The organism is Enterobacter sp. RHBSTW-00318 (genome assembly GCF_014101375.1).
Classification (GTDB): Bacteria; Pseudomonadota; Gammaproteobacteria; order Enterobacterales; family Enterobacteriaceae; genus Enterobacter; species Enterobacter ludwigii.
The window spans coordinates 4,472,194-4,587,536 of record NZ_JABXQH010000001.1; the positions used below are offsets into that span (position 1 = coordinate 4,472,194).

Sequence of the window (115,343 nt, forward strand, 5' to 3'; positions counted from 1 at the left end):
CTCACGGTGACGGTTTTGCCGTTCACGGTGTGGGTGCCTTCGCCCAGCAGATGCCAGTAGCTGGTCATCTCGATCAGTTCGTCGTAGTAGTGCGCAATACCTTCAGCACGTTTCTGGATCTGCTCGTTAGTGACGATATCGTCAAACACCACCGCCGGATCGTTAACGATGTTGCGGATAATGTGGGTGTAAGAGCGAGAGTGGATGGTCTCAGAAAACGCCCAGGTTTCCACCCAGGTTTCCAGCTCCGGAATGGAGATCAGCGGCAGCAGCGCCACGTTCGGGCTACGGCCCTGAATGGAGTCCAGCAGCGTCTGGTACTTCAGGTTGCTGATGAAGATATGCTTTTCGTGCTCCGGCAACGCCTGGAAATCGATACGATCGCGAGAGACGTCAACTTCTTCCGGGCGCCAGAAGAAGGAGAGTTGCTTTTCAATCAGCTTTTCGAAGATGTCATATTTTTGCTGATCGTAGCGTGCCACGTTGACCGGTTGCCCGAAGAACATCGGCTCTTTGAGCTGGTCGTTTTTCGTCTGTGAAAAGGTGGTGTATGCCATGAATTGGAGTCCTGTCTTACGAAATAAAGGCGGGGATATCCCCGCCCTTCATTAGATCTTACATGCGCCGCTTTCGCAGCCATCGTCCTGAATTGACGGTGCCATGTCATCCTGAGCGTCTTCCGCACCATCACGGGTGTTGTGATAGTACAGGGTTTTCACACCAAATTTGTAGGCGGTGAGCAGGTCTTTCAACAGTTGCTGCATCGGTACCTTGCCAGACGGGAAGCGCGTCGGGTCGTAGTTGGTGTTAGCAGAAATCGACTGGTCGATAAACTTCTGCATGATCCCCACCAGCTGCAGGTAACCGTCGTTGTTTGGCATTTCCCACAGCAGCTCGTAGTTGTCTTTCAGCAGCTCGTAGTCAGGCACAACCTGACGCAGGATACCGTCTTTCGACGCTTTAATGCTGACGTGGCCGCGCGGTGGTTCAATACCGTTGGTGGCGTTAGAGATCTGCGAAGAGGTCTCAGACGGCATCAGGGCAGACAGCGTGGAGTTACGCAGGCCGTGAGTCTTGATGGATTCACGCAGCGCTTCCCAGTCCAGATGCAGCGGTTCGTTAGAAATCGCATCCAGGTCTTTCTTGTAGGTATCGATCGGCAGAATGCCTTTCGCATAGGTGGTTTCGTTGAACCACGGGCACGCGCCTTGCTCTTTCGCCAGCTCGTTGGAGGCTTTCAGCAGGTAGTACTGAATCGCTTCGAACGTTTCGTGGGTCAGGTTGTTCGCGCTGCCGTCGGAGTAACGCTTACCGTGTTTCGCCAGCCAGTAGGCAAAGTTGATAACGCCGATACCGAGGGTACGACGGCCCATTGCTCCACGTTTTGCCGCCGGGATTGGGTAGTCCTGGTAATCCAGCAGGGCATCCAGCGCACGCACGGCCAGCACCGCCAGCTCTTCCAGCTCTTCCAGGCTCTTGATAGCGCCCAGGTTGAAAGCAGAGAGGGTGCAGAGCGCGATTTCGCCGTTTTCGTCGTTAACATCTTCCAGCGGTTTGGTCGGCAGGGCGATTTCCAGGCACAGGTTAGACTGGCGCACTGGCGCAACCACCGGGTCAAACGGGCTATGGGTGTTGCAGTGATCAACGTTCTGAATGTAGATACGGCCGGTAGAGGCACGTTCCTGCATCATCAGGGAGAACAGGTCAACCGCCTTAACGCGCTGCTTACGGATGCTGTCGTCTTTTTCGTATTTGGTGTACAGACGCTCGAACTCATCCTGATCGGCGAAGAACGCGTCATACAGGCCCGGAACGTCGGATGGGCTGAACAGGGTGATGTCTTCACCTTTCAGCAGACGGGTGTACATCAGCTTGTTGATCTGTACGCCGTAGTCCATGTGACGAACGCGGTTGCCTTCAACGCCACGGTTGTTTTTCAGTACCAGCAGGCTTTCCACTTCCAGGTGCCACATTGGGTAGAACAGGGTGGCTGCACCACCGCGTACGCCGCCCTGAGAGCAGGATTTTACCGCGGTCTGGAAGTGTTTGTAGAACGGGATACAGCCGGTGTGGAACGCTTCACCGCCGCGAATCGGGCTACCCAGTGCACGGATGCGACCGGCGTTGATGCCGATACCGGCACGCTGGGAGACATATTTCACGATGGCGCTGGAGGTCGCGTTGATGGAATCCAGGCTGTCACCACACTCGATCAGAACGCATGAGCTGAACTGACGGGTTGGGGTACGCACGCCAGACATGATTGGCGTAGGCAGAGAAATCTTGAACGTGGAAACCGCATCGTAGAAACGCTTCACGTATTCCAGACGGGTGTCACGCGGGTAGTTAGAGAACAGGCAGGCGGCCACCAGAATATAGAGGAACTGGGCGCTTTCGTAGATCTCACCGGTCACACGGTTCTGAACCAGGTATTTGCCTTCGAGCTGCTTCACCGCCGCGTAAGAGAAGTTCATGTCGCGCCAGTGATCGATAAACCCGTTCATCTGCTTGAACTCTTCTTCCGTATAGTCTTCCAGCAGATGCGTGTCGTATTTGCCCAGCTCAACCATTTTCACCACGTGATCGTAAAGCTTTGGCGGCTCAAACTGGCCGTACGCTTTTTTACGCAGGTGGAAAATCGCCAGACGTGCAGCGAGGTACTGATAATCCGGGGCTTCACGGGAGATGAGATCCGCCGCAGCCTTGATGATGGTTTCGTGGATATCAGACGTCTTGATGCCATCGTAGAACTGAATGTGAGAGCGCAGTTCAACCTGGGAGATAGATACGTTATTCAGTCCTTCTGCTGCCCAGTCGAGAACACGATGGATTTTGTCCAGATTGATACGCTCGGTGGTACCGTCGCGCTTAGTCACCAGCAGACTCTGATTCATGTGGGTTTTACCTGTCCGTGAAATAAAAAATATCCCCCGCTTATCCACAGATCCGTCTTGTGACTAACTCTGTGGATAAATACTACATATAGGGGGTTTGCGATAAGAAAAACGCTATATGGTGAGTATTCTAGTATCGAATCTTTTCAGCACAAGGGTTGATTTTGACGTTAAATTGAGGTTGTCAAAGGGTAAAAAAGGCTAAGTCCTCGTACCGTAAGGCCTGGAAGAGATGTCAATAATTAAGAAAAAAAATTCAAAATTTGATCGAGTGCTGATTTCTTCAACGGGAGGTCAGAATTGCGCAACATGATGTCGCGCAATCTTTATAAGAATAATGGATGACGTCAGTCGTTTTTGGCGGTTGTATGCAACATATAGTTAACATCTACACCCGGTGCGAGTTTGAATTTATCGGTCAATGGATTGTAATGCAGACCGGTGATGTGCTGCTCCTTGAGCCACGTCTGATCAACCCAGCTCAGTAATTCAGCAGGCTTGATGAATTTCTTCACGTCGTGCGTGCCTTTTGGCACCATACGCAGCACATACTCCGCCCCGACGACCGCCATCAGCCAGGCTTTACCGTTTCTGTTGATCGTCGAGAAGAAGACCTGGCCGCCCGGTTTCACCAGTTTTGCACAGGCGTGAACCACGGACTGGGGGTCGGGAACGTGCTCCAGCATTTCCATACAGGTCACCACGTCGTACTGATGGGCATGCTTCGCCGCATGTTCTTCGACGGTTTCCTGCACATATTCCACCTGCACTCCGGATTCCAGCGCATGAAGACGGGCAACCTGCAGCGGTTCAAAGCCCATATCCAGACCGGTGACGGTAGCCCCTTCGCGCGCCATGCTTTCTGCCAGAATGCCGCCGCCGCAGCCGACGTCGAGCACTTTCTTACCGAACAGGCCGCCGGAACGCTCCGCGATATAGCCCAGGCGCAGCGGGTTAATGCGGTGCAGAGGTTTAAACTCACCTTCGAGATCCCACCAGCGGGATGCCACCGCTTCGAATTTGGCAATCTCTTCATGGTCAACGTTGTGAGCCACCGGGGATTTTTCGGCATTCATGGGCGCTTTTACTCCTTATTTTGCAAGACTTCGGAGTATATCAGCCCGCGCGGTTGAATAAAGCTTATTGGTTTACCTCAATCACCGCGGCTGTGTTATAATTTGCGACCTTTGAATCCGGGATACAGTAGAGGGATAGCGGTTAGATGAGCGACCTTGCGAGAGAAATTACACCGGTTAACATCGAGGAAGAGCTGAAGAGCTCCTATCTGGACTATGCGATGTCGGTCATTGTTGGCCGTGCGCTGCCGGACGTCCGCGATGGCCTGAAGCCGGTACACCGTCGCGTACTATACGCCATGAACGTATTGGGCAATGACTGGAATAAAGCCTACAAAAAATCTGCCCGTGTCGTTGGTGACGTAATCGGTAAATACCATCCCCATGGTGATTCCGCGGTGTACGACACTATCGTCCGAATGGCGCAGCCATTCTCGCTGCGTTACATGCTGGTAGATGGTCAGGGTAACTTTGGTTCTATCGACGGCGACTCCGCCGCGGCAATGCGTTATACGGAAATCCGTCTGGCGAAAATTGCCCATGAGCTGATGGCTGACCTGGAAAAAGAGACGGTTGATTTCGTTGATAACTATGACGGCACGGAACGCATTCCGGACGTTATGCCAACGAAAATCCCTAACCTGCTGGTGAACGGTTCGTCCGGTATCGCCGTCGGTATGGCAACCAACATTCCACCGCATAACATCACGGAAGTGATCAACGGCTGCCTGGCCTATATTGAGGATGAAGACATCAGCATTGAAGGGCTGATGGAACACATCCCGGGTCCAGACTTCCCGACGGCGGCGATCATCAACGGTCGTCGTGGTATTGAAGAAGCGTACCGCACCGGACGTGGCAAGATTTATATCCGTGCCCGCGCCGAAGTGGAAGCGGACGCCAAAACCGGCCGTGAAACCATCATTGTTCACGAGATCCCGTATCAGGTGAACAAAGCGCGTCTGATTGAAAAAATCGCCGAGCTGGTAAAAGAAAAACGTGTTGAAGGCATCAGCGCGCTGCGTGACGAATCTGATAAAGACGGCATGCGCATCGTGATTGAAATCAAACGCGACGCGGTGGGCGAGGTTGTACTGAACAACCTGTATTCCCAGACTCAACTCCAGGTCTCCTTCGGTATCAACATGGTTGCATTGCACCATGGTCAGCCGAAGATCATGAACCTGAAAGATATTCTGAGCGCGTTTGTGCGTCACCGCCGTGAAGTGGTGACTCGCCGTACTATTTTCGAACTGCGTAAAGCCCGCGACCGTGCGCATATCCTTGAAGCGCTGGCCGTTGCACTGGCAAACATCGACCCAATCATTGAGTTGATTCGCCGTGCACCAACCCCTGCGGAAGCGAAAGCGTCTCTGATTGCCCGTCCGTGGGATCTGGGCAACGTGGCCGCCATGCTGGAACGCGCTGGCGACGATGCTGCGCGTCCTGAGTGGCTGGAGCCTGAGTTCGGCGTGCGTGACGGTCAGTACTACCTGACTGAACAGCAGGCCCAGGCGATTCTGGATCTGCGTCTGCAGAAACTGACTGGCCTTGAGCACGAAAAACTGCTCGACGAATACAAAGAACTGCTGGAACAGATTGCCGAGCTGCTGCATATCCTGGGTAGCGCAGAGCGCCTGATGGAAGTGATCCGTGAAGAGCTGGAACTGGTCCGCGATCAGTTCGGCGATGAGCGTCGCACCGAAATCACGGCGAACAGCTCTGATATCAACATTGAAGATCTGATCAACCGCGAAGATGTGGTGGTCACCCTGTCTCACCAGGGCTATGTGAAGTATCAGCCGCTGACCGACTACGAAGCACAGCGTCGTGGCGGTAAAGGCAAATCGGCAGCACGTATTAAAGAAGAAGACTTTATTGACCGTCTGCTGGTGGCAAACACCCATGACACGATCCTCTGCTTCTCAAGCCGTGGTCGTCTGTACTGGATGAAGGTCTATCAGTTGCCAGAAGCGAGCCGTGGTGCGCGTGGTCGTCCAATCGTGAACCTGCTGCCGCTGGAAGCGAACGAACGTATCACCGCGATTCTGCCGGTACGTGAGTACGAAGAAGGCGTGAACGTCTTTATGGCGACCGCCAGCGGTACCGTGAAGAAAACCGCGCTGACCGAATTCAGCCGTCCACGTTCTGCCGGTATCATCGCGGTGAACCTGAACGACGGTGACGAACTGATTGGCGTTGACCTCACCTCCGGTTCCGATGAAGTGATGCTGTTCTCCGCCGCCGGTAAAGTGGTGCGCTTCAAAGAGAACGCGGTTCGTGCAATGGGCCGTACTGCAACAGGTGTTCGTGGTATCAAACTGGCCGGTGAAGATACCGTCGTTTCCCTGATCGTTCCGCGCGGTGAAGGTGCTATCCTGACCGTCACGCAGAACGGCTACGGTAAACGTACTGCCGAAAGCGAATACCCGACCAAGTCTCGTGGCACGCAGGGCGTAATCTCTATCAAGGTTACCGAGCGCAACGGATCCGTTGTGGGTGCGGTACAGGTAGACGATGCCGACCAGATCATGATGATCACGGATGCCGGTACGCTGGTGCGTACACGCGTATCTGAGATCAGCGTGGTTGGCCGTAATACTCAGGGTGTGATCCTCATCCGTACCGCGGAAGATGAAAACGTCGTGGGTCTGCAGCGTGTAGCTGAGCCTGTGGATGACGAAGAGCTCGACTCCATCGACGGTAGCGTCGCAGAAGGTGATGATGAAATCGCACCAGAAGCCGATACCGAAGATGATGCAGCGGATGACGCTGACGAGTAATGTCTCCTGATGCAAAAAGGGCCGGTTTCCGGCCCTTTTCTTTTGCACAAGCAGATAAGTGAACGTTGCGACAAGGCGCGTTTACCGCTACCTTAACCACATTCTTTTTGACCCCGACGGCGGAGCCTCGCCCCTTTGAAATACCTCGTCTCCTTTCGTACCACGCTGAAAGTCTCTCGCTATCTGTTTCGGGCGCTGGCGCTCTTGCTTTGGTTGCTGGTGGCATTATTGTCGGTGTTTTACATCGTTAACGCCCTTCATCAGAAAGAAGCGGAGATCCGCCAGGAGTTTAACTTAAGCTCCGATCAGGCCCAGCGCTATATTCAGCGAACGTCCGACGTGATGAAGGAGCTGAAGTACATTGCCGAGAATCGCCTGACCGCGGAAAACGGCATTCTTGCCATCCGTGGGCGTAATGACAAAACCGAAGTACCGAATTTCGAGCCGCTGTTTCCGGATTCCGATTGCTCTGCGATGGGCAGCACCTGGCGCGGTTCACTGGAGTCGCTCTCCTGGTTTATGCGCTACTGGCGTGACAACTTTTCCGCCGCCTATGATCTGAACCGCGTCTTCCTGATTGGCAGTGAAAATCTCTGCATGGCCGACTTTGGCCTGCGCGATGTGCCCGTTGAGCGCGATGATGCGCTGAAAAGCCTGCACGAACGTATTGTGAAATATCGCAATGCGCCGCAGGACGAGCGCGGGAATAACATCTTCTGGATAAGCCAGGGGCCACGCATGGGCGTGGGCTATTTCTACGCCCTCACGCCGGTCTATCTGGGCAATCGTCTGCAGGCGCTGCTGGGGATTGAACAGACCATTCGCATGGAAAACTTCTTCACGCCGGGCAGTCTGCCGATGGGCGTGACCATTCTGGATGAAAACGGACATACCCTGATCTCACTCGCCGGTCCGGATAATCGACTGAACGTCGATCCGCACTGGATGCAGGAGCGGTCGTGGTTTGGCTATACCTCAGGCTTCCGTGAGCTGGTGCTTAAAAAGAGCTTGCCGCCTTCGTCGCTGAGTATTGTCTATTCGCTGCCCGTGGATATGGTGCTTGAGCGGATCCGCATTCTTATCATGAACGCGATTTTGCTGAACCTGCTGGCCGGGGGGGCGCTGTTTACCCTGGCGCGAATGTATGAGCGCAAAATCTTTATACCCGCCGAAAGCGACGCCCAGCGGCTGGAAGAGCACGAGCAGTTTAACCGCAAGATTGTCGCCTCGGCGCCGGTGGGGATCTGCATCCTGCGCACGCAGGACGGGACCAATATCCTCAGTAACGAGCTGGCGCATAACTACCTGAACATGCTGACGCATGAGGACCGACAGAGGCTGACGCAGATTATCTGTGGCCAGCAGGTGAACTTCGTTGACGTGCTGACCAGCACGCACACGAACCTGCAAATCAGCTTTGTGCACTCCCGCTATCGTAATGAGAACGTGGCAATTTGCGTCCTGGTAGACGTCTCGGCGCGTGTGAAGATGGAAGAGTCCCTGCAGGAGATGGCGCAGGCCGCCGAGCAGGCCAGCCAGTCAAAATCCATGTTCCTCGCCACCGTCAGCCACGAATTGCGTACCCCGCTGTACGGGATTATCGGTAACCTTGATCTTCTGCAGACCAAAGAGCTGCCGAAAGGGGTCGATCGCCTGGTGACGGCGATGAATAACTCCTCCAGCCTGCTGCTGAAAATCATCAGCGATATTCTCGATTTCTCCAAAATTGAGTCGGAGCAGCTGAAAATTGAGCCGCGGGAGTTCTCTCCGCGCGAGGTGATGAACCACATCAGCGCCAACTATCTGCCGCTGGTGGTGCGTAAACAGCTGGGCCTCTACTGCTTTATTGAGCCGGACGTGCCGCTGACGCTGCATGGCGATCCGATGCGTCTGCAGCAGGTCATTTCTAACCTGCTCAGTAACGCCATTAAATTTACCGATATCGGCTGCATTGTGTTGCACGTGTGTCGGGCAGGGGACTACCTGAGTATTCGTGTGCGTGATACCGGCGTGGGTATCCCGGCGAAGGAAGTGGTGCGTCTGTTTGACCCGTTCTTCCAGGTCGGTACCGGCGTACAGCGTAACTTCCAGGGGACCGGGCTGGGTCTGGCGATCTGTGAGAAGCTCGTGAGCATGATGGACGGCGATATCTCCGTTGATACCGAGCCAGGCATGGGCAGCCAGTTTACTATCCGCATTCCGCTCTATTCTGCCCAGTACCCGGTAAAAGCGGTGGTGGACGGGCTGAGCGATAAGCGCTGCTGGCTGGCAGTACACAATGCCTCACTGAATGATTACCTGACGGCGCTTCTTACCCACAGCGGCGTGCGCGTGTCCCGCTATGAAGGGCAAACGCCGGATGTCGACGATGTGCTGATCACCGACGAGATGCTGGAACAACCCTGGCAGGGCAGAGGGGTGGTTCACTTCTGCCGTCGCCATATCGGTATTCCGGTCGAACGAGCTCCGGGTGAATGGGTGCACAGCGTGGCGACGCCGCATGAGCTCATGAGCCTGCGGGCACGTATTTACAGCGTGCAGCTGGAAGATAGCGATGGGGCGACGGAGTTGCCGTCACCGGATGCGCTGGCATCGCTGAATGACGATATGATGATTCTGGTGGTGGATGACCATCCGATTAACCGTCGCCTGCTGGCAGACCAGCTGGGTTCGCTTGGCTATCAGTGCAAAACCGCCAATGACGGCGTGGATGCGCTGAACGTGCTGAGTAAAAACCACATTGATATCGTTCTTAGCGACGTCAACATGCCGAATATGGATGGCTACCGTCTGACGCAGCGTATACGCCAGCTTGGCCTGACGTTGCCGGTCGTGGGCGTGACGGCGAATGCGCTGGCGGAAGAGAAACAGCGCTGTCTGGAGTCAGGGATGGACAGTTGTCTGTCGAAACCGGTGACGCTGGACGTCCTGAAACAGACGATTTCCGTGTATGCGGAACGGGTCAGAAAAGCGAGAGTATAAAAAAAGGCCCGTCAGGGCCTTTTTTGTTGTTTCCCTCACACGCCGGGAGGGGGAGGTGAGGCCATCAGGCCGCACACCCGGTCAACATCAATCCTTATCCGACGCGCTCAGCGTAACGGAGGAGAGATAGTTCAGCAGTGCAATATCGTTATCCACACCCAGTTTCATCATTGCTGATTTCTTCTGGCTACTGATGGTTTTAATACTGCGGTTCAGCTTCTTGGCAATCTCGGTGACCAGGAAACCTTCGGCGAACAGGCGCAGAACTTCGCTCTCTTTCGGAGACAGGCGTTTGTCGCCATAGCCACCGGCGCTGATTTTTTCCAGCAAACGAGAGACGCTTTCAGGCGTGAACTTCTTGCCTTTCTGCAGCGCAGCGAGCGCTTTTGGCAGATCGGTCGGCGCACCCTGTTTCAATACAATCCCTTCGATATCCAGATCCAGCACGGCGCTCAGAATGGCCGGGTTGTTGTTCATGGTCAGAACAATGATCGAGATGTCGGGGAAGTGACGTTTGATATATTTGATGAGTGTGATCCCATCACCGTATTTGTCCCCAGGCATGGAGAGATCGGTGATGAGCACATGCGCATCAAGCTTTGGGAGGTTATTGATCAGTGCTGTAGAGTCTTCAAATTCACCGACTACATTCACCCACTCGATCTGTTCAAGTGATTTGCGAATACCGAACAGTACAATCGGATGGTCATCGGCAATAATTACGTTCATATTGTTCATGTATAAGGCTACCTTGCTACAGCAAGCTTTTGACGTAGGCGTCAATGTCGCTGATGTATTTTTCAATGCCAGAGGCATCTTTCTCACGAATTAGATGTTCCAGCGTTTCACATAACTGCTTGCCGGGAACCAGATTAAGCATGGCAAACACCCCTTTAAGCCGGTGTGCTGTCTGTGCCAGCGCTGCAAAATCATTCGCAGCGGACTCAGTATACAACCGCTTAACATCATCTGGTACTGTATCAACAAAGAGTGAATAGTATCCGCTGGCGTGAAGCTCGGCATTTTCATTGCCGCCTAACGGTGATTCCGCTATCTCTTCCTGCGCCAGTTGCTCTTCTATTAGTTGTAGTACAGCTTCCTGCATCGCATTGCTTATATTAAAGTTGACGCGCAGCTGGCCTGGGCCGATTTTTCGCACGCCTGGCTCATCATCGCTTAAAAGCAAGCCGGAGGCAGTAAGATTAGACGGATTATCAGTTAAAAACAGATCAAATTCTTGACTTGAGAGTCTTTCATCCGGCGTTATGCAGGCCGCGCCCCAGTTTTCTAACTGACGAACCACAATATTGCGGATCTCGTTCGAGGTCACATCCACCATCACGACCACATCATCCAGCAGGCGTTCTTCGTCTTCTTCCTGTGGATTCGCCGCCATTTTAACGTGCAGCGAGTAACGCGTGCCAAGTGATTCGCGGGCCTTGATATTCAGATGGCCACCGAGCTTACGTGCCAGCTGATCGCACAGCCAGAAGGTCAGGGCATTGGCCTTGCCGTAATGATCGCTCTGGGTGTCATTCAGGAACGGGAAATGCAGATTATCGATTTCGCTTGTCGTTACGCCTTCCCCGGTATCCAGGATACGGAACGTCAGGCGATCTTCAGCCGACTCGTCGGTACTGACTTCCAGGGTGATCTTGCCGATCTGGGTGGTGGTGACGGCGTACTGAATAATCATCAGCAGAATGCGACGCAGCGCTTCGCGATCGCCATGACGTTCATCATTCGCCGGTAAATGGTTATTGATCAGCAGCTGCAGCCCTTTGCGCTTAATCACGGGCAGGACCTCAGGCACCACTTCATCGATCAGATTCTGGATAGAGAAGAGAGTCGGCGTTCCTTTCCAGAAATCATTTTCGAGCATATTCGCCAGCTGGATCTCATCTACCATGCGCACCAGCGAGTCGGCCTGGCAGGCAAGCTGATGGCTTTCAGATGTATTCAGCGCCGCCGCCTGGGTCGCCAGCATTTTTAACGGCTTCTTGAAGGCATCACCAATATTCTGCATAAAGGCAGCGCGCCCCTGCTGGTTTTTCTCATACAGACGTTGTGCCTGCTTGAGCTTTTTATTCACCAGCACTTCACGATCCTGATCGCGGATGATGAAGATCTGCGTGCGGGAGGCGATCTGGCTGCGGAACTGTCGGATCTCATACAGCTCGTTATTAATGGTGGCCTGAATCACGCCCTGATGTTGATCCGCCATAGCGGTGATGTTCTGCAGATTGAGATGAGGCAGCAGGTGGTCAGCAATTTTATTGCTCATCACCGTACGGTTGGCTTCCTGATCGTGAACCAGCACCCCAAGCGGCAGCACGGAAATAATCTCTTCATTCAGCGCGCGCAACACGCGCAGTTCGTTACTGGTTCCTGCCGGGACCGGGGCGGCATCGCTTTGACGCCCTGACTGGAAGCGGAACGTGCTGTAGCCAAACAGCGCCAGCGCCAGCAGGCCGATATTCAGCAGCAGGGGCAGCAGGATATTTTGCAGCGTATCAAGCAGCAGGGTGCCGAACGGCACTTGCCACACCAGACGCATACCAGTTGAGTTCAGCGAAGAGGCAATTTCGATTTTCGAGCCGTTAAAGGAGATCGATACGCTCTCTGCGGCCTCTTTGTCCGATGCGGCACGCATATTCTGAGTGCTGCTGTCCGGCTCCAGACGGAAGCTGTCGAGCGGCATATCCGGCGGAATCAAGTCATTGATGGGCAAATCAAAGGCCACTACCGTCGCCAGATGGCCTGGCTGGTTAAAAGTGGTACGCAGCGTAAAGTAATGGCCATTCTGCCAGGCGAGGCGGCGCAGAGATGAGAAGCTCTCACGTTCATCAAGGGCGTTCGCCTGCTGCAGCATTTCTGCCCGGCGGGAATCGACAATGCTGCCCACGGTCGTCTCTTTGAAACCGGAAGAGAGGTCTTTTAGCGGCAGGGTTGAGATCAGGATCATGCTGTTGTCCTGACCGTTCAGATAGTACATCGACCACGGCACCGTCTCGGCACCCCAAAGGGTATCAAGATAGGTTGAGATGCGCTGGGTCATCTCAAGCGTTGCGCTGTCATGAGAGCCGAAGATCAGCGCTTCGGTTTTGCGCTGTGGTTTTTCCAGATAATAGACGTCTTGCTTCAGGCGAGTCTCCTGAAGCCCGTCTCCGGAGGAGGTTGCTGGCGCGGCCGCGATGTTGTCGTAAATCTGCCAGGTTGCATAGCGCCAGGTATCAATGCGCTTGTGGACGGCGTGGGTGATATCAACAACCTGATAGCTTTTGTCCTTCAGCCAGGCGTTAACCGCGCTCTGAACCATAACCCCCATTGTGACTAGCAGCACAACGATCAAAAGAAGAAAGAAACGGGTGATGCTCCCGGGTAAGAGGGAGAATTTGCTCGGAGCGGTAGTTTCAGTCTGACTCATTGATATCTTTAACCCGTAATGGTCGTGCTCTATGGCGATAGGGCAGTATAAAGGGTAATACCTGAATTTCCAGCGTCACGCTCTTTGAACCCGCCACTTTTTCGACTGACAATATCGGAGAACGCCATTGCATGAAACATGTACAAAGCGAGTGAGAGTGTACAAATAAAAAACGATACATACCGGTAAATAGCACGAATTAACAAGAAATTGAGATTTGCAGTAATGACGCGGTTCTCGAGGAGAGAGGAAACGAATTTAGTTAATAGTCGTTACAATTTCAGTGCGGTAGCACAAAAAAACACATGCTACGTAAAGAAAGGTAAAAAAAAACCGAATGCCAGGCATTCGGTAGAATTAGGGATAAACAGACATTCAAATCTGAATGACGGTAATAAATAAAGTTAATGATGATAGCGAGAGTTATTTTAGAGATAACGGCCGATCTTGTTTTGTCATTCAGTGCTGTAAATATTTTTAATGTAGTTTACTGAATTTAAATGTTTTTTCTTCTCGCTTGATGATAAGTGCTAAATTCTTAAGCTTACTGTGCTTTGTAAAAGTTCCTTGATATTTACATTTTGAAACATGTTTATCGTGAAATGAAACATTTTCAAAGTTTTCGTATCATATTCCCGTTGGATTATTCTGTAATTTTGCGGAGAATGAAATTGCCGACTGGTTAATGAGGGTTAATCAGTAAGCAGTGGCAATTATAAGGCATATAACAGAGGGTTAATAAAATGAAAGTTAAAGTACTGTCCCTCCTGGTACCAGCTCTGCTGGTGGCAGGCGCAGCAAATGCGGCTGAAATTTATAACAAAGATGGCAACAAATTAGATCTGTACGGCAAAGTTGATGGTCTGCACTATTTCTCTGACGACAAGAGCAATGATGGCGACCAGACTTACATGCGTCTTGGCTTCAAAGGCGAAACCCAGGTTAACGATCAGCTGACCGGTTACGGCCAGTGGGAATACCAGATTCAGGGCAACACCTCTGAAAGCGACAACCAGTCCTGGACGCGTGTAGCGTTCGCGGGTCTGAAATTCGCTGACGCGGGTTCTTTCGATTATGGTCGTAACTACGGTGTGATCTACGACGTAACGTCCTGGACTGACGTTCTGCCAGAATTTGGCGGCGACACCTACGGTGCAGACAACTTCCTGCAATCCCGTGCTAACGGCGTAGCAACCTACCGTAACCAGGACTTCTTCGGTCTGGTTGATGGTCTGAACTTTGCTCTGCAGTATCAGGGTAAAAACGGCAGCGTAAGCGGTGAAAACGATTCCGGTCGTAGCACCCTGAAACAGAACGGTGACGGTTACGGCGCGTCTGTGACCTACAACCTGGGCGAAGGCTTCAGCATCGGTGGTGCGATGTCTTCTTCTAAACGTACTGCTGACCAGAACGACACCGCTAACCTGGCGCTGAAAGGCGAAGGCGATCGTGCTGAAGTTTACTCTGGTGGCCTGAAATACGACGCCAACAACATCTACCTGGCGGCGCAGTACTCTCAGACCTATAACGCAACCCGTTTCGGTAACTCTCAGAGCAGCAGCGACATTTACGGCTTTGCTAACAAAGCACAGAACTTCGAAGTGGTTGCTCAGTACCAGTTCGACTTCGGTCTGCGTCCATCCGTGGCTTACCTGCAGTCCAAAGGTAAAGACATCGAAGGTTACGGCGATCAGGATCTGCTGAAATATGTTGATGTTGGCGCGACTTACTACTTCAACAAAAACATGTCCACCTACGTTGATTACAAAATCAACCTGGTTGATGAAAATGAATTCACCCGTCAGGCGGGTATCGGTACTGATGATATCGTAGCGCTGGGTCTGGTTTACCAGTTCTAATCGCTTCATCGTGTGACAAAGGGGGCCTTATGGCCCCTTTTTCGTGCCTTTTCGGTTCTTACAATTCACCCTTTTGGTGTACTCTTGCCGCCCTGGCATGAGGATAATAATGAATGGACATGACTTTTTTACGCGCCAGCTTCCTGGCTATACTTTTTTTCCTGACAGCATGTGACTCTTCCACGCCTGTGGCCAAAACGGATGCTCCCGCGGCGACGGTGCTGGAAGGCAAAACGATGGGCACATTCTGGCGTGTCAGCGCGATGAATCTCGATAAGACACGCGCTGACGAACTTCGCAGCAAAATTCAGTCGCAGCTGGACGCCGACGATCAGCTTCTTTCGACCTACAAAAATGACTCTGCGCTGATGCGCTTTAACCTCTCTACCAGCACTTCCCTGTGGCCGGTGAGCGAAGCAATGGCCGATATCGTGACCGAATCAATGCGCGTGGGCTACAAGACCAACGGCGCGATGGACGTGACCGTGGGGCCGCTGGTTAACCTGTGGGGGTTTGGCCCGAACAAGCAGCCTGTCACCACACCTGACCAGGCGGCGATAGATGACGCCCGCGCCCGGACAGGGTTGCAGCACCTGACGGTGATCAACCAGTACGGGCAACAGTACCTGCAAAAAGATATTCCCGATCTGTTTGTTGATCTGTCGACGGTAGGGGAAGGGTATGCGGCAGATCATCTGGCCGCGCTGATGGCCCAGGAAGGTATTTCGCGTTACCTGGTGTCCGTGGGCGGTGCGTTAGTCAGCCGCGGCATGAATGCCAGCGGTAATCCGTGGCGAGTGGCGATTCAAAAACCGACCGACCAGCAAAACGCCGTACAGGCGATTGTGGATATCAACGGTCACGGTATCAGCACCTCCGGGAGCTACCGTAACTATTATGAGCTCGACGGGAAGCGGATTTCGCATGTCATCGATCCGCAGACCGGCCGCCCAATCGCGCATAATCTGGTCTCGGTGACGGTCATTGCCCCCACCGCGCTGGAAGCCGATGCCTGGGATACCGGGTTAATGGTCCTCGGTCCGGAGAAAGCCAAAGAGGTGGTCCGCCAGGAAGGACTGGCTGTCTATATGATCACCAAAGAGGCTGATGGCTTCAAAACCTGGAGTTCGCCGCAGTTCGACAGCTTCCTGGTGAGTGATAAGAATTAAAAAGCAAGGTTGCGGGTTTTTAATCAGTGGCACTCGGGCACGCTGTATGTATGCTTGTAAGAGGAGCTGATGATGAAAAACCCGACCTTTACTACCGATGACGATCGCTGGCTGGCCGTGCTGGCTCGCGATCCGCGTGCTGACGATCAGTTTGTCTTTGCCGTGCAAACGACGGGGATCGTCTGTCGTCCGTCCTGCCGTGCCCGCCACGCATTACGTAAAAATGTCCGCTTCTACCCCGATGTAGATCATGCCCTTCAGGCAGGGTTTCGCCCGTGTAAACGCTGTAAGCCGGACAAACGCGATCCGCAGGAACAGACGCTGGCAAAAGTTGAACATGCCTGCCGTCTGCTGGAGCGCGATCCCGCGTTAACGCTGGAAATGCTGGCGCAGCAGGTCGCCATGAGTCCTTTCCACTTCCACCGCTTGTTTAAGTCCGTTACCGGTATGACGCCTAAAGCCTGGCAACAGGCGGCGCGGGTACAACGCCTGCGTACCGCTCTTGCGCAGGGGGACAAAATTACCGATGCCGTGCTGGCCGCCGGGTTTCCTGATAGCAGTAGCTATTATCGTCAAGCCAACGCTGCGCTGGGCATGACGGCGAAGCAGTACCGGAAAGGGGATGTGGCCGTGCGTTATGCGATTGGTGAGTGTTCGTTAGGCCGTTGCCTGGTGGGTGAAAGCGAGCGCGGGATCTGCGCGATTCTGCTGGGTGACGACGATGAGACATTAACCGAGGAGCTTTTGACGCTGTTTCCAAAAGCAGAGCGAGAAACGCTGGAAGGAGAATTCGCCCGGCGTATTGAGCGGGTGATTAGCGCTATCGATGACCATACCGTGCCGCTGGCACTTCCGCTGGATATTCGGGGCACCGCTTTCCAGCAGCGTGTGTGGCAGGCGCTTCGTGACATTCCCCGCGGTGAAACGGCAAGTTATCGCCAGGTGGCGCAGACGATCGGTAGCCCAGGCGCTGTGCGTGCGGTGGCGGGAGCCTGTGCCGCAAATAAACTGGCCGTTATCATCCCCTGCCACCGTGTTGTTCGTCACGACGGTGCGCTTTCGGGCTACCGCTGGGGGACAGAACGAAAGGCGTTGTTACTGAAACGTGAGGCAAAGAACCCGGAGGGATAATGCTCGATCTTTTTGCGGATGCGGAACCCTGGCAGGAGCCCCTTGCGCCCGGCGCGGTGATCCTGCGCCGCTTTGCGCTTTCCCGCGCGGCGGCGCTGCTTGCCGGCATCGATGAGGTGGCGGCGGTCTCGCCGTTTCGACACATGGTGACGCCCGGGGGGTACACCATGTCGGTGGCGATGACGAACTGCGGAGAACTAGGCTGGGCGACAAACGCGCAGGGCTATGTATATGCCCCGGGCGATCCTGTAACCGGCCAGCCATGGCCGCCGATGCCTGACGTTTTTCGGGCGCTCTGCCATGACGCCGCCGTTGAAGCGGGCTATGCCGACTTTCGCCCGGATGCCTGTCTGATTAACCGCTACGCCGTGGGGGCAAAGCTCTCGCTGCATCAGGACAAGGATGAACCCGATCTGCGCGCGCCGATCGTCTCGGTATCCTTAGGCCTGCCCGCGGTCTTCCAGTTTGGCGGATTACGCCGTAACGATCCGCTGAAACGGCTCATGCTTGAGCACGGTGATGTGGTGGTTTGGGGCAGGGAATCGCGGCTTTTTTATCACGGCATTCAGCCCCTCAAACCGGGAGTACATCCTCAGACCGGCGAGTTCCGTCTTAACCTGACGTTCCGGCAGGCATCCCGTGGCCAATAAAAATAAGAATTATTCTTGATGTAACCGTCCGGCAGTTTAAACTGCTGGCTGATTTTTATTGCCCGGATTGCCTGCATGCAACTACTTCTCCTCGTCTGGCGTCAGTATCGCTGGCCCTTCATTGCCGTCATGGCGTTAAGCCTCGCCAGCGCCGCGTTAGGTATCGGCCTGATCGCGTTTATTAACATGCGCTTGATTGAAATGGTCGATACCTCACTCGCCGTCCTGCCGGAGTTTCTTGGCCTGCTACTGCTGTTGATGGCGGTGACGCTCGGCTCGCAGCTGGCGCTGACGGCGCTGGGACACCATTTCGTTTTCCGTCTGCGCAGTGAATTTATCAAGCGTATTCTGGACACGCAGGTAGAACGCGTTGAGCAGCTTGGAAGTGCCTCCCTGCTGGCAGGGCTGACCAGCGACGTGCGCGCCATTACCATTGCCTTCGTTCGTCTGCCGGAGCTGGTGCAGGGCATTATTTTGACCTTTGGTTCGGCGGCGTATCTCGCCTGGCTCTCCACAAAAATGCTGGCTGTCACTGCGCTGTGGATTGTTATCACCATCTGGGGCGGTTTTCTGCTGGTGTCGCGCGTCTATAAACACATGGCGGTGCTGCGTGAAACCGAGGATAAGCTCTATAACGATTACCAGACCGTGCTGGAAGGGCGTAAAGAGCTGACCCTGAATCGCGAGCGTGCCGAGCATATCTTTAACCATCTCTATATTCCCGATGCCCGCGAATACCGGCATCACATCATTCGCGCCGATACCTTCCACCTGAGCGCGGTGAACTGGTCGAACATTATGATGTTGGGCGCCATTGGCCTGGTCTTCTGGATGGCGAACAGTCTGGGATGGGCGGATACCAACGTCGCGGCGACCTATTCACTGACGCTGCTGTTTTTACGTACACCGCTCCTCTCCGCCGTGGGCGCATTGCCAACGTTGCTGAGCGCTCAGGTGGCGTTTAACAAGCTCAATAAATTCGATCTCGCACCGTTTAAAGCCGAATTCCCACGCCCGCAGGCCTTCCCGAACTGGCAAACCCTGGAGCTGCGTAACGTCATGTTCCGCTATCAGGACAACGCTTTTTCCGTCGGACCGGTAAACCTGACGATTCATCGCGGCGAGCTGCTGTTCCTGATTGGCGGTAACGGTAGCGGAAAATCCACGCTGGCGATGCTGCTCACCGGCTTATATCAGCCGCAATCGGGCGAGATTTTGCTGGATGGTAAAGCGCTGAGCGCGGAGAAACCTGAGGATTATCGCAAGCTCTTCTCGGCGGTCTTCACCGATGTCTGGCTCTTTGATCACCTGCTGGGGCCGGAAGGGCAGCAGGCTAACCCTGCGCTGGTGGAGAAATGGCTTGGGCAGCTGCAGATGTCCCATAAGCTTGAGCTTCAGGACGGTAAAATCCTGAACCTGAAACTCTCGAAGGGGCAGAAAAAGCGCGTGGCGCTGCTGCTGGCACTGGCTGAAGAGCGCGACATCATCCTGCTTGATGAATGGGCGGCAGACCAGGACCCGCATTTCCGCCGCGAGTTTTATCAGGTGTTACTGCCGTTGATGAAGGCCATGGGCAAAACTATTTTCGCCATCAGCCATGACGATCACTACTTCATTCATGCCGACCGTCTGCTGGAGATGCGCGAAGGCAAGCTCAGCGAGTTGACCGGCGAGGAGCGCGATGCAGCGTCTCGTGATGCGGTAGCGCGCACGGCCTGATGTCTCGTCTGACCCTCTCCGACCGGGAGAGGGGATAAAATCGCGGCCGATGTGCCGCTTTTTTATGCATCCCGTCCCGTTGTTTATTCTTATTTACATATCCCCGCGCTATGCTTAATGCCATCTCATTTCATGGATTTATGATTGATGTCGGTATTAAAGAAAAACAGCGCCCGGCAGCGTGACCAGGAACGTGCGCGTCTCATCTGGCTTCTCACGACCGATAAAGCGGTCACTTCTGCGTTACTGGGCAAACTGACCCTGGCTGAGCAATATGATGTCGGCACTTTAGCCGACGATATTGCTGAGGTAGGTGCACTGGTTGCCCATTTGCCTCCGCCCGACCTGGCGGATACCCTCGAAGCACTTCCCTCGGAAGAGCGTCACGCCCTGTGGCGTCTGGTGCAGGATCACGAGCGCGGGCAGGTGCTGCTGGAGGCGTCGGAAAACGTCTGGGATGATCTTATCGATGAGATGAGCGACCGGGCTATTCTTGATGCCCTGCAAACGCTGGATATCGACGAGCAGATTTACCTTGTTCAACACCTGCCGCGTAACCTGACCGGCCGACTGCTGGCCTCGCTGCCTGCCGATGAACGGGCGCGCGTGCGCCAGGTGATGCACTACGATAAACACAGCGTTGGCGCAATTATGGAGTTTGGCGTCATCACGGTGCGCCCGGACGTCACGCTCGGCACGGTGCAGCGCTATTTACGCCGCCTGGGCAGTATGCCCGACAACACCGATAAACTGTTCGTGACCTCGCGGGATAAAACCTTGCTTGGTGAGCTGGAGCTGAAAACGATCCTGCTCAACAGCACTCAGCGGCGGGTGAGCGAGGTCATGGAAAACGAGCCGATGGTCTTCTCGCCGGAGGATGACGCGGAAAAAGCCGCGCGTACCTTCGAACGTGACGACCTCGTGAGTGCGGCGGTGGTGGACTCGGTCGGCAAGCTGATGGGACGTCTGACAATCGATGAGATCGTTGACGTGGTCTACGAAGAGACCGATAACGATCTGCGTGCGCTTGGGGGGATCAGCGCCGAAGATGACGTCCATGCCTCCGTGGGCAAGGCGGTCAAAACCCGCTGGGCCTGGCTTGCCATTAACCTCTGTACCGCGTTTATCGCCTCCCGCGTGATTGATGGCTTCGAACACACCATTTCGCAGCTGGTCGCGTTAGCCTCGCTGATGCCGATTGTGGCCGGGATAGGCGGCAACACCGGCAACCAGACCATCACCATGATTGTTCGCGCGCTGGCGCTGGAGAACATTCAGCCGGGTAACTTTGCCTTCCTGATCTTCAGAGAGATGGGCGTGGCGCTGATTAATGGCCTGGTGTGGGGCGGAATTATGGGCGGCATTACCTGGTGGCTGTACGACGATATGGCATTAGGCGGCGTGATGATGCTGGCGATGGTGCTGAACCTGCTGGTTGCGTCGATGATGGGCGTCATCATCCCGTTGACGATGACAAAGCTCGGGCGCGACCCCGCAGTGGGGTCGAGCGTCATGATCACTGCCATCACCGATACGGGCGGTTTCTTTATTTTTCTTGGGCTGGCAACGCTTTTTCTTCTTTAACCCGACGCTTAATTCGGGCGGGAAGGAGTGCCATCACGATAATCCCGCCCAGCACGCCAATGGCCAGGTTACCGGTTGATACCGTGGCTGCAACGGTCACCAGCATCACGACCGTTTCCGCAAGGGGGGCATTTTTCACCGTCGCGGGCTGCAGGCTATGCCAGCTGAAGGTTTTGACGGCGACAATCGCCATAATCCCGGCCAGCACGGCCATCGGGATGCGGGCCATCACTTCACTCAGCGCCGTCACCAGCACCAGAAGCACCAGACCGGCCGCAACAGTGGAAATGCGGCTGCGGCCTTTGCCCATCTCCACGTTGACGATGGTTTGACCAATCATGGCGCAGCCTGCGATACCGCCATACCAGCCGGCCAGAATGTTACCGATGCCCAGACCAATGCTTTCGCGGCGCTTGCCGGAGGGGGTCGCCGTCAGCTCATCCACCAGTTTGGCCGTCAGCAGCGACTCCAGCAGACCCACAAATGCAATGCTTAATGCGCATGGCCAGATAATGCTCAGCGTATCGGTGTTCAGCGGGACAAGCAGCTGCGTCAGCCCGGGCAGGCCACCGCTCATGGTGCCTTCGTCACCCACGGTCGGCAGGATTTGCCCGGTGGTCACGGTAAACAGGGTTAACACCACAATGGCAATAAGCGGCGCGGGGATACTTTTGATAAAGCGGGGCACCCAGAGGACGATCAGCAGCGTCAGCACGAACAGGCCCACAATCAGCGGGCTTCGGCTCCAGAAATGGGGAACCTGGGCGAAGAAAATCAAAATACCGAGCGCGTTAACAAACCCGGTCATCACCGACTGCGGAATAAAGCGCATCAGTCGCGCCATACCGAGCACGCCGAAGAGGATCTGAATCACCCCGGCCAGCAGAACGGCCGGCAAAATGTACTGCACGCCATGCTGATGCACCATCGGGCCAATCACCAGCGCCACGGAGCCCGCTGCCGCCGTGACCATTGCCGGGCGGCCGCCGAGCACGGACAGGGCAAGACACAGCACCACGGAAGCAATCAGGCTGACTTTAGGATCAACCCCTGCCACGACAGAAAACGAAATCACTTCAGGAATAAGCGCCAGGGCAGTAATCACGCCCGCCAGCGTTTCACGCATCAGCAGCCGGGGAGAGCGTAACACCGAGGCGACATGGCCTTCATGGGGTAAAGAAGAATCGGGTAATGACATAACACTTCGCAGGTTAGGGCAGGCTTCCGTGCGCGCGATCACAAAACGCAACATACTAGCCAGAAAAGCCGCCTTTTGCCAGCCGCATAGGTAATCCCTCACAAACAATCCATCATTAAATTTCACAATTACAATAATTTCTTAACCTTTAAACACCATTTAAAAGTTGTTACCGTTCCCGCGCAGCTTTTTTCACCTGCAATTTCCACGCATCACGCACTTTTACACTAAGGCATAAATTATGAAAAAAATGACTGCCATGCTCTTGTCTCTGGCCGTGGGGCTGAATACCGTCTCAATGGCGGCAAAAGCTGACACGCCAAAAGAGCAGGAAACGGACGTCCTTTTAATTGGTGGCGGTATTATGAGCGCCACGCTGGGAACCTATCTGCAAGAACTGCAGCCGGACTGGTCTATGACCATGGTCGAGCGCCTCGATGGCGTGGCGCAGGAGAGCTCGAACGGCTGGAACAACGCCGGTACGGGCCATTCGGCACTCATGGAACTGAACTACACACCGCAGAAAAAGGACGGTTCCATTAGTATCGAGAAGGCGGTTGAGATCAACGAAGCATTCCAGATTTCTCGCCAGTTCTGGTCTCACCAGGTGAACAGCGGCGTAATGCACGATCCGCACTCCTTCATCAACACCGTGCCGCACATGAGCTTTGTGTGGGGCGAGCAAAACGTTAACTTCCTGCGTGCGCGCTATGCGGCTCTGCAGCAGAGCACGCTGTTCCGCGGCATGAAATACTCCGAAGATCACGCGCAGATTAAAGAGTGGGCTCCGCTGGTCATGGAAGGTCGTGACCCGAACCAGAAAGTTGCCGCGACCCGTACTGAAATTGGTACTGACGTGAACTACGGCGAAATTACCCGCCAGCTGGTAGGTTCCCTGCAGAAAAAAGAGAACTTTAATCTGCAGCTCAGCACCGAAGTGCGTAGCTTCAAGCGCAATGCGGATAACAGCTGGAGCGTGACCGTTGCCGATCTGAAACACAATGAAGAAGAGCACGTCATCAAGGCGAAGTTTGTCTTTATTGGTGCGGGCGGCGCGGCGCTGAAACTGCTGCAGGAAACCGGTATTCCGGAAGCGGACGATTACGCAGGCTTCCCGGTGGGCGGTCAGTTCCTGGTGTCTGAAAACCCGGAAGTGGTGAATCGTCACCTGGCAAAAGTCTACGGTCAGGCTTCCGTTGGTGCGCCACCCATGTCCGTTCCGCACATCGACACCCGCGTGCTTGACGGTAAACGTGTGGTGCTGTTCGGGCCATTCGCGACCTTCTCCACGAAGTTCCTGAAAAACGGTTCCCTGTGGGACCTGCTGAGTGCGACCACCACCTCTAACGTTAAGCCCATGATGGACGTCGGTCTGGATAACTTCGATCTGGTGAAATACCTGATTAGCCAGGTGATGCTCTCTGACGATGAACGCTTTGACGCGCTGAAAGAGTACTATCCGCAGGCGAAGAAAGAAGACTGGCGTTTATGGCAGGCGGGTCAGCGTGTGCAGATCATCAAACGCGATCCGAAAGAGGGCGGTGTACTGCGTCTGGGTACCGAAGTGGTCAGTGACAAAGAAGGCACCGTTGCTGCGCTGCTGGGTGCGTCACCGGGGGCTTCTACCGCTGCGCCAATCATGCTGCATCTGATGGAAAAAGTGTTTAAAGACAAAGTTGCCAGCCCGGAATGGCAGGCAAAACTGAAAACCATTATTCCTTCTTACGGCACTAAGCTGAACGGTAACGTTGACGCGACGGAACAGGAACTGGAATACACCAGCCGCGTTCTGCAGCTGCAATATGTGAAGCCGCAAGCTGCTGCTGACGCAGCACCGAAGGCAGAGCTGAAGCCTCAGGCGGAAAACAAACCGGTCGCGGATATCGCACTCTGATGTGAAAAAGCCGGGTAGCGTTAGCGCTTACCCGGCTTATTAAACCGCACAGTATCATGGCCGGGTCAGGCGTAATCGCCACCCGGCTTATCCTTAACGGACTTCTGCGGTGCCCGTCTCTTCTTCCGCCTTCCACACGCGATATTTCACTTCCACGTTTGCAGGCGTATAAACGACGATTGGCAGCTTGCTGTTATAGCGCAGCAGACTGTTGTCACCCAGATACGCGGTAACAAATTTCTTCTCTTTCTTGCCATCCGGGCAGGCCATCATGGTCGAAACCGGAGACGTCACTTTATCAAAGACGTAATAGTCGTAGCCCCAACCTTCCAGGGTTTTGCTTTCCAGCTGACCGCCCAGACGGTGCTGGTTGCAGTCCACTTCCAGCGTCTGGCCAATTAACAGTTCCACTTTGAAATTCGCTTCATCCTGCTGAGCGGGTAACTGAATGACCTGACGTTTCATCCCTTTTTCCGCTTGCGGATAAGGCGCTACTTTTTCCAGAGGCTGCGCTTTAGGGGTGTCGCTGGCGAAAGCGCTGGTGCTAACGCATGCGGCGGCAATCAGGGCAATGGCAAATTGAGGTGCTTTTTTCACAGTCATTCCTTTATGTCAAACTATCAGGCACAGGTTAACATAATGTTCGTGAATGGTTAGTGTAATTTACTTACATTTTCAATATTGGCAGCGTATAAAACTATATTCATGCGCAATGAATGGTTGTTTGTACTGCATTGGAGTCTGGCGGCAGATCGTGTTATTTTAAGCGCCACATAATGTTATTCATCTGTGAAGGGAAGAGAGAGATGGTACGTGCAAAACTGAAAACACCTGAAGGCCGCAAGTTCCTGTTGGCGCTACTGGTTGTGTTTATGATTGCTGCCGCGTGCGTTGGGCGGGCAACCATTGTTGGCGTTATTGAACAGTACAACATTCCTCTCTCTGCCTGGACGACCAGCATGTATGTCCTGCAATCAGCGATGATCTTTGTTTATAGCCTGGTGTTCACCGTGCTGCTTGCCATTCCGCTGGGCATTTTCTTCCTGGGTGGGCGTGATAAACACTAAACGCCTTTCCTGCGATAAAAAAGCCAGCCTGAGCGCTGGCTTTTTTATTGGCTCGTTGTTCTTCCTCAGGTTTTTAATCCGTCGTATCCTATTCTGTAAGCAGTCAGGCCACTGTTTTCAGAGCAGGAGTCACAGATGCTTTCCAGATTTACGGTACTCAGCCGGATCCCTCGTGGGGTCTGGGTAGTGGGTGGCGTCAGTATGTTGATGGACATCTCGTCAGAGAGTATCCACAGCCTGCTTCCACTGTTTATGGTGACTACGCTTGGAACGAGCGTGTTGGTTATCGGCCTGATTGAAGGGCTCGCGGAGGCTACCGCTCTCTTTATCAAAGTCTTTTCGGGGGCGATTAGCGACTATCTTGGCAAGCGTAAAGGGCTGGCGCTACTCGGGTATGGCCTCGGTGCGCTGAGCAAACCCTTTTTCGCCCTCGCATCCTCTTCGGGGATGGTTTTAGGCGCGCGCCTGATGGATCGTGCGGGGAAGGGGATCCGCGGTGCTCCACGGGATGCACTGGTCGCAGATATCACCCCGCCGGAACTGCGCGGGGCGGCATATGGCCTGCGTCAGTCTATGGATACCACCGGCGCATTTCTGGGGCCACTACTGGCCGTGGGGTTAATGCTGCTGCTACACAATGATTTTCGCGCGGTTTTCTGGATAGCCCTGATCCCCGGCTTTCTTTCGGTTGCGCTGCTGTATTTCGGCCTGAAGGAGCCGAAAACCCCTGTCGAACATAAACGCACTAATCCCATCAAAAGAGAGAATTTAACGCGGCTGGGAAAATCGTGCTGGTGGGTCATTGGCCTGGGGGCGGTATTCACACTGGCACGTTTTAGCGAGGCTTTTCTTGTCCTCCGTGCGCAACAGTCTGGCGTTCCCCTGGCCTTGATCCCGCTGGTGATGGTGGTGATGAACGTGATCTATTCTTTCTCGGCCTATCCGTTTGGCAAACTCTCTGATGGCATGAGCCATACCCGGCTTCTGCAGTGGGGGCTAGTCGTATTGATTGCCGCTGATATCGTTCTGGCCCTGAGTACCCACTGGACCGGTATTATTGTCGGCGTTGCGCTCTGGGGCATGCATATGGGGATGACTCAGGGGCTGTTGGCCGCGATGGTGGCCAAAACAGCGCCTGCGGATTTGCGCGGTACGGCGTTTGGTCTTTTCAGTATGGTCAGCGGGGTCGGGTTACTGATGGCCAGCGTGGGTGCCGGCGCTATCTGGGAACTGTGGGGCGCAGAATATACCTTTTATGCCGGCGCGGTGATTTGTTTGCTGACGCTGCTTTATCTGCGTAAAACGCCTGCCGAAGTGCGGTAAGAATACGGTCATTAAAATGCTTTTCTTTTTTTAGTCGTACGAATCAGGGCTGGACAGCATTCATGTTGATTCAACCAGCCCTGTCATCAATTGCAATAAATTCCTGCCTCTGTAATTAGACCCCCGCTATACCGCCATGTTATTCAATTATCACACCTCTTATCGCGTGAAATCCGGGCATGTATTCCTTTCTGCATTGCTGACGGTGTCTGGCTTGGGGCCACACCAGCTATGCAGGGACAGGGCGCTTTATCCAGAGGAGGGATGCTTTCGTTACGTCAATGCACGCGCACTGAAACATTATTTCACTTTTTTTTATGCAGGATAATGAACCGGAAAAATTCACCGTCTAAGTGTTATTCACTAAAAAAATGATTGGTTGCGATAACAATAGAGATGTTTTGAAGCGAATTAACAGGGAAATATAGTGGCTGAGTTGATTGTTATTTCTACGATTTGAATTAGGGATATTGATAAATATCAAATGTGTAATCGTTTACAGTCGTTATTATGCGCGGTTTGAAGTGCTTGTTTCGTTTGTTGAAAAAAGTCCCCGACATGTGCCGGGGTAGTTAATTGTTGTTTCTGTTTTCCCTTAACATAAATTAAAGGTAATTATTGTAATGAACCGCCATTCTATCATTTCTTTATCCGTAATAATTGCGCTTTCATGCGGAAGTGTGAACGCCTTCGCTTCTAATTTCATGACCATGGATGAAAAAGCCACTGCTATTCAGTCGATTCGCAATGAAGCCAATCAGGCCATGGAGGATAAGCAGGCTGCATTAAAGGCTTACAATGCCGACCGTTCACCTGAAAATATGGCCCGTTTAGGGGACATCGAAAACAGCTTACGCACTGCAGGCGATCGTATTAATGCAGTACAGGCAACTGAAATGGCTCCCGATGCGCCGCGACCTGTAACACAAAGAGCGCCGCAACTCCTGCAGCAGAAAACGCCACACATTACGGGCACGACTTACCGGAACGCTGTGATTTCAATGCAGCAAGTCACAACAGGGCCAGCCTTACCTGCTGGAACTGCCGTTAACCCCCCTGACGCCACCAAAACGTCTACAGTGGCTGCGCCACAAATCACAGGCACAACTTACCGCGCCGCAGTGGTGTCTATGCAGCAAGCGACAACAGGACCAGCCTTACCCGCTGGCACGGCGGTTACTGCGCCCTCGCTTACTCATACTCCAGCCACCACGAAAGCACCTGATAACGTTACAAGTGTTGCCATAACAAAAGACACGGGCTCGATTAACGTTGCTGTGTCCAGTATGAAGCCGGGGACGCCTGTGAATATCACGGTTAACGGTGTCACCACTACCACCACCGCAGGGGAGATCGCCAAAGTCGATCCGAATGTGCAAATCGCAGTTCCGCATGTAGACGCGTTGATCGTCTCTCAGCGTCAGGGAAGCGATCATAGCCGTAATAACTCACGACATGAGCATGGAACGGGAAACGGCAGCAACAATGCAGCCAACAGCAACAGCGCCCACGGCTTAGGCGGTGGCAATCATATTGGTGGTGGTAGCGCGCAGTCTGGCTCCAGAAACGTGGGTCACTGGTGATAGTCAATCTCTTGATGGGGTGGTTTTTGGGGGTTGTCAGTGGCTGGTGTATGGCTGGAATAGTGGCAAACCTGAAAGAAATCAGGCGACAACATGTCGAATTTGGGAAGTATTTTAAGTGAAACCCTTAAAAAAAGCGTTACTGATGAACAAGGCTCAGTGGATATTAATCATTCTGGCAGCGGTGACTACAACAGCATGTAGCATTGCTTCCCAACCCGAAACGGATGCATTAAGCACCCGGCCTTTCATGGGGGGAAATGGTAAACGTGTTGCGGCAATGTCAGATTTTCAAATCTGCGAGGCGTTGGGCTATGCACAGGCCCACCACGAAACGAAAGTTTACAACACGCTTTCCGCATTGTTGGAGCAACGCCAACATGCGGGCACGCTCAGGATCGCTCAGGGTGATTGCACCGCAGCAGCGTTAAACGTCATCAATGAGGAAAAGGCCAAAGTGAAACAGTAGCGCATCAGGGGGCCTAAACGGGCCCCTTTTTTCCAGTGAGTGACATGACACCCATTTCTCTTTGCAGAAATAAAAAAACAACCCGGAAGGGTCGGTTTTCAAGAATATGTTGGTCGGAAAAACGCTTCTTGGGGATGTCCTCATGTGGCTTATGAAGACATTACAAACATCGCGGTGTGTTAATCAATGGGGATCAGGGCAGGGTTAGATATGTATCAGCTCAGACTTGTTTTGGCAGTTTCAATACACCGAACCAAACCTAATAAGGCAGTAAACGCTCAATCGCGACGTAACAGATTTGGACTTACACTCGTAGCCCATCCACACTTACTCGTGGCAGATCAATTACTGTCTTAATGCTTGTTTCGATGCAGTCAATGATGGACTCACGAGGCCCGCAGCGCCAGTCTGCGCTCGCGTAGAAAGAATTAAGCACTGTATTCATATTTTCAATACTTTCAAAGGCTCGAATGAGATAGTAGCAATCAAGATCGTGCAGAGAGTGACCAAACGACACCACATCGATGCCGTGGCGTTGATGTAGGGGAACGCTAATTTCTGCCATGACGTTATGAAAAAATGCTCCGGTGCCTTTGTGTAAATTGTATTGCAGTATCTCGACTGTTTTCATCATCACTGCTCCAGACGTTGGTGTATCGCACTAAGTCGATTGTCCAATGTTATTGTGTTACACAAAGGAAAATTATCAGCTAAAGTCCGCGCCAGTACATTCGATATGAGGGCTTCAAAGAAATTTATTCATTTGTAAGCCACATATCAGACTCTTCAAACATATCCTCCAGCATGCGGTTCAACTTTTCACGATCGCTTTTACTGGCATCGCTATTGAGTCCGTTAGCCTGCATAGGCTTAACCTTCACTTCAGCATCAGGGAAGATGTTATGCACTCGCTTCGTAAGCTCGGCCAATATAATTTCTCTGGCTCCATCCAGACCCTGAACATTTCGCTTATCGTAAACCAATTCAACAAACATAAAACCTCCGTAATAACTTCAAGTGGGGGAGGTATTTTTACTGTAAAAATATACAGCGTCAAGCGTGGCGGAGTGTTTTAAGGGGGGTTGTCGACCGTTGGTGCTGAAACTACAGGTAATGATTCCCATCAGAAATGATGCAATAAAAAAACCAGCCATAGGTGGCTGGTTTTAAAGAGTATTTTTGGTCGGCACGAGAGGATTTGAACCTCCGACCCCCGACACCCCATGTCACTGCGTTAAAGCCGCTGCAACCCTTGTAAATACTGGTGCTACGGCATGTTTGACTGTATATGCAAACAGTGCATTTTTTGCAAAATCCGCACTATATACATCAATGAGTTACGTGTAGGTTTTTCCCCATACATCACCCGGCTTTAAAGACAATTTCAGCATGAGGAACTTCTACCCATTCAACATGGTTCTGGGTATAAATTTTTGTCGATTTTGCATCACTATGGGCCATCCTTGCCTGCGGATCGATACCTTGTCTTTCGAAAATATGAGCCGCCAGCGCTCTAATCTCGTGGAAAGTTGGTCTTTCTTTGATAGGTAATTCTGCCGCTACACCTATCCGGTCCCGCAGCTCTGAAAATGCCCTGCTCAAATAATCAGGGGCCACCTGTGTTGGGTGGTTAACTTCCTTGCTTATCGGATTGCTTCTCTTTTCCAGAAGCCGGTGAACAACATAAGGACTGGCCACATTGTCTCTGCTGTTGTCGATGATCTCTTTCAGGGCCCTGCCGATCGGAATTGCAACGTGTGAGGCCTCTTTGTGCTGCACTTTTTGCCGATGAATGTAAAGCGTTCCGAATATGCCAGCCTCTTCCTGATCTAACCATACACAGCCGCAAACCCCTTCTTGAGGTTCCTTGATCGAGTACCGGATTCGGGAAACTTCCAGGCGCGCTTGCGTAGTTTGTATTGCAAGGTCCATTGCAGTCTTCAGCCAAGGTTCAGCAGCTGCATGTATGGCCAGGAACTGTTCCAAAGTAAGTCGCCGGCGGACCTTTTTATCGACACGCCGCATTTTTTTCCGTGTTGCAGGGTTATCCATCATTAGCGATTCATCAACAGCATAAGAGAATAGCTTTTTCAGGAAGCTAACTTTTCGGTTCTGAACATTGGCCGAAGATTCAGAATGGTAATTTCGTATGTAGGCATTTACGTGCTCAAGCTCAATGTCGCATGCGGGTATGTTATTAAAAAATTCTTTAACCCTGATGGCATCATTATTCCAATCGTCAAGTGTGCTTTTAGAAGGCTGCTCATCTTTGATCGCTCTCTCCATAATGCGATCAACATGTTCAGAAAACGGGTGGGCTTCACCATTCACCCCTCCAGATTCCCGAATTAATGAATCTATCGATGGTGTATTTTCAGGGCGCATCCTCAGGTTATACTCTCGGGCGATGGCGATAGCCATTACTCGATCCGAACCGAGAGTTTTCTTTTTCCCAGTTATAAGCGTGAACTTATACACGCCACGATCTTTATCAAAAAAAAGATAATCAGGAAGGTGGCGGTATTCTTTTTTTCGTGGCCTTGCTGCCATGGTCAACCCTCAATTATTAACTGACGTACCGCCTGATTAACAATTGAGTCAACTCCCCACTTTTCGGTTTCATAGACAAAAACTGAACCATCTACAATCCTTCCCATGAGTAATCCGTTTTCGACCCAACGTTTAATTGTACGGTTGTCAGGAATGGAGTCTTTGGTAAATTCGCGCTTACTCCAGAGACTCGCTTTCATTAGCTTTGCCATGGTTTCCTTCTCCATAAAGCCCGGCTGCACCCGGGCTGAGTGGTTTACTCGTTGGTGCTGGTGGCAGGGATAAGTTTCTGCCAAATTGCTGACACATATTTTGCCTGATGGCGCGCATCAGCCAGGGCGTTGTGAACATCGCCAATGAAAGGCATGTCACGTTTCGGATCGAAACCAACACTGCGACCGAGGGTAACGATCGTGCGTACATCGTGATCGTTCCAAAATTCCCACGGGCAAATGCGCCCGGCGCGTTCGTAAGCTCCGCGCAGAATCACATTGTCAAAGGTGGCCCCGTTACCCCAGACCTTCATGTATTTGAGATTATATGCATGCCGGTGAATGAAATGGCTAAGTTCCGACAGTGCATCAGTGATAGGCATCGCGTCATCAACACAAATAGCTGAGCGTGCTTCCGGGCTTTGTTTTAGCCACCAAAGAATTGTATCTCCATCCGGTACCGCACCTTGAGCCATTGCGCTTTCAAGCGAGACGGCCGTGTAAAATTCTTGACCAAGTTCACCTGTTTGGGGGTTAAAAAAGACGGCACCAATTGAGACGATCGGCGCGTTTGGCTTTTTCCCCATTGATTCGAGGTCAATCATTAAGTCGTTCAACTGCTTTCTCCATTGCTAATTCTGCGATTAAAGCCGAGGGGACAACCACCGGCATTGGTACTCTGACGATCTGTGCTCGTACTCTATCGATTTCCCCTGCCAGCTCCAGCAGGCGGGAGCGGCAATCCTCTGCCTCTTCACGCCACCAGGCTACGTCGGCTTTAAGGCGGCGCAAGCGCCGCTGTTTGAGTTTACTGGGCATTAGGCCTCCGGTTTGGGCGCTGCTGCAATCATGGCTGCCCAGCACAGCTTCGCCCGGTGCGCTGCCTGCTGACATCCGCTCATGGTGTCGTATGCTTCCCAGACCTCCGCATCGCTAAAGCTCTCATCTGGCTCTGACTCGAAGCCATTGACGATCATGTCTTCTGTCGGCTCAATCGGCACCGCCACCCACCCCTCTGGCAACTTGTAAGCCGTCGTTACAGGTTCGGCACCCTGAAGCATGGCGGCGGCGCGTTCTGCGTCATACAGCCATGCATCAATCGGATTAAGCGAGTTTTCGATTGGTGTCCCGCCTGACTGGTACATCAGAGCCTTTGCACGTAAAAACAGCTCTTTCACCACTTCCAGATCAGCCACACGCTTCTCTGCTTCGTCAGCCTTCACAACGGGAACATGGCCGTAACCGGGGTCCGTGCTACCGAACTCCGCCGGATGGATGTAATAAGTTTTCATGCTTCATCACCTGCTATCGGCTTAATGCTGCTCAGAATCAAACGGCGTGATGTCATCGGTGCACCGCTGCGGCGGCCATCTTCTTTCCGGTAAGTTTCAGTGCGGCCAACACACCAGGTCGTTGGAGTCTCGCGCAACTGCACGGTTTTCTCGCCATCTTTGGTGATGATGGTTCCGGTATGGGTTTTTATTTTCTGGTTTATTGCCATTGTCGATTACCCCTTACGCTGCTTAATCATGAGCTCTAAAACTTCCTGGCAACTGGCGCACGTTTTGCAGCCAGGCATTGCAACCCGGCGCGCCTCAGGAATGTCCTCTTCGCATTCAGAACAGTGCTCTGCAGAGACTGCATTCTGATCTATACGGTGTTTTTGTATAGCCAGCTGCAGGCGGTGCTCTACCAGCTCGTTTGCCTGATCGATGATGTCTGAACTCATACGGCACGCTCCTGGCGAAGTAACGCATCGTGCAGCGCCATAGCACCCGCTTCACGGAGTGCAGCATCTTCATAACTGATGCCGTTCGAATCCATGATGCAGTCCCTATCAAGGCACTCCGAACAATCGTTAAGGGCAGATTTGATAGCGTGGGCACGCACTTCATCCAGTACAGCGTCGGTCACATTGCCTGAATGGTCTGGGTCGGTGAACTCGATAAGGACTTCATTTCCTCTCTGAAGAAGTTCTTCATCAGATGTATAGGGGAGTTCATCAGCAGTATTAAGGTGCCCATGATTATACCCAGCTGAATAAACCTGCCCGGCAGCCCATCGCACCGCCTGAACTTCCGCAGCCAGCGCATCTACCTGCTTCTCAGCGTTTGACAGTTGAAGCAGGAGTTCTTCAACTAACGTCACACGCATCACTACCTTCTGGCAGTCGTTGCGTTTAGCTCTGGCGATGGTGCCGCGCAGAGTCGCGTATTTGTTGATGGTCATTGGACGGACTCCTGACGAAGATGGTTAATTTCGGCGTCAAGGCTCATTCGCTGGTCCATCGATTCCGTCAAGGCGGCAAATGTCACGTCCAGGCGAGTGGCTACCTCACGCATTAGAGAGGCTTCTGCTGGTGGCAGTTTCCCCGCCGCAGCATGCGCTGCGGCTACCAGTTCTTTTATCTTCATGCGAGGCATGCGCGTGATTCCGTAAGCTCATTGAAACGGTTAATGAACAAGCCATATGCCTGGCCTGGGCGAAGAGGAACGATCTGGATAATGTCGCTGGCCGGAATACCTTCGAGGCGAGGCCAGAGTGAGCCGTCGTCGATATCCAGATCGCGGCGTTCCGTGGCAAGCATCACCAGATCGGCGTATTTCACTACCGCTGACATATCAGGGGTGATGCTGAATTTGGCCCGGATCAGCTGTTCTACCCGCTCTTCAATGCGACGGTAATCTGGAAGCAATGCTTTCAGGGGGGCAGGGATGTCCTGGCAATAGGCTTCAGCTGCGTCATGCATCAGAGCTTCAAAGGCAAACTCTGGCGGCACAATTTGGCTGCACAGTACCGAGTGCTGGGCCACGCTGTAAAATTCCGGCAGATGACCACTGAAGCGGCAGATGTGGGAAAGTGCGGTCGCAATATCCTCGATCTCTACGTCGTCAGTGGTTGAATTGAGGTAATCGAATTTCTTACCTGAAAGTGTCTGGATATAACTCATCGTATTTTCTTCTCCATATTTGGCAGCTGCACCTGCGCCAGTTTTGGGTTGTACGAATCCCTCGCCATTGGCGATTAATAAAGGGAATTACGCTTCAATAAATCCCCGCGGCGCCGGGGATTTAATGCAGAGAAATTACGCTTTAAAGTTACCGATAAAGGTTTCAACCGGCTTGTCGGTGAACTTCTCGATCAGCAGGTCCCGGAACTCGTTGGCGATAGCTTCTTCCTGGGCTTCCAGTTGAACGATGCGGAGTACAAACACCGGTTCCCCGCTTTTAAGCAGGCTGTTACGCAGGCTAAAGCGGCGTTCGCCCAGGCCTTCATATGGCACGCATTTGAACTCGAAGGCGACAGGCATCACGTCTTTACTGCTGGCTTCAACGCTCTGCATCAGGGACTTTCTGCCGCCAAAATCTTCGTCTTCATGAGCTGCTTCCGAGACTTGTTTGATATTGACGCGACGAACGGCACCAGCTGCCTGCGCGATGGACAACACATTCCCGTCGGCATCAAATGCGCTCAGGAAGTCGGCCCAGTCCTCCAGCCATTCAGCAATTTCCTTCTGGCCCAGTCGATCGCCATTTACCTGAAGTAGGGCTCGGAATGGCGCTGTCTTTTTGAGGGTGATTGAGGCGACGTTATCAGCATGGCCAGGGTTAGCCAGCGTACCGATATTGAACACGGAGCGTGCGGTCATGTTGTCAGCATCGATAAAGCATCGCGCTGGTTCAACTTCGTTGGCATAGCCAGCTGCATAACGCACAAAGTCAGGAATGCTGGTTGTGGTCATGGCACCGCGGAAACGAAAACGCTCCAGATCGAAACGCTCAAGGCTCTCTACGTTTACGCCATCAGGGAGGAGGGCAGTAGGGCATGCTGTTTCTTTAACTGCAGTGAGGTGATAACCGGAAAGAACAAGGTCTTTCACCTGTTGCAGGGCGTTGCCGTCTAAAATCTGGGACATAAAATTTCCTTAATATGTGATCAAATGGGTGTCAGTGATTTGTCTGCTGCGGATCACTGTGCCGCTTTAAGCTTTCCGTCAACGCCGCCGTTGATCCCGAACAGCTGCCCCTGATCTTCCTGCAGTATGGTCAGCTTGCCGCCTTTATTAACCCACATTGGTGTTTCGGTGGTGTCTTCTTCGGAGGCTTTACCGCGCGGGGTGGGGGTGACGTAGTTCAGCTTGTGCTTGATCTTGACGCGCTTCTCTTCGACGGAGTTACCCATACGCTCAATATCAAAGGTGAGGACTACTTTGCCTTTGGTACCGTTGTTCAGAACGCCAAGCGCGGTAGTGTTTAAAGCTGCCGCGATCTTGTTCATGAACACGCCGGCATCCAGTTCGCCCAGGAAATCGGGCACTACGGTCATGCGGTCACTACTCATGGTTTAACCCTCTCTGTGGCGGCTGCCACCGCCAGTGGAACTTCTCCATACACAACAGAAAAGGGCACCTGCGCTTCGGCTATGGTTAGGAGGTCCATTTCCATAGCGCCCGGGTGGATTGGGGAATGAGCCCGTCGCCCGGTGATGCCCTTGTCTCTTGTGTAAAAAAGGTGCCCACCGATGTGATGGGCAAAGACTACACACAGCAATGATGTTGTTGTGGCGGTGGTGCCTCCACCTGCCGGACCGGCCAGAACCGGCGACGCTACACCACAAGAAACGTATTCATTTCAAAAGTTGAAATAAAAACTTGTTGGCCTCGTCACGTGCGCAGAGCCGCATTACCACAACTGGAAGCGCACTCTTTCGGTAACAAACCTGCCCCCGCAGTGAAAGAGAGAAGGAGTGCGCTTTCACGTTGTGCCCTTAAAAAGCTGGCTGTCACCCTCAGGGTGAAAGTGAGCAGCCAGAACAGGGATCACTTCTTATTGCTTTGGCCTGCTTTTAGCCACATCAGGCGCGGTGGTTTGGTGTCGACAGAAAAAAATCTAACTTAACTTAGTTTGTTGGTCAAGTGAAAACATCAAACTAAACTTAGCTTGATGCTTAGGGGAAGAGCGGGAAGGGATTAGAGTTCGTACTGAACGCCTTTAACTACGCCAATAATGAGGCAGTTACCATTGATCGGGATGTTGGGGTAGCGAGGATTTAGTGGGACTAAAAATTTTTGAGGGCCATCAATGACCAGTTTTTTAACAGTCGCCTCGTTAGTGCCATCAATACGCGCAACAACAATCTTGCCATGAAGGGGTTCGGCATCTGGATCAACAATAACGGTAGCCCCTTCAGGGATTGTTGGGAGGCCATTTGGATTGGTCATTGAATCCCCTTTGACCTCTAAAGCGAACGAGCTGTCCCCAATGCGTAGTGATGTTTCAACCCATTTATCGACATCACTGAATAAATCAGCGGCCTTACATTCCGTAAACTGCCCAGCTTGAACCCAGGAAATCACGGGCACACGCCTCATTTTAGTTATGAGGGTACCTTCAAATTCAGTACCGTAAAGAATGTAATCTATTGATGTATTGAAGAATTTAGCCAGCTTAACCAGCGATTCTCCGTTTGGGATATTCACATCCTTTTCCCAATAACCCACCGCTACGTCACTAACCCCGCAGAACTTACCCAGTTCTTTTTGAGAGGTTTTTGTAACCCTGCGTAGGGCTTTAATGCGCTGACCAACCGTTTCCATGAAAGCACCAAATTTAAAAAAGACTAAGTAATCTTAGTTTTTATTGACCAAAGTTAGATTGGTTATTAATATCTAACCAAACTTAGCTAAGGAGGCTTCATGACAACCGACGAGATTGAACAACATTTCGGCAGCACTGAGAAAGTTGCCGAATTTTTTGGCATCACCAGTGAGGCTGTTTACCAGTGGCGTAATCGCCCCGGACGCTTAATCCCTAAAGGACGAGCTGCTGAAGCTGCGTATCGAACTGCTGGTGAACTGGAATTCAACCCAGAACGTTATGGCAAGAATACATCGCCTAACGATCAGAAATAACCACAGAAGGGAGGACCTAGCCGTGGGTATAGAACCTGAATGGAAAGTAGATAAGCAGCCAGCCTGGCTGGTGGCCGCAATCAAAAAAACGATCACCGAACTGCCTGGCGGGTATTCCGAAGCAGCTGAGTGGTTGGGTGTGACCGAGAACGCGCTGTTTAACCGGCTGCGTACCGATGGTGATCAGATCTTCCCGCTCGGTTGGGCGATGGTGCTTCAGCGTGCTGGTGGTTCAAACCACATAGCGAACGCTATTGCACGTCACTCGAACGGTGTGTTTGTGCCATTGGCTGATGTTGAAGAGATTGAGAACGGCGATATCAACCAGCGTCTCATGGAGTCAGTTGAGTGGATCGGCAGGCATTCGCAATACGTTCGTAAAGCTACCGCTGACGGCGTTATTGATGCTCAGGAACGCGCCCAGATCGAAGAGAACAGCTATCAGGTGATGGCTAAGTGGCAGGAACATTTGACGCTGCTTTTCCGTGTGTTTTGCGCGCCGGAAAAGAGTGACGCCCGCGAGTGTGCAGCTCCGGGCGTCGTGGCAGACAAATCTTGTATGGAGAAGTAATCCGCATGACCAGTTTAACGGCTTTTAACCGTTTACCGCAACTCAGGATGATCCCGGTACCGGGCGCTCCGTTGTTTCGGTATGAACGCAGAATAGCAAACCGCTGGGTGCCATGTAACCACAGTCGGGCGGTCGCAATTGTGGGGGTTTACTACAGGAAGGCGAAACGCTTATGCGCGATGTTAACCGAAGGTTCAAAAACCACAGAGGGATCCCCGTTCGGGTTATCAGGTGGGAGCCAGAGACTCAACGAGTTATCTACCTGCGGGATGGTTATAACCACGAATGTTTCAGCCCGCTCGAACAATTCAAGCGCAAGTTTACAGAGTTAAAGGACGACCATGAGCACTAAATTAACGGGTTACGTTTGGGACGCTTGTGCCGCTTCTGGCATGAAGCTGTCCAGCGTTGCCATCATGGCGCGTCTGGCAGACTTCAGCAGTGATGAAGGGGTTAGCTGGCCTTCCATCGCTACCATCGCGCGCCAGATTGGTGCCGGTGAGAGCACGGTTCGAACAGCCATATCTCAACTGGAAAAAGACGGGTGGTTAACCCGCCAGCAGCGCCGTAAAGGCAACCGCAATGCATCGAACGTTTACCAGCTCAATGTTGCGAAATTACAGGCTGCTGCCTTTTCTCACCTGTCAGATTCTGACGCATCAAAATCTGATGCCTCAAAAACCGACGCGTCAAAATCTGAGGCATCAAAAAACGATGAAAAAGGCGGTTTTCACCCGTCAGAATCTGGGGGGGATCCGTCAGTAAATACAACTACTGATCCATCAGATAAAAAACATTCTTGTCCGGTTGCTGCGCAACCCGACCCTGTGGTGGTTATCACCGATCAGGCGAAGCAGGTTTTATCACATCTGAACAAGACCACCGGATCACGGTATCAGGTCTGCAAATCATCCTTGGAAAACATCCGGGCTCGCCTGGCTGATGGGTTTACGCCCGATGAGCTGCTGTTGGTGGTGGATTACAGCGTCGAGAAGTGGGGCGAGGATCTGAAAATGGCCGAATATCTGCGCCCAACAACGCTGTTTTTGCCATCAAAATTCCCAGGTTACCTGCAATCCGCAAATAAGTGGAACGCAGCAGGACGTCCAGAACGACAGTACTGGGGCTCAATCCGTAAGCATGATCCGATGAAATTTGGTGGACCAGATAAAGCCATTCCAGCTGGCTTCAGGGGAGCGAAATGATGAGCATGAATGCTGATAACAAATATTGCCGCGCGCTGGCTCAACTGCGCTCTAAACCAACCCACGAGTTGAAAGAGGTCGGCGATCAATGGCGCACTCCGGATCTGTTGTTTTGGGGTATCAATGCGATGTTCGGCCCTCTGGTGTTGGACCTTTTTGCCGACGACAGCAACGCGAAGTGCCCAGCATGGTACACGGCTGAAGATAATGCCCTGACACAGGATTGGTCAGAGCGTCTGGCAGAACTCGGTGGTGCCGGGTTTGGCAACCCGCCTTACAGCCGCTCTCAGTACCACGACAAGCAGGCCGTTACCGGAATGACCCACATCATTAACCACGCTATGGCCATGCGAGAAAAGGGTGGTCGGTACGTTTTTCTCATTAAGTCTGCGACGAGTGAAACGTGGTGGCCGGAAGAGGCAGATCACGTCACATTCATCCGTGGCCGAATTGGTTTCGATCTTCCTACATGGTTCGTGCCGAAAGACGAAAAGCAGCAGCCCACCAGCGCATTTTTTGCTGGCGCTATCGTGGTATTCGACAAAACATGGCGGGGTGAGCGTTTCAGTTACATCAACCGCACCGACCTGGAGGCTAAAGGCCGTGCTTCGATGTCGCTGGCCCAGTTTGCAGTGGGAAGAACGCAAACTGATGCGGCGCCGGAGCTGGACGCTGAGGTAGTGCCGGAGAAATCAGAGGCAGAACTGCCGTTAACCCAAAAAGCCATTATGGAAACCAGTGGTGTTGAGGCTTGGGCCTGTGTTGTCGCGGCGTTCGGCGAGAAAGATGAGTACACCTTCAGCGAGTCAAAGTTTGGTCATACCTGGGCTGCCGACTCTCTGGAAAACCCTGAATTTACCAATGTTTCACCGCTGACGATCGACAGAGCGAAAAAGCTGATCAGCGAGAGCATCCTGGTGGGTGTTAATGCATGGCTGGAAACGTTGCCCTTTGATAGCGATGACGTGAAACAAGACATGTCAGAGCGGTTACGCACGGTTGCCGTTGAGTCTGCGAAAGAATACGGCATTAACCACAGTGAATTCATCGCGACCATGGAAAGCCTGGATAAAGCCAAATGGTCAAATATTCGGGGGATCCGCGCCTATGTCCGTGAGACGCAGGAATCAAAGGACAAGGCGTTAAACGAATCGCGCGTTTGGCCTCTTGAGGTTGGACTGGTGTTTAACCAGATTGAAGGGGCTGACGCTCTACCTGTTTCACAGCAGAACAAGCTGAAAGCCAATATCAACCAGCTGTGGCTCGAACGTATGCCGACGAGTGAAATTATCACGACCGCTGGTGGTCTCTTCAACAGCATGCAGGGGGCCGTCAATGCGTGAAATTATCGTTGATAACTTTGCTGGTGGCGGCGGCGCGAGTACCGGCATTGAACTGGCGATCGGGCGTAGCGTGGATATCGCTATCAACCACGACGAAAACGCTATTGCGATGCATAAGACCAATCACCCGGACACGCTGCATTATTGCGAGTCGGTGTTTGACGTTGACCCAAGCGCAGCCACCAGCGGTAAACCTGTCGGTCTGGCCTGGTTTAGCCCTGACTGTCGCCACTTTTCCAAAGCGAAGGGCGCTAAGCCAGTTAAGAAAGAGATTCGCGGGCTGGCGTGGATTGTCCTGCGCTGGGCGCTGGCAGTACGTCCCCGCGTCATGATGCTGGAGAACGTCGAAGAATTTAAGACATGGGGCCCGCTGCTGGATGAAGAATTACGCCCGGATCCTGAGCGTGCTGGTGAAACATTCGAGGCATTTGTCGGCATGCTGTCGACTGGTATCGCGGCGAATCACCCAGCACTGGCTGAGGTTTGTGAATTTCTTGCCATTGAGCCGCACGGCCAGCAGGCGCAACAGCTGATCGCCGGGCTTGGCTATGAGGTCGATTATCGTGAGCTGCGCGCTTGTGACTACGGCGCGCCGACGATCAGAAAGCGTTTCTTCATGGTCATGCGCTGTGACGGCCGCAAGATTCATTGGCCTGAAGCGACTCATGGGGATCCAAAATCACTGGAAGTACAAAGCGGCAAGCTGGCGCCATGGCGTACCGCGGCGGAGTGCATTGACTGGAACATCCCGGCCCGGTCCATCTTCGACCGCAAAAAGCCGCTGGCGGAAAATACGCTCAAACGTATCGCGCGCGGCATCCAGCGCTTTGTTATCGAAAGCGCATCGCCTTTCATCGTGAAGTGTAACCACACCACGACGAAAGGAGGTTATGACTGTTTCCGCGGGCAATCGTTGTTAGAGCCATTGCAGACCATCACTAAAAAGCATGGCTACGCGCTGGCGGTACCGCATCTTACTAAATTCCGCACCGGGGCCACCGGGCAGCCAGTGACCGAGCCGGTTCCAACTGTCACGGCTGGTACGTCGGCGCGCCCGGGCGGGAATGGGCATGCGCTTGGCGTAGTTGAGGCCGCCCTGACACCGTTCCTGGCTGGCAATGGCGGCAGTGAGTACCAGGCAAAGCCGCGCCCGCTGGATAAACCCGCTCATACAATCCTCAAGCAGTCCCGCGCGTGCGTGGTTGCGCCGGTCATCGCCCGCCAGTTTGGCGCCAGTGTTGGGCACAGGGCTGACGAACCGAGCGCGACGATTACTGCTGGTGGTGGCGGTAAGTCGCAGCTGGTAACTCCAACACTGATCCAGATGGGGTACGGCGAACGCCCAGGGCAAGAACCGCGTGTTCTTCAACTGAATAACCCGCTCGGCACGGTCACTGCTGGTGGTAATAAGTTTGCAACGGTGAGCGCGTTCCTGGCGAAGCACTATGGTGGGAATTACACGGGGCCGGGTGTTGGTATGGATGAGCCTGCCCACTCAGTCACTACTGTTGATCACCACGCGGTAGTTGCGTCGCACCTGGTGAAGCTACGCGGAACCTGCCGCGACGGTCAGACCATAGATACACCTATGCCGACTATTACCGCTGGTGGCCAGCACGTTGGCGAGGTCCGGACATTCCTCGAAACCTACTGCGGTGATAGCGAGGATGAATGGCTGGTGACGATCGAGGGGGTTAAGTACCAGATCGTCGATATCGGAATGCGCATGCTGCAACCGCATGAGCTTTATAAGGCGCAGGGCTTCCCTGACGGCTACGTTATCGATCAGGACTATCGCGGCAATCGTTACGCCAAAGACAAGCAGGTAGCGCGCTGTGGTAACGCAGTACCGCCGCCGTTCGCTCGTGCGCTGGTAGAAGCAAATCTTCCTGAATTATGTGCAAATCAAAAGGCGGGTGCAGCCGCCTGATATGGAGAAATAGCATGAATCAGTTAACCGCAAAGGGTGTTGTGACAATGTCCAGCCGTGAAATTGCCAGGCTGGTGCAGAGCAAACATGGTGATGTGAAGCGCTCAGCTGAGCGCCTTGCATCTGCTGGTATTTTAACCGCGCCGTTGGCGCACACCCCCTACACACACCCGCAAAACGGGCAAACCTACGAGGAGTATTGGTTCAACAAACGTGATTCTCTGGTGATCGTCGCCAGGCTGTCGCCAGAATTTACCGCCGCTGTTGTCGATCGCTGGCAAGAGCTGGAGAACAGTCAGGCCGTAAGTGTCCCGCAAACATTGCCGGAGGCATTACGTCTCGCCGCGGATCTGGCCGAGCAGAAAGAACAACTGGCCCAGCAGTTAGCCGCTGCCGCGCCGAAAGTTGAGTTTGTCGATCGGTATTGTACTGCTAAAGGCTCAATGTCTTTCCGCCAGGTGGCAAAGCTGTTGCAGGCTAAAGAGACCGATTTCCGCTTGTTCCTCATTGAGAGCGGCATTTTGTACCGGCTCAGTGGAGTGCTGACACCGCGGCACCAGCACATTGCAGCCGGGCGGTTTGAAGTGAAAACTGGCACCACGAGTGAAACAAACTACGCCTTTAGCCAGGCACGTTTTACACCCAAAGGCATCGAGTGGATCGGCGGCCTGTGGACGGCACACATCGCTAAGGGGCATGCCGCGTGAGAGGACTGTTTACAGCTGAGACTGTTCCGCGCCTGGGGCTTGTGGTGTTAAAGCCGGGTAGCGAACTGATGTCTCTGTTTCAACAGGGGCGTGTGCTGGTGGAGCCTCAGCCAAAAAGCATGGCTGGGCTTCCGTCAGGGCTCGTCCCTGATGCCAGGCAGCCGCTGGCAGAAGATAAGTCCCTCGATGAATTCTTCACCGACGAGAGAGTTATTCGTGCAGCAGGCGGTTTGTCCGGGTTGGAATCCTGGTTAGAGCGTAACGTGAAGGAATGCCAGTACCCGCACACTGATTATCACCATCCTGAGCTGGTAACAATGCGACATCCCCCCGGATCAATGTTGCTCTGTTGGCATTGCGATAACCAGCTGCGCGAGCAAACCACCGCGGCGCTGGCAGAACTGGCCCGCCGTAATCTCATTAGCTGGCTGATCAGTTCCATCCTGTCTTCGCTTGGCTACAACAACGAGCGTGAACTATCCCTCGGTGAATTGTGCTGGTGGGCCGTTTACTCAGGCATTGCTGATGCAATCACGGAAAGGATGGCCCAGCATGCGCTTCGCTTACCGGATGAGCCGTTTTTATCCGTTTATCGCGAAAGTGACATTGTGCCGATGCCCCCGGCAAAAAGCATTTTGCAGAAGAAGGTCACCCCTGCGGTCACGGCTGCGCAATTAAAGCATGGAACAAATCAGGAAGTGGCCTATGACCAGCCACAGGTTTTGGCTCTGCATGCGGATCCTGAATCCCCTGAATCCTTCATGTTGCGCCCAAAACACCGCAGGTGGGTGAATGAGGACTATACCCGGTGGGTTAAAACCCAGCCCTGTGAAGGTTGCCGGCGGCCAGCGGATGATCCACACCATGTCATTGGTCACGGCATGGGCGGTACCGCCACTAAAGCCCACGATTTGTTTGTGATCCCTCTGTGCAGAGAGTGTCACGACAAATTACATGCTGATGTTGCAGCGTTCGAGAAAAAACACGGTACCCAGCTGGAGCTGCTATTCCGGTTTATGAATCGAGCGCTGGCGATCGGCGTAATAACAAAAGCGTAATCGTATGGAGCGCTGAGCATAATGAATTTACAAGAACTGGAATATACGCGGATTGAACTGCGCCGCGCGCTGGCGGATTTATCAGGATCGACAAAAGGACAGCTGCAGGCGTTCAGTGAGCATCCACCAGCAGATAAGAATAAATACCCTCGGCACCATCCTGAAATCGTCATGGAGGGTGGGGAAGGTTGTGGATCGAAGGTTGTAAAAACTCTGGCCACTCCGCTTTATGTTCTGGAGACAAGAAGCCGTCGACGCCCATTACCCCCTATGAAGGATGCCGAGTTTGCGAGTTCTGCGTGGCGCCGCTCGGTAAATGGCCTTGGAGAGCATCTGCAGGCGTGGGTCAGGTATTGCTATGGATATGATCTGTCTTTCCGGTACCAGACGTTGATGTGCCAGTACGTTTGGGCACAGTTTCAGCATCAGCAGGGCCGTAAGAAGCTCCAGGACAGAGTCACAAAAAAATTAGTGGGGCTTGTCTGGCTCGCGGCCCAGGAAGTTGCAGCATCACGCAATAACGATACGTACCAGGAATATGCGGGGGCGGCACTGGCCCGCATGGTGAGCGTGGAGCGTTCAACCTGGCTCAGGGTATACGCTGCTCACTGGGCAGCATTTAAAGCAGCTTTCGTGGAAATGGACAGCCTGGCGTTACGTGAAAGCCTGGCGCGGTACGAAGAGTATGAAGAAGTGAAAGTGGTAGAAATGTGAAGTAAATTTCACTAACGTCTTCAATCAGGCTTGCAAAATGCAACAAAATAAGCGATATTTGAAGCTAATTTGATATGTTGCCAAAAGTATATAAACCCGCCACTGAGCGGGTTTTTTTATGGCTATTCTCCCGGTCTTCTCGGGATGTCGGATTTTCCATTCGGATAATTGAGCACCTCCAGATCCGGAGGCTTTCTGCTGTGAAAATGGGCGGCTGGTGGATGTTGGAGCACCCACCAGCCATCAGCTCATGCTTTCAGGTCACAAGCTAACCAAGGCCCACCGCTTTAGCGCAAAAGCATAGTGAGCCTATCAGAGTTACGCATACTGATCTATGAAAAATACTGTAATTATAAACAGTGTTGAGTTAGTCAACGCTGATAGCCTGCAATACATCGCCACTATCCCTGATAACTCCATTGACCTGATAGTCACGGATCCGCCGTACTTCAAAGTGAAACCCAACGGCTGGGACAATCAATGGAAAGGGGATGAGGATTATCTTCGCTGGCTTGATATGTGCCTCGCACAATTCTGGCGAGTGCTTAAACCTGCCGGCAGTCTTTATCTTTTCTCCGGTCACCGTCTGGCAGCAGACATTGAGATCATGATGCGTGAGCGGTTCAACGTCCTGAACCATATCATCTGGGCTAAACCGTCGGGCCGCTGGAATGGCTGTAATAAAGAGAGCCTGCGTTCTTACTTCCCTGCAACAGAGCGCATCCTTTTCGCTGAGCATTACCAGGGGCCGTTTAAACCAAAGAGCGATGGGTACGCTGAGAAGGGAAGCGAGCTGAAGCAGCATGTAATGACTCCCCTAATTTCTTATTTCCGGGATGCACGTGAAGCGCTTGGCATAACCTCAAAACAAATAGCCGATGCGACTGGAAAGAAGAACATGGTGTCTCACTGGTTCAGCGGTAGCCAGTGGCAATTACCGAATGAATCAGACTACCGGAAGCTTCAGTCCCTTTTCACGCAGGTAGCCATCGAAAAGCACCAGAACGGCGAACTGGCAACACCACACCACCAGCTGGTGGCTATGTGGCATTCGTTGAATCGCAAATATTCAGAGCTGCTCGAAGAGTACAAATCACTTCGGCGGCATTTCTCTGTTTCCGTATCCGTTCCTTATACCGACGTCTGGACACATAAACCCGTTCAGTTTTACCCAGGTAAACACCCATGCGAAAAACCCGCTGATATGTTGCGGCAGATCATCAGCGCCAGCAGTAAGCCTGGTGATGTGGTGGCTGATTTCTTCATGGGGTCCGGTTCGACCGTGAAAGTCGCGCTGGAACTTGGCCGCCAGGCTATTGGCGTTGAACTCGAAGAGGAAAGGTTTAATCAGACGTTGGGGGAAATACGGGCGTTGGCAGGGGAATAAACGTGAGGTCGCGATAGCGGCCTTTTTTATTACCTCAATAACACCCGCACACAGCGAGGTGAGAGACCATGAAAATGAATGATTCAGGGAACATCTTCACGCAGTTCTTTGCGTGGGTAGCAGCTCTGGCTTCTGCCATTGGATTTACCACTCAGGATCTGGTGTTCATGTTCTTTGGCGCTGCTGGTTTGCTTATCTCGCTTGCCTCCTACATCAACGGGCGTGTAGATGCACACCGCAGGCGTAAAGAGGATGAGAAGCGAACAAAAATGGTCAATGACTACCTGAAAGGCGTTGGTGACAAACCGCTTCACGAACGTCCTGCAGCTGCAAGCGTGGTCGTTGAGGCATTACAAAAGGAAGGTGAGTGATGGGAACCAGAGCAAAATTGAGTGCTGCTGTTCTGGGGCTGGTACTCGCTGGTGCGCCAGCATCCGTCATTCTCGATCAGTTTCTGAATGAGAAAGAGGGTAACAGCCTCACGGCGTACAAAGATGGCGGTGGTATCTGGACGATTTGCCGCGGCGCCACGATGGTTGATGGTAAACCGGTTGTGCAGGGCATGAAATTGACACAGGCCAAATGCAATCAGGTGAACGCCATTGAACGCAATAAGGCTCTGGCGTGGGTTAACCGCAATATCACGGTACCGCTTACCGAACCGCAGAAGGCCGGGATCGCATCTTTCTGCCCGTACAACATCGGGCCGGGTAAGTGCTTTCCTTCCACGTTCTACAAGCGCATCAATGCCGGTGACCGCCACGGGGCATGCGAGGCGATTCGCTGGTGGATTAGAGACGGTGGACGTGATTGCCGCCTGACTAAAGGCCAGAAGAATGGCTGTTATGGGCAGGTCGAGCGGCGCGATCAGGAAAGTGCGTTGACGTGCTGGGGGATAGACCAGTGAAACTTAATCTATTCCCAGTCGCGATTGTCATCATAGCTGGCCTGTCAGTCGCACTCGTTAAAAGTTGTTCAGACGCCAGCGGTCTGCAGAGTGATAACGACGTTCTGAGAAGTGACAACACTTTGCAGGGACAGGTGATCGCCACGCAGGCATTCAACTTTAATCGGTTCAATCAGGTAGCCGAACATGCCAACAGGCTTAACTCTCTGATAGACACCAGCACCGAAGAAACCGTAATCGAATACCGGGAGATTCTCCGCCGTGAAAAGACCTGTGATCTGCCTGTTCCTGCTGATGTCGCTGGTGGGCTGCTCGAATACGCGCACCGTTTACGTGCCAGCGCCATGCACACCGATACCAACAGACCTGACGCAGCCGATGATCGTTCCGCTGCCGCCAGCTCAATGACGTACTGCCAGGCTGTTTTGTGGATTAAGCCGCTGCTGGCTGTGATTGAGAAGGGCAACAATAACTTCGCGGGTATACGTGAAATAGAGCAAACCAGAGCCTCGCAATAGCGGGGCTTTTTTACGACCAAAAGAGAGAGAATGATGGAAAAAGAGCAAAACGGTTGCCAGATTCTGCCTGTAGCAAAAGATTTTAAATTCTGTCTGGGCCAGTTGGTTAATCTGCGCATCAGTGATGAATGGGGGGAAGTTCAGGCCCGGGCGCAGTATCTCAACGGTGAGAATCAGTACCTTGTTCACTATCAGGCAGCTGATAAATGCGCTACTGAGCGCTGGTACTCAGAATCGCAGTTGGTGGCGGTAGAAGACGAGCGATCTCCAGGTATGCCGGTGTTTGGCTGCGTTGATCTGCCGGAAGGTGCGACAGTCGAAGAGTAAGGCATTACAGCAGGCATTCACTGAGTGCCTGTGATAATGTCGAAACACATTAATCAGGTGCGCGAGATGTCGGGAAATACCGATCCGGACGAAGCGTGACGCTGCTATAAGCTGGAGGATGGTGCAGACGACCAATATCTTCTGGCTCAATGGTTCGAATCCATTCCTGATTGCCACACCCAAGCCACTGGCATCCGCTGGTGGCTTTTTTATGCGCATCGCAATATGGTCAGCGCTTACGAGAAGCAATAGACGTTTAGACGTCTAAATAAATGCCTTCTTATAGGTGCAAGTGATAATTATTATCATTTAATGGGTCCTCCCGGTGGGGTGGCCTGCCACGGGGCGGCTGGCGCGCGGAAAACGGCTAGTTTTTGCGATCTAGGGTCATCATCATCATTTATGCAGGTCTTTGATTTGTTTAAAGGCCGTTTTCGCAAGATGTCGAATCGTTTAAAAAGTGTTCACCATCATGGACCAGGAAATCGCCGCATTAAAACTGAATATCAACCAGCTTGCCGGGATAACCGGCGTACACCGTCAGACGGTTGCCGCGAGGTTGAAAAATGTCGAACCTGCGCCAGGCAGCAACAGCAAATTAAAGCTCTATCTGGTTACAGACATTCTGACTGAACTGATGATCCCCACCGTGTCGACGAATATCGACGATATGGATCCATCCGACAGGCTCGCTCACTGGAAAGCAGAGAACGAGAGGCTGAAGTTTGAACAAGATACGGGGCAGTTAATACCCGCTGATGAAGTGGCGCGTGAATTCTCATTGATGGCGAAAGCCGTCGTCATGGTACTTGAAACTCTCCCTGACATACTCGAACGCGACTGCGCATTAACGCCGACTGCGGTTTCCCGCGTACAAAACGTTATCGATGACCTGCGCGACCAGATGGCGGAGAGGGTGAAGGACGCTGAAACAGAGGAGGAAGAGCCAGAGGAGGACTGATGGCAAAGCGGGCATCCGCCAGGGGCATCCGCCGCGATGTTTCCGGTATTTTACGTGCCCCGCGTCGTATGCCGGTGGCCGATGCGGTCGGTACATATATGCGCGTGCCAATGGGGGCAGGAAACTCCGTTCCATGGGATCCGGATCTTGCACCTTATGTGATTGAGCCGATGAATTGCCTGGCCTCGCGTGAATACGATGCGGTTGTGTTTGTTGGCCCGGCGCGAACGGGTAAAACCATCGGGCTGATTGACGGATGGATTGTCTATAACATCGTCTGCGATCCGGCAGATATGCTCGTCATTCAGGTATCAGAGGAAAAGGCCCGCGAGCATTCAAAAAAACGTCTGGACCGTACTTTTCGCTGCAGCCCTGAAGTTAAAAACCGGTTAAGCCCGAGGCGTAACGATAATAACGTCTACGATCGTACATTCCGCGCCGGTAACTATCTGAAGCTCGGCTGGCCATCCGTCAATATTATGTCGTCCTCTGACTATAAAAGTGTGGCGCTGACGGATTACGACCGCTTTCCTGAAGATATCGACGGGGAGGGCGACGCTTTTTCACTGGCGTCGAAACGTACCACGACATTTATGTCCTCCGGGATGACGCTGGTTGAGAGTTCACCCGGCAGGGATATCAGAGACACAAAATGGCGGCGAACCACGCCTCATGAAGCCCCTCCAACTACCGGAATTTTATCACTCTATAACCGTGGCGACCGCCGCCGCCTTTACTGGCCATGCCCGCATTGTGGGGAGTATTTCCAGCCGGAAATGGACAATATGACCGGGTACCGCGACAGCAGCGATCCCGTGCTGGCCAGTGAAGCCGCGTTTCTACAGTGCCCGGCCTGTAAAGGCAGGATCACACCGGACATGAAGCGTGCGCTTAACATGAAATGTGTCTGGCTCCGGGACGGGCAAACCATCGACAGGAAAGGCCAGGTTAGCGGTGATGGCCGTCGTTCCCGTATTGCCTCCTTCTGGATGGAAGGTCCGGCAGCTGCTTACCAGACCTGGGCTCAGCTGATCTACAAATTCCTGACAGCAGAGCAGGAATATGAAACCACCCGCAGTGAGGAAACACTGAAGACGGTTATCAATACCGACTTTGGCCGACCTTATTTACCCCGCGCCAGCATAGAGCAACGCAAAAGTGAGTTGCTGGAGCAACGTGCTGAAGACGTGCCAAAACGCTCGGTCCCGGACGGCGTGCTGTTCCTTACAGCAACCGTGGACGTTCAGGCGGGCCGCAACAGGCGGTTTGTTGTCCAGATAACCGGTTACGGGAGTATGGGAGAGCGCTGGATAGTTGACCGCTACAACATACGGCAGTCCCTGCGATGTGATGGTAACGGAGAGAGCATCCAGATCGATCCCGCGAGCTACCCGGAAGACTGGGATCTCCTGCTTACGGATGTCTTCGAGAAAATCTGGCCACTGGCATCTGATCCGTCAAAAGGCATGAGGCTGATGTCGATGGCGGTTGACTCCGGCGGTGAGGATGGCGTCACGGATAACGCTTACAAATTCTGGCGCAAGTGTCGACGTGAAGGGCTGGGTAAACGGGTTTATCTCTTTAAGGGCGACAGTGTACGCCGCAGCAAACTTATTCAGAGGACATTCCCGGATAACACCGGAAGGTCCACCCGCCGCGCGCAGGCGACTGGTGATGTCCCGCTTTATCTTCTTCAGACCGATGCCCTGAAAGACCGGGTGAATAATGCCCTCTGGCGTGATTCTCCCGGGCCAGGATATGTTCATTTTCCCTCCTGGCTGGGCAACTGGTTCTACGACGAACTGACCTATGAGGAACGCTCAAATGAAGGGAAATGGAGTAAGCCTGGCCGCGGCGCCAACGAAGCATTTGACCTTCTCGTCTATGCCGATGCCCTCTCCATCCTTAGCGGGTACGAAAAAATCAAATGGCCGTCTGTTCCTGAATGGGCACGGCGGGAAACGTGGGTCGAGAGCACGCAGACGGAAACTGGCGAAGCGCCATCCCCGATACCTGCGGCGAAACCAAAGCCAAAACCAAAACGTGAGAAGCCCGTAACCAGCGAGGCGAATCCGTGGACAAACTCAGGAGGATGGGTGTGAATCAGGCAGATATTCAAAATATGATCGACCGCTATGCATCAGCAGAGCTTGCCGTTCTGGAAGGAAAATCCATCACCTTTAATGGTCAGCAGATGACATTCGAAAACCTGTCGGAAATCCGAAAAGGGCGACAGGAGTGGGAACGTCGTCTTACTGCACTCAACAACAAACGCTGTGGGAGACCCGGCTACAGGCTGGCGAGGTTTGGATGAGTCTTTTAGATGATGCAATAGGCCTGTTTTCGCCGGGCTGGAAAGCTTCACGCCTGCGTGCCCGTGCGGTAATCAAGGCCTATGAGGCGGTAAAGACTACCCGGACCCATAAAGCACAACGGGAGAATCGTTCTGCCGACCAGCTCAGCCAGATGGGGGCGGTTTCGCTTCGTGAGCAGGCCCGTTGGCTGGATAACAATCACGATCTGGTGATTGGCGTGTTCGACAAGCTTGAAGAGCGGGTTATTGGTAAGCAGGGGATTATTGTTGAACCGATCCCCCTACTGACCAACGGGAAAATCGCCAAGAAACTGGTAAAGGATATCCGTAGAAAGTTTGGTGAATGGTCTGTCAGACCTGAAGTGACTAACCAGTTTACCCGACCGATGCTTGAGCGCCTGATGCTTCGCACCTGGTTACGGGATGGTGAAGTATTTGCACAACTGGTTAGTGGTACAGGCAACGGCCTTCAACCAGTCGCGGGTGTGCCATTCTGGCTGGAAGCACTTGAGCCTGATTTCGTACCCATGAACAGTGATGCAGCCACCCAGCTTAATCAGGGCGTTTTTGTCGATAACTGGGGACGGCCCAAAAAATATCAGGTCTATAAAAGTCTGCCGGTGTCCGGGCGACAGTTCGATACGAAAGAGATAGATGCTGAGAACATGCTTCATCTCAAATTCACCCGCCGCCTGCACCAGACCCGCGGAACGTCTCTTTTGTCTGGTGTCCTGATGCGTCTGAGCGCGCTGAAAGAATATGAGGACTCGGAGCTTACTGCAGCAAGAATTGCTGCGGCGCTCGGCATGTATATCAAAAAAGGCGACGGACAGAGCTTCGATTCAGATTCCAGCAGCGATGACCGCGAGCTGATGATTCAGCCAGGGATGCTGTATGACGAACTGCAGGCCGGGGAAGAAATCGGGATGATTAAGTCTGACCGACCTAACCCTAACCTTGAGACGTTCCGCAATGGTCAGCTGCGTGCTGTTGCCGCAGGCAGTCGCCTCAGCTTTTCCAGCACTGCCCGCAACTACAACGGTACTTACAGCGCCCAGCGGCAGGAGCTGGTGGAGTCAACCGATGGGTATCTGATACTTCAGGACTGGTTTATCGGCTCAGTCACCCGACCGATGTATCGGGCCTGGCTGAAGATGGCAGTCGCCGCCGGAGAAATCAGCCTTCCACGCGGTGTTGACATGGATACGCTTTACAACGCTGTCTACTCAGGGCCGGTCATGCCTTGGATTGATCCTGTCAAAGAAGCAAATGCCTGGAAAACCCAGATACGCGGTGGTGCTGCAACTGAATCTGACTGGGTTCGCGCCAGCGGCCGTAATCCGGACGATGTGAAGTCACGCCGTAAAGCGGAAGTTGATGAAAACAAAGAAATGGGGCTGGTGTTTGACACTGACCCCTCCAATGATAAAGGAGGCACCAGTGCCGAAGTCAAAGAGCCGGGCGGTCCACCGTCCGAAAGCCAGCGTAAAAAGTAATTCGTGGTTCCGGATGCAGGCCAGCAATAACAATGCGGCCGAAATTTATATCTACGACGAAATCGGCTACTGGGGGGTGACCGCAAAACAGTTCGTTAATGACCTCAAAGCTCTCGGTGAAGTCAGTCACATTAACCTTCACATCAACTCACCGGGTGGTGATGTCTTTGATGGCATCGCCATTTTTAATGCCCTCAAACATCATGGCGCGTCAATCACTGTGCATATTGATGGTCTGGCCGCGTCAATGGCCTCCGTCATCGCAATGGTGGGCAATCCGGTCATCATGCCTGAAAACACCATGATGATGATCCACAAGCCATGGGGATTTGCCGGGGGTGATGCTAACGACATGCGCGACTATGCGGACCTCCTCGACAAAGTTGAATCAGTGCTGATCCCGGCTTACGCGCAGAAGACCGGAAAAACCACTGAAGAAATCGCGGCAATGCTGGAAGACGAAACCTGGATGGACGGCAACGAATGCGTCTCGCTGGGGTTTGCCGACCAGGTTACACCTTCCCTACAGGCGATGGCCTGTATTCACTCAAAACGTATCGAGGAATTTGAAAAGATGCCAAACAGCATTCGCAATTTGATCACCCCGCCGCGCAACTCTACCCAGCGTGACCAGGGAAATCAGCATAATCCATCCCAGCAGCCGAATCCCGCACCGGTCATCAACGAAGGTGATGTCCGCGCTCAGGTTCTGGCTGAGCAGAAGGCCCGTGTGAATGGTATTGGCGATCTCTTCGCCATGTTCGGTAACAAACACATGGATCTGCAAAACAAGTGCATTGCCGATCCTGAATGTTCCGTTGAGCAGGCTAAAGATTTACTACTGGCTGAGCTGGGTAAAACTGCCACCCCATCCAACAAAACCACTCAGGTTCATATTCATGCCAGCAACGGTAATTTCGTGGCCGATGGTATTCGCCAGGCACTGATGGCGCGTGCCGGCTATGAAAATCAGGAGCGTGACAACGTCTACAACGGTATGACACTGCGTGAATATGCGCGTATGGCCCTGACCGAAAAAGGTATCGGTGTGTCCAGTTATAACCCGATGCAGATGGTCGGGCTTGCTCTGACGCACAGTACATCTGACTTCGGCAATATCCTGCTCGATGTTGCAAACAAGGCTCTGTTGCAGGGCTGGGAAGAAGCTGAAGAAACCTTCCAGCGCTGGACCAAAAAGGGGCAGCTGTCAGACTTTAAGACCGCCCATCGTGTTGGCATGGGTGGATTCCCGTCGTTGCGTCAGGTTCGTGAAGGGGCTGAGTACAAATACGTTACCACTGGCGATAAAGGCGAGACGATCGCCCTGGCAACTTACGGTGAAATCTTCTCCATCACCCGTCAGGCTATTATCAACGATGACCTCAATCAGCTGACTGATGTGCCGATGAAGATGGGCCGCGCAGCCAAGGGTACCATTGGTGATCTGGTTTATGCCGTTCTGACCAAAAACCCTAAACTGTCAGATGGGAAAGCATTGTTCCATGCTGACCATAAAAACCTGTCATCTGGCGCGATCTCCGTCAGTAGCCTTGATGACGCTCGTAAGCTGATGCGCCTTCAGAAAGAGGGCGAGCGCTCCCTGAATATTCGTCCGGCATTCATGCTGGTACCGGTTGGCCTTGAAACACTGGCAAACCAGACCATCAAGTCTGCCAGCGTGAAAGGGGCGGATATTAATGCCGGTATTATCAACCCTATCCAGAACTTTGCAGAAGTTATTGCGGAAGCGCGACTGGATGATGCCGATGCAAAAGCCTGGTATCTGGCTGCCGCACAGGGCACAGACACCATTGAAGTGGCTTATCTGAACGGGGTCGATACGCCATACATCGACCAGCAGGAGGGATTCACCACTGATGGTATCGCCACGAAAGTGCGTATTGATGCCGGTGTGGCGCCGCTGGACTATCGCGGCATGACCAAATCAACTGGCCAGTAATAAACAGCCTCGATAACCAGACGCCCGTAAGGGCTTTTTTTATACCTGAAACCAGCCCCGAAAGGGGCTGAATGGAGCACAACATGGCGAAGAATTTTGTACAGGACGGTAAAACAATCTCTCTGGTGAATGGCGGGACGGATGACATTCTCAGTGGTGAACCGGTTGCAGTCGGAAAAGTAATTGCTGTGGCTATCACGGACATTGCAGCTGGCCAGAGCGGGGACGGTTTCACGGAAGGCGTGTTTTTGCTTCCCAAACTGGCCGCTGATGCAATCACTGCCGGGGAACAGGTTTACCTGAAAGACGGTAAAGTGCAGCTGACGGAAACCGATGCGGTCGTGGCCGGGGTCGCCTGGGAATCCGCAGGTGCAAACGTGACTGTGGTTGAAGTAAAAATCAATGGCTAATCCGTTTGAAAGGCTGGCGGGTCGTATGGACGCGGCCACGGTGAAAACCATGGGGAAAACTGTGCTGATCAATGGCGTGTCTCACGATGCCATCTCAGCCGACCTTCTGGAGGAGATGGGCCCGCTATCAGGGAATATTCATTCGCTGGTGGTGTTCAGTGCAGAGTATTCCCCGCGGCGAAACGACGAAGTGGAATGGGAGGGCAAGAACTGGACCGTTACCCGCCACGACACTTTTAACGGGAAACCACGTATCTTCATTGAATAGGAGGTGTTATGTCGATTAAAGGCCTGGAACAGGCAATCGCTAACCTCAACAGCATCAGTGAAAAAGCCGTCCCCCGCGCCAGTGCTCAATCTGTTAACCGCATTGCAGGACAGGCAGTCAATCGCAGTGTTTCAGTCGTTTCAAAGTCAACCCGTGTCCCCCGAAAGCTGGTTAAACAGCGTGCCCGGATCCGGCGGGCAACCGTCAGCAAACCCCGCGCTCTTATCCGCGTGAACCGGGGAAATTTACCCGCTATTAAACTTGGGACCGCCAGTGTTCGTCTGTCGCGCAGAAAACGCGATAAATCAGGAGCCAGCAGCGTGCTGAGGATCGGACCGTTTCGTTTCCCTGGCGCCTTTATTCAGCAACTGGCAAATGGTCGCTGGCATGTACTGCGGAGAACAACCCGCAACCGGTATCCGATCGAAGTGGTCAGCATCCCTCTGGCGGTACCGCTGACTGAAGCTTTCCGCGCAGAGCTGCCGAGACTGATGGATGAACGTATGCCTGAGGTGATGCGGCAGAATCTGCAAAACCAGCTGAGGTTGATTCTTTCACGATGAAACACCCACAAATCCGTGCCGCCGTTCTGGCGGCGCTTAAACGTAACATTATCGAACAGGTCACCTGGTTTGACGGTCGCCCTGGCTTCCTTGACGAAGAGGATCTTCCGGCAGTGGCGGTATACCTGACGGATGCGCGCGCCTCGGACGACAACATCGATGAAGATACGTGGTCTGCACTGCTGCATATCGAGGTTTTCCTGAAAGCGAAAGAGCCTGATTCCGCTCTGGATGCCTGGATGGAAGAGAAAGTGTATCCCGCTCTGGGTGATATCCCCGAGCTGCTTCCCCTCATCGAATTGATGAACGCAAGCGGTTATGACTATCAACGCGATGATGAAGCGATGATGTGGGGATCGGCCGATCTCAGCTACTCAATCAGCTATGTAATGTGAGGACTTTATGACCACACCAAACCCTCTGGCGCCAACGAAAGGCGCTGGTACAACGCTGTGGGTTTATGCCGGAAGCGGTGACCCATTTGCGAACCCAGTTTCGGATGTAGGCTGGTTCCGCCTGGCAAAGATTAAAGACATCCAGCCTGGCGAACTGACAGCAGAGTCAGAAGACGATACCTACGTCGACGATGACAATCCTGACTGGACTTCGACCATGCAGGGCCAGAAATCTGCCGGCGAAACCAGCTTCACTCTTGCCTGGTTACCTGGTGAGAGCGGGCAACAGGAGCTGGTGAACTGGTTCGATGAGGGCGCTGTTAAAGGGTACAAAATTAAGTATCCGAACGGCGTTGTCGATGCCTTTAAAGGATGGGTGAGCAGCCTTGGCAAGACCGTTACGTCTAAAGAGACGATGACGCGAACCGTAAAAATCACCAACAACGGTAAGCCGTCACTCGCTGAAGACAGCGGTTCGGTACCGATTGGCGTAACGGGGATCACCCTGGATAAAGCCACGGCTGCTGTTGCTGTTGGCGCGACCACTCAGCTGGTGGCATCGGTGCTGCCAGCCAGTGCTTCCGATTCCTCGTTCCGGATTGCAACCTCTGACCCGTCTAAGGCAACGGTCACCGTCAGCGGCAATACCCTGACTGTCACCGGCGTGGCGGCAGGTACCGTAGAAATCATCGTTATGAGCAATGACGGTAACTTTGTGGCGATCTGCAAAGTGACTGTTTCCTGATAACCGGGGCGTCAGCCCCGTTCCTGGAGTAGATAATGTTTCTAAAAAGCGAACTGCTTGAAAGTAACGGCAGCAGTGTCACATTGTTCCAGCTGTCAGCATTACAGCGTATTGAACACCTTGAATATCTGAAACAGATGGAAGCAGTTGAAGGGGGCGATATTCAGGCGGCCGTTACACTCACCGTGAAGAGTGGGGCTTATCTGGTGGCGATGTCTCTCTGGCATGGTCATTCCCTGAAAGGCTCTCAGGGCGATAATGCAGCGGCAGAAGTGGCAAAAATTCAGGATGAAGTCATGCAGACCTGGCCGGCTGAACTTATTGCCGAAGCTGAATATAAGGTAAAACTCCTGTCTGGCATGATTGCACCTGTAACGGATGATCCGGAAGAGCCTGGCGAAGAACAGAATGAGCCAGCCGAACCCGTTACGGCGGAAAAGCCCTCGCCAGCGAGCTGATATTTGCCATGAAACTGGCGCGTGAGTTCGGTCGCCCTGACTGGCGCGCCATGCTTGCTGGCATGTCTTCTACGGAATATGGCGACTGGAAAATCTTCTACCGGGACAACTACTTTCATGATGCGCAGCTGGATTCTCATTTCTCCGGCCTGCTCTACACCATATCAACCCTGTTTTTCGCCGATCCGGAATTAACCCCCGACAGTTTCAGCATTCTTTCTCCTGCATTGGATCCTGTCGATATCGATGGGCCTGGCGATGAGACGCTGATGGCAAAGGCAGCAGGAATTTCAGGAGGCGTACGCTATGGCCCAGACGGCAGTCGGTGATCTGGTCGTTAACCTTGACGTTAACTCGACGAAATTCACTGAACAGATCAGCTACGTTAAAAAAGAATTTAAGCAGACGGGTGATGCGGCAAATGATGCCGCGTTGCGAATGCAGCAGTCATTTACCCGCCAGGAGAGTGCCGCCCGTAAGGCCGGGATATCTGTCGGGCAATATAACGCTGCAATGCGTATGCTCCCGGCGCAGTTTACTGATATTGCGACCCAGCTGGCAGGGGGGCAGAGTCCGTGGCTTATCCTTCTCCAGCAGGGTGGCCAGGTGAAGGACTCCTTCGGCGGTATTATTCCAACGTTCCGCGCGCTGCTGGGCACTATCTCCCCGGTTATGGTGGGCGTTACGGCGCTTTCTGCCGCAACAGGGGCATTGTTCTATGCATGGTATGCCGGTTCGTCAACGCTGTCTGATTTCAACAAGACACTGGTGCTATCAGGGAATTCAGCGGGGCTGACCGCCGACAGAATGCTGGTTCTGGCACGAAACGGGCAGGCCGCAGGGCTGACATTCAACCAGACCAGCGAAGCGCTGACTGAGCTGGTCAATGCGGGTGTCCGTGCGGGTTCCCGCTTTGATGATATGAGCCAGGCGGTGGCGCGGTTTACTGATGCCTCCGGCGTGCCGGTGGAGAAAGTCGCGGCAGCCTATGGCAAGCTCGCAACTGACCCGACATCGGGCCTGATCGCGATGGCCCAGCAGTTCCATAACGTTACCGCTGAACAGATTGCCCATGTGGCGCAGCTGCAGCGTGCCGGTGATGAGGCTGGCGCACTGCAGGCGGCTAACGAGGCTGCAACAGCCGGATTCAACGACCAGACCAAAGCCATCCGCGACAATATGGGGACGATTGAATCTTCAGCGGACTCCCTGAAGCGCGCCTTCAAGTCGATGTGGGATGCAGCCCTCGATATTGGCCGACCTGACACCGCGCAGGAGATGGTGGCAAAAGCCGAAGCCGCATTCAAAAAAGCCGATGAAATCTGGAACCTGCGTAAAGGTGACCGATATGTCAATGATGAGGCCCGCGCCCGATTCTGGAATGATCGCGAAACGGCCAGGCTGGCGCTGGACATGGCTCAGCAGCAGGCGGGAATTGCCAGGGCGAATGAAGAGAATGCTTCGCGCGAAGCGGCTGCGGAATCGGATCGCCAGAAGTATGCTGCGCAGGCTCAGGCAAACTATGCCAAAACGCAGACGGCACTGGAGAAATACACGGCCAGGCAGAGCGAGCTCAACAAGGCACTGAAAGAGGGGCGAATCCTCCAGGCTGACTACAACATCAACCTGGCTGCCGCGAAAAAAGAGTACGAAGACACCCTTAAAAAGCCGAAGAAGACCCCGGCAATCAGAACCCCCGCAGGTGCCCGTGCAACCGATACGGCCAGCGCCCAGACGCTGGAGCTGCAGGCACAGTTGCGCACCCTGCAGGAGCATAAGGGGATAAATGACACCATCAGTCAGCAGCGTCAGGAGCTGTGGCGTCAACAGTCCCGGTTTACAGTTCTGGAAGAAGCCGCGAAGACCCGGACGCTTTCTGCTGAGGAAAAATCCCTGCTGGCCAGTAAAAGCGAGGTGCTTTCCCGTGCAGAGCTGAACGCGAAGCTTGGCGATCAGATAGTGGCGCAGGAGCGGCTTAACCGCCTGCAGGATACGTCCCAAAAATACGTCACGCAGATCGGCGAGAAAACCCGAGCCCTGGCGGAAAGTTCTGGTATGAGCAGTCGTGCAGCACAACGCCGCAACGAGGAGGCCCAGCTTCTTCAGGGGTGGAAAAATGGTGGAGGTTCCGAAAACGATGCCGGTTATCAGAATGAGCTGCAGGGGCTGCATGCGTATTACGCCGAGCAGGATAAGCTTCGGGGTGACTGGCAATCCGGAGCCAAATCCGCATGGGCAGATTATGTTGATTCTGCTTCTGATGCTTATGGCCAGATGAAGTCGTTTGCCAGCAGTACGTTTGATGGCATTGGGCAAAATATGGCTGACATGCTGACGCGCGGAAAGGCTGACTGGGCTGACTTCACCCGCTCCACGCTCTCCATGCTGACACAGATCCTGCTGAAACAGGCGATGGTAGGCCTGGTGGATTCAGCATCAACCGCGCTGGGATTTGCAGGTGGCGGTTATACCGGTTCAGGCGGGAAATATGAGCCAGCAGGTGTCGTTCACCGTGGTGAGTTTGTTTTCACCAAAGAGGCTACCAGCAGGATCGGCGTCGGCAATCTTTACCGGATGATGAAAGGCTATGCAACGGGAGGGTATGTCGGGGGCGGTGGTACAGGCCCGGCTGCAGCACCTTTCGGTGTCAGTGTGTATGCCCCGGTGACGGTCGAGAATGCTTCCGGTAACGCACAGCAGCAAAACGACGGAGACAGGCTGGGTAAGGCGTATCAGCAGGTGATTAACAAATCTGTCAACGAAGGTATCGCCAGGGCAATCCAGCCCGGTGGGCTTATCTGGAATGCGACCAATCGCAGGTAACAGTTATGACGATAGAAACATTCTCCTGGGGGATTAAGGTCTCCAGCCAGCCCACCGAAGGAAGCAAAGACACAGTCAGGAAGGTCCAGTTCGGCGACGGGTACGCACAGGTGAGCGGCTCAGGCCTGAATGATGAGATTCGCACCTATGAGTTTTCCTTTTCAGGGAATCCGACTACAGCGAATGAAATCCATGCCTTCCTTCGTCGGCATAAAGTGAAGTCATTTATTTTCACTCCGCCTTTCGGCGATACCGCGCTGTGGCGTGTAGAGGCTGACACGCTCAAAAAGGTGGTTAAAAACGTAAAAGTGATAACCGTAACCGCAACGTTTGAACAGGCATTTGCACCATGAGTCTTAATGCTGATTATCAAAAACTCGAGCCGGGCAATGAAGTCCGGCTTTTTTCTGTCGATGGCACAGCGTTCGGTATGTCAGATGTACTCCGCTTCCACGCACACAATATCGCACACACCCCGGAAGAGATTGAGGCTGCAGGCGGGGATGAGAATAAACTTCCGGCGAAGTCCATCTGGTGGCAGGGGGAGGAGTATAAAGCCTGGCCGTGTCAGGTTGAGGGTATTGAAGCGACCACGGACGGTACCAGCCCACAGCCAAAACTGAGAGTGGCGAACCTGGACAGTTCGATCTCAGCGCTCTGTCTGGCGTATGACGATCTGTTGCAGGCGAAAGTGAGTATCCACGACACGCTGGCACAGTATCTGGACGCCAGAAATTTTCCGCAGGGCAATCCCACCGCAGACCCGTCACAGGAAAAATTGAAGGTCTTTTATATCGATGCCAGAAGCACCGAGACGGATGAAGTTGTCGAATTTACGCTTTCCAGTCCGATGGATTTACAGGGCCAGATGATACCCACGCGGCAGCTGCATTCGTTATGCAGCTGGTGCATCCGGAACAAGTACCGGACCGGCGACGGCTGCGACTATGCCGGAACGCGCTATTTCGACAAAAACAATAATCCGGTTGACGATCCCTCGCTGGATGTCTGCAACGGCACGCTGACGGCCTGCAAGCTCCGGCACGGAGACAGCAACGAGCTGCCGTTCGGTGGTTTCCCCGGTACATCTCTTATCAGGAGCTGATATGCGCCAGAAAACCATTGATGCCATCATGGCACACGCTGCAGCGGAATATCCGCGCGAGTGCTGCGGCGTGGTGGCACAGAAAAGCCGGGTTGAGCGCTATTTTCCCTGTCGTAACCTCGCAGCAGAGCCGACCGAACACTTTCACCTGTCACCCGAAGATTATGCAGCTGCAGAAGACTGGGGGACGGTGGTGGCCATTGTTCACAGCCACCCTGACGCGACGACACAGGCCAGCGAGCTTGATAAGGCGCAGTGTGATGCAACACTGCTGCCCTGGCATATAGTGAGCTGGCCAGAGGGGGACTTACGCACCATTCAGCCGCGCGGGGAACTGCCATTGCTTGAGCGTCCGTTCGTCCTTGGCCACTTCGATTGCTGGGGCCTGGTAATGAGCTATTTCCGGCAGACCCATGGTATCGAGCTCCACGATTACCGGGTGGATTATCCCTGGTGGGAAAACGACTACCCGGACAATTTCTATCAGGATTGCTGGTATGAATGCGGATTCAGGGAGTTTGAGGGCCCGCCTCAGGAAGGTGATCTGGTCATCATGCAGGTGCAGGCCGATAAGTGGAATCATGCCGGGATATTGCTGGAGGGTAACATGCTGCTGCACCATCTTTACGGGCATCTGAGTCAGCGTGTGCCCTATGGCGGATACTGGCAGGAAAGAACTATGAAGGTTCTTCGCCATAAATCTCTGTGCTAATCTCTCATAAACATGAATGAGAGGATAAAGCAATGAAATATTTAATTTTAATACTTGGTGTTTTATTTTTGAATGGTTGTATTCCAAGGGGGATGGTTGACGGTGAAAAATACACAACTGAATACCGAGCAAGAGAAAAGTGTGCATTAGATTTTGAGGTGAGAAATAAATTTCATCAATTTGCTTCTGCCTCTAATTTTAAAGTGGTTAGGGTTGAGGGTGGTAATTATAAATGTATACAGGTTTTCGGCGATGAGTTAAAAAGGCAACAGATGGACTCAAATGATGAATATGAGGCCGACAGAAGTGGATTAACACTTAGCCAATATAGAGATAAAAAAGAAAGTGATTATGAATCATTGAAGAAAGCATACATCAACTACTATCAGGCTAAAGAAAGAGTTTACGAAGAATATCGTAAAGACGGGAAACTACACACTGATATTTCTTCAGGTCCAGATGGTGTCATTAGAGCAACGTCAATACAGGGGAATGCTCGTTGCGATACTGTTATAGGGAATACTGGAGGAACATCATCATGTGAATAATTGATTAATTCTATGAGAGTGATAAGAGTATGGCCGAAAGAATGACCCGTATTGAGCTTGGTGGCGTGCTTGGGAAAACATTCGGTAAAGTTCACCACCGCCTGATTTCCCGTGTGAACGAGGCGAGTGTTGCGCTGGCAAAGACTGTTCCTGGCTTTGAGCAGTTTATGATCTCCAGCCAGCGCCGTGGTCTCACTTATTCCGTATTCAAAGGGGAAAAGAATATTGGTGTTGATGATCTTGGTTTCCCGGTTACCGGCGATGTTATCCGCATTGTCCCGGTAATCATCGGGAGTAAAAAAGCCGGTTTGATTCAAACTATCCTGGGCGCAGTATTAGTGATTGCATCGATCTGGATGCCAGGTCTGAGTATAGCTGCCAGCAATATGATGTTTGCTGCTGGTGCGTCCATAACGCTGGGGGGTGTAGTTCAGATGTTATCCCCTCAGGCTACAGGGCTGGCCAGCAAACAGAGCTCAGATAACCGCGCCTCATACGCGTTCGGCGGAGTCACAAACACCGCAGCGCAGGGCTATCCGGTACCGCTTCTTTATGGTCGCCGACGCATAGGCGGCGCAATTATTTCAGCCGGGATTTACGTTGAGGATCAACAATGAAGAAATACTTAAGATTGACCATTTCAGGCCTGCATCGCGTTGATGACGGAATCCTGATCGGCGGAAATGCGACAGTAATAGTAAACCGTGGCGGAGGGGTTATTTGTCGCGAGACATTTCCTGGCAAAGTTTCCGATAAATATTCAAAGCTATATGAAGTTGAAGATACCGGTATTCCAGTATCAGTAACGTCGTCCAGTGATTGTCAGTTTTTCAAAGCAGAAGCTGATTTTGTAAACCCATTTAGCGAAACAAATATCTGATTAATTTTCTCTTGCAATAAGCCACCTCAGGGTGGCTTTTTTTATGGGCGCAATATGGCTACATCTACTCCGATTAGAGGCCGCAAGGGCGGCAGCTCAAGTTCCCGCACCCCGACTGAACAACCAGACGACCTCCAGTCCGTAGCAAAGGCCAAAATTCTTGTTGCGCTGGGAGAGGGGGAATTTGCCGGGCAACTGACGGCGAAAGATATCTATCTCGACGGCACACCACTGGAGAATGCAGACGGTTCGCAAAACTTCAGCGGCGTGGCGTGGGAATTCCGCCCGGGGACGCAGGCACAAAAATACATTCAGGGCATCCCCGGTACCGAAAACGAAATCAGCGTGGGCACCGAAGTTTCAAGCACCACCGCCTGGACACACACCTTTACCAACACGCAGCTGTCAGCCGTTCGCCTGCGCCTGAAATGGCCATCGCTTTTTAAACAGGAGAACGATGGCGATCTGGTTGGCTATTCAATTAACTACGCCATTGATCTGCAGACTGATGGTGGTACCTGGCAGACGGTACTTAATACCAGCGTAACCGGCAAGACAACTTCCGGCTACGAACGCAGCCATCGCATCGACTTACCACAGGCAGGCAGCACATGGACGGTGCGCCTGCGTAAGCTCACGGCGGATGCCAACAGCGCGAAAATTGGCGACACAATGACGCTGCAGAGCTACACAGAGGTTATCGACGCCAAACTGCGTTATCCAAATACCGCGCTGCTCTACATCGAATTTGACTCAAGCCAGTTTAACGGCTCTATCCCGCAAATAGCCTGCGAACCGCGAGGCCGTGTAATCCGCGTTCCGGATACGTATGACCCGGAGACCCGCACCTATAGCGGCACATGGACGGGGGTGTTTAAGTGGGCGTGGACGGATAATCCGGCCTGGATTTTTTACGATCTGGTGGTGAGCGACCGCTTTGGGCTGGGCAATCGCCTGACGGCGGCCAATATTGATAAATGGACGCTTTACCAGGTCGCACAATATTGCGATCAGCCGGTTCCCGATGGTAAAGGCGGTAGCGGCACCGAGCCTCGTTATACCTGCAACGTGTACGTGCAGGAGAGGAATGACGCCTATACCGTGTTACGTGATTTTGCGGCGATATTCCGGGGCATGACGTACTGGGGTGGCGATCAAATCGTTGCGCTTGCGGATATGCCCCGCGATGTGGATTACAGCTACACGCGTGCAAACGTGGTTAATGGCCGCTTTACCTATTCGGGCAGCACCACCAAAACCCGATATACCACGGCACTGGTTTCCTGGTCCGATCCGGGTAATGCCTACGCAGACGCGATGGAGCCGGTTTTTGAACAGGATCTCGTCGCTCGCTTTGGTACAAACCAGCTCGAAATGACAGCCATCGGCTGCACCAGGCAGTCAGAAGCTAACCGAAAGGGGCGCTGGGGTATTCTCACCAACAACAAGGATCGCGTTGTTTCGTTTGATGTCGGGCTGGACGGAAACATTCCGCAGCCAGGCTACATCATCGCCGTGGCAGACGAGCTGCTTTCCGGAAAAGTTATGGGCGGCCGCATCAGCGCCGTTAATGGTCGCGTTATCAAACTTGACCGCGTAGCTGATGCAGCACCAGGTGATCGCCTTATTCTCAACCTTCCCTCCGGAGCGTCGCAGAGCAGGACCATTCAGGCCGTGAACGGTGAATCAGTCACAGTCACCACGGCATACAGTGAGACGCCACAGGCCGAAGCTGTCTGGGTGGTTGAATCTGACGAGCTTTACGCGCAGCAGTATCGTGTTGTCAGCGTTTCCGATAACGATGATGGCACTTTCTCGATTACCGGCGCATGGCACGACCCGGATAAATATGCCCGTATCGATACCGGAGCCATCATTGACCAGCGGCCGGTGAGCGTGATCCCGCCGGGCAACCAGTCGCCGCCTGCGAACATCGTGATCAGCTCGTTTTCCGTGGTTCAGCAGAATATCAGCGTCGAAACGATGCGCGTGAGCTGGGACCAGGCGCAGAACGCTATTGCCTATGAAGCGCAGTGGCGCCGCAACGACGGGAACTGGGTTAACGTGCCGCGCAGCTCCACCACGTCATTCGACGTCCCCGGAATTTATGCCGGGCGCTACCTGGTGCGCGTGCGCGCAATCAATGCCGCAGAAATTTCATCCGGATGGGGCTATTCAGAAGAGAAAACGCTGACGGGTAAAGTGGGCAACCCACCGAAGCCGGTTGGCTTCATCGCTTCTGAAAACGTGGTATTCGGTATCGAGCTGAACTGGGGATTCCCGGCGAATACCGACGACACGCTGAAGACGGAAATTCAGTACAGCCTTACCGGTACCGAAGACGATGCGATGCTGCTGGCCGATGTGCCTTACCCGCAGCGCAAATATCAGCAGATGGGCCTTAAGGCTGGGCAGATTTTCTGGTACCGCGCGCAGCTGGTGGACCGCAGCGGCAACGAGTCCGGATACACCGACTGGGTGCGCGGACAGGCGAGCATCGATGTTTCCGACATCACCTATGTGATCCTGGAGGAGATTAAAGATTATGAGGTATTCAAGGATCTGATTGAGAGTGCCGTAGAAAGTAGCGAGAAACTGGCCGAACTTTCTGATGCGATTAAGGAGAACGCCGATGGTCTGGCTGCAGCAGTAGGTTCGAATAAGCAGACAGCAGAAGCAATCATTGGGAACGCCCTGGCTATTGCCGATGTTATCGTGCGCCAGACAGCCCAACAGGGCGCTAACTCTGCGACATTCGAACAGCTCCGGGAGGTGATCGCCACTGAGACGGAAGCGCGCGTCACGGATGTTACTCGCCTTGAGGCAAAAACTGCGCAGAATGAAGCCGGAATTACTGATGTTCGCCAGGCTTTAGCAACGGAAACTGAAGCGCGCGCTTCTGCTGTAAGCCAGTTGACGGCTGCCACTCAGGCCGCATCTGACAAAGCTGATTCAGCAGCTGCTGTAGGTGCTCAGAATACAGCATCAATCACTGACCTTAGCCAGGTTGTCACGGACCTCGATTCCTCAATGGTATCACGCCTGGAAGAGCTGGGTGCACAAACTGATAAGGCCAGCGGCGGTATTCAGAACAATGCTATCGCGCTGATCACCAGTACGCTCGCGCAGGTTAACCAGCGCAACCTCCTGAGCGTCCAGTATGGAGATAACAAAGCCAGTATCGATCGAGTAGACAATGTGATGGCCGACGCCAGTAAAGCTGTCGCTGAGTCGTTGCGTACTCTGGATTCCAGTTCCGGTGGAAACACGGCGAATGTCACCGACTTGTCGAAGACACTTGCTGATTTTACCCAGGCGTCTGCTACGCAAATCAATTCGCTAAAGGTCACGGTTAACGGTCAGTCTGCAGCGATTGTCCAGAACAGACAGGTATCAGCGGACATCAATAACAACCTGAATGCGATGTACAGCATCAAGGTCGCTGTTGATTCTAATGGTAATCAGTATGCAGCAGGGATGGGGATTGGTGTTCAGAATACGCCATCTGGAATGCAGACGCAGGTTCTCTTCCTTGCTGACCGTTTCGCGGTTATGACCCAGGCAGGCGGCGCCGTGACTCTTCCGTTTGTTATCCAGAACGGACAAGCCATCATCCGGGACACAGTAATTGGTGACGGGACGATCGGTAACGCTAAAATCGGCAGCTATATTCAGTCTTCAACCTGGGACGGAACCGGGAACGTCGGCTGGCACATCAACAAATCTGGTTATGCGGTTTTCAATAATGTGACGGTTCGTGGCGGGGTTTACGCTCAAAATGGGCAGTTTGGATTTACCAACTCAACAGGAGGAGTCACGATCAATAACAACGGTGTCACTGTCAATTTGTCGAACGGTGGGCGTATTGTTCTGGGGGAATTTTGATGGCCAGGGGGCTTTATATTGATTTGAATGACGGGCGTCCGGCAATGACCATCACTGCCGGAATGAAATGTCCGTCTTATGGTGGGGAGGCTGTGGAGGCGTGGGGCCAGCAGACCATGACTGTTCAGGGCTATGTTGCCGGAGCGACCCCTTTTTTCATTCCATCAAACTCTGTTGTGAATGTGACTCGCTCTCCGAATCTGATAACCACGATTATGGTTCTCGATGGGATAACCAATAACGGCAACGGAACCCTGACTCAGAGCGTCTGGTCATCAGATGGCTGGGGGAAAGATAAAACGTTTCCCGGCACAGTCTGGCAGATTTTACCCGCAGGGCAGAGTGGAAACCGTGGTTTGCTCATTGAGGATTCGACAGACTTTATTGCGATCACTGATGTCAGCCGTGTTGCTTCCTGTGTTTTCAGTGGAACGGTCAATGTAAATGGTACTTACGCACTTCCCGCCAAAGGGCTCGTTTTTGCCCGCTGGAATGACAGCGCAGCTACGCTTGAATGTGATGGTAATAATATTTACTCCCGGCAGGATTACACGGGCTATGACGATATTGCCCGTTCTGTGAATGTCGATATTGCGATTTTTGCGGTTCAGGCTCCGGTGCCAGGGAGGGGATTAAATTTCATCAACGCCGCTGGTCAGTGCACTTTTTCTACCACCCGCCGTCCATTTATATTCCGCAATCAGTTTTATTCACCGGGCAATAGCTGGGTCGATATTGGCAACAGCATGATTGCTCTTGGTTCCTATGGTTTCAACTCTTCAGTTGCCAGCGGGTGGTGCAACATGCGTTCTAAGGGACTGGTTATGAGCGGGAATTCTGTAAAAGGTGGAAATGGCCGTGTCCGTTCCCGATGGACCGACAGGTATTCTGTAACCGGCGAGAGATATACCGGAATGAGTATTCCCATCATCCCCGCAATGTACTGACACAACCTCACTAACAAGCCCCGCCATGGCGGGGGTTTTTATTCCCTGGAGAAAATATGATTTACACAACAGGCACCATTGCTATTAGTCGTAACAATGTCACCGGCACAGGTACTAATTTTACCGCCGCAGGTTCTCTGATCCGCAACGGCTGCACCGTTATTGCAATGACCAGCCCAGCGCAGGTTTTCCAGATTACCGCGATTGGAAGCGCAACCTCTCTCACCGTTACGCCAGCTGCTAACCCTGATATCCCTGCTGGAACCAAATATGCAATTCTTCTGAGCGACAGCCTTAGCGTTGACGGTCTGGCGCAGGACATCGCTGAAACCTTCACTATGTATCAGCGTTACATGAGCGGTTTCGCTGATGTGATGAACGGTACTACAGACGTCACTATCACGATTAACGGTGTGGCCGTCACAGTACCAGGCCAGAAATCACTGGCGAAGAAAGGGGCTAACAGCGATATAACCAGCCTAAGTGGCCTGACTACCGCACTCAGCGTTGGCCAGGGTGGCACTGGTGCGAAAACCGCCGCAGACGCTCGCACAAACCTTGGTTTAGGAACATCAGCGACAAAGGATACGGGCACATCACCCGGTCATGTTCTATTGGTAGGGTCAGCATTTGGTTTGGGCGGTGATTTAGCTGGGTACTCTTATTCACAACCAACAGGTTTTTATACTGGCCAACCCGATCCTCCAACTCCAGATTATGGCGGTGGGTGTCTACGCATGAGTGTTGGTGGTTATCAGTCAGAATGGTTTTCTCCGTTCGCTGGCACGGTGAGATTTTTTGCACGTAACATCAACTCCTCCACAGGCGGCAGCAATTGGGCTGAATTCTATTCTACTGCGAATACCACTAAGGCCAGCGATGGAACACTAAAAGCAGCCTCGCCGGTTGCACGCATTATTAAATCTCAAGAAGAAAACCAGCGAAGCGATATTGTTGATGATGGTTTTTTATGGTGCGGCTGTGGTGCGGCGAACGCCGAGGCAGAGGGCATTACTATTTCACGGCTTGATGTCGGCGTTTATGTTCTCACAGGTTCGGCAGGTCTGGCGTCTGATGGGTGGCAGTTACTGCCTCCAATGGACCCTGGCGGCATGGGAGAACTTGGCGTAGTTGAGGCAGTTAAAACCGATAACGGCGAACTGACAATCCGTCTGTTTAAGCGCAAATACATGCTGGGCGATGAAGGTGAGATTGTAAAAACAAAAGGGGAGCCGATCGACGTACCGGCTAACAGCTGGATTGATGTTCGCCTGGACATGCCTGAAAACAGCGTCTGGAATCAGCGCCAGAAAGAGGCGATGGCAAAAGAGACTCAAGAACCTGCTTCGTAAAGAAAACCGCTGCCCATCGTATGCAAGAATGGGCGGCGGCTGATTGCTCAGTATTCATGACCGAGCAAACGTCAGGAATATTACCCGACCAAAATTTATAGGCCAACCTGGCGAACGGTCGGGAACTCTGAAACCAGCCACATATCGGACTCTTCAAACATTTCCTCCAGCATGCGGTTCAGTTTTTCCCGATCGCTTTTGCTGGCATCGCTATTCAAGCCGTTTGCCTGCATCGGCTTCACCTTCACTTCGGCATCAGGGAAAATCTGGTGCACCCGCTTCGTCAGCTCGGCCAGAATGATCTCTCTGGCCCCTTCGAGCCCATCAACATTACGCTTGTCATAAACCAGTTCAACAAACATACCGATCCTCTTATAAGTGAAAAATGTCCTGTGCTTGATCTGTTTTTATAAAAATACTACTGTATATGCATACAGTCAACAAGCGAGTGAGGGTGTGTTCATGCCTCGTCAACCGGATATTCGTGCTGCTTTTATTGCGGCCATACAGCAAAACCCCAAGGGCTATCTCTGCCTGCATACAGACAAATTCATCGCTGAGCTGCAGGAGAGGCACTGGCACTTCAGCCAGGCGGATGCAAATTCATGGATCGAGCGATACCAGCCGGACTTCGCCGATAAGACGACAAACGGAAGTGAGAACCGATACTGGATCCTGCGTAACATGGGGAGGGTTTTCTAATGGGATTTCCATCGCCAGCCATGGATTACCAGGAGCAGCCCATGACAATAGATGTTATCTGCGATGTAGATAACAACTGCCGGGTTATTGAAACTTCATGCGGCTGGGCCGTTATTAACGTCAGTCTGAAGCCAGAAGGAGGGGACACGTTGCTGGTTAACATGGACGGGAGAAACCAGTTCGTGAAGCTAATGGGCCAGGCACTGATAACGGAAGAGGGTGAGGCGATCGAAGGAGAGGCCTTGGATGATGTCACAGTGCACGGCGTCCTTACGCATACACTTAACCAAGTCAAAAGTGATGAATCGCCAGCAATATAGGTGATAAGCCACCGGCTAAAGGCCGGTGGCACGACTTTTATTTCTTTTTACTCTTCGAGTTATCTGTAATGACATTTTGAGGTATATCCTCATCAACACGATGAGAAATTAAATCGGCCTTCTCAATGACTTGTTCCTCAGCCTGAGGAATGATGTTAATCAGCTGACCAGCAGAAACATGTCCATTTTCAGTTACTTCTAGATATGAAATCTCAAGTGGAGACTCAGTTGCTACTGCTTGTGAGAAAACTAAAAGCTCATCTGTTGAAGTAATATCAGCAGTTGTCTTGATGGTAAAACCTTCACCGTTTGATGCTCTTATCACAGCAATGCTTATGTCTTGGTTCGTAGCGCCAGAACGTGAAATTCCGCGAATGTAAAATTCGTCCTGTCTTGTATCTTTTTTCCGGTCAACAGACTGACGCTGGTTATAGGTGTTCAGCTGATCACGATTGATAACTTGCTCGCCCAATTTAACCGTGGTTACTTTAGGATCTTGGGCAATGCTTTTTAAGAACTTGTTACGGCCATCTTCACCATGGGCCAGAACTTCGCGACTGACTGTTGTTTGTCCTGTTTTTAGAAGCTCGAGTGTGGACTTCTGAGACTCAAGGACAGCACTGGTAGACTCTTTAACAAGAGAGATCTGATCAGAGGATGATTGGCGTTGGGTTTCCCAGTATTCATCCGCAACTTTCCAGCCAACTGTGCCGGCGGCAATAACAATAGCAACCAGGGCACAAAGCGCCTGTCTGCCATTCATTTTACCGATTGCTTCTTTGATCACTGATACTGCTCCATTAACAATTGCATCAGAATCACCATCTGCTTGGCTTGAACCTTCACTTATATGGTAAACAATATCAAGTAAATGTTTATCTGAGTTGGTAAGTTTTTGCCTGTTATGGGTGTCGTGCCTGATGACGGTAAACGCCTTCTGAATCTCGTTTGTGAGTTCCGCCATTCCGAATAGCATAGATGCCGTTAAAGACGAGCTATATCTTTTTTTGTCGCCCTTAACGTTGATGCTAATCGTAGGCCAGCCCTTAAACTCTAAGTCTGGAAAACAGAATTCGTCAGAGTCCAAATCCTTGCGACCCATCATTTTAGCGATGAAAGCTTCAAATTCGCTTTCATTTGTTATTAGAAATTTTTCTGCTGTGGCGGTCATGAAACCCTCTTCAAACCTCAATAGTTGTCCCAGAGAAACAGGGGTTTAGAGAGCCAATCATAGCCGCACACTATATGTTTTTATACATGTTAATATTTTCAGTATTCAAAGGGATAACAGCCTGTTGTGGCTGATTTTTTTGTCGGTATTTTTCCCCGGTTTTTCCCCAGTGATTCCCCGTACAAAAAGCACACAACAAAAAACCAGCCGTAAGAGGCTGGTTTTCAATGTGTTTTTGGTCGGCACGAGAGGATTTGAACCTCCGACCCCCGACACCCCATGACGGTGCGCTACCAGGCTGCGCTACGTGCCGACGCATAAAAAGAATACTACTCGATTCCGTTTTGAATGCAAGGGAATCTGTTGCTAACTGGTTTATAATTAATCAGTTAGCGATAAAGCGCTTCTCATCCGTCAGAACCTGCAGCAGCAGGCTCAGCTGCGGTTTTTGGTCTTTCAACCGCTCACCCTGCAGATTATACGTCTGATACTTCCCATTGTTGTTCAGCACCAGCGTCAGCGCTGGCGTAGTCACCACCAGCGTGCTCTCTCCGGCAGCCGTCACCCAGTTATGGCGGCGGGTGGCACTGAAGAGATCCTGCCCCTGTGAATATTCGTTTGCTGGCGTGCTGACGTGCAGCAGACGTTGCATCAGGGTCGTCATCACATCTTTATGTTCAGTCAGCATATTGATGCGCTGCGCCGGCGTTCCCGGCCAGTGGATCACCAGCGGAACATGCAGATTTGGACGCGACCACTCCATGCTCTTCGTTTCGTCACCCAACGGGATACCATGACCGGCCGTGACGATCACGACGGTGTTATCCAGCTTGCCAGACTCGCGCAACGCGTCGAGCACGCGGCCAATCTGTGCATCAACATCACCGGCAGCGCGGCTGTAGCGGCGCGCAAAGCCTTTCTGATTCGTGTCCTCAAGGTTGGTGCCGTTTAAGGCAACCCACGAGAACCAGCGGTTATCTTCCTGGGCGTAGCGTTGCAGCCAGCTTATCCACTGACTGGCGGTCTGTTCATCTGTCTGGCTCTGTGCCGCCGGCAGTGAGAAGTCTGACAGCAGCGCCTGGCGATAGAGCGCGCTGTTAAAGCCATCCGATGAGAATAGCCCTAACTGATAACCCTGCTGATTAAGCCCGGTGATCAGTGCCGCAGGAATACGGGCGGACAGCACGCCGTCTATGTATCCGGCTGAAATACCGTAGAACAGACCAAAGATACCCGCGTCGGTCGAGTTACCGGAACTCATATGCTGTGTAAACGTCACGTTCTTACTGGCGAAATCAGCCAGAGCAGGCATCTGCTTCTCGTAACGTGAATAATTCAGGCCATCGACGGTGATTAACAGGACGTTTTGCCCGCGGCCCATATCGCGATAGCGTAGTTCGCTCAGCGGATACTGAACGCTGACCGCTTCCGGATTACCCTGTTCGACCAGACGGCGCTGATACTCCTGCGCATCCAGCAGGCCGTGTTTTTCGAGGAAACGGCGGGCCGTCATCGGATAAGAGAGCGGCAGGTTAGCGCGCTGCATGGTAATAGGGCGATAGAAGTTCGCATCCGCCCAGATATACATGATGTGCGAGCTAATAAAGGAGACGAAAAAGAGCGTCGCAACGGGCTTCGCGTAATGGCGGCGCCGGGTCAGGCTGCGCAGTTTTTGCCAGCTCCAGGTGGCAAACAGCATCTCAATAAGCAGGATCACCGGAACGCTGATAAACATCAGCTGCCAGTCACGGGCCGTTTCGTTTTGATCCGGGTTGATCACCAGTTCCCAGACGATGGGGTTGAGATGCAGGTGAAAACGGGTAAAGACTTCGCTGTCGATAAGCAGCAGCGTTATCCCCGCCGTCGCGAGGATAGCGGACAAGAAACGCATGAGCCGCTGCGACATGACGATAAACGTCAGGGGGAACAGGATCAGCAGATAGGTGGCGAAAACCAAAAAGCTAAAGTGACCCACAACGCTCATCCAGGAGTAAATACGCCCGGTTAGCGTTGTCGGCCAGTCTGCGACAAACAGATAACGACAGCCAATGACCGTCGCTAACAGAATGTTGAACAGGGCAAACCAGTGTCCCCAGCTGACCATCTGGGAGACTTTTTCACGGTAGCGCTGACGATTCGTCACCATAAACTGTTGTTCGTTTCCCTTAATGGGCCTGGTCGTCGCTGACGGAGGACTGTAACGCCTGGGCGAAAGATTTGGCGATCGCCTGACGCTGAGCCGGAGCAACGCTGGTATTGATAAGGTTGGTGACCATATTTCCCAAAACCATCAGGGAGAGATCGGTCGGCGTTTTATGTTTTTCCAGTACGTTGACCAGCTCACTGAGCAGTTGTTCAACGTGTTCATCACTGTAGCGGGAATGTTGTGGCATAAATCAAAATCAGTTTGTTGATGAAAGGGCAACATATTACCGTAGCGACAGCTTTTTTTCCCCTTTTTTATCTGTTGTTGCACACATGACCTGGTGGTGGTTGAATACCGCCCGGTCTAAAAGGAGAGTTTATCATGAGTCTGGAAATCAACCAGATTGCCTTGCACCAGCTTATCAAGCGTGATGAGCAAACCCTTGAAGTGGTGCTTCGCGATTCGTTACTGGAACCCACGGCGACCGTTGTGGAAATGATGGCGGAGTTGCACCGCGTCTACAGTGCTAAAAATAAAGCCTATGGTCTGTTCAGCGAAGAGAGCGAACTGGCTGATAGTCTTCGTCTGCAGCGTCAGGGCGAAGAGGATTTCCTGGCGTTTAGCCGCGCCGCCACCGGACGTCTGCGTGACGAACTGGCAAAATACCCGTTCGCAGACGGCGGTATCGTCCTGTTCTGTCACTATCGCTACCTGGCAGTAGAGTATCTGCTGGTCACCGTGCTGAACAATTTAAGCAGCATGCGCGTGAATGAGCAGCTGGATATCAGCTCTACCCACTATCTTGATATCAACCATGCGGATATCGTGGCGCGTATCGATTTAACCGAGTGGGAAACGAACCCGGAATCGACCCGCTACCTGACCTTCCTGAAAGGCCGCGTCGGCCGTAAAGTGGCTGATTTCTTTATGGACTTCCTCGGCGCCAGCGAAGGTCTTAACGCCAAAGCGCAGAACAAAGGGCTGCTGCAGGCGGTTGACGACTTTACCGCTGAAGCGCAGCTCGATAAATCTGAGCGTCAGACCGTGCGCCAGCAGGTGTACAGTTACTGCAACGAACAGCTGCAGGCGGGAGAAGAGATTGAGCTGGAGTCGCTGTCAAAAGAGCTGGCGGGCGTCAGTGAAGTCAGCTTCCAGGAATTTACCGCTGATAAAGGCTATGAGCTCGAAGAGAGCTTCCCGGCGGATCGCAGTACGCTGCGACAGCTCACTAAATTTGCCGGTAGCGGCGGTGGGTTGACCATCAACTTTGATGCCATGCTGTTGGGTGAACGCATCTTCTGGGATCCGGCCACCGATACGCTGACCATTAAAGGCACGCCGCCGAACCTGCGCGATCAGCTTCAGCGCCGCACCTCTGGCGGGAAATAACAGGCATAAAAAAAGCCCCGCAGAAGCGGGGCTTTTTTTTCGACGTGTTTGCGATTACGCGCGAACGAAGTCGATGTGAGTGACTTTTGGCTTGAACGCGTGACGCTGAACAGCCTGAACTTTCACTTTTTCTTCTTTACCGCCAACAACGATGGTCAGAACTTCGCTGTAGAATTCAGGTTTGTTCTGCAGGTTCCACACTTTGTCGTGATCCAGTTCGATTGCAACTGGAGCAGCTTCGCCACCGTAAACGATAGCCGGGAACTTGTTAGCGTTACGCAGGCGGCGGCTCGCACCCTTACCCTGCACGTTACGTACTTCTGCTTCGATAGTAAACATTGATTTCTCTCTGTATTTTAAACCCTACTACAGGCGACCCAGCAGCAGGTGAGTGTTCTGCTTCACGGATATGAAGCGGGCGGCATTTTATACTCAAATGCCCCTCACATCAATGAAAAGTCCCCTTAACCGCGCAATTCGTTGGCGCGACGAAAACGGCCTTCGTAATCAAACACCTTTTCCCGAACCTGCCAGAACTGTCCTTTCATACGAGCCACAACAAAATCCGGGTGGCGCAGTAACACCTGCTGGCGCACGATATCGGCCACGGTAATCCAGCGCAGCGGTACACCGGGCGTACGGGTGTGCGGGCGAATAAAGAGTTGTTCGAAGGCCATACGCTGGGCAGGCGTATGTACCCTGAAGCGCTCGCTGACGTCTGCGCCGTCTTCATCGTAATAGGTGATTTTCAGCCACTCGCCTTTGTCATCCGCGCCGGGATGCAGTGCCATACCGGAACAGCGCAGCACCAGCGCATCTTTTAACTTCAGCGCTGCTTTTAGCATGTCATCAGGATCGACCAGAACCGTATCGCATTCGCGACAGCGACGGGCGGCAATATCGTTTTCCGCATTGCACTGCGGGCAGTTTTTAAAGCGGAAACGGAAATCGCACTGTTCCCGATGTCCTTCGTCATCTTCAAACCAGCCCTGACAGCGGCGGCCAAAATGTTCAATCAGCGTGCCGTCTGCGGTGGTTTTACCCCAGAAGGTGTTGGCAAAACCACAGGCAGGGCAAAAGACCTGAACGGGGACGTTGTCGCTTTTGCCTTTTGGCGTGCCGACTTCCGGAGAGTAGAGATCGTGCGGGTTACCGGCGTAATCCAGAATAAGACAGTCGGTTTTCCCGGGCGCCAGGCGCAGGCCGCGCCCCACAATCTGCTGATAAAGACTGACCGATTCGGTCGGACGTAAAATGGCAATCAGATCGACATGCGGGGCATCAAACCCGGTGGTTAACACTGACACGTTCACCAGATAGCGGAATTGTTGCGCTTTGAAGGCGTCGATCAGGCGGTCGCGCTCCGGCCCGGGCGTCTCGCCGGTGATTAAGGCCGCGTCCTCGGCGGGCAGCAGCCCGGTAATTTCTCGCGCATGCTCCACGGTGGCGGCAAAGATCATGACCCCTTTGCGCGTCGCGGCGAACTCTTCTATCTGGCTAATGATATGCGGGGTAATGCGCTTTTGCTTTTTCAGCTCCTGGTTCAACTCCGCTTCGCTGAATAACCCGTTGCTCTGCGCCTGTAATCGGCTGAAATCGTACTGCACCACCGGCATGTCCAGCCGCTCGGGCGGCGTCAGGTAGCCATGCTTGATCATGTAGCGCAAAGGAAGTTCATAGATACAGTCGCTGAACAGCGCTTTCTCGTCGCCGCGCACCATGCCGTGATAATGGTAGCGATAGATCCAGCCTTTACCCAGGCGAAACGGGGTCGCCGTCAGGCCAAGCAGGCGAAGGTGCGGGTTCACCTCTTTCAGGTGAGTGAGGATTTGCTGATACTGGCTGTCGTCGTCATCGCTGATGCGGTGACACTCGTCGACAATCAGCAGCGAAAACTCACTGCGAAACAGATCAAGGTTGCGGGCCACCGACTGTACGCTGCCAAAGACCACTTTGCCGTGGCTCTCTTTACGCTTTAGCCCGGCAGCGAAAATGTCAGCTTCCAGCCCGAGCGCGCAATACTTGGCATGGTTTTGCGCCACCAGCTCTTTGACGTGGGCCAGCACCAGCACGCGTCCGCGTGCCAGACGCGCCAGTTCGGCGATCACCAGGCTTTTGCCAGCACCGGTCGGAAGCACAATGGCCGCCGGTGCCTGGTGTTTACGAAACCAGGCGAGAGTGGCGTCAACGGCTTCCTGCTGATAAGGACGAAGTGTAAAAGTCATGGGGTCTCGGTTTAGTTATTTCGCATATAGTATGCCACGAAACTTTTTCCCTTGAGTGGCGCAACCAGACCATTATACTGAGCCATTCCAGACTGCTTCTTTTTCGGACCTGTTGTCCGACTTCCAGCACCATTAAGGCTAAAAAGATTTCATGCGACTTGATAAGTTTATCGCTCAGCAACTCGGCGTAAGCCGCGCTATTGCCGGGCGTGAAATTCGCGCCAGCCGCGTTACCGTGGATGGCGACATTGTGAAAGACACTGCGTTCAAACTCCAGCCTGACCATCAGGTTGAATATGACGGCAACCCGCTGACCCAACAGCACGGGCCGCGCTATTTCATGCTCAATAAGCCGGAAGGCTATGTCTGTTCTACGGACGATCCGGATCATCCAACGGTGCTTTATTTCCTCGACGAACCGGTCGCGCACAAGCTGCATGCCGCTGGCCGTCTTGATATCGACACCACCGGGCTGGTGCTGATGACCGACGACGGGCAGTGGTCGCACCGTATCACGTCTCCCCGTCATCACTGCGAGAAGACGTATCGGGTGACGCTGGAGTCTCCGGTCGCGGATGACACGGCAGAACAATTTGCCAACGGCGTTCAGTTGCATAATGAAAAAGATCTGACCCGGCCTGCCGTGCTTGAAGTAATCGCGCCTACCGAGGTTCGTCTGACCATCAGTGAAGGGCGCTACCATCAGGTGAAGCGTATGTTTGCCGCGGTGGGTAACCACGTTGTCGGTCTGCATCGTGAACGTATTGGCGCAATTGAACTCGATCCTGAGCTGGCGCCCGGCGAATATCGCCCGTTAACGGAAGAAGAGATCGCCAGCGTTGGTCTGCCTTCGCATTAATTTCAGGAGAATTCTGTGACCACCAGGCCACACTCGTCGTTCAAAATTGTCTTCATTCTTGGCCTGCTGGCCATGCTGATGCCGCTGTCTATTGATATGTATCTGCCTGCGCTGCCGGTTATTTCCGCGCAGTTTGGCGTACCGGCAGGCAGCGCGCAGATGACGCTCAGCACCTATATTCTCGGTTTTGCCCTCGGTCAGCTGTTTTATGGCCCGATGGCGGACAGCTTTGGCCGCAAGCCCGTTATTCTTGGCGGGACCCTGATTTTTGCAGGGGCAGCGGTGGCCTGTGCGCAGGCGCAAACCATCGATCAACTGATTGTCATGCGCTTTTTCCACGGTCTGGCGGCGGCAGCGGCAAGCGTGGTGATCAATGCCCTGATGCGCGATATCTACCCGAAAGAAGAGTTCTCCCGGATGATGTCGTTTGTGATGCTGGTGACGACGATTGCACCGCTGGTGGCCCCTATGGCCGGTGGTGCGGTACTGGTATGGTTCAGCTGGCATGTGATTTTCTGGATCCTGGCGCTTGCCGCGCTGCTGGCCTCGGCAATGATCTTCTTCTTTATTGATGAAACGCTACCCGCGGAGCGCCGACAGAAGTTCCACATCCGAACCACAATGGGGAATTTCGCCTCACTGTTTCGCCATAAGCGCGTGCTGAGCTATATGCTGGCGAGCGGTTTCAGCTTCGCCGGGATGTTCTCATTCCTGAGTGCCGGGCCGTTTGTCTATATCGAACTGAACCATGTTTCTCCGCAGCACTTCGGTTATTACTTTGCGCTAAACATCGTCTTCCTGTTCATTATGACCATCATTAACAGCCGCTTTGTCCGTCGAGTCGGGGCGTTGAACATGTTCCGCGCCGGGCTTTGGATCCAGTTTGTGATGGCTATCTGGCTGGTGCTGAGTGCTTTTACAGGCGTGGGCTTCTGGGCGCTGGTGGTGGGGGTTGCGGCCTTCGTCGGCTGCGTGTCGATGGTTTCCTCCAATGCGATGGCGGTGATCCTCGACGAATTCCCGCATATGGCAGGCACCGCCTCGTCGCTGGCCGGAACATTCCGCTTTGGCATCGGCGCCATCGTCGGGGCGTTACTGTCGATGGCCACGTTTAATACGGCCTGGCCGATGCTGTGGGCGATGGCGTTTTGTGCAACCAGCTCCATTCTTTTCTACCTCTACGCCAGTCGGCCGCGAAAGGTGGCCAGCTAACGCGCAAATAAGGCCCAGTCAGGGCCTTTTTTGTTGACGCACATCAACCAAAGCTGCGTTCGTTTACCCTGTGTTTGTTTCTTTTATGTAAAATCTATTTGTGTAAAAAGTCACATCATTGTATTTAAAAAGGTTGAGTTAGATCGCAGAAACGGGTACATATAGCGCCGACGCGAGCCTGAACACCTATAAAAAAGCGCCGAATAGTGCAGGCTGGCGATGATGTGTTACTATAAATGTAAATAAATTGTGAAGTAATTTTTGCTTCCGGGGAACGAACGTGAATACATTACAACTCTCCATAGTCCATCGCTTGCCCCAGAGCTATCGCTGGTCGGCGGGTTTTGCAGGTTCGAAAGTTGAACCGATTCCGCAAAGCGTCGCGGGTTGCGAGAATTGTCTGGTTGCACTTAAGTTGCTGAGCCCGAGCGACGAAAATGCATGGCGAGTCATGGAGCGTCTCAGCGAGGCCCTGACGGATATTGAAGTGGACAGCTCCGTACTGGAGTGTGAAGGTGAACCCTGCCTGTTCGTGAAAAGCCAGGATGAATTTGCCGCGACCTGCCGTCTGAAAAACTTTGGTGTTGCTATCGCTGAGCCTTTCTCGGGCCAGTATCCTTTCTGAGCGCTAGTCTGCGGACAACAGCTGGCGCGTGTAGCTCTGCGTTGGCGCAGCAAATACGCGCTGGCACTCTCCCTGCTCGACCACTTCTCCCTGTCGCAAAACAATCACCTGATGGCATAACGCCCGCACAACCTGTAAATCATGGCTGATAAAGATATAGGCCAGCCTGTGCTTTTCCTGCAATCCTTTCAGTAATGCCAGGATCTGAGCCTGAACGGTTCTGTCCAGCGACGACGTCGGTTCATCCAGAATGATCAGCTCCGGTTTGAGGATCAGCGCGCGGGCAATGGCGATACGCTGGCGCTGACCGCCGGAAAATTCAGCCGGGTAGCGGTGCCGGGTATCCGGATCTAAGCCAACTTCTGCCATAACGCGTATCACTTCTTCTTCCCGCTGCCGGGCGGTCAATGCTGGCTGATGAACGCGCAGACCCTCTTCGACAATCTGTAATACGTTCAGCCGTGGGTTAAGCGAGGAGTTTGGATCCTGAAACACAACCTGCATGCGGGGACGAACGGGCAGCATCTGGCGACGGTTCCAGTTGTGCAGCGGCATACCGTCAAAGAGGATCTCACCCTGCGAGGCGATTAAGCGCAGCAGTGCCAGGCCGGTGGTGCTTTTTCCCGAACCGGACTCGCCCACCAGCCCCAGCGATTCGCCCGGACGCAGGGAAAAATGGATATTTTTCAATACCGGATTCTGGTCGACGATGCGCCGCAGAATCCCTTTGCGAACAGGAAACGACACGCCCAGCCCCTCAACGCGCAGCAACGGCGCGCTGTTGGCCGGCAGGGGAACCGGGTCACCCGTGGGCTCGCTATCAAGCAGACGCTGCGTATAGGGGTGCTGAGGCGCTTTCAGTAGGGTGGCTGCGGTGTTCTGCTCGACGCAGCGTCCGTTTTGCATCACGGCGACGCTGTCGGCGAGCTTTCTCACAATGCTGAGATTATGGGTGATAAACAGCAGGCTCATGTTCAGTTCGTCACGCAACTCCCGCAGCAGCCGCAGAATTTGCGCCTGCACCGTCACGTCCAGCGCGGTGGTGGGCTCATCGGCAATCAACAGTTCGGGTCGCGTGAGCAGGGCCATCGCAATCATCACCCGCTGACGTTCGCCGCCGGAAAGCTGATGGGGAAAATCGTTCAGCCGTTTTGCGGCATTGCGAATGCCGGTTCGTTCAAGACAATCCAGAATCTCCCCCCGCGCCGCCTCTTTGCGCATGCCCCGGTGCAGGGACAGCACTTCATAGAGCTGTTTTTCCAGCGTGTGCAGCGGGTTAAGGGAGACCATCGGCTCCTGGAAAATCATGGCAATGTTATTGCCGCGAATTCCGCGCAGGGTTTTTTCATCGGCATGCAGCAGCGAGCGACCGTGAAACAGAATGTCGCCTTGCGGATAGCTGACAGGCGGAGACGGAAGCAGGCGCAGGATCGACAGTGCCGATACGCTCTTGCCAGAGCCTGACTCGCCTACCAGCGCCAGCGTTTCGCCGCGCTGGATCTGCAGCGACAACTCCGTGACCACGGTACGCGCCTCACCCTGTTTCGAAAAGGCAATCGACAGGTTATCAATACTGAGAAGGGGCTGCGTCATCTTATACCGCCTTGTTGGGATCAAAAGCATCGCGCACGGCTTCGCCAATAAAAATCAGCAGTGAAAGCAGCACGGCCACGGCAAGAAAGGCGGTGATGCCTAACCACGGTGCCTGCAGGTTGTTCTTGCCCTGCAGCAGTAGCTCGCCGAGCGACGGGGAACCGAGAGGGAGCCCGAAGCCAAGGAAATCAAGCGAGGTGAGGGTAGTGATGGAACTGCACAGAATAAACGGCAGGAAAGTGAGGGTCGCTACCACGGCGTTAGGAAGCATATGGCGGAAAATGATCCCGCGGTCGCTCACCCCCAGCACCTGGGCAGCGCGAATGTAATCGTAATTACGGGTGCGCAGAAATTCCGCCCGCACCACGCCTACCAGCGCCATCCAGCCGAAGATGACGGTAATGCCTAACAGCCACCAGAAGTTTGGCTGTACCACGCTTGAAAGCAGAATGATCAGAAACAGCGTCGGCATGCCTGACCAGACCTCAATAAAACGTTGACCCCACAGGTCGATTTTCCCGCCGTAGTAGCCCTGAACGGCACCTGCTACCACGCCCATCACGCTGGAAAAGACGGTCAGCATCAGCCCAAAGAGGATCGAGATCCGCGTGCCATAGAGGATGCGTGCCAGCACATCGCCGCCGTTGGCATCCGTTCCCAGCCAGTTTTGCGCGGAAGGCGGGGAAGGGAAGGGGGTGGTGGTCGCAAAGTTAATGCTGTTTGCGCCAAAACGCACCGGCGCCCAGAGTGCCCAGCCGTGCTGTTCAATTTGTTGGCGAAGCCACGGATCCTGATATTCAGCGGGCGTCGCAAACGGGCCACCAAAATCGCTTTCGCTGTATTGGGTGAGAACGGGCACATACCAGCGGTCGTTAAAGTGCACCAGCAGCGGTTTATCGTTGGCAATCAGTTCCGAACACATGCTTAAGACAAACAGGACGGCAAAGATCCACAGCGACCAGTAGCCGCGGCGGTTGTGGCGAAAACGGGCCCATCGGGCCTGGTTGACGGGGCTTAAACGCGGCATCAGCGGCCCTCAAAATCAATTCGGGGATCAACCAGCGTATAGCTGATATCGCTGATGATATTCAGCAGCAGGCCAATCAGGGTGAAGATATAAAGTGTGCCAAACATGACCGGATAATCGCGCGACACGGTGGCTTCATATCCCAGCAAGCCCAGTCCGTTGAGGGAGAACATCACCTCTATCAGCAGCGAGCCGGTAAAAAACATACTGATGAACGTGGCAGGAAATCCGGCAATCACCAGCAGCATGGCGTTGCGAAAGACATGTTTCCACATGATCTGCTTTTCGCCCACGCCCTTCGCACGGGCAGTCACAACGTACTGTTTACGGATTTCATCGAGAAAGGCGTTTTTGGTCAACATGGTCAGGGCCGCAAAGCCGCCAATGACGGTCGCAAGCACCGGCAACGTGATGTGCCAGAAATAATCGGTGATCTTCTTGTACCAGGGCAGGGTGCTGAAATCCGCTGACACCAGCCCCCGTAGCGGAAAGATATCGAAATAGCTGCCACCGGCAAAAAAGACAATCAACAGAACGGCAAACAGAAACGCCGGAATGGCATAGCCGATGATGATAAACGTGCTGCTCCAGACATCGAAGCGGCTGCCGTTGTGAACCGCTTTACGGATCCCCAGGGGAATAGAGACGAGATAAATAATCAACGTTCCCCACAGCCCCAGGGTAATCGACACCGGCAGACTTTGCTTAATCAATGTTAAAACTGACGCGCTGCGAAACAGGCTGTCGCCAAAATCAAAGCGGAGGTAGTCCCAGAGCATGTTGAAATACCGCTCGTGAAGCGGTTTGTCGAAGCCATAACGATGGGTGATCTCGGCGATGACTTCCGGATCCAGGCCACGTCCGCCGCGATAATGGCTTTCACTGATATTTCCCAGGCCGGTGCGGGCATGGCTCGCGCCCATTCCTTCGCCACCGCCGCCAGGCATGCCGCCGCTGTTGCCAAATTCAATGGCTGCAATAGCCTGGTCGACCGGGCCGCCGGGCGCGATTTGCACAATAAAAAAGTTAATCGTGATGATTGCCCAGAGGGTCGGGATAATCAGCAGGAGACGGCGGATCAGATACGCACCCATGATGATTCCTTATCGCCGCTCAGCGGGAAGTCTGGCGGCTTTGTTAACGTCATACCACCAGGTGTCGAAGCCCAGTGAATAGACAGGGCGTACGGCAGGCTCGGAGAACTTGTCCCAGCGCGCAAGCCGGTCTTCGCCCATATACCACATTGGCAGCATGTAGTAATTCCAGGTTAAGACCCTGTCGAGGGCGCGTCCCAGCGGCAGGAGTTTTTCTTTATCACCCTGCGCCGCCACAATTTTCGCAATCAAGGCATCAATCGCCGGGCTTTTCACCCCCGGCGCATTGTAGGAGGAGTCGATATAGCTGGATGCCCAGGAGATTTGCAGATCCGAACTGGGCCACGGCTGCGCGGGCCACAGGGTTTGCATCATGTCGTAATCACGGCTGCGTTTGCGGTTGGTGAGCTGCGCGTTGTCGACCTGGCGAATGTTCATGGTAATCCCCAGCCGTTCAAGATTGTGCTTAAACGGCAGCACCCACTGATCGTTGCTTCCGGACGCAAGCAGCAGCTCAAAGCTTAACGGTTTGCCCGTTCTGAAATCGACGCGTTTTTGATTCTTCAGTGGCCAGCCTGCGTCATCCAGCAGCTTGCTGGCTTTAAGCAGGTTGTCGCGATCGTAGCCGTCACCCTTTGACGCCGGAGGCTGAAATACCGTCGTGAACACCTCCGGTGGCAGTTCTGCTTTCAACGGTGCCAGCAGGACAAGTTCGTCCGCTTTTGGGTAATCGCGAGCGGCATATTCAGTGTTCTGGAAATAGCTATTTGCCCGGCTGTAAGCGCCGTAAAATAGCGCTTTGTTCATCCATTCAAAATCAAAGGCCAGGGTAATGGCTTCCCGCACCCGGCGGTCAGTAAATACCGGACGCTGAATATTAAACGCCAGCCAGCGCGTATCCTGAGCGGACGCGTTTTTATGCTCGTCTTTAACGATATACCCGTTAGCGAAGTTTTTGCCGATATACCGTGTCGCCCAGTTTTTAGCGCTGCTCTCCACGCGCATATCGAACGCACCGGCTTTGAATGCTTCAAATGCCACGTTATCGTCAAGGTAGTAATCGTAGCGAAGGGTATCGAAATTCCAGCGGCCCCGGTTTACCGGCAGGTTTGCCGCCCAGTAGTCTTTGACCCGGGAATAGACAACATACTGCCCCATGCGCCAGTCGGTGATGCGGTAAGGGCCACCCGCCAGCGGGGGCGTGGAGAGGGGGTCGCTAAGTTTGTGATTTTTCCAGAATGATTCAGGCATCACGGGCAGGGAGAACAGGCTGAGCATATTCTCTTTATTCGGCTCACTCAGCTCAATACGCACCGTGAGCGGGGCAATGGCTTTGACCGTAACGCCTTTGTAGACAATGCGGAACTGGGGAACGCCCTCAGTCATAAATTTGTGAAATGTGAAGGCAATGTCGCTGGCTTTGACCGGCGTCCCATCGTGAAAACGCGCCCGTGGGTTAATCGAAATTTCCGCCCACGCGAAGTTATCCGCGTAACGTACGTTGTCGGCAATCAGCGGGTAGTAACTGCCGGGTTCATCATCAGACGTAACAAACAGCGTATCGTAGAGCGATTCTGTTCGCGCTGCCGCCACGCCGCGCAGGGCGAAGCGGTTGAAGTTGTCGAACGTCCCTGTGGCGGAGAGGGTCACGTTCCCGCCTTTTGGCGCGCCAGGGTTGACGTAATCAAAGTGCGTAAAATTGACCGCGTACTTTGGCTCACCAATCACAGAGAACGCGATGTTCTCTTTGATGGTTTGCGCCTGGCTGGACAGGCTCGTTAATGCCAACAGCAGCAACATAAAGCGCATAAGCATCTCGCGGCGGCTCCCTTTCGACTGACCGGCTCAGTTAAGCTGAATAATAAGTGACGTCACGGGCAATGTGAAATCATTCAACGTTCAGGCTGCCATTGGCGGAACTGCTCCAGCGGCATCGGGCGGCTAATCCAGTAACCCTGAAGGAAAACAACGCCATGTTCGCGCAGCCAGGCTGCCTGCTCCGGCGTCTCCACCCCTTCGGCGACGGTCGACATATTCAGTCGTCTTGCCAGGGTGAGTACGGCATCAAGCACCGGGGAGGTCACGGTTTCCGTCCCGATCGCATTGACAAAACCCCGGTCAATTTTGATGTAATCCATGGTGAAACGCTCAAGGTAAATCAGCGCACTGTGGCCGGTACCAAAATCATCAATCGCAATTTCAAAGCCTTCATTGTGCAGCCATTCGAAAAGATTGTTGGCTTCCCGATGGTTAACCATATCGCGTTCGGTGATTTCCAGCACAATCTGGAAATGATCCGGCGGCATTAAGTCCAGGAAAGTGCGCATATCCTCTTTGAAGCTTTCCGCATGAAGATGCCCCGGCGCAATGTTAATGCCCAGTTTTGCGCCCGGTGGCAGAAGGGTCTGTAATACCGGCGCGTCGCGGATGATGAGGTCAAAGAGATGCAGCGTCAGCGGCACAATCAGCTTCTGCGCTTCGGCGAAGTTGATAAAGGCATCAGGCGGAATTTCCCCCATCGTCGGGTGTTTCCAGCGCATCAGGACTTCGACACCACGCATTTGCAGCGTCTCGGCATCCACAACAGGCTGATACACCACATAAAACTGACCGCGTTTAATGGCGCTCAGGATCTCTTTGCCTGGGTTAAGACGCGTGGTGAGGATATAGAAATTAAGCGAGCCGGCCGCGATCCCGCAGACCAGTCCAAAGAACACCGCGAACAGGATTTCATCGCTCGTCCACTCTTCGGCGTACAGTTTGATCGTCAGCGGAACCTCTTTTAGGGTCGCGGTGCGTGCCGGCGTTTCATGTAAATCCTGTGCCTTAACCAGTGTGGCGGACCTGGTCGACAACGCATTGTCGCCAATGATGATGGCAATGCCCGCGAACTCGTTCTGGCGTGCGGTGTAAAGCATATACGGAGTCAGGTTGATGTTTACCGAAGTAAACACGCCGCCATCCTTCACCAGCGGATTTCGATACCAGATGGCAATCGCGGGTCTGTGCGGCATCATCGGTGTACCCGGCAGTAACGCCATATCAATCTGTTTATCAATGTGCAGCTCGGGTATCAGTTCTTCCATCGGGACGTTCATCGGACCGGTGGCTGAAGAGCAGTACGCCAGTTTATCCCTGACCAGCAAAAAGGCGCGCACGTTAAGGCTAAAGGCCGCGCGAGAGGTCAGCTCAGCGTTGACGTCGTGGCAGCTGTTCAGCGTGAGCGGCTGAAGGAGATCGATAGAGCTTTTCAACTCATCGAAGTAGCTTTCCATGTAGATGCTCACGTCGTCAATCAGGGTGTCGAATCTGACTTCCCGCTTGTGGTAGCTCCAGAAAAATTGCAATGAACCCAGGAGCAGGGCTGTGATCAGGCCGGTGATAAGGCTGAGGAAAAGTATCTTGCGATTACTGGAGAAGTAGCGGGTGAACATAGACGTCGTGGTTCCTGGATTGCCGCTGAATGTATTCAGTGTAACGGGCAAAAAAAAACACCGCCGAAGCAGTGCTTTTTTTTATCATATCGCCGGCCAAGGGATAACCAACGATACAATGATTATTTTAACTGCGGGTCAGTACGCGGCGCGCTTCGTTATAGCGCTTCTTCCAGTAAGGTTCGTTCATGCTGGAAATGGTCACACCGCTGCTGGTGGAGGCATGTACAAACTGGTCATTGCCAATGTAAATGCCAACATGTCGACCTGTCGAACCCGCACGGAACAGGACTAAATCCCCGGTGCGCAGTTTAGTGCGTGAAATCGACTTGCCCATCTCCTGCTGTTCGTAAGTTGAACGCGGAAGGTCTAACCCAAACTGCTCACGGAAAGTACGCTGTACGAAACCGGAACAATCAATGCCTTTTTTGGTGCTGCCGCCAAGACGATAACGCACGCCTTTCCAGTCAGCATACTGGTCCATAATACGGGACTTCACGTCCAGATTACGTACCATATTTTCAAATTCATCCTGAGAGGCTTGCAGTGACGAGGAATCTTCCATTCCCACAACACGCGTCTCAGGATGCATATTCTTTGCGGTGTTCGATGTACTACATGCAGATAACAGTACCGCCACTGCTATCGCCGGGATCCCCCGTAAGATATATCTCAAAATCGGTTGAGATTTGACCATTTTGTTTATTATCCCTTGAAGTCCTTAACGACAAATATCGTTATAAAAAATGCCAAACGTGACGAGACTAATTATCTGTTCACAATGAGACAATTCTTTCTGATCACATTTGTGGCGTAGCGCACAAATTTATTCACCAGCGAAATAATTATCTCTATGGGGCAAAACGAGTTCGAGATTAACCGATTGCCTGGGGTATTGCGAGCAAAAAAAGCCTTTTTTTTATAAGAAATTGTGATACAGAAAGTAAAAATTGATAATTGTTCAAAAAACGCACGATCAAGGTTAAAAACCGTGCAACACATTCATTTTTATCACGAATATTGTGACGAAATGATGACGGGAGGGGGTGAAAGGGGAGAAAAGTGCATCAAGGATCAAAACGATCCCTGATGCATAGTGTTAATTAAGGTTAATTATTGGTTTCTGATTTGTTGCGTTTTGCCGGGGAGGTAGCGATCGAACACGGCTATTATCTTGTCGCTCAGCGGTGTCATCAGACACCACGGCAGCGCAACCAGCACAGAAGAGAGCGAACCGACTGCAATATCAGTAAACCAGTGAGCGCCAATCATTACCCGTGGGAAGGAAAAAACCACAAAAATAATCAGGGCTATCGCAAAGGCTTTTCGGCCGAAATAGCGGAGCATCACGCCGGAAAAAATAAGCAGCATCATTCCGTGATCGCCCGGGAAACTGGCCTTCGACGCATCTTTCGTTGGAATATGCAGCAGCTCGCTGACGCGATAAATATCGGGGAAGAAGAGCGTTGGGCTGGAACGCTTAACCGGAATAATGGCCGTTGCCAGCTGGTTAATTACCACCGCAAGCAGCAACATCATCAAACCAATAATCAGAATACGGCGGCGTCCTGTTTTGTCCTCTTTCAGCCAGAAAGAGAGCATCAGGCCGCCCATCGCCAGCAGCGAGCAGCCGTCAAAGGCGCGGTTATTCGTGATAGCTACCAGCCACAGGAAGGCTTCGCTCTTCACCAGTTCCTGGTTGAAGAAGTGAAAAATGGCAGAATCCAGCGGAAACCAGACACCATGATTCGCCGGGATATACCAGGAGAAAAAGAGCGCCAGACCGGCGACATTAAGCAGTAATATCAGGGGAAGTCGAGTCGTCATAACATTCAGCATAGAGTGAAATCTGGGGCAACGTTAGCCGCCCAAACTTAAACGAAGCTTCAACAGGCTGGACTGCAGGGCATTCCAGTCGGCATTAACCGCACTAATTAACTCTATTCGGCTATCAGGTGGCGCCACATTTTGCGTTTCGATAAAGAAATCTTCGCCCTGACGGTTGATCCGCACCAGCCCGTCCGGGGTGCGCATGATCCCTTTAACACGATCGACCGGAGCCAGTCTGGCCCATTCGAGTATGCCGATGGTGTCGAATACGGTATCCGCATCGAAAATCCATCCGCAGGCCTGATAGCCCTGGCCGCTGTTAAGGTTACGACGCCAGCGCTGGTGTTCCGGCAGACTCAGGGCAGCCAGACCCTGTTTTTGCGGATGGCTGTGGGCATGTTCCGCGCTTGTCGGGAGCGCCGCCAGGTTCAGGCGAGGCAGGTCAAGCAGGGCGTTATCAATTTTCCCCTGGGTGGTCTGCACCCGCTGACGGTTGCCACCGAAGTGCTGCCACCATGTCTCCAGCGCGGACTGGCTTTCCGCCGTTGCGCGATCCTCTTTATTGGCGACGATAATATCTGCCGAGGCGAGCTGGTCGCGGAAGTTCTCGTTGGTCACGGCTTTTTCGTCCAGCAGCTGACGGGGGTCCAGCAGGCACAGCGTGGCACGCAGATCGATCCACGGCTCGTAGACCGGCGCGGTCAGTAAATCGAGAATTTGCTTCGGATGACCCAGCCCGGTCGGTTCAATCAGCAGACGGTCTGGTTTGCCCTGACGCAGCAGCGTATTCAGCCCGACCTGCATCGGCAGACCATTTACGCAGCACATGCAGCCACCGGGGATCTCTTTGATCATCGCGCCGCTGTCTGCCAGTAATGCGCCATCAATACCCACTTCGCCAAATTCATTAACTAGGACGGCCCATTTTTCTGCCGGATCCTTATTGGCCAGCAGGTGGAGAATTGAGGTGGTTTTACCGCTGCCGAGAAAACCGGTAATGAGGTTGGTTTTGGTCACGTGCGCTCCAGTCGATAATTGTGATGCTATAACAATTATCCATCATCCTGGCGAAAAACGGGCGCAATGAGAAGGGGGAGGGCGAACGGAGGCAATCGCCGTTCGCCTTAAGCGCAATAATCGCTAAATATTTAACGTTTCGATAACAGCCTGACGCGCGCCATGGCGGGCGATGCGCTGATAGGCCTGGCTGATGGCCTCCACGAAAATGCTGTTTTGTGCGAGATCGTGACCAAAGATTTCACTCAGCCCCAGCAGGGCGTTGACGCGCTCAGCGTCGCTGCTGGCTGCAACAATGGTGCGGATTTTATCGCTCAGCGGATCGCGCACATCAATCGCGTCGCCACGCTCGTCGGTTCCGCTGACGTAGCGGATCCAGCCTGCAACGCCCAGGGCCAGCAGCGGCCACGCGGTTTTACGTTCAAGATGGATGCGGATCCCATCCAGCATGCGCTGCGGCAATTTCTGGCTTCCGTCCATCGCAATTTGCCAGGTCCGGTGCTGCAGTGCCGGATTGGCAAAGCGTTCAAGCAGACTATCGGCATAAGCCGTGAGGTCGACATCCTTAATACGCAGCGTAGGAGCCTGCTCATTCAGCATTAACCGACGTGCGGCTTCGCGAAAAGCGGTGTCTTCCATACATTCGTTGATGTGCGCATACCCGGCGAGGTAGCCCAGATACGCGAGGAAAGAGTGGCTGCCGTTGAGCATGCGCAATTTCATCTGTTCCCACGGCAGCACGTCCTGCACCATTTGTACGCCAGCCACTTCCCATGCCGGGCGTCCGGCAACAAAGTTGTCTTCCACTACCCACTGAATAAACGGTTCGCAGCTGATGGCACAAGGATCTTCTACTCCAAGCTCCTGCGTGATTTCTGCCAGCGACGCCTCGGTCGCGGCGGGGACAATTCGGTCGACCATGGTCCCCGGAAAGCTCACATGTGAATCAATCCACTCTGCCAGCGCCGGGTCGCGTTTCTGGGCCATCCCCAGTACCGCGTTTTTCACCACATGGCCGTTATCAGGGATGTTGTCGCAGGAGAGGACGGTAAAAGCGGACAAACCGCGTTCACGGCGGCGGTGGAGCGCCTCGACCAGGATCCCTGGCGCGGAGTGCGGTTCAGACGGGTTCTCCAGATCGTGAACGATCCGGGAGTTGTGCAAATCCAGATTACCGGTGGCGGGATCGATGCAATAACCTTTCTCTGTGATGGTGAGCGACACAATGGCGACCTGAGGTTCACAAAATTTCTCAATGATGGCAGGCAGAGAATCCAGTTTTGCGTTCAGACATTCATGGACGGCACCGACGATAATCGGCTGGTTTCCCTCCGCCCCTTTTTCCAGCACGGTGAAGAGATGATCCTGTGCGCGCAACTGGCTCATCAGCACGTCGCCGCTGAAGAGGCTAATCTCACAAATACCCCAGTCGCCGCCTTTCTCATTCAGCACCCGGTTTGTTAACAAGGCCTGATGCGCGCGGTGAAATGCGCCGAAGCCAAAATGGACGATGCGAGAGCGTAACTGCTTACGATCGTAGCGAGGGAGCTGGACATGGGCAGGAAGCGAGGTGGAGGCAATTGTCTTCATGAAATACACACCTGATTAACCATTAATTAACAACGCCAGTGTAAAGTTATATGACAGCAAATAAAATTGGTGAGCCGTAAATATCCCCGAAGTGTGAGTTTGATCAATCAATGTGTGGCGGTGTGTTGACCCTTTACGGCAAACATGTATGGTAGTCGTCATCGTAGTCATCCATATTGGTATAACAACTTTAGAGGTGAGGCAATGGAACAGACCTGGCGTTGGTACGGGCCGAACGATCCGGTTTCTCTTGATGATGTGCGTCAGGCTGGCGCAACGGGTGTCGTGACGGCGCTGCATCACATTCCTAATGGTCAGGTATGGCCGATTGAAGAAATCAAAAAGCGTCAGGCGCTGCTGGCGGAAAAAGGCCTGACCTGGTCTGTGGTGGAAAGCATCCCGGTTCACGAAGATATCAAAACCCATTCAGGTGATTATCAGACCTGGATTGCCAACTACCAGCAGAGCATTCGTCACCTGGCGGCCTGCGGTATTGATACTGTTTGCTATAACTTCATGCCCATTCTTGACTGGACGCGCACCGATCTCGAGTACACGTTGCCGGACGGCTCAAAAGCGCTGCGTTTCGATCAGATTGCCTTTGCCGCATTTGAGCTGCACATCCTGAAACGTCCTGGTGCAGAAGCCGATTACACGGCTGAAGAGCAGCAGCAGGCGCTCGCGTGGTTTAACGCAGCCAGTGACGCCGAGATTGAAAAGCTGACCCGCAATATTATTGCTGGCCTGCCGGGCGCTGAAGAGGGCTATACGCTGGATCAGTTCCGCGCGCGACTGGCGGAATACGGGAATATTGATAAAAACCAGCTGCGTGAAAACATGGCGTTTTTCCTGCGCGCTATCGTACCGGTAGCGGAAGAAGCGGGCGTACGCCTGGCTGTGCACCCGGACGATCCTCCGCGTCCTATTCTCGGTTTACCGCGTATCGTGTCCACGATTGAAGATATGCAGTGGCTGAAAGAGACCGTGGACAGTATCTATAACGGATTCACCATGTGTACCGGCTCTTACGGCGTGCGTGCGGATAACGATCTGGTGCAGATGATTGAAACCTTCGGCGATCGTATTCACTTCACGCATCTGCGTGCGACCTGCCGTGAGGATAATCCAAAAACCTTCCATGAAGCAGCGCACCTGGGCGGCGATGTGAATATGGTCGCGGTAGTGGATGCGATTCTGGCGGAAGAGGTACGTCGTAAGCACGCGGGTGACGTTCGTCCTATCCCGTTCCGTCCCGATCATGGTCACCAGATGCTGGACGATCTGCGTAAGAAAACGAACCCAGGTTATTCGGCGATTGGTCGTCTGAAAGGCATGGCGGAAGTGCGGGGCGTTGAGCTGGCGCTGAAGATGACGAAATACCCGGAACTGCTGTAACGTCTGTTGCCCGGTGGCGTTGTGCCACCGGGCGAATATCGCATTAGTCTGCGCGACCCATATAGCGTTTTTCTTCGATATGGATGCGGATTTTCTCGCCCGCGGAGAGGTATTCTGGCACCTGCACCACCAGACCGGTCGTCAGGGTTGCTGGTTTGTTGCGGGCACTTGCGGATGCACCTTTGATGCCCGGAGCCGTTTCCACGATTTCCAGATCCACGGTCTGCGGCAGCTCCAGCGCCAGCAGCACGCCATCCCAGGTCAGAACCTGCATGTCAGGCATCCCGCCTTCAGGAATAAAGAGGAGTTCTTCTTCAATCTGATCTTTGGTGAAGATATACGGGGTGTAATCTTCTTTATCCATGAACACGTATTCGTTGCCATCAATGTAGGAAAAATCAACATAGCGGCGGGTCAGGGTCACGGTATCAACGATATCGTCACCTTTAAAACGTTCTTCCACTTTCAGACCGGTACGCACATCGGCGAAACGCATTTTGTACAGCGTTGCTGCACCACGGGCGCTCGGGGCCTGAATATCGATATCTTTCACAATCAGCAGCTTGCCGTTGTAATTCAGTACCATACCTTTCTTAATTTCGTTCGCTCTTGGCATTGCAGTAATCCTGTTTACGGGTGGTAAAAAATATCGCGCCAAATTACTCGTGCTCGGCCTTTCAGGCAAGCGGAATTCGTGGCTTTTGCTATCAATACACAAAAGGTGTTACTGTGCGCGCAATGCCCGACTGCGCGGGCGTTCTTCAGCGAAAGAGAGCCTGTATGGATTGTCGTCCCGATTGTGGCGCGTGTTGTACCGCACCGTCCATTTCAAGCCCCATTCCTGGCATGCCGGACGGCAAACCTGCCAATACCCGCTGTGTGCAGCTTGCTGAAAATAACCTGTGCATGATCTTTGGTTCCCCGCTGCGCCCGAAAGTCTGTTCCGGCCTTCAGCCGTCCGCGGAGATGTGCGGCAGCACGCGCGAGCAGGCGATCACCTACCTTCTTGAGCTGGAAGCGCTCACCGCCCCTTAAACGTCCTTAATTCGCGCCAGACACCCTATCGTCAGCGTACACATCACCAGCGCAATCCAGAATACCGTGTGATAGCTCCAGATCTCGGCCACGATGCCGGCCATTGAGCCTGCAATAATCCAGCCCACGCGAGTGGTATTGGTATAAAGGGTGGTGGCGGAGCCTGCCTGGCCTGGCATCAGGTCCTGGAAATAGAGCATGCCAATCCCGGCGAGTATGCCGATATAAATGGCGTTGAGAAGCTGCAATGCCAGCAAGAGTCCTGGCGTGTGCACCGTCAGCATACCGATATAGAACAGCAGTCCTGCGACAGCCGCGATGCGCATTAAAAAACGCTTTCCGAAACGCTTCGCGTAATAGCCCGCGATCAGCATGGTCGGGATCTCAAGCCCGGCCGCGGTTCCCATCATAATGCCCGCCAGCTTCTCTGGCAGATGCAGCTCATCAATAATAAACAGCGGCATGTTGATAATATAAAGGCTGTTTGTTCCCCACATCAACGTACAGATAACAAACAGGAGCAGCGCATCACGACGGTTACGGCGCGGGGCTTCCAGTACGCCTGAAGCCACTTTGGGCTCTTTGCGCATCGACGGCAGGAAGAACCACACCATGGTGCCGCACACCACAAACGCGACAGCCGCACTCAGGTACATCACCGTAAAGCCAAACCCCATCGCCAGGGCATACGCCAGCGGCGGGCCAATGACCCATGCCAGCGACACCTGGGCACGCAGAATAGAGCTGAACATCACCGCTTCACGACCGGTATGGTCGGCGTGCTCGCGGGCGAGGGCGAACATCTGCGGGTTCGCCGTGGAACCGAAGCTGCTCAGGAACACCCCCACGAACAGCAGGATGAAATAGTTGCGGTTAAAAGCAAACAACACGCAGGCAAACACCCCGAGAAGGCAGCAAAAGACGATCAGACTTTTACGATCGCCTTTTCTGTCGGAACGCCCCGCCAGAAACTGACTCACCAGAATGCCGATGATGGCACTGCCGGTAAAAAAGAAGCCAACCATTGCCGGACGGGCGTGGACTTCATTGGTCAGAAACAGGCTCAGCGTGGGCGTCTGTAACGCCCCGGCAATGCCGGTAAGGAAGGCAACAATCAAAAACGCCGTGGACGTCAAATCAAAGGGTTTTGGCGAGGCGGCGGCAGGGGTGTTATGCATACTTTTAGTATCAGCAAGTCATAAAGAGACGCGGAGTGTACGACGCTTGTCAGAAAATAAACAGGTACTGCGGTCAATTTCGCCACGAAAAATCAAAATGCCATTTCAATTAATAGTCGCGGGCTGAACTTAGCTGAAACTGACTTGCTGAACGTCAGCAAGATTCAGCTGAGCGAAGAAGAAATGTGCTGTATCTCTAAATTCTGCATCGCCATTTGTAACTTTTCTTGCAAGGTTAAGCAGAAAGCGCAAGACTTTTTGAAACGTTTCAGCGCTATCTTGTTTTAACAAACGGAGCAGGCTAGCGCATTTTTTCTCATTTAAGCTGAAACGATTCAAGTTCAGCAGGAGAGGAGAACCATGTTCCAGTTATCTGTTCAGGATATCCACCCGGGCGCTCAGGCCGGGAACAAAGAAGAGGCCATTCGCCAGGTTGCCGCTGCCCTTGTGCAGGCGGGTAATGTCGCGGACGGCTACGTTAACGGCATGCTGGCGCGCGAGCAGCAGACCTCCACTTTCCTCGGCAATGGCATTGCCATTCCGCACGGTACAACGGACACCCGCGATCAGGTGCTGAAAACCGGCGTTCAAGTTTATCAGTTCCCTCAGGGTGTGGTGTGGGGCGACGGTCAGGTTGCTTACGTGGCAATCGGTATCGCTGCCAGCAGCGACGAGCACCTGGGCCTGCTGCGTCAGCTGACGCATGTGCTGAGCGATGATTCGGTGGCTGAACAGCTGAAGTCCGCGACGACGGCGGAAGAGCTGCGCGCGTTGCTGATGGGCGAAAAACAGAGTGAAGCGCTGAAACTGGATAATGAAACATTGACCCTGGATGTTGTGGCGAGCGATCTGGTCACGCTGCAGGCGCTGAACGCAGGCCGTCTGAAAGAAGCCGGTGCGGTAGACGCGTCCTTTATCACGCGCGTTATCAATGAGAAGCCGCTGAACCTGGGACAAGGTATCTGGCTGAACGACAGTGCTGAAGGCAACCTGCGCAGCGCTATCGCGGTGAGCCGCGCGGCCAACGCGTTTGACGTTGAGGGCGCGCACGCTGCGATGCTGGTCACCGTCGCGATGACCGATGAACAGCCGGTTTCCGCGCTAAAACGTCTTGGCGATCTGCTGCTGAATGACAAGGCTGAAAAACTGCTGAACGCTGACGCAAGCACGCTGCTGGCGCTGCTGACCAGCGATGATGTGCTGACTGATGACGTGCTGACCGCTGAGTTTGTAGTGCGTAACGAGCACGGCCTGCATGCCCGTCCTGGCACCATGCTGGTGAATACCATTAAACAATTCGAAAGTGAGATTACCGTGACTAACCTTGATGGCACGGGCAAACCGGCCAACGGCCGTAGCCTGATGAAAGTTGTCGCGCTGGGCGTGAAGAAAGGTCACCGTCTGCGCTTTACCGCACAGGGTGCTGATGCTGAACAGGCGCTGAAAGCGATTGGCGACGCCATCGCGGCAGGTCTGGGGGAGGGCGCATAATGAGCAGACGTGTTGCGACTATTACGCTGAACCCGGCATATGACCTGGTGGGGTTTTGCCCGGAGATTGAGCGCGGCGAAGTAAACCTCGTGCGTACCACTGGCCTGCATGCTGCAGGTAAAGGGATTAACGTCGCGAAAGTGCTCAAGGATCTCGGTATCGATGTCACCGTGGGCGGATTCCTCGGTAAAGATAACCAGGATGGTTTCCAGCAGCTGTTCAGCGAACTGGGGATTGCTAATCGTTTTCAGGTTGTTCAGGGCCGTACCCGTATCAACGTCAAGCTGACGGAGAAAGACGGCGAAGTGACCGATCTGAACTTCTCAGGCTTCGAGGTGACTCCGTCAGACTGGGAGCGCTTCGTGAACGACTCTCTGACCTGGCTTGGTCAGTTCGACATGGTCTGCGTCAGCGGCAGCCTGCCGTCCGGCGTGAGCCCGGAAGCGTTCACCGACTGGATGACGCGCCTGCGAAGCCAGTGCCCATGCATTATTTTTGACAGCAGCCGTGACGCGCTGGTCGCCGGCCTGAAAGCCTCGCCGTGGCTGGTGAAGCCGAATCGCCGCGAACTGGAGATCTGGGCTGGCCGTAAGCTGCCAGAATTAAAAGATGTGATTGACGCTGCCCATGCGCTGCGCGAGCAGGGTATCGCTCACGTGGTTATCTCTCTTGGTGCAGAAGGGGCGCTGTGGGTTAACGCTTCTGGCGAATGGATCGCCAAACCGCCATCGGTTGACGTTGTCAGCACCGTTGGCGCAGGGGATTCAATGGTTGGCGGTCTGATTTATGGCCTGCTGATGCGTGAATCCAGTGAACATACTTTACGTCTTGCCACCGCCGTTGCTGCCCTGGCCGTTAGCCAGAGCAATGTCGGTATTACCGATCGTACCCAGTTAGCCGCGATGATGGCGCGCGTTGACTTAAAACCTTTTAACTAACAGCAGGAGAGGAATAATGAAAACGCTGCTGATCATTGACTCCGGTCTCGGACAGGCTCGCGCCTATATGGCGAAGACCTTGCTGGGAGCGGCGGCGAACAAAGCACATCTCGAGATGACGGATAACCCGGGCGACGCCGAAATGGTGATTGTTCTGGGTGATAACATTCCCGCTGACAGTGCGCTGAATGGCAAAAAAGTGTGGCTGGGCGACATCAATCGCGCGGTGGCACACCCGGAGCTGTTCCTGAGCGAAGCGAAAGGTCATGCGTCTGTTTACAGCGCACCGGTCGCGGCGCCGGTTGCCGCGTCCGGACCAAAACGTATTGTGGCGATCACGGCCTGCCCGACGGGCGTGGCTCATACCTTTATGGCGGCTGAAGCCATTGAAACCGAAGCGAAAAAACGCGGCTGGTGGGTAAAAGTTGAAACACGTGGATCCGTTGGTGCGGGCAACGCAATCACCCCTGAAGAGGTGGCTGAAGCCGATCTGGTGATGGTTGCGGCTGACATCGAAGTGGACCTGGCGAAATTTGCCGGTAAGCCGATGTACCGCACGTCAACGGGCCTGGCGCTGAAAAAGACTGCTCAGGAGTTTGATAAAGCGCTGGTGGAAGCGAAGCCGTATCAGGCAACGGGGTCCACGCAAACTGCGACGGAAGGTAAGAAAGAGTCAGCTGGCGCCTATCGCCATCTGCTGACCGGCGTGTCTTATATGCTGCCGATGGTGGTGGCGGGCGGTCTGTGTATTGCCCTCTCGTTCGCGTTTGGTATTACCGCGTTTAAAGAAGAAGGCACGCTGGCTGCCGCCCTGATGCAGATTGGTGGTGGTTCCGCGTTTGCCCTGATGGTGCCGGTGCTGGCAGGCTTTATCGCCTTCTCCATCGCTGACCGTCCGGGCCTGACGCCGGGTCTTATCGGCGGTATGCTGGCGGTGAGCACCGGTTCTGGCTTTATCGGCGGTATCATTGCCGGTTTCCTGGCGGGTTACGTTGCGAAGCTTATCAGCTCGAAGCTGAAACTGCCGCAGAGTATGGAAGCGCTGAAACCGATCCTGATCATCCCGTTGATTTCCAGCCTGGTGGTGGGCCTGGCGATGATTTACCTCATCGGTAAACCTGTAGCGGGTATCCTGGCGGGTCTGACCCACTGGCTGCAAACCATGGGTACTGCGAATGCGGTACTGCTGGGAGCTATTCTCGGTGGCATGATGTGTACCGACATGGGTGGCCCGGTGAACAAAGCAGCATACGCATTCGGTGTTGGCCTGCTGAGTACCCAGACCTACGCGCCAATGGCAGCGATTATGGCGGCCGGTATGGTGCCACCATTGGCTCTTGGCCTGGCAACCATCATTGCACGTCGTAAGTTCGACAAAGCGCAGCAGGAAGGGGGGAAAGCCGCCCTGGTACTTGGCCTGTGCTTTATCACCGAAGGGGCAATTCCGTTCGCGGCGCGTGACCCAATGCGCGTGCTGCCATGCTGTATCGTGGGGGGCGCGGTAACCGGTGCTATCTCCATGGCGGTTGGCGCGAAACTGATGGCACCACACGGCGGTCTGTTCGTGCTGCTGATCCCAGGTGCAATCACGCCAGTGCTGGGTTATCTGCTGGCGATTGTGGCCGGTACGCTGGTGGCAGGTCTCTCTTACGCGGTGCTGAAACGTCCGGAAGCGGAAGGGGTCGCGAAAGCGGCGTAAGCGGTAAAACAATAAAAAAGCCGGGTGCTTATGCGACCCGGCTTTTTTTATGCCGCCTGTTCAGCGGTTTGCTGTGCCTTCAGCCAGGCAATCTCTTCTGCCCAGATGTCCGGATTAATGGTTTCCAGCACCATCGGGATACCGTCGAAACGGGCATCCTGCATAATAAAGCGAAACGCATCGTGGCCGATATTGCCTTCACCGAGGCTGTGATGGCGGTCCACGCGGCTGCCAAACGCGCTTTTCGCATCGTTCAAGTGCATTCCGCGCAGATACTTGAAGCCCACAATGCGTTCAAACTCATCGAAGGTCTTTTTCGTCTCATCAAGCGTTCGCAGATCGTAACCCGCGGCAAAGGCATGGCAGGTATCAATACATACGCCCACGCGGGATTTATCCTCCACGCCGTCAATAATGGCCGCCAGATGTTCGAACTTAAAGCCGAGGTTACTGCCCTGCCCGGCGGTGTTCTCGATGACCGCCGTCACGCCCTGGGTTTTATCCAGCGTGATGTTGATGGATTCGGCAATGCGCGCCAGACAGGCATCTTCGTCAATCTGCATCAGATGACTTCCCGGATGGAAGTTCAACAGCGTCAGCCCAAGCTGCTCGCAGCGCTGCACTTCATCAAGAAAAGCCTCGCGGGATTTCTCCAGCGCCTCCTGCACGGGATGGCCGAGGTTAATGAGATAGCTGTCGTGGGGAAGGATTTGACCCGGCCCGTAGTGGTATTTCTCACAGGCGGCTTTGAAATCATCAATCACTTCAGAGGTGAGCGGGGCGGCGCGCCACTGGCGCTGGTTCTTGGTGAACAGGGCGAAAGCGGTCGCCTCAATTTCGGCGGCGCGAATGGCGGCATTCGCAAGGCCACCTGCAGCGCTGACGTGCGCTCCAACATATTTCATAAAGGGACTCCTGTTAACCCGAAATACGTATGATAGCGGGTTAACAGGAGAAGGATGAAGTGGTTTATGCCATCAGGCTATGTACCGCGAGGTTAATCGCACCGCCGCCAACGATCAGCCAGATGAAGAGTACCAGCGCCATCAGCAGCGGTTTTGCACCTGCTTTTTTCAGCGCGCTCACGTGTGTCGTGACCCCGAGCGCCGCCATCGCCATCGCCAGCAGGACGGTATCCAGCGTGACCAGCATATCCACCACGGCTTTCGGCAGCAGGTGGAAGGAGTTAAATACCGCCACCACGATGAAAAGAATCGCAAACCATGGAATGGTGATTTTACTCTTCTGGCTGCTGCCTGCCGGCGCGAGTTGTTTTACGCGAGCGGCCAGGATAATCAGGAACGGAGCCAGCATCATGACGCGCAGCATTTTGGCAATGACCGCGGCATTTTCCGCATCCGGATTAATAGCGTGACCCGCCGCCACCACCTGAGCCACTTCATGCATGGTTGAACCAATATAAATGCCGTAGGTCTCCGGGCTAAACCAGTGCGCAACCAGCGGGTACATGGCCGGGTAGAGGAAAATCGCCAGCGTACCGAAAATGACGACGGTCGCGACGGCAACCGTCACTTTGCTGGATTCTGCCTTAACGACAGGCTCGGTTGCCAGTACCGCGGCAGCCCCGCAGATGCTGCTGCCGGCACCAATCAGCCAACTGGTTTGTTTATCCAGCCCAAACACTTTCTGGCCGATAAAGCAGGCCAGTAAAAAGGTGCTGGTCAGGGTCAGGACGTCAATAGCGATCCCGCTGACGCCGACGTCCGCAATCTGTGAAAAGGTCAGGCGGAAGCCGTAAAGGATAATCCCGAGGCGCAGCAGATGCTGTTTGGCGAAAATAACCCCGCCATCACAGGACTTCCAGATATGGGGGTAAACGGTATTTCCCACCACCATGCCGAGCAATATTGCCAGCGTTAAGGCACTAAAACCTGCCCCGGCGACGGCCGGAATACTGCCGCCCCATAACGCTACGCCAGTTACCACCGCGCTGAGCGCAAGACCCGGCACGAAGTGCCACAATGTACGTTGATGCTGTAAGGTGTGTTCTGACATAACCTTCTCCTTTATCTGGCTAAAAGGTTACGGCGTTGTGGCTTAAAAATAAAATTGATTATATACTTATAATCAATCTATATAAGTGGTAAGTAACCATGCACATTACGTTGCGTCAGCTGGAAGTTTTTGCCGAAGTGCTGAAAAGCGGGTCGACGACGCAGGCCTCGCAAATGCTGGCGCTGTCCCAGTCCGCGGTAAGCGCGGCCCTGACCGATCTGGAAGGGCAACTGGGGGTTCAGCTTTTCGACAGAGTGGGGAAACGGCTGGTCGTCAATGAACATGGCCGCCTGCTGTACCCGCGCGCGCTGGCATTGCTGGAGCAGGCGACTGAAATCGAACAATTGTTCCGCGAAGAGAACGGGGCCATCCGCGTTTACGCCAGCAGTACGATCGGCAATTACATTCTGCCGGAAGTGATTGCCCGCTATCGCCGGGATTTCCCGACCCTGCCGCTGGAGATGAGCGTTGGCAATAGCCAGGATGTCATCAATGCGGTGATCGATTTCCGCGTGGACATCGGTTTGATTGAAGGGCCGTGTCACAACGTCGATATCATTGCTGAACCCTGGCTGGAAGATGAGCTGGTGGTGTTCGCCTCGCCGGCCTCTTCTTTATTACAGGGTGAAGTGACGCTGGAACGGCTGGCTCAGGCGCAGTGGATCCTCCGGGAACAGGGCTCCGGTACCCGTGAAATTGTCGATTACCTGCTGCTCTCTCACCTGCCGCATTTCCGGCTGAGTATGGAGCTGGGCAACTCGGAAGCCATCAAACACGCGGTCCGTCATGGGCTGGGCATCAGCTGTCTCTCCCGGCGGGTGATTGCTGAACAGCTTGAGGCCGGCACGCTGGTCGAAATACCGCTCCCGTTGCCTAAACTGGTGCGCACGCTGTGGTGCATTCATCATCGTCAGAAACACCTTTCCAGCTCGCTGCAGCGTTTTCTGCGCTATTGCGACATGTAAACCCGCAATGCGGATCCTCTCTCCGTTGGGAGAGGGGAGATGCAGATGCGTGCTTTACTTATAATCCTGGCCGAGTCATGAAGCTCTCTTATAACTGAGCATTTCTGCCGGAAGGAACGCGTATCGTCTGCTACAATCGCGCCTCATTTGTTGAAGGGACAGCATTTTCACATGGTTTCAGAAATTAAAACCACAGAAGCGCCCGCGCTACGTCGCGAACTTAAGGCGCGTCACCTGACGATGATCGCTATCGGCGGTTCAATCGGTACAGGTCTTTTTGTTGCCTCTGGCGCAACAATTTCGGCAGCCGGCCCGGGTGGGGCACTTTTCTCTTATATCCTGATTGGCCTGATGGTGTACTTCCTGATGACCAGTCTGGGCGAACTGGCGGCGTACATGCCGGTATCCGGTTCGTTTTCGACCTACGGTCAAAAATACGTTGAAGAAGGCTTCGGCTTCGCGCTGGGCTGGAACTACTGGTACAACTGGGCCGTTACTATCGCCGTTGACCTGGTCGCCGCACAGCTGGTGATGAACTGGTGGTTCCCGGACACGCCAGGCTGGATCTGGAGTGCGCTGTTCCTGGCGGTGATCTTCCTGCTCAACTACATCTCCGTGCGTGGTTTTGGCGAAGCGGAATACTGGTTCTCTTTGATTAAAGTGGCAACCGTCATCATCTTTATCGTCGTCGGTGTGGCGATGATCGTTGGTATTTTCAAAGGCGCTCAACCTGCAGGATGGAGTAACTGGAGCATTGGCGATGCGCCATTTGCGGGTGGATTCTCGGCCATGATTGGCGTGGCGATGATTGTCGGCTTCTCCTTCCAGGGAACCGAGCTGATCGGGATTGCTGCCGGTGAATCCGAGAACCCGGAGAAGAACATTCCACGCGCGGTGCGTCAGGTATTCTGGCGTATCCTGCTGTTCTATGTGTTTGCGATTTTGATTATCAGCCTGATCATTCCTTACACCGATCCAAGCCTGCTGCGCAATGATGTGAAAGACATCAGCGTTAGCCCGTTCACGCTGGTCTTCCAGCATGCCGGTCTGCTCTCCGCCGCGGCGGTGATGAACGCCGTTATCCTGACCGCCGTGCTCTCAGCGGGTAACTCCGGCATGTACGCGTCTACCCGTATGCTCTATACCCTGGCATGCGACGGCAAAGCGCCACGCATCTTTTCTAAGCTGTCCCGTGGCGGCGTACCGCGTAACGCCCTGTATGCCACAACGGTGATTGCCGGTCTGTGCTTCCTGACCTCCATGTTTGGCAACCAGACGGTGTACCTGTGGCTGCTCAATACGTCCGGTATGACGGGCTTTATCGCCTGGCTCGGGATTGCTATCAGCCACTATCGCTTCCGTCGCGGTTACGTTATGCAAGGTCATGACATCAATGACCTGCCGTATCGCTCAGGGTTCTTCCCGCTGGGGCCTATTTTCGCCTTCATTCTGTGCCTGATTATTACGCTGGGACAGAACTATGAAGCGTTCCTTGCGGACCGTATCGACTGGGGTGGTGTAACGGCGACCTACATCGGTATTCCGCTGTTCCTGATAATCTGGTTTGGTTACAAACTGACGAAGGGGACGCGCTTTGTTCGCTACAGTGAAATGGAATTCCCGGGACGCGTAAAACAATAACCGCACTTCCTCTCTTTTAGCCCGCTCGGTTGAGCGGGCTTTTTTATTGGCGATCAGAAGCTGTAGGTCATGCCGACAGTGTAACGGCGGCCATCAAGTACGGTATCGTAAGTCTCGTAATCAATCTGTTTATCCAGCACGTTATACACGCCTGCGGTTACCAGCAGGTTCTTATTGGCGTTATAGCGCAGACCCACATCAACCTGCGTGTAAGACGGGCTGCCCTGTGACATTGAGGTTCGGCTGAGATACTCAGAAGATTTGCCGCGGAAGTTCAGGCGGCTCCAGAAGCCCACATCCTGCGTAGCCTGCCAGTCCACCGTGGTGTTGAACATATGCTTAGGCATTTTATTCAGCGGCTTACCGGAGAACTGACCGCTCTTCTGCTCGGATTCGGTATAGGTGTAGTTAGCCGTCCAGTTAACATCACGGGTGATTTTCCAGCCGAAAGTGGATTCCACACCGCGCATGTTGGCTTTGTCGACGTTGACCCGGTCGCTGACAAAATCGTAGGCATGACCGCCAATCGTACAGGCAGGGTCGGCACTGCTGTTACAGCGACGTACTTCAGTGATTTTGTTTTTGAAGTCGGTATTGAACAGCGTAACGCCGGCGTTAAGACTGTCATTGTTATCCCAGAGCAGGGCGATCTCTTCGCTCAGGCTCTTCTCCGGCTTGAGGTCCGGGTTACCCACGATCATGCCATCCAGCCGACCGCCGCCCGTTGCCTGACCCCAGTTGGCGGAGGACTGACGCAGATCCGGTGCACGGTAGCCGGCAGAAACGCCCCCTTTTAACGTCCACTGTTCTGCAAGGTGCCACACCCCATAACCGCGAGGCGTCCAGTTGGTGCCATAGTTCTGGTCTTTATCCATACGCAGACCACCGGTCGCCGTGAAGCTATCGGTCATCGCCCACTCATCTTCAGCAAACAGCGCCCAGCTCCAGCGCGTCAGTTTGTTGAGCCCGTCCGCCGCCTCAAGCTGGTTACCGTTGTCACGCAGCTTCTCATAGCGATATTGACCGCCGAGGGTCAGGGTATGGTCGCCGAGGAAGATCTGGTTCTGGTTGTTGAAAGTGGTGTTATACGAACGCATTTTGCGAACCGGGTTATTGGTCTCTTCCTGCTGGATGTAGCTGGTAGTGTTGAAGTCGCTGTAGTAACCGCTGTGGGTAAGGGAATAGGTCGTATGTTCGTAGCGGGTTTCGCTTTTGCTGTTTGGCGTGCAGGTTGCCCCGCGGCAGGTTTCAGTCGCTTTCGACTTGCCCGGCGTGCTGTTTCGGTCCTGAAGTTCGCGGGCAAAATCGAGGTCAAAATCGTTCTGCTCGTCCGGGGTAAAGTTCAGCGTGATCCCGCCGTTACGCATTTTCTGCTCATTGAAACCGTTCAGGATCTGATCTTCCGCGCGACGTGAGAGCAGGCCTGTCACTTTTGCACCGAGCAGTCCGTCAATTAACGGGCCGGAAGCGTAGGCGTTGGTCTGGAAGATATCCCCGGAATCATGGTTCTCCTGGAACGTGGCATCGCCGTGTAACGATCCGGTCCAGGCTTTGGTATTCGAGACTTTTTTGGTAATGATGTTGATTACGCCGCCCATTGCATCTGAGCCATAGAGCGATGACATGGGCCCGCGGATCACTTCGATGCGCTCGATAGACTCCAGCGGCGGTAGCCAGCCTTGCTCAATGCCCGAGTTATCGCTGTTCGGGCGCGTGCTGCGCGTGCTGACGCGCTTGCCATTGACCAGGAACAAGGTGTACTGGGACGCCATGCCGCGAATGCTGATATCGCTGCTGCTTCCGCCGCCCGTGACGACGACGCCCGGGACATCTTTTAGCGCATCGGTCACATCGCGGTAAGCCTTGTCTTCAATCTGCTGCTTTGAAATGACGGAGATAGAGGCTGGGGCATTCTGGATTTTTTGCTCAAAACCCGTGGCGGTCACCACCACGGTATCCGGGTCGGCTGCGTGAGCAAGTGGGGAGAGCATGGCGGCGCTGATGGCAACAGCCAGTAACGTAACGCGTGGTATTGTCATTTGAACATTCCATATCAAAAAGAAAAACACTCCATCGGGTAACCCTGAGAACTGTATGTATTTGTCTTGTAAGAACTCTTTGTGATGGAGAAGAGCCTGGAATTGTACAAAAGAATGTGAAATTGTAAACACAAATGATAATCGAAATCATTTGTGTTTTGATGTTGGTTGGTGAAACTGGCTTTTATTCAAAGGGATAGGGTTTTGAGGCCCGGCAGACGGAGCGCCACCGGGCAAGAAGGGAGGAACTTACTTAAACAGATGCGCCGCATGGAAGCGGAGATGATCTTCAATAAATGACGCCATAAAGTAATAGCTGTGGTCATACCCTGGCTGGATACGCAGCGTCAGCGGCCAGTCCTTCTGGCGTGCCGCTTCGGCCAGAACCGCAGGTTGAAGCTGACCGGCGAGGAACTGATCCGCATCGCCCTGATCGATCAGCGTCGGGATGGCGTCCCCCGTGTTGCTGGCCAGCATCAGCGCACAGCTGTCCCACGCCTGCCATTTATCTGTGTCACTGCCCAGATAATGGGTGAAGGCTTTCTGACCCCATGGCACCTGAGTGGGGTTCACAATCGGGGCGAATGCCGACACGCTGGTGTATTTTCCCGGATTTTTCAGCGCCATTATCAACGCGCCGTGTCCACCCATGGAGTGTCCGCTAATGGCGCAGCGGTCGCTTACCTCAAATTCGGCCTGAACCAGCGCAGGCAGTTCGTCACGAATGTAATCATACATGCGGTAATGACGTGCCCAGGGCTGCTCTGTCGCGTTCAGGTAGAATCCGGCGCCTTTGCCCAGATCGTACCCGGCATCATCGGCGACATCATCGCCACGCGGGCTGGTATCAGGCATGACCAGCGCAATCCCCAGTTCAGCCGCAATACGCTGCGCGCCCGCTTTGGTGGTGAAGTTTTCGTCGGTACAGGTTAAACCGGACAGCCAGAACAGCACGGGTGGCTTTACGCCCGTTTCAGTTGGCGGCAAAAAAATGCTGAACGTCATGGCACAGTTCAGTACGCTGGAGTCGTGCCGCCAGCGCTGCTGTCGACCTTCAAAACAACGATGCTCTTCGAGCAGTTCCATGCAGGGCTCCTTAATACGAATTGCTATTTACTCGGCCCATAATACAGAGTTTTCATTTACCTGTGAGCAACTTTCACTTTCGCAGGACGGTAAGATGCGGCATCATAAATTAACTTTTCTTTAACAATTGGAGCGATCATGGCGCTGCGTATCGCGCTCAGTGGGTTTGTGGTTCTGGTGGTAGCGATGGGGATAGGGCGCTTTGCTTTTACCCCTCAGGTGCCGCTAATGATTGCCGCCGGGCAACTCACGCTCACCAGCGCGGGCCTGGTGGCGGCGATGAACTATCTGGGCTATCTGGTGGGAGCATGGGATGCAATGCGTGCGCACCGCTTCGTTGAAACACGCCTCTGGTTGGGTATTTTTGGTGCAGTTGCGCTGACGCTGCTTTCCGCTGCGGCCGATAACGCCGTGGTACATGGCCTGCTGCGCTTTGTGATTGGCTGCATGAGTGGCTGGTCGATGGTGCTGATTGCCGCCTGGACCAACGAGCGGCTGGGACAACTGGGGAAACCGGGTCTCAGCGCCGCGGTATTTGCCGGGCCAGGTGCAGGTATTGCGCTCAGCGGGCTGCTTGCCGTCTATATCCAGGCTAAGGCGCTTTCCGCCGGTGCAGCATGGCAAATCTACGGCGTACTGGCGCTGGTGCTTATCGCGCTGGTGGCCCGGTATCTGCCGCGTGCGGGTCAACTTCACCGGCCGGGCAGCGCACCGGAACCGCTCGTCCTGACGAAGAATTTAAAGCGCCTGGTCTGGAGCTACAGCCTGGCCGGGTTTGGCTATATCCTTCCGGCGACCTTTTTATCGCAAATGGCGGCCGTGCGTTTTCCCGGCAGTCTGTTTGCCCAGTTTGTCTGGCCGATATTTGGTATTGCCGCCGTGGCGGGCATTGCGCTCAGCATCGTTTTACGCCACACCTCAACCTCAAACCGCAGGCTGGCTATCGTATTGTGGTTGCAGGGGGCCGGCGTACTGGCAGCCTGGCTGTTGCCGGGGATTGGCGGGTTACTGACCGGCGGCTTGCTCGTTGGGGGCGGGTTCTTGTGTGCCGTTCAGCTCTCTTTACTTTATGGGCGCGAGCTGGCACCAGATCACACGCGCTACATGGCGGGACTGCTTACTACCGGTTATGCCATCGGTCAGTTGATTGGCCCGGTAACGTCGGCGTTATCGACGTGGCTCACGCACCGACTGGAGCCTGCGCTGGGGCTGGCGGGCGTCGCGCTGTTCATCGGCGGCGCACTGGTCTGGGATCGTCAGGCCGAAAGGCAACAGCAATTGCAATAATTATCGTCGTGAATACTGGATTATGTGCGCCGCCTCACGCACAATGAGCGCACACTTTTGCCACAACGAGGGCAAAAGACGCCACACCTGCAGGAGAAAAGAATGCCATCACTCAGTAAAGAAGCAGCCCTGGTTCACGAAGCTCTGGTTGCGCGTGGTCTTGAAACGCCACTGCGTCCACCCGTTCAGGAACTGGACAATGAAACCCGTAAGCATCTGATTGCTGGGCATATGACCGAGATCATGCAACTGCTGAATCTCGATCTGAGCGACGACAGTCTGATGGAGACGCCGCACCGTATCGCAAAAATGTACGTTGACGAAATTTTCTCCGGCCTGGATTACGCCAATTTCCCGAAAATCACCGTCATTGAAAACAAGATGAAGGTGGATGAGATGGTAACGGTACGTGATATCACGTTAACCAGTACCTGCGAACACCACTTCGTGACCATCGACGGTAAAGCGACCGTGGCTTATATTCCTAAAGATACGGTGATTGGTCTGTCGAAGATCAACCGCATCGTGCAGTTCTTTGCTCAGCGTCCACAGGTGCAGGAGCGTCTGACGCAGCAGATCCTGACCGCGCTGCAAACGCTGCTGGGCACCAATAACGTGGCAGTATCTATCGACGCCGTTCACTACTGTGTGAAAGCGCGCGGCGTGCGTGATGCCACCAGTGCGACCACCACGACGTCGCTGGGCGGTCTGTTTAAATCCAGCCAGAACACCCGCCAGGAGTTTCTGCGCGCCGTGCGTCACCACAACTAATCTGACAGGGCAGGCTACATGGAGCGAAACGTCACGCTCGATTTTGTTCGAGGCGTCGCCATTCTCGGTATCCTGCTGCTTAACATCAGCGCCTTCGGCTTGCCGAAGGCGGCGTATCTCAATCCTGCGTGGTATGGCGACATCACCCGCAGCGATGCCTGGACGTGGGCCATCCTCGATCTCTTTGCCCAGGTCAAATTCCTCACCCTGTTTGCCCTGCTGTTTGGCGCGGGCCTGCAGTTACTGCTCAGGCGCGGCACGCGCTGGATCCAGTCGCGTCTGACGTTGCTGGTGATCCTCGGCTTTATTCACGGGCTATTCTTCTGGGATGGCGACATTCTTCTCGCCTATGGCTTAGTCGGGCTGATTTGCTGGCGGCTCATTCGCGATGCGCACAGCGTAAAAAGCCTGTTTAACACGGGCGTGATGCTTTACGTCATGGGCCTTGGCGTGCTGTTACTGCTGGGGATAATCTCCGGTGATGCGGCAAACCGTTCATGGATCCCCGATGCCGCCAACCTTCAGTACGAGCAGTACTGGAAGCTGAAAGGAGGCACGGAAGCGATAAGCAACCGTGCGGATATGCTTGGCGATAACCTGCTGGCGCTGGGCGCACAATATGGCTGGCAGCTGGCAGGGATGATGCTGATGGGGGCATCACTGATGCGCACCGGCTGGCTGAAAGGGGAGTTTTCCCTTCGCCACTATCGCCTGACGGGAGCCGGGTTAATTCTTCTCGGCGTGCTGATTAATCTGCCGGCCGTGATCATGCAGTGGCATCTGCACTGGAACTACCGCTGGTGTGCGTTTCTGCTTCAGGTCCCGCGCGAGTTGAGCGCGCCCTTCCAGACGATTGGCTATGCGGCACTCATTTACGGCTTCTGGCCACAAATGTGTCGCGCATGGATTGTCAGTGCCATTGCCTGCGTAGGCCGTATGGCACTCAGCAATTACATTCTGCAGACGCTGATATGCACCACGCTTTTCTATCGGTTTGGCCTGTTTATGAAATTCGACCGGCTTTCGCTGCTGGCGTTTGTTATCCCGGTCTGGATGGTTAACCTGGCGTTTTCTGTTCTCTGGCTACGTTATTTCCGCCAGGGGCCGCTGGAGTGGGTGTGGCGTCAGTTAACCGCACATGCTTCAGGGGTATCATTGAGAAATACATCCAGATAACGATCTGGATCACAATCATTAACAAAACGGATGTAAACGTTTTCATCTGTGTGAGCTTCTTCACGTAGTCCCCTTTCTCTCGCTGCCAAAATAGCCACCTTGCTAAACACAGGGGGTGTCTGTGAGTTGCTGCAATCCTTTGAAGGATGGTGAATATGATCACCATTCGTGACGTCGCCCGTCAGGCGGGTGTTTCCGTGGCTACCGTCTCACGCGTGCTGAACAACAGCGCGCTGGTCAGCCCTGACACCCGCGAAACCGTAATGAAAGCCGTGACCCAGCTGGGTTATCGCCCTAATGCCAATGCGCAGGCGCTAGCCACGCAGGTCAGCGATACCATTGGCGTGGTGGTGATGGATGTCTCTGATGCCTTTTTCGGTGCGCTGGTTAAAGCGGTAGACGTTGTCGCTCAGCAGCATCAGAAATACGTGCTGATTGGCAACAGTTATCACGAGGCTGAAAAAGAGCGTCATGCGATTGAAGTGCTGATCCGCCAGCGTTGTAACGCACTGATTGTGCACTCAAAAGCCTTAAGCGATGACGAAATTTCCGGGTTTATGGAGCAAATCCCGGGCATGGTGCTGATCAACCGTATTGTGCCAGGGTATGCCCACCGCTGCGTCGGGCTGGATAACGTCAGCGGGGCGATGATGGCCACCAAAATGCTCATCAACAACGGGCATCAGCGGATCGGTTTTCTGGCCTCCAGCCATCATATTGAAGATGATGAGCTGCGGCGCGAAGGCTGGCAAAACGCCCTTAAAGAACAGGGTATTACGCCGTCTGAAAGCTGGGTTGGAACCGGAACGCCGGATATGCAGGGCGGGGAGGCGGCGATGGTGGAGTTGCTGGGCCGTAATCTGCAGCTGTCTGCCGTGTTTGCCTATAACGATAACATGGCGGCCGGGGCGCTGACTGCGCTGAAGGATAACGGCATTGCGGTGCCACAGCATTTATCGTTGATTGGTTTTGATGATATTCCCATTGCCCGTTACACCGACCCGCAGCTGACCACCGTGCGTTACCCCATCGCCTCTATGGCCAAACTGGCCACTGAGCTGGCGTTACAGGGGGCGGCAGGGCTGCTGGATCCGGGCGCAACACACTGTTTCATGCCGACTTTAGTGCGTCGACATTCTGTCGCTGCCCGGCAAATTGTGGTTCCGATCACTAACTGATTACATCAGCTGATGTAACCGTTTTCAATCTGTGAGTAAATTCACAGTATCTTAACAAGGCGCTGACTATGATGTCAGCGTTTTAGGGGCTGAAACGCTATGTAACAGTGATTAATCACTTTCACCATAGCCAATGTGCCGCAAACAACGAATAAAACGCATTTCTGGAGCGTTACCGAACACGGAAGACAGAAATTTTATAAGTGAACTTCGGCTGTCAGTAACGTTTTATTAACACCTGCCTGCCGATCGTTATTCACAAGAACTACCCTGCATAAAAAAAACCGGAGATACCATGAATAAGAAGGTGTTGACCCTGTCTGCTGTAATGGCAAGCATGCTTTTTGGTGCAGCAGCGCACGCTGCGGATACCCGTATTGGTGTGACCATCTATAAATACGACGACAACTTCATGTCTGTTGTCCGTAAAGCTATCGAGAAAGATGCTAAAGCAGCGCCAGATGTTCAGCTGCTGATGAATGACTCCCAGAACGACCAGTCCAAACAGAACGACCAGATCGACGTTCTGCTGGCAAAAGGCGTGAAGGCACTGGCCATCAACCTGGTTGACCCCGCTGCGGCAGGCACGGTCATTGAAAAAGCGCGCGGCCAGAATGTGCCGATTGTCTTCTTCAACAAAGAACCTTCCCGTAAAGCGCTGGACAGCTATGACAAAGCGTTTTACGTCGGTACTGACTCCAAAGAGTCCGGCATTATTCAGGGCGATCTGATCGCTAAACACTGGGCGGCGAACCCGAACTGGGACCTGAACAAAGACGGCCAGATCCAGTTCGTACTGCTGAAAGGCGAACCAGGCCATCCGGATGCTGAAGCCCGTACCACTTACGTTATCAAAGAGCTGAATGATAAGGGCCTGAAAACCCAGCAGCTGGCATTAGATACCGCGATGTGGGATACCGCTCAGGCGAAAGATAAGATGGACGCGTGGCTGTCCGGCCCGAACGCTAACAAAATCGAAGTGGTGATTGCCAACAACGATGCGATGGCTATGGGTGCGGTAGAAGCGCTGAAAGCGCACAACAAATCAGCCATTCCTGTGTTCGGTGTGGATGCACTGCCAGAAGCTCTGGCCCTGGTGAAATCCGGTGCAATGGCCGGTACCGTGCTGAACGATGCCAACAACCAGGCTAAAGCAACCTTCGATCTGGCGAAAAACCTGGCCGATGGCAAAGGTGCGGCAGACGGTACGACCTGGAAAATTGAAAACAAAATCGTTCGCGTACCTTACGTCGGCGTAGACCAGTCCAACCTGGCTGAGTTTATCGGTAAATAAGTTATTTGAATTGTCTTCACTGGGCGCAACTTGTTGCGCCCTTTTATAACGCGATATGCGAGGCCAACAAGGTATAATTATGGTCAGCACAAATACTCAGTCATCTGGTGAATACTTGTTGGAAATGAGCGCTATCAACAAGTCATTTCCCGGGGTTAAGGCACTCGATAATGTTAATTTAAAAGTTCGTCCTCACTCTATTCACGCATTAATGGGTGAGAACGGCGCAGGTAAATCAACATTATTAAAATGTCTTTTTGGGATCTATCAAAAAGATTCTGGCAGCATTCTTTTTCAGGGGAAAGAGATCGATTTCCATTCAGCAAAAGAAGCACTGGAAAACGGTATCTCAATGGTTCACCAGGAATTAAACCTGGTGCTGCAGCGTTCTGTTATGGATAACATGTGGTTGGGCCGTTACCCGACCAAAGGTGTCTTTGTCGATCAGGATAAAATGTATCGCGACACCAAAGCGATTTTCGATGAACTGGATATTGATATCGATCCGCGCGCCCGCGTGGGAACGTTGTCCGTGTCTCAAATGCAGATGATCGAAATTGCCAAAGCGTTCTCCTATGATGCGAAAATCGTCATCATGGACGAACCGACATCGTCATTAACGGAAAAAGAGGTTAACCACCTTTTTACCATTATTCGTAAGCTCAAAGACCGCGGCTGCGGCATTGTTTATATCTCTCACAAAATGGAAGAGATCTTCCAGCTGTGTGATGAGATTACCATCCTGCGCGACGGCCAGTGGATTGCCACTCAGCCTCTCGAAGGGCTGGATATGGACAAGATCATCGCCATGATGGTAGGGCGCTCTCTGAACCAGCGCTTCCCGGACAAAGAGAACAAGCCGGGTGAAGTGATCCTTGAGGTTCGCAATCTCACCTCGCTGCGCCAGCCGTCTATTCGCGACGTCTCTTTTGACCTGCATAAGGGCGAAATTCTCGGTATCGCAGGTCTGGTTGGGGCAAAACGTACTGATATTGTCGAAACCCTGTTCGGTATTCGTGAGAAAGCCGCGGGCACCATCACGCTGCACGGTAAGAAAATCAATAACCACAGCGCTAACGAAGCCATTAATAATGGTTTTGCGCTGGTCACGGAAGAGCGTCGTTCGACCGGTATTTATGCGTATCTGGATATTAACTTTAACTCGTTAATTTCCAATATTCGCAACTATAAAAATAAAGTCGGGCTGCTGGATAACTCCCGCATGAAGAGCGATACCCAGTGGGTGATTGACTCCATGCGCGTCAAAACGCCAGGTCACCGCACGCAAATTGGTTCGCTGTCAGGCGGTAACCAGCAGAAGGTCATTATTGGGCGTTGGTTATTAACCCAGCCAGAAATCCTGATGCTGGATGAACCGACCCGCGGTATTGACGTCGGCGCGAAGTTTGAGATTTATCAGCTGATTGCCGAGCTGGCGAAAATGAATAAAGGGATCATTATTATTTCTTCCGAAATGCCGGAATTGTTAGGGATCACAGATCGTATTCTGGTTATGAGCAATGGTCTCGTTGCCGGTATTGTTGACACCAAAACGACAACGCAAAACGAAATTTTGCGTCTTGCGTCTTTGCACCTTTAAGATCAGGGGCTCCTCATGAGTGCGTTAAATAAAAAAAGTTTTCTCACTTACCTGAAAGAAGGCGGTATTTACGTTGTTCTTTTAGTACTGCTGGCTATCATCATTTTCCAGGACCCTACGTTCTTAAGCCTGTTGAACCTCAGTAACATCCTGACCCAGTCCTCCGTGCGTATTATTATCGCGCTGGGCGTGGCGGGACTTATCGTGACGCAGGGGACTGACCTGTCAGCGGGACGTCAGGTTGGCCTCGCGGCGGTTATCGCGGCAACGCTGCTGCAGTCGATGGAAAACGCCAACAAGGTGTTCCCGGAAATGGCGACCATGCCCATTTTCGTGGTGATCCTGATTGT

At 53.4% G+C, this 115,343-nt stretch carries 111 protein-coding genes, 1 tRNA gene and 1 pseudogene (2 of these 113 only partly in view); 69 read left to right on the forward strand and 44 right to left on the reverse strand.

The genetic code is table 11. From position 1 onward, the window contains the following. The 3 genes from nrdB to ubiG all read right to left on the reverse strand — a co-directional run. On the reverse strand, positions 1 to 557 hold the start of the coding sequence (gene nrdB, locus HV157_RS22015) for a class Ia ribonucleoside-diphosphate reductase subunit beta (protein ID WP_014170966.1). Its footprint begins 574 nt before the window's first position; 557 of the gene's 1,131 nt are visible here — the first part of the coding sequence; it begins with the start codon at positions 555 to 557; its stop codon lies beyond the left edge, outside the window. 51 nt (positions 558 to 608) lie between these two features. Further along, entirely contained in the window at positions 609 to 2,894 is a 2,286-nt protein-coding gene (gene nrdA, locus HV157_RS22020) for a class 1a ribonucleoside-diphosphate reductase subunit alpha (protein ID WP_182268939.1), read from the reverse strand. 347 nt (positions 2,895 to 3,241) lie between these two features. Next, complete coding sequence (ubiG, locus tag HV157_RS22025; protein WP_014170964.1) at positions 3,242 to 3,970, reverse strand: bifunctional 2-polyprenyl-6-hydroxyphenol methylase/3-demethylubiquinol 3-O-methyltransferase UbiG; 729 nt, start codon at positions 3,968 to 3,970, stop codon at positions 3,242 to 3,244. A gap of 146 nt (positions 3,971 to 4,116) precedes the next feature. On the opposite strand from ubiG, the gene gyrA reads away from it, so the two are divergent. Continuing rightward, positions 4,117 to 6,753, forward strand: a complete 2,637-nt coding sequence (gyrA, locus tag HV157_RS22030; protein ID WP_014170963.1) for a DNA topoisomerase (ATP-hydrolyzing) subunit A — start codon at positions 4,117 to 4,119, stop codon at positions 6,751 to 6,753. A 135-nt stretch (positions 6,754 to 6,888) separates the two neighbouring features. After that, complete coding sequence (gene rcsC, locus HV157_RS22035) at positions 6,889 to 9,735, forward strand: two-component system sensor histidine kinase RcsC (protein WP_182268940.1); 2,847 nt, start codon at positions 6,889 to 6,891, stop codon at positions 9,733 to 9,735. An 87-nt stretch (positions 9,736 to 9,822) separates the two neighbouring features. Here rcsC and rcsB read toward each other — a convergent pair whose 3' ends face one another. Beyond that, complete coding sequence (gene rcsB / locus HV157_RS22040) at positions 9,823 to 10,473, reverse strand: response regulator transcription factor RcsB (RefSeq protein ID WP_006176468.1); 651 nt, start codon at positions 10,471 to 10,473, stop codon at positions 9,823 to 9,825. A gap of 16 nt (positions 10,474 to 10,489) precedes the next feature. Continuing rightward, positions 10,490 to 13,162, reverse strand: a complete 2,673-nt coding sequence (gene rcsD / locus HV157_RS22045; protein ID WP_020883163.1) for a phosphotransferase RcsD — start codon at positions 13,160 to 13,162, stop codon at positions 10,490 to 10,492. A gap of 743 nt (positions 13,163 to 13,905) precedes the next feature. Between rcsD and HV157_RS22050 the strand changes: the two genes are divergently transcribed. The 6 genes from HV157_RS22050 (at position 13,906) to mgtE (ending at position 21,274) form a co-directional block, all read left to right on the forward strand. Next, a complete protein-coding gene (locus tag HV157_RS22050) occupies positions 13,906 to 15,021 on the forward strand; it encodes a porin OmpC (protein ID WP_020883165.1) in 1,116 nt (371 codons plus the stop codon). Between the two features lie 113 nt (positions 15,022 to 15,134). Further along, positions 15,135 to 16,190 (forward strand): FAD:protein FMN transferase ApbE, encoded by a 1,056-nt coding sequence (gene apbE / locus HV157_RS22055; protein ID WP_063156660.1) that lies wholly within the window; start codon positions 15,135 to 15,137, stop codon positions 16,188 to 16,190. Positions 16,191 to 16,262: 72 nt separating this feature from the next. Next, the gene (ada, locus tag HV157_RS22060) at positions 16,263 to 17,321 is read left to right on the forward strand and encodes a bifunctional DNA-binding transcriptional regulator/O6-methylguanine-DNA methyltransferase Ada (RefSeq protein WP_063156659.1); all 1,059 of its coding nucleotides are present in this window, start codon (positions 16,263 to 16,265) and stop codon (positions 17,319 to 17,321) included. Continuing rightward, positions 17,321 to 17,971 carry a DNA oxidative demethylase AlkB gene (alkB, locus tag HV157_RS22065; RefSeq protein WP_020883168.1) on the forward strand — a complete coding sequence of 217 codons (651 nt, stop codon included), beginning with the start codon at positions 17,321 to 17,323 and terminating at the stop codon, positions 17,969 to 17,971. Before ada ends, alkB begins: the two co-directional genes overlap by 1 nt. Before the next feature lie 75 nt (positions 17,972 to 18,046). Beyond that, positions 18,047 to 19,690 (forward strand): multidrug ABC transporter permease/ATP-binding protein, encoded by a 1,644-nt coding sequence (locus HV157_RS22070; RefSeq protein WP_182268941.1) that lies wholly within the window; start codon positions 18,047 to 18,049, stop codon positions 19,688 to 19,690. A 147-nt stretch (positions 19,691 to 19,837) separates the two neighbouring features. Then, positions 19,838 to 21,274 (forward strand): magnesium transporter, encoded by a 1,437-nt coding sequence (gene mgtE, locus HV157_RS22075; RefSeq protein ID WP_078774629.1) that lies wholly within the window; start codon positions 19,838 to 19,840, stop codon positions 21,272 to 21,274. Here the strand turns inward: mgtE and HV157_RS22080 are convergent. Continuing rightward, positions 21,237 to 22,526, reverse strand: a complete 1,290-nt coding sequence (locus HV157_RS22080; RefSeq protein ID WP_182269139.1) for a SulP family inorganic anion transporter — start codon at positions 22,524 to 22,526, stop codon at positions 21,237 to 21,239. The two genes, mgtE and HV157_RS22080, sit on opposite strands and share 38 nt — an antisense overlap. A gap of 187 nt (positions 22,527 to 22,713) precedes the next feature. Between HV157_RS22080 and mqo the strand changes: the two genes are divergently transcribed. Next, entirely contained in the window at positions 22,714 to 24,366 is a 1,653-nt protein-coding gene (gene mqo / locus HV157_RS22085) for a malate dehydrogenase (quinone) (protein ID WP_182268942.1), read from the forward strand. A 93-nt stretch (positions 24,367 to 24,459) separates the two neighbouring features. Here the strand turns inward: mqo and eco are convergent, their stop codons facing one another. Then, positions 24,460 to 24,963 carry a serine protease inhibitor ecotin gene (gene eco / locus HV157_RS22090; RefSeq protein ID WP_040018015.1) on the reverse strand — a complete coding sequence of 168 codons (504 nt, stop codon included), beginning with the start codon at positions 24,961 to 24,963 and terminating at the stop codon, positions 24,460 to 24,462. A 209-nt stretch (positions 24,964 to 25,172) separates the two neighbouring features. On the opposite strand from eco, the gene HV157_RS22095 reads away from it, so the two are divergent. From HV157_RS22095 to HV157_RS26330, 4 genes are all read left to right on the forward strand, one after another. After that, positions 25,173 to 25,433, forward strand: coding sequence for a DUF2534 family protein (locus tag HV157_RS22095; protein WP_010433451.1), 261 nt, complete (start codon positions 25,173 to 25,175; stop codon positions 25,431 to 25,433). Positions 25,434 to 25,568: 135 nt separating this feature from the next. Further along, positions 25,569 to 26,756 carry an MFS transporter gene (locus tag HV157_RS22100; RefSeq protein WP_182268943.1) on the forward strand — a complete coding sequence of 396 codons (1,188 nt, stop codon included), beginning with the start codon at positions 25,569 to 25,571 and terminating at the stop codon, positions 26,754 to 26,756. Positions 26,757 to 27,379: 623 nt separating this feature from the next. Then, on the forward strand, positions 27,380 to 28,339 hold the full coding sequence (locus tag HV157_RS22105; protein WP_182268944.1) for a hypothetical protein: 960 nt from the start codon (positions 27,380 to 27,382) through the stop codon (positions 28,337 to 28,339). Positions 28,340 to 28,457: 118 nt separating this feature from the next. After that, positions 28,458 to 28,808, forward strand: a complete 351-nt coding sequence (locus HV157_RS26330) for a hypothetical protein (RefSeq protein WP_233100318.1) — start codon at positions 28,458 to 28,460, stop codon at positions 28,806 to 28,808. Between the two features lie 304 nt (positions 28,809 to 29,112). On the opposite strand, the gene HV157_RS22115 is transcribed toward HV157_RS26330, so the two are convergent. The 15 genes from HV157_RS22115 to HV157_RS22185 form a co-directional block, all read right to left on the reverse strand. Next, the gene (locus HV157_RS22115) at positions 29,113 to 29,439 is read right to left on the reverse strand and encodes an NIPSNAP family protein (protein WP_025203613.1); all 327 of its coding nucleotides are present in this window, start codon (positions 29,437 to 29,439) and stop codon (positions 29,113 to 29,115) included. 124 nt (positions 29,440 to 29,563) lie between these two features. Then, entirely contained in the window at positions 29,564 to 29,803 is a 240-nt protein-coding gene (locus HV157_RS22120; RefSeq protein WP_014170944.1) for a DinI family protein, read from the reverse strand. A gap of 367 nt (positions 29,804 to 30,170) precedes the next feature. After that, positions 30,171 to 31,358: a phage integrase Arm DNA-binding domain-containing protein gene (locus tag HV157_RS22125; protein WP_182378540.1), complete on the reverse strand. Its 1,188-nt coding sequence runs from the start codon at positions 31,356 to 31,358 to the stop codon at positions 30,171 to 30,173. Positions 31,359 to 31,360: 2 nt separating this feature from the next. Then, a complete protein-coding gene (locus tag HV157_RS22130) occupies positions 31,361 to 31,570 on the reverse strand; it encodes a hypothetical protein (protein ID WP_001515618.1) in 210 nt (69 codons plus the stop codon). Between the two features lie 44 nt (positions 31,571 to 31,614). Beyond that, positions 31,615 to 32,187, reverse strand: coding sequence for a 3'-5' exonuclease (locus HV157_RS22135; protein ID WP_047363398.1), 573 nt, complete (start codon positions 32,185 to 32,187; stop codon positions 31,615 to 31,617). Continuing rightward, on the reverse strand, positions 32,168 to 32,389 hold the full coding sequence (locus tag HV157_RS22140) for a hypothetical protein (protein ID WP_047363402.1): 222 nt from the start codon (positions 32,387 to 32,389) through the stop codon (positions 32,168 to 32,170). Before HV157_RS22140 ends, HV157_RS22135 begins: the two co-directional genes overlap by 20 nt. Then, entirely contained in the window at positions 32,389 to 32,862 is a 474-nt protein-coding gene (locus tag HV157_RS26100; RefSeq protein ID WP_220471103.1) for a hypothetical protein, read from the reverse strand. Before HV157_RS26100 ends, HV157_RS22140 begins: the two co-directional genes overlap by 1 nt. After that, on the reverse strand, positions 32,859 to 33,071 hold the full coding sequence (locus tag HV157_RS22150; RefSeq protein ID WP_047363404.1) for a hypothetical protein: 213 nt from the start codon (positions 33,069 to 33,071) through the stop codon (positions 32,859 to 32,861). Before HV157_RS22150 ends, HV157_RS26100 begins: the two co-directional genes overlap by 4 nt. 6 nt (positions 33,072 to 33,077) lie before the next feature. Then, positions 33,078 to 33,299 carry a TraR/DksA family transcriptional regulator gene (locus HV157_RS22155; RefSeq protein ID WP_016247402.1) on the reverse strand — a complete coding sequence of 74 codons (222 nt, stop codon included), beginning with the start codon at positions 33,297 to 33,299 and terminating at the stop codon, positions 33,078 to 33,080. Further along, positions 33,296 to 33,799: a hypothetical protein gene (locus tag HV157_RS22160; protein ID WP_182378542.1), complete on the reverse strand. Its 504-nt coding sequence runs from the start codon at positions 33,797 to 33,799 to the stop codon at positions 33,296 to 33,298. The genes HV157_RS22155 and HV157_RS22160 overlap by 4 nt, the downstream gene beginning before the upstream one ends. Further along, the gene (locus tag HV157_RS22165) at positions 33,796 to 33,993 is read right to left on the reverse strand and encodes a hypothetical protein (RefSeq protein ID WP_016247400.1); all 198 of its coding nucleotides are present in this window, start codon (positions 33,991 to 33,993) and stop codon (positions 33,796 to 33,798) included. The genes HV157_RS22160 and HV157_RS22165 overlap by 4 nt, the downstream gene beginning before the upstream one ends. Then, complete coding sequence (locus tag HV157_RS22170; RefSeq protein ID WP_182378544.1) at positions 33,981 to 34,520, reverse strand: HD family hydrolase; 540 nt, start codon at positions 34,518 to 34,520, stop codon at positions 33,981 to 33,983. Before HV157_RS22170 ends, HV157_RS22165 begins: the two co-directional genes overlap by 13 nt. Positions 34,521 to 34,655: 135 nt before the next feature. Beyond that, positions 34,656 to 35,486, reverse strand: coding sequence for a DUF2303 family protein (locus HV157_RS22175; protein ID WP_032623253.1), 831 nt, complete (start codon positions 35,484 to 35,486; stop codon positions 34,656 to 34,658). Positions 35,487 to 35,539: 53 nt separating this feature from the next. Then, the gene (locus HV157_RS22180) at positions 35,540 to 35,911 is read right to left on the reverse strand and encodes a hypothetical protein (protein ID WP_023294084.1); all 372 of its coding nucleotides are present in this window, start codon (positions 35,909 to 35,911) and stop codon (positions 35,540 to 35,542) included. Between the two features lie 628 nt (positions 35,912 to 36,539). Continuing rightward, the gene (locus tag HV157_RS22185; protein WP_001515607.1) at positions 36,540 to 37,166 is read right to left on the reverse strand and encodes a LexA family transcriptional regulator; all 627 of its coding nucleotides are present in this window, start codon (positions 37,164 to 37,166) and stop codon (positions 36,540 to 36,542) included. Positions 37,167 to 37,265: 99 nt separating this feature from the next. On the opposite strand from HV157_RS22185, the gene HV157_RS22190 reads away from it, so the two are divergent. The 36 genes and pseudogenes from HV157_RS22190 (at position 37,266) to HV157_RS22365 (ending at position 69,970) form a co-directional block, all read left to right on the forward strand. Then, the gene (locus tag HV157_RS22190) at positions 37,266 to 37,481 is read left to right on the forward strand and encodes a Cro/CI family transcriptional regulator (protein ID WP_001515606.1); all 216 of its coding nucleotides are present in this window, start codon (positions 37,266 to 37,268) and stop codon (positions 37,479 to 37,481) included. A 22-nt stretch (positions 37,482 to 37,503) separates the two neighbouring features. Then, positions 37,504 to 38,052 (forward strand): YmfL family putative regulatory protein, encoded by a 549-nt coding sequence (locus HV157_RS22195; protein WP_023294083.1) that lies wholly within the window; start codon positions 37,504 to 37,506, stop codon positions 38,050 to 38,052. Between the two features lie 172 nt (positions 38,053 to 38,224). After that, positions 38,225 to 38,404 carry a DUF4222 domain-containing protein gene (locus HV157_RS22200; RefSeq protein WP_182378546.1) on the forward strand — a complete coding sequence of 60 codons (180 nt, stop codon included), beginning with the start codon at positions 38,225 to 38,227 and terminating at the stop codon, positions 38,402 to 38,404. Further along, a complete protein-coding gene (locus HV157_RS22205) occupies positions 38,394 to 39,257 on the forward strand; it encodes a conserved phage C-terminal domain-containing protein (protein ID WP_020690688.1) in 864 nt (287 codons plus the stop codon). The genes HV157_RS22200 and HV157_RS22205 overlap by 11 nt, the downstream gene beginning before the upstream one ends. Then, positions 39,254 to 40,600 carry a phage N-6-adenine-methyltransferase gene (locus HV157_RS22210; RefSeq protein ID WP_249421983.1) on the forward strand — a complete coding sequence of 449 codons (1,347 nt, stop codon included), beginning with the start codon at positions 39,254 to 39,256 and terminating at the stop codon, positions 40,598 to 40,600. Before HV157_RS22205 ends, HV157_RS22210 begins: the two co-directional genes overlap by 4 nt. Continuing rightward, complete coding sequence (locus HV157_RS22215; RefSeq protein WP_182378548.1) at positions 40,593 to 42,530, forward strand: DNA cytosine methyltransferase; 1,938 nt, start codon at positions 40,593 to 40,595, stop codon at positions 42,528 to 42,530. Before HV157_RS22210 ends, HV157_RS22215 begins: the two co-directional genes overlap by 8 nt. Before the next feature lie 14 nt (positions 42,531 to 42,544). Further along, on the forward strand, positions 42,545 to 43,237 hold the full coding sequence (locus tag HV157_RS22220; RefSeq protein WP_016247390.1) for a phage regulatory protein/antirepressor Ant: 693 nt from the start codon (positions 42,545 to 42,547) through the stop codon (positions 43,235 to 43,237). Then, positions 43,234 to 44,295, forward strand: coding sequence for a DUF968 domain-containing protein (locus HV157_RS22225; RefSeq protein WP_182378550.1), 1,062 nt, complete (start codon positions 43,234 to 43,236; stop codon positions 44,293 to 44,295). The genes HV157_RS22220 and HV157_RS22225 overlap by 4 nt, the downstream gene beginning before the upstream one ends. 21 nt (positions 44,296 to 44,316) lie before the next feature. Beyond that, positions 44,317 to 45,009 carry a bacteriophage antitermination protein Q gene (locus HV157_RS22230; RefSeq protein ID WP_075606797.1) on the forward strand — a complete coding sequence of 231 codons (693 nt, stop codon included), beginning with the start codon at positions 44,317 to 44,319 and terminating at the stop codon, positions 45,007 to 45,009. Between the two features lie 334 nt (positions 45,010 to 45,343). Next, positions 45,344 to 46,396 carry a DNA methyltransferase gene (locus HV157_RS22235; protein ID WP_182378552.1) on the forward strand — a complete coding sequence of 351 codons (1,053 nt, stop codon included), beginning with the start codon at positions 45,344 to 45,346 and terminating at the stop codon, positions 46,394 to 46,396. A 68-nt stretch (positions 46,397 to 46,464) separates the two neighbouring features. Beyond that, positions 46,465 to 46,767, forward strand: coding sequence for a hypothetical protein (locus HV157_RS22240; RefSeq protein WP_048338962.1), 303 nt, complete (start codon positions 46,465 to 46,467; stop codon positions 46,765 to 46,767). Next, positions 46,767 to 47,303 carry a lysozyme gene (locus HV157_RS22245; protein WP_047352154.1) on the forward strand — a complete coding sequence of 179 codons (537 nt, stop codon included), beginning with the start codon at positions 46,767 to 46,769 and terminating at the stop codon, positions 47,301 to 47,303. The genes HV157_RS22240 and HV157_RS22245 overlap by 1 nt, the downstream gene beginning before the upstream one ends. Then, positions 47,300 to 47,821, forward strand: a complete 522-nt coding sequence (locus HV157_RS22250) for a hypothetical protein (protein ID WP_047352153.1) — start codon at positions 47,300 to 47,302, stop codon at positions 47,819 to 47,821. The genes HV157_RS22245 and HV157_RS22250 overlap by 4 nt, the downstream gene beginning before the upstream one ends. A 33-nt stretch (positions 47,822 to 47,854) precedes the next feature. Continuing rightward, entirely contained in the window at positions 47,855 to 48,148 is a 294-nt protein-coding gene (locus HV157_RS22255; protein ID WP_109885608.1) for a hypothetical protein, read from the forward strand. Between the two features lie 472 nt (positions 48,149 to 48,620). After that, positions 48,621 to 49,109, forward strand: a complete 489-nt coding sequence (locus HV157_RS22260; protein WP_044158251.1) for a DUF1441 family protein — start codon at positions 48,621 to 48,623, stop codon at positions 49,107 to 49,109. Next, positions 49,109 to 51,211 (forward strand): phage terminase large subunit family protein, encoded by a 2,103-nt coding sequence (locus HV157_RS22265; RefSeq protein ID WP_182378554.1) that lies wholly within the window; start codon positions 49,109 to 49,111, stop codon positions 51,209 to 51,211. The genes HV157_RS22260 and HV157_RS22265 overlap by 1 nt, the downstream gene beginning before the upstream one ends. Further along, complete coding sequence (locus HV157_RS22270; protein ID WP_182378556.1) at positions 51,208 to 51,423, forward strand: hypothetical protein; 216 nt, start codon at positions 51,208 to 51,210, stop codon at positions 51,421 to 51,423. The genes HV157_RS22265 and HV157_RS22270 overlap by 4 nt, the downstream gene beginning before the upstream one ends. Then, the gene (locus tag HV157_RS22275; protein ID WP_182378558.1) at positions 51,420 to 52,919 is read left to right on the forward strand and encodes a phage portal protein; all 1,500 of its coding nucleotides are present in this window, start codon (positions 51,420 to 51,422) and stop codon (positions 52,917 to 52,919) included. The genes HV157_RS22270 and HV157_RS22275 overlap by 4 nt, the downstream gene beginning before the upstream one ends. Beyond that, complete coding sequence (locus tag HV157_RS22280; RefSeq protein ID WP_084832222.1) at positions 52,846 to 54,879, forward strand: ClpP-like prohead protease/major capsid protein fusion protein; 2,034 nt, start codon at positions 52,846 to 52,848, stop codon at positions 54,877 to 54,879. Before HV157_RS22275 ends, HV157_RS22280 begins: the two co-directional genes overlap by 74 nt. A gap of 83 nt (positions 54,880 to 54,962) precedes the next feature. Next, positions 54,963 to 55,289: a capsid cement protein gene (locus HV157_RS22285; protein WP_045406798.1), complete on the forward strand. Its 327-nt coding sequence runs from the start codon at positions 54,963 to 54,965 to the stop codon at positions 55,287 to 55,289. Continuing rightward, on the forward strand, positions 55,282 to 55,557 hold the full coding sequence (locus HV157_RS22290; RefSeq protein ID WP_045406520.1) for a hypothetical protein: 276 nt from the start codon (positions 55,282 to 55,284) through the stop codon (positions 55,555 to 55,557). Before HV157_RS22285 ends, HV157_RS22290 begins: the two co-directional genes overlap by 8 nt. Before the next feature lie 8 nt (positions 55,558 to 55,565). Beyond that, the gene (locus HV157_RS22295; protein ID WP_045406518.1) at positions 55,566 to 56,120 is read left to right on the forward strand and encodes a phage tail protein; all 555 of its coding nucleotides are present in this window, start codon (positions 55,566 to 55,568) and stop codon (positions 56,118 to 56,120) included. Continuing rightward, a complete protein-coding gene (gene gpU / locus HV157_RS22300) occupies positions 56,117 to 56,515 on the forward strand; it encodes a phage tail terminator protein (RefSeq protein ID WP_182378560.1) in 399 nt (132 codons plus the stop codon). The genes HV157_RS22295 and gpU overlap by 4 nt, the downstream gene beginning before the upstream one ends. 7 nt (positions 56,516 to 56,522) lie before the next feature. Next, the gene (locus HV157_RS22305) at positions 56,523 to 57,260 is read left to right on the forward strand and encodes a phage tail protein (protein ID WP_182378562.1); all 738 of its coding nucleotides are present in this window, start codon (positions 56,523 to 56,525) and stop codon (positions 57,258 to 57,260) included. 35 nt (positions 57,261 to 57,295) lie between these two features. Beyond that, a complete protein-coding gene (locus HV157_RS22310) occupies positions 57,296 to 57,718 on the forward strand; it encodes a phage minor tail protein G (protein ID WP_045406512.1) in 423 nt (140 codons plus the stop codon). A gap of 8 nt (positions 57,719 to 57,726) precedes the next feature. Beyond that, positions 57,727 to 58,041: pseudogene (locus HV157_RS22315) on the forward strand (phage tail assembly protein T); the annotation flags it as partial. Continuing rightward, a complete protein-coding gene (locus tag HV157_RS22320) occupies positions 58,025 to 60,541 on the forward strand; it encodes a phage tail tape measure protein (RefSeq protein WP_182378566.1) in 2,517 nt (838 codons plus the stop codon). The pseudogene HV157_RS22315 and the gene HV157_RS22320, both read left to right, overlap by 17 nt. A gap of 5 nt (positions 60,542 to 60,546) precedes the next feature. After that, the gene (locus HV157_RS22325) at positions 60,547 to 60,894 is read left to right on the forward strand and encodes a phage tail protein (protein ID WP_182378568.1); all 348 of its coding nucleotides are present in this window, start codon (positions 60,547 to 60,549) and stop codon (positions 60,892 to 60,894) included. Continuing rightward, positions 60,891 to 61,646, forward strand: coding sequence for a phage minor tail protein L (locus HV157_RS22330; RefSeq protein ID WP_000055651.1), 756 nt, complete (start codon positions 60,891 to 60,893; stop codon positions 61,644 to 61,646). Before HV157_RS22325 ends, HV157_RS22330 begins: the two co-directional genes overlap by 4 nt. Position 61,647: 1 nt before the next feature. Next, positions 61,648 to 62,358: a C40 family peptidase gene (locus HV157_RS22335; protein ID WP_182378570.1), complete on the forward strand. Its 711-nt coding sequence runs from the start codon at positions 61,648 to 61,650 to the stop codon at positions 62,356 to 62,358. Between the two features lie 32 nt (positions 62,359 to 62,390). Continuing rightward, positions 62,391 to 62,906 (forward strand): hypothetical protein, encoded by a 516-nt coding sequence (locus HV157_RS22340; RefSeq protein WP_182378572.1) that lies wholly within the window; start codon positions 62,391 to 62,393, stop codon positions 62,904 to 62,906. Positions 62,907 to 62,935: 29 nt separating this feature from the next. Continuing rightward, the gene (locus HV157_RS22345) at positions 62,936 to 63,523 is read left to right on the forward strand and encodes a tail assembly protein (protein WP_182378574.1); all 588 of its coding nucleotides are present in this window, start codon (positions 62,936 to 62,938) and stop codon (positions 63,521 to 63,523) included. Next, on the forward strand, positions 63,520 to 63,786 hold the full coding sequence (locus HV157_RS22350; RefSeq protein ID WP_182378576.1) for a hypothetical protein: 267 nt from the start codon (positions 63,520 to 63,522) through the stop codon (positions 63,784 to 63,786). Before HV157_RS22345 ends, HV157_RS22350 begins: the two co-directional genes overlap by 4 nt. A gap of 54 nt (positions 63,787 to 63,840) precedes the next feature. Further along, positions 63,841 to 67,671 carry a phage tail protein gene (locus tag HV157_RS22355; protein ID WP_182378578.1) on the forward strand — a complete coding sequence of 1,277 codons (3,831 nt, stop codon included), beginning with the start codon at positions 63,841 to 63,843 and terminating at the stop codon, positions 67,669 to 67,671. Further along, complete coding sequence (locus HV157_RS22360; RefSeq protein ID WP_048959833.1) at positions 67,671 to 68,618, forward strand: DUF6453 family protein; 948 nt, start codon at positions 67,671 to 67,673, stop codon at positions 68,616 to 68,618. The genes HV157_RS22355 and HV157_RS22360 overlap by 1 nt, the downstream gene beginning before the upstream one ends. Positions 68,619 to 68,674: 56 nt before the next feature. After that, positions 68,675 to 69,970, forward strand: a complete 1,296-nt coding sequence (locus HV157_RS22365) for a phage tail protein (RefSeq protein ID WP_182378580.1) — start codon at positions 68,675 to 68,677, stop codon at positions 69,968 to 69,970. 95 nt (positions 69,971 to 70,065) lie between these two features. Here HV157_RS22365 and HV157_RS22370 read toward each other — a convergent pair whose 3' ends face one another. Then, positions 70,066 to 70,332 carry a DinI family protein gene (locus HV157_RS22370; protein ID WP_045350819.1) on the reverse strand — a complete coding sequence of 89 codons (267 nt, stop codon included), beginning with the start codon at positions 70,330 to 70,332 and terminating at the stop codon, positions 70,066 to 70,068. 100 nt (positions 70,333 to 70,432) lie between these two features. On the opposite strand from HV157_RS22370, the gene HV157_RS22375 reads away from it, so the two are divergent. Continuing rightward, entirely contained in the window at positions 70,433 to 70,672 is a 240-nt protein-coding gene (locus HV157_RS22375; RefSeq protein ID WP_032623296.1) for a hypothetical protein, read from the forward strand. After that, the gene (locus HV157_RS22380) at positions 70,672 to 70,992 is read left to right on the forward strand and encodes a hypothetical protein (RefSeq protein ID WP_182378582.1); all 321 of its coding nucleotides are present in this window, start codon (positions 70,672 to 70,674) and stop codon (positions 70,990 to 70,992) included. Before HV157_RS22375 ends, HV157_RS22380 begins: the two co-directional genes overlap by 1 nt. A 37-nt stretch (positions 70,993 to 71,029) precedes the next feature. Here the strand turns inward: HV157_RS22380 and HV157_RS22385 are convergent, their stop codons facing one another. The 4 genes from HV157_RS22385 to HV157_RS22400 all read right to left on the reverse strand — a co-directional run bounded on the left by HV157_RS22385 (position 71,030) and on the right by HV157_RS22400 (position 74,556). Beyond that, a complete protein-coding gene (locus tag HV157_RS22385; protein ID WP_248218070.1) occupies positions 71,030 to 72,163 on the reverse strand; it encodes a hypothetical protein in 1,134 nt (377 codons plus the stop codon). A 236-nt stretch (positions 72,164 to 72,399) separates the two neighbouring features. After that, positions 72,400 to 72,476 (reverse strand) — tRNA-Pro (locus HV157_RS22390). A gap of 72 nt (positions 72,477 to 72,548) precedes the next feature. Beyond that, complete coding sequence (gene yejM, locus HV157_RS22395; protein ID WP_040018012.1) at positions 72,549 to 74,309, reverse strand: LPS biosynthesis-modulating metalloenzyme YejM; 1,761 nt, start codon at positions 74,307 to 74,309, stop codon at positions 72,549 to 72,551. 19 nt (positions 74,310 to 74,328) lie between these two features. Beyond that, positions 74,329 to 74,556 (reverse strand): YejL family protein, encoded by a 228-nt coding sequence (locus HV157_RS22400; protein WP_001135586.1) that lies wholly within the window; start codon positions 74,554 to 74,556, stop codon positions 74,329 to 74,331. 134 nt (positions 74,557 to 74,690) lie between these two features. On the opposite strand from HV157_RS22400, the gene yejK reads away from it, so the two are divergent. Continuing rightward, on the forward strand, positions 74,691 to 75,698 hold the full coding sequence (gene yejK / locus HV157_RS22405; RefSeq protein WP_014170942.1) for a nucleoid-associated protein YejK: 1,008 nt from the start codon (positions 74,691 to 74,693) through the stop codon (positions 75,696 to 75,698). Positions 75,699 to 75,752: 54 nt separating this feature from the next. On the opposite strand, the gene rplY is transcribed toward yejK, so the two are convergent. Next, positions 75,753 to 76,037 (reverse strand): 50S ribosomal protein L25, encoded by a 285-nt coding sequence (gene rplY, locus HV157_RS22410; RefSeq protein ID WP_014170941.1) that lies wholly within the window; start codon positions 76,035 to 76,037, stop codon positions 75,753 to 75,755. A gap of 125 nt (positions 76,038 to 76,162) precedes the next feature. Further along, positions 76,163 to 77,923, reverse strand: a complete 1,761-nt coding sequence (locus HV157_RS22415; protein WP_086532280.1) for a DEAD/DEAH box helicase — start codon at positions 77,921 to 77,923, stop codon at positions 76,163 to 76,165. Positions 77,924 to 78,074: 151 nt separating this feature from the next. Between HV157_RS22415 and rsuA the strand changes: the two genes are divergently transcribed. From rsuA to HV157_RS22430, 3 genes are all read left to right on the forward strand, one after another. After that, a complete protein-coding gene (gene rsuA / locus HV157_RS22420) occupies positions 78,075 to 78,782 on the forward strand; it encodes a 16S rRNA pseudouridine(516) synthase RsuA (RefSeq protein ID WP_014170938.1) in 708 nt (235 codons plus the stop codon). Positions 78,783 to 78,797: 15 nt separating this feature from the next. Further along, positions 78,798 to 79,994 (forward strand): Bcr/CflA family multidrug efflux MFS transporter, encoded by a 1,197-nt coding sequence (locus HV157_RS22425; protein WP_014170937.1) that lies wholly within the window; start codon positions 78,798 to 78,800, stop codon positions 79,992 to 79,994. Between the two features lie 280 nt (positions 79,995 to 80,274). Next, positions 80,275 to 80,619: a YejG family protein gene (locus HV157_RS22430; RefSeq protein WP_014170936.1), complete on the forward strand. Its 345-nt coding sequence runs from the start codon at positions 80,275 to 80,277 to the stop codon at positions 80,617 to 80,619. 3 nt (positions 80,620 to 80,622) lie between these two features. On the opposite strand, the gene yejF is transcribed toward HV157_RS22430, so the two are convergent. The 9 genes from yejF to HV157_RS22475 all read right to left on the reverse strand — a co-directional run bounded on the left by yejF (position 80,623) and on the right by HV157_RS22475 (position 92,204). Next, positions 80,623 to 82,212: a microcin C ABC transporter ATP-binding protein YejF gene (gene yejF, locus HV157_RS22435; RefSeq protein ID WP_151711872.1), complete on the reverse strand. Its 1,590-nt coding sequence runs from the start codon at positions 82,210 to 82,212 to the stop codon at positions 80,623 to 80,625. A gap of 1 nt (position 82,213) precedes the next feature. Beyond that, entirely contained in the window at positions 82,214 to 83,239 is a 1,026-nt protein-coding gene (locus HV157_RS22440; RefSeq protein WP_014170934.1) for an ABC transporter permease, read from the reverse strand. After that, positions 83,239 to 84,333, reverse strand: a complete 1,095-nt coding sequence (locus HV157_RS22445; protein WP_014170933.1) for a microcin C ABC transporter permease YejB — start codon at positions 84,331 to 84,333, stop codon at positions 83,239 to 83,241. The genes HV157_RS22440 and HV157_RS22445 overlap by 1 nt, the downstream gene beginning before the upstream one ends. 9 nt (positions 84,334 to 84,342) lie before the next feature. After that, positions 84,343 to 86,148: an extracellular solute-binding protein gene (locus HV157_RS22450; RefSeq protein WP_182268945.1), complete on the reverse strand. Its 1,806-nt coding sequence runs from the start codon at positions 86,146 to 86,148 to the stop codon at positions 84,343 to 84,345. Positions 86,149 to 86,225: 77 nt separating this feature from the next. Next, complete coding sequence (locus HV157_RS22455; RefSeq protein ID WP_020883182.1) at positions 86,226 to 87,767, reverse strand: cyclic di-GMP phosphodiesterase; 1,542 nt, start codon at positions 87,765 to 87,767, stop codon at positions 86,226 to 86,228. A 127-nt stretch (positions 87,768 to 87,894) separates the two neighbouring features. Next, entirely contained in the window at positions 87,895 to 88,464 is a 570-nt protein-coding gene (mepS, locus tag HV157_RS22460) for a bifunctional murein DD-endopeptidase/murein LD-carboxypeptidase (protein WP_014170930.1), read from the reverse strand. Positions 88,465 to 88,880: 416 nt separating this feature from the next. After that, entirely contained in the window at positions 88,881 to 89,594 is a 714-nt protein-coding gene (locus HV157_RS22465; RefSeq protein WP_181240594.1) for a phosphatase PAP2 family protein, read from the reverse strand. 33 nt (positions 89,595 to 89,627) lie between these two features. Then, on the reverse strand, positions 89,628 to 90,614 hold the full coding sequence (locus HV157_RS22470) for a GTP-binding protein (protein ID WP_151711874.1): 987 nt from the start codon (positions 90,612 to 90,614) through the stop codon (positions 89,628 to 89,630). A gap of 123 nt (positions 90,615 to 90,737) precedes the next feature. Then, the gene (locus HV157_RS22475; RefSeq protein WP_151711875.1) at positions 90,738 to 92,204 is read right to left on the reverse strand and encodes a fructuronate reductase; all 1,467 of its coding nucleotides are present in this window, start codon (positions 92,202 to 92,204) and stop codon (positions 90,738 to 90,740) included. Between the two features lie 204 nt (positions 92,205 to 92,408). Here HV157_RS22475 and uxuA point away from each other — a divergent pair, with 204 nt between their 5' ends. Then, positions 92,409 to 93,599, forward strand: coding sequence for a mannonate dehydratase (gene uxuA / locus HV157_RS22480; RefSeq protein ID WP_032678583.1), 1,191 nt, complete (start codon positions 92,409 to 92,411; stop codon positions 93,597 to 93,599). Positions 93,600 to 93,642: 43 nt separating this feature from the next. Here the strand turns inward: uxuA and yeiP are convergent, their stop codons facing one another. Next, positions 93,643 to 94,215 carry an elongation factor P-like protein YeiP gene (gene yeiP / locus HV157_RS22485; RefSeq protein ID WP_008500940.1) on the reverse strand — a complete coding sequence of 191 codons (573 nt, stop codon included), beginning with the start codon at positions 94,213 to 94,215 and terminating at the stop codon, positions 93,643 to 93,645. Positions 94,216 to 94,379: 164 nt separating this feature from the next. Here yeiP and HV157_RS22490 point away from each other — a divergent pair, with 164 nt between their 5' ends. Next, on the forward strand, positions 94,380 to 94,634 hold the full coding sequence (locus HV157_RS22490) for a YkgJ family cysteine cluster protein (RefSeq protein WP_182268946.1): 255 nt from the start codon (positions 94,380 to 94,382) through the stop codon (positions 94,632 to 94,634). On the opposite strand, the gene setB is transcribed toward HV157_RS22490, so the two are convergent. Next, positions 94,631 to 95,812 (reverse strand): sugar efflux transporter SetB, encoded by a 1,182-nt coding sequence (gene setB / locus HV157_RS22495; protein ID WP_014170922.1) that lies wholly within the window; start codon positions 95,810 to 95,812, stop codon positions 94,631 to 94,633. The genes HV157_RS22490 and setB overlap by 4 nt on opposite strands. Before the next feature lie 360 nt (positions 95,813 to 96,172). Here setB and fruB point away from each other — a divergent pair, with 360 nt between their 5' ends. The 3 genes from fruB to fruA are packed head-to-tail and all read left to right on the forward strand — an operon-like array spanning position 96,173 to position 99,940. Continuing rightward, entirely contained in the window at positions 96,173 to 97,303 is a 1,131-nt protein-coding gene (gene fruB, locus HV157_RS22500) for a fused PTS fructose transporter subunit IIA/HPr protein (RefSeq protein WP_014170920.1), read from the forward strand. Beyond that, positions 97,303 to 98,241 (forward strand): 1-phosphofructokinase, encoded by a 939-nt coding sequence (gene fruK, locus HV157_RS22505; RefSeq protein WP_014170919.1) that lies wholly within the window; start codon positions 97,303 to 97,305, stop codon positions 98,239 to 98,241. The genes fruB and fruK overlap by 1 nt, the downstream gene beginning before the upstream one ends. A 16-nt stretch (positions 98,242 to 98,257) precedes the next feature. Next, entirely contained in the window at positions 98,258 to 99,940 is a 1,683-nt protein-coding gene (fruA, locus tag HV157_RS22510; RefSeq protein ID WP_151887812.1) for a PTS fructose transporter subunit IIBC, read from the forward strand. Positions 99,941 to 99,987: 47 nt separating this feature from the next. Here the strand turns inward: fruA and nfo are convergent, their stop codons facing one another. Further along, the gene (nfo, locus tag HV157_RS22515) at positions 99,988 to 100,845 is read right to left on the reverse strand and encodes a deoxyribonuclease IV (RefSeq protein ID WP_014170917.1); all 858 of its coding nucleotides are present in this window, start codon (positions 100,843 to 100,845) and stop codon (positions 99,988 to 99,990) included. A 64-nt stretch (positions 100,846 to 100,909) separates the two neighbouring features. Beyond that, positions 100,910 to 101,956, reverse strand: coding sequence for a YeiH family protein (locus HV157_RS22520; protein ID WP_032678578.1), 1,047 nt, complete (start codon positions 101,954 to 101,956; stop codon positions 100,910 to 100,912). A 98-nt stretch (positions 101,957 to 102,054) separates the two neighbouring features. Between HV157_RS22520 and yieE the strand changes: the two genes are divergently transcribed. Further along, entirely contained in the window at positions 102,055 to 102,921 is an 867-nt protein-coding gene (gene yieE / locus HV157_RS22525) for a DNA-binding transcriptional regulator YeiE (protein ID WP_014170915.1), read from the forward strand. A 171-nt stretch (positions 102,922 to 103,092) separates the two neighbouring features. Beyond that, on the forward strand, positions 103,093 to 104,562 hold the full coding sequence (locus HV157_RS22530; protein WP_020883191.1) for an amino acid permease: 1,470 nt from the start codon (positions 103,093 to 103,095) through the stop codon (positions 104,560 to 104,562). 53 nt (positions 104,563 to 104,615) lie between these two features. On the opposite strand, the gene HV157_RS22535 is transcribed toward HV157_RS22530, so the two are convergent. Beyond that, positions 104,616 to 106,601, reverse strand: coding sequence for a ligand-gated channel protein (locus tag HV157_RS22535; protein ID WP_049023023.1), 1,986 nt, complete (start codon positions 106,599 to 106,601; stop codon positions 104,616 to 104,618). Positions 106,602 to 106,850: 249 nt separating this feature from the next. Next, positions 106,851 to 107,687, reverse strand: a complete 837-nt coding sequence (gene fghA, locus HV157_RS22540) for an S-formylglutathione hydrolase (RefSeq protein WP_014170912.1) — start codon at positions 107,685 to 107,687, stop codon at positions 106,851 to 106,853. A 138-nt stretch (positions 107,688 to 107,825) separates the two neighbouring features. Between fghA and HV157_RS22545 the strand changes: the two genes are divergently transcribed. The 7 genes from HV157_RS22545 to mglC form a co-directional block, all read left to right on the forward strand. After that, a complete protein-coding gene (locus HV157_RS22545) occupies positions 107,826 to 108,974 on the forward strand; it encodes a YbfB/YjiJ family MFS transporter (RefSeq protein ID WP_032678574.1) in 1,149 nt (382 codons plus the stop codon). Positions 108,975 to 109,076: 102 nt separating this feature from the next. After that, positions 109,077 to 109,745, forward strand: coding sequence for a GTP cyclohydrolase I FolE (gene folE / locus HV157_RS22550; protein WP_020883194.1), 669 nt, complete (start codon positions 109,077 to 109,079; stop codon positions 109,743 to 109,745). Positions 109,746 to 109,763: 18 nt separating this feature from the next. Beyond that, complete coding sequence (gene yeiB / locus HV157_RS22555) at positions 109,764 to 110,921, forward strand: DUF418 domain-containing protein YeiB (protein ID WP_014170909.1); 1,158 nt, start codon at positions 109,764 to 109,766, stop codon at positions 110,919 to 110,921. Positions 110,922 to 111,076: 155 nt separating this feature from the next. Then, positions 111,077 to 112,099, forward strand: coding sequence for an HTH-type transcriptional regulator GalS (galS, locus tag HV157_RS22560; RefSeq protein ID WP_020883196.1), 1,023 nt, complete (start codon positions 111,077 to 111,079; stop codon positions 112,097 to 112,099). Between the two features lie 295 nt (positions 112,100 to 112,394). Further along, on the forward strand, positions 112,395 to 113,393 hold the full coding sequence (gene mglB, locus HV157_RS22565) for a galactose/glucose ABC transporter substrate-binding protein MglB (RefSeq protein WP_014170907.1): 999 nt from the start codon (positions 112,395 to 112,397) through the stop codon (positions 113,391 to 113,393). 79 nt (positions 113,394 to 113,472) lie between these two features. Further along, a complete protein-coding gene (mglA, locus tag HV157_RS22570; RefSeq protein ID WP_182268947.1) occupies positions 113,473 to 114,993 on the forward strand; it encodes a galactose/methyl galactoside ABC transporter ATP-binding protein MglA in 1,521 nt (506 codons plus the stop codon). A gap of 15 nt (positions 114,994 to 115,008) precedes the next feature. Continuing rightward, positions 115,009 to 115,343, forward strand: partial view of a galactose/methyl galactoside ABC transporter permease MglC gene (mglC, locus tag HV157_RS22575; protein WP_014170905.1) — the 5' portion only. Its footprint extends 676 nt past the window's final position; the window shows 335 of its 1,011 coding nt (coding positions 1-335); its start codon is at positions 115,009 to 115,011; its stop codon lies beyond the right edge, outside the window.

Bases quoted from the DNA above. Each gene is read 5' to 3' on its own strand.
- nrdA (WP_182268939.1), bottom strand. From the start codon at position 2,894: ATGAATCAGAGTCTGCTGGTGACTAAGCGCGACGGTACCACCGAGCGT.
- ubiG (WP_014170964.1), bottom strand. From the start codon at position 3,970: ATGAATGCCGAAAAATCCCCGGTGGCTCACAACGTTGACCATGAAGAG.
- gyrA (WP_014170963.1), top strand. From the start codon at position 4,117: ATGAGCGACCTTGCGAGAGAAATTACACCGGTTAACATCGAGGAAGAG.
- rcsB (WP_006176468.1), bottom strand. From the start codon at position 10,473: ATGAACAATATGAACGTAATTATTGCCGATGACCATCCGATTGTACTG.
- rcsD (WP_020883163.1), bottom strand. From the start codon at position 13,162: ATGAGTCAGACTGAAACTACCGCTCCGAGCAAATTCTCCCTCTTACCC.
- HV157_RS22050 (WP_020883165.1), top strand. From the start codon at position 13,906: ATGAAAGTTAAAGTACTGTCCCTCCTGGTACCAGCTCTGCTGGTGGCA.
- apbE (WP_063156660.1), top strand. From the start codon at position 15,135: ATGGACATGACTTTTTTACGCGCCAGCTTCCTGGCTATACTTTTTTTC.
- ada (WP_063156659.1), top strand. From the start codon at position 16,263: ATGAAAAACCCGACCTTTACTACCGATGACGATCGCTGGCTGGCCGTG.
- alkB (WP_020883168.1), top strand. From the start codon at position 17,321: ATGCTCGATCTTTTTGCGGATGCGGAACCCTGGCAGGAGCCCCTTGCG.
- HV157_RS22070 (WP_182268941.1), top strand. From the start codon at position 18,047: ATGCAACTACTTCTCCTCGTCTGGCGTCAGTATCGCTGGCCCTTCATT.
- mgtE (WP_078774629.1), top strand. From the start codon at position 19,838: ATGTCGGTATTAAAGAAAAACAGCGCCCGGCAGCGTGACCAGGAACGT.
- HV157_RS22080 (WP_182269139.1), bottom strand. From the start codon at position 22,526: ATGTTGCGTTTTGTGATCGCGCGCACGGAAGCCTGCCCTAACCTGCGA.
- mqo (WP_182268942.1), top strand. From the start codon at position 22,714: ATGAAAAAAATGACTGCCATGCTCTTGTCTCTGGCCGTGGGGCTGAAT.
- HV157_RS22095 (WP_010433451.1), top strand. From the start codon at position 25,173: ATGGTACGTGCAAAACTGAAAACACCTGAAGGCCGCAAGTTCCTGTTG.
- HV157_RS22100 (WP_182268943.1), top strand. From the start codon at position 25,569: ATGCTTTCCAGATTTACGGTACTCAGCCGGATCCCTCGTGGGGTCTGG.
- HV157_RS22105 (WP_182268944.1), top strand. From the start codon at position 27,380: ATGAACCGCCATTCTATCATTTCTTTATCCGTAATAATTGCGCTTTCA.
- HV157_RS22115 (WP_025203613.1), bottom strand. From the start codon at position 29,439: ATGAAAACAGTCGAGATACTGCAATACAATTTACACAAAGGCACCGGA.
- HV157_RS22120 (WP_014170944.1), bottom strand. From the start codon at position 29,803: ATGTTTGTTGAATTGGTTTACGATAAGCGAAATGTTCAGGGTCTGGAT.
- HV157_RS22125 (WP_182378540.1), bottom strand. From the start codon at position 31,358: ATGGCAGCAAGGCCACGAAAAAAAGAATACCGCCACCTTCCTGATTAT.
- HV157_RS22130 (WP_001515618.1), bottom strand. From the start codon at position 31,570: ATGGCAAAGCTAATGAAAGCGAGTCTCTGGAGTAAGCGCGAATTTACC.
- HV157_RS22140 (WP_047363402.1), bottom strand. From the start codon at position 32,389: ATGCCCAGTAAACTCAAACAGCGGCGCTTGCGCCGCCTTAAAGCCGAC.
- HV157_RS26100 (WP_220471103.1), bottom strand. From the start codon at position 32,862: ATGAAAACTTATTACATCCATCCGGCGGAGTTCGGTAGCACGGACCCC.
- HV157_RS22150 (WP_047363404.1), bottom strand. From the start codon at position 33,071: ATGGCAATAAACCAGAAAATAAAAACCCATACCGGAACCATCATCACC.
- HV157_RS22155 (WP_016247402.1), bottom strand. From the start codon at position 33,299: ATGAGTTCAGACATCATCGATCAGGCAAACGAGCTGGTAGAGCACCGC.
- HV157_RS22160 (WP_182378542.1), bottom strand. From the start codon at position 33,799: ATGACCATCAACAAATACGCGACTCTGCGCGGCACCATCGCCAGAGCT.
- HV157_RS22165 (WP_016247400.1), bottom strand. From the start codon at position 33,993: ATGCCTCGCATGAAGATAAAAGAACTGGTAGCCGCAGCGCATGCTGCG.
- HV157_RS22170 (WP_182378544.1), bottom strand. From the start codon at position 34,520: ATGAGTTATATCCAGACACTTTCAGGTAAGAAATTCGATTACCTCAAT.
- HV157_RS22175 (WP_032623253.1), bottom strand. From the start codon at position 35,486: ATGTCCCAGATTTTAGACGGCAACGCCCTGCAACAGGTGAAAGACCTT.
- HV157_RS22180 (WP_023294084.1), bottom strand. From the start codon at position 35,911: ATGAGTAGTGACCGCATGACCGTAGTGCCCGATTTCCTGGGCGAACTG.
- HV157_RS22185 (WP_001515607.1), bottom strand. From the start codon at position 37,166: ATGGAAACGGTTGGTCAGCGCATTAAAGCCCTACGCAGGGTTACAAAA.
- HV157_RS22190 (WP_001515606.1), top strand. From the start codon at position 37,266: ATGACAACCGACGAGATTGAACAACATTTCGGCAGCACTGAGAAAGTT.
- HV157_RS22200 (WP_182378546.1), top strand. From the start codon at position 38,225: ATGCGCGATGTTAACCGAAGGTTCAAAAACCACAGAGGGATCCCCGTT.
- HV157_RS22205 (WP_020690688.1), top strand. From the start codon at position 38,394: ATGAGCACTAAATTAACGGGTTACGTTTGGGACGCTTGTGCCGCTTCT.
- HV157_RS22210 (WP_249421983.1), top strand. From the start codon at position 39,254: ATGATGAGCATGAATGCTGATAACAAATATTGCCGCGCGCTGGCTCAA.
- HV157_RS22215 (WP_182378548.1), top strand. From the start codon at position 40,593: ATGCGTGAAATTATCGTTGATAACTTTGCTGGTGGCGGCGGCGCGAGT.
- HV157_RS22220 (WP_016247390.1), top strand. From the start codon at position 42,545: ATGAATCAGTTAACCGCAAAGGGTGTTGTGACAATGTCCAGCCGTGAA.
- HV157_RS22230 (WP_075606797.1), top strand. From the start codon at position 44,317: ATGAATTTACAAGAACTGGAATATACGCGGATTGAACTGCGCCGCGCG.
- HV157_RS22235 (WP_182378552.1), top strand. From the start codon at position 45,344: ATGAAAAATACTGTAATTATAAACAGTGTTGAGTTAGTCAACGCTGAT.
- HV157_RS22240 (WP_048338962.1), top strand. From the start codon at position 46,465: ATGAAAATGAATGATTCAGGGAACATCTTCACGCAGTTCTTTGCGTGG.
- HV157_RS22245 (WP_047352154.1), top strand. From the start codon at position 46,767: ATGGGAACCAGAGCAAAATTGAGTGCTGCTGTTCTGGGGCTGGTACTC.
- HV157_RS22255 (WP_109885608.1), top strand. From the start codon at position 47,855: ATGGAAAAAGAGCAAAACGGTTGCCAGATTCTGCCTGTAGCAAAAGAT.
- HV157_RS22260 (WP_044158251.1), top strand. From the start codon at position 48,621: ATGGACCAGGAAATCGCCGCATTAAAACTGAATATCAACCAGCTTGCC.
- HV157_RS22265 (WP_182378554.1), top strand. From the start codon at position 49,109: ATGGCAAAGCGGGCATCCGCCAGGGGCATCCGCCGCGATGTTTCCGGT.
- HV157_RS22275 (WP_182378558.1), top strand. From the start codon at position 51,420: ATGAGTCTTTTAGATGATGCAATAGGCCTGTTTTCGCCGGGCTGGAAA.
- HV157_RS22280 (WP_084832222.1), top strand. From the start codon at position 52,846: ATGATAAAGGAGGCACCAGTGCCGAAGTCAAAGAGCCGGGCGGTCCAC.
- HV157_RS22285 (WP_045406798.1), top strand. From the start codon at position 54,963: ATGGCGAAGAATTTTGTACAGGACGGTAAAACAATCTCTCTGGTGAAT.
- HV157_RS22290 (WP_045406520.1), top strand. From the start codon at position 55,282: ATGGCTAATCCGTTTGAAAGGCTGGCGGGTCGTATGGACGCGGCCACG.
- HV157_RS22295 (WP_045406518.1), top strand. From the start codon at position 55,566: ATGTCGATTAAAGGCCTGGAACAGGCAATCGCTAACCTCAACAGCATC.
- gpU (WP_182378560.1), top strand. From the start codon at position 56,117: ATGAAACACCCACAAATCCGTGCCGCCGTTCTGGCGGCGCTTAAACGT.
- HV157_RS22305 (WP_182378562.1), top strand. From the start codon at position 56,523: ATGACCACACCAAACCCTCTGGCGCCAACGAAAGGCGCTGGTACAACG.
- HV157_RS22310 (WP_045406512.1), top strand. From the start codon at position 57,296: ATGTTTCTAAAAAGCGAACTGCTTGAAAGTAACGGCAGCAGTGTCACA.
- HV157_RS22320 (WP_182378566.1), top strand. From the start codon at position 58,025: ATGGCCCAGACGGCAGTCGGTGATCTGGTCGTTAACCTTGACGTTAAC.
- HV157_RS22325 (WP_182378568.1), top strand. From the start codon at position 60,547: ATGACGATAGAAACATTCTCCTGGGGGATTAAGGTCTCCAGCCAGCCC.
- HV157_RS22330 (WP_000055651.1), top strand. From the start codon at position 60,891: ATGAGTCTTAATGCTGATTATCAAAAACTCGAGCCGGGCAATGAAGTC.
- HV157_RS22335 (WP_182378570.1), top strand. From the start codon at position 61,648: ATGCGCCAGAAAACCATTGATGCCATCATGGCACACGCTGCAGCGGAA.
- HV157_RS22340 (WP_182378572.1), top strand. From the start codon at position 62,391: ATGAAATATTTAATTTTAATACTTGGTGTTTTATTTTTGAATGGTTGT.
- HV157_RS22345 (WP_182378574.1), top strand. From the start codon at position 62,936: ATGGCCGAAAGAATGACCCGTATTGAGCTTGGTGGCGTGCTTGGGAAA.
- HV157_RS22350 (WP_182378576.1), top strand. From the start codon at position 63,520: ATGAAGAAATACTTAAGATTGACCATTTCAGGCCTGCATCGCGTTGAT.
- HV157_RS22355 (WP_182378578.1), top strand. From the start codon at position 63,841: ATGGCTACATCTACTCCGATTAGAGGCCGCAAGGGCGGCAGCTCAAGT.
- HV157_RS22360 (WP_048959833.1), top strand. From the start codon at position 67,671: ATGGCCAGGGGGCTTTATATTGATTTGAATGACGGGCGTCCGGCAATG.
- HV157_RS22365 (WP_182378580.1), top strand. From the start codon at position 68,675: ATGATTTACACAACAGGCACCATTGCTATTAGTCGTAACAATGTCACC.
- HV157_RS22370 (WP_045350819.1), bottom strand. From the start codon at position 70,332: ATGTTTGTTGAACTGGTTTATGACAAGCGTAATGTTGATGGGCTCGAA.
- HV157_RS22375 (WP_032623296.1), top strand. From the start codon at position 70,433: ATGCCTCGTCAACCGGATATTCGTGCTGCTTTTATTGCGGCCATACAG.
- HV157_RS22380 (WP_182378582.1), top strand. From the start codon at position 70,672: ATGGGATTTCCATCGCCAGCCATGGATTACCAGGAGCAGCCCATGACA.
- HV157_RS22385 (WP_248218070.1), bottom strand. From the start codon at position 72,163: ATGACCGCCACAGCAGAAAAATTTCTAATAACAAATGAAAGCGAATTT.
- yejM (WP_040018012.1), bottom strand. From the start codon at position 74,309: ATGGTGACGAATCGTCAGCGCTACCGTGAAAAAGTCTCCCAGATGGTC.
- HV157_RS22400 (WP_001135586.1), bottom strand. From the start codon at position 74,556: ATGCCACAACATTCCCGCTACAGTGATGAACACGTTGAACAACTGCTC.
- yejK (WP_014170942.1), top strand. From the start codon at position 74,691: ATGAGTCTGGAAATCAACCAGATTGCCTTGCACCAGCTTATCAAGCGT.
- rplY (WP_014170941.1), bottom strand. From the start codon at position 76,037: ATGTTTACTATCGAAGCAGAAGTACGTAACGTGCAGGGTAAGGGTGCG.
- HV157_RS22415 (WP_086532280.1), bottom strand. From the start codon at position 77,923: ATGACTTTTACACTTCGTCCTTATCAGCAGGAAGCCGTTGACGCCACT.
- rsuA (WP_014170938.1), top strand. From the start codon at position 78,075: ATGCGACTTGATAAGTTTATCGCTCAGCAACTCGGCGTAAGCCGCGCT.
- yejF (WP_151711872.1), bottom strand. From the start codon at position 82,212: ATGACGCAGCCCCTTCTCAGTATTGATAACCTGTCGATTGCCTTTTCG.
- HV157_RS22440 (WP_014170934.1), bottom strand. From the start codon at position 83,239: ATGCCGCGTTTAAGCCCCGTCAACCAGGCCCGATGGGCCCGTTTTCGC.
- HV157_RS22445 (WP_014170933.1), bottom strand. From the start codon at position 84,333: ATGGGTGCGTATCTGATCCGCCGTCTCCTGCTGATTATCCCGACCCTC.
- HV157_RS22450 (WP_182268945.1), bottom strand. From the start codon at position 86,148: ATGCTTATGCGCTTTATGTTGCTGCTGTTGGCATTAACGAGCCTGTCC.
- HV157_RS22455 (WP_020883182.1), bottom strand. From the start codon at position 87,767: ATGTTCACCCGCTACTTCTCCAGTAATCGCAAGATACTTTTCCTCAGC.
- mepS (WP_014170930.1), bottom strand. From the start codon at position 88,464: ATGGTCAAATCTCAACCGATTTTGAGATATATCTTACGGGGGATCCCG.
- HV157_RS22465 (WP_181240594.1), bottom strand. From the start codon at position 89,594: ATGACGACTCGACTTCCCCTGATATTACTGCTTAATGTCGCCGGTCTG.
- HV157_RS22475 (WP_151711875.1), bottom strand. From the start codon at position 92,204: ATGAAGACAATTGCCTCCACCTCGCTTCCTGCCCATGTCCAGCTCCCT.
- uxuA (WP_032678583.1), top strand. From the start codon at position 92,409: ATGGAACAGACCTGGCGTTGGTACGGGCCGAACGATCCGGTTTCTCTT.
- yeiP (WP_008500940.1), bottom strand. From the start codon at position 94,215: ATGCCAAGAGCGAACGAAATTAAGAAAGGTATGGTACTGAATTACAAC.
- HV157_RS22490 (WP_182268946.1), top strand. From the start codon at position 94,380: ATGGATTGTCGTCCCGATTGTGGCGCGTGTTGTACCGCACCGTCCATT.
- setB (WP_014170922.1), bottom strand. From the start codon at position 95,812: ATGCATAACACCCCTGCCGCCGCCTCGCCAAAACCCTTTGATTTGACG.
- fruB (WP_014170920.1), top strand. From the start codon at position 96,173: ATGTTCCAGTTATCTGTTCAGGATATCCACCCGGGCGCTCAGGCCGGG.
- fruK (WP_014170919.1), top strand. From the start codon at position 97,303: ATGAGCAGACGTGTTGCGACTATTACGCTGAACCCGGCATATGACCTG.
- fruA (WP_151887812.1), top strand. From the start codon at position 98,258: ATGAAAACGCTGCTGATCATTGACTCCGGTCTCGGACAGGCTCGCGCC.
- nfo (WP_014170917.1), bottom strand. From the start codon at position 100,845: ATGAAATATGTTGGAGCGCACGTCAGCGCTGCAGGTGGCCTTGCGAAT.
- HV157_RS22520 (WP_032678578.1), bottom strand. From the start codon at position 101,956: ATGTCAGAACACACCTTACAGCATCAACGTACATTGTGGCACTTCGTG.
- yieE (WP_014170915.1), top strand. From the start codon at position 102,055: ATGCACATTACGTTGCGTCAGCTGGAAGTTTTTGCCGAAGTGCTGAAA.
- HV157_RS22530 (WP_020883191.1), top strand. From the start codon at position 103,093: ATGGTTTCAGAAATTAAAACCACAGAAGCGCCCGCGCTACGTCGCGAA.
- HV157_RS22535 (WP_049023023.1), bottom strand. From the start codon at position 106,601: ATGACAATACCACGCGTTACGTTACTGGCTGTTGCCATCAGCGCCGCC.
- fghA (WP_014170912.1), bottom strand. From the start codon at position 107,687: ATGGAACTGCTCGAAGAGCATCGTTGTTTTGAAGGTCGACAGCAGCGC.
- HV157_RS22545 (WP_032678574.1), top strand. From the start codon at position 107,826: ATGGCGCTGCGTATCGCGCTCAGTGGGTTTGTGGTTCTGGTGGTAGCG.
- folE (WP_020883194.1), top strand. From the start codon at position 109,077: ATGCCATCACTCAGTAAAGAAGCAGCCCTGGTTCACGAAGCTCTGGTT.
- yeiB (WP_014170909.1), top strand. From the start codon at position 109,764: ATGGAGCGAAACGTCACGCTCGATTTTGTTCGAGGCGTCGCCATTCTC.
- galS (WP_020883196.1), top strand. From the start codon at position 111,077: ATGATCACCATTCGTGACGTCGCCCGTCAGGCGGGTGTTTCCGTGGCT.
- mglB (WP_014170907.1), top strand. From the start codon at position 112,395: ATGAATAAGAAGGTGTTGACCCTGTCTGCTGTAATGGCAAGCATGCTT.
- mglA (WP_182268947.1), top strand. From the start codon at position 113,473: ATGGTCAGCACAAATACTCAGTCATCTGGTGAATACTTGTTGGAAATG.